A 115,343-nucleotide genomic window follows, 5' to 3' on the forward strand; every position below is an offset into this window, starting at 1 on the left:
TAATCTATATTTAACTAAATTTTTATTATCTCGCCTTAGTCCACAATAAAGGCAGTTATTCTTGCATATATTGGTAAATTCAATAAGACCACGAAGATGGACATCGTCACTCACATATTTTTTTCGGACTTCGTCTGCCGCATTAAACAATTCTTGGTCCATATCATTACTTTTTAAAAGAGCAATGATTTCTAGTTTACTTAAGTTATGTTCAATTTTAGCTTTATTTATTACTTCCAATAAATTAATCATTAGTTGCTACCTCCTAATATTTATGCTTAAGCCCTTTAAAGTACAAAATAATTATAAAGTATTTTGTCACTAACGTATAGTGTTAAGACTATCATAATATTATATAAAATATATGTAAATATAAAATAAATAAATATTTTAATAAATTAGTAATCTAGAGGAATACTAGTTAAATAATTCATTAAAATTTAAAGTAATAATATTGACTTAACTTGCGAAAAATGATAATATGAAATTAGATTTAATTGTATACAATTAAATTGGAAATAATAAAACTTAAGGGGAGATTATACATGAACAAAGTTGAAATTTATACAAGCAATAGTTGCGGATTTTGTCATTTAGCTAAGGAATTTTTCAAAGAAAATAACATTGAATATACAGAGCATAATATTTCTGAAAATTTGGAAGCAAAAAAAGCACTTATAAAAAAAGGATATAGATCAGTACCAGTAATAGATATTAATGGGCAAGAAATGGTTGGATTTGATAAGGAAAAAGTGGTTGCTATATTAGGAATTTAAAAACAATAAAATATAGAAAATAAAAAGAGGCTAAAACTAGCTTCTTTTTATTTTCTATATTTTCTTAGTATATAAAAATAAAAAAGTATTGACATGAATAAAGTTAGCTGATATACTTTAAAAAGTAGTCACATGGTGACGAATATATATAGTTTTTATCGGTCTTTGAAAATTAAACAGAAAAATAGGTAAAGAAATGAAATAATATTTTATTTTAACCAGTCAATTACTTTAGTAAAAGTAATATTTTAGTCGTAAGACTAAAAAGTATGTAATGAGCTTGCGAAGCAACTTAACAGTTGTCGCAGATTAATTATTTCAACTAAAAAAGTGTAAACTTTTAAATTGAGAGTTTGATCCTGGCTCAGGACGAACGCTGGCGGCGTGCCTAACACATGCAAGTCGAGCGATGATTCGCCTCCTCGGAGGCGTTAATTAGCGGCGGACGGGTGAGTAACACGTGGGTAACCTGCCTCAAAGAGGGGAATAGCCTCCCGAAAGGGAGATTAATACCGCATAATATGTTTTGATCGCATGATCTTAACATCAAAGGAATTCTTCGGAATTTCACTTTGAGATGGACCCGCGGCGCATTAGCTAGTTGGTGAGGTAAAGGCCCACCAAGGCAACGATGCGTAGCCGACCTGAGAGGGTGATCGGCCACATTGGAACTGAGACACGGTCCAGACTCCTACGGGAGGCAGCAGTGGGGAATATTGCGCAATGGGGGAAACCCTGACGCAGCAACGCCGCGTGAATGATGAAGGCCTTCGGGTTGTAAAGTTCTGTCTTCTGGGACGATAATGACGGTACCAGAGGAGGAAGCCACGGCTAACTACGTGCCAGCAGCCGCGGTAATACGTAGGTGGCAAGCGTTGTCCGGATTTACTGGGCGTAAAGGATGCGTAGGCGGATATTTAAGTCAGATGTGAAATACCCGAGCTTAACTTGGGTGCTGCATTTGAAACTGGGTGTCTAGAGTGCAGGAGAGGTAAGTGGAATTCCTAGTGTAGCGGTGAAATGCGTAGAGATTAGGAAGAACACCAGTGGCGAAGGCGACTTACTGGACTGTAACTGACGCTGAGGCATGAAAGCGTGGGGAGCAAACAGGATTAGATACCCTGGTAGTCCACGCCGTAAACGATGAATACTAGGTGTCGGGGGTCGAACCTCGGTGCCGCCGTTAACACATTAAGTATTCCGCCTGGGGAGTACGATCGCAAGATTAAAACTCAAAGGAATTGACGGGGGCCCGCACAAGCAGCGGAGCATGTGGTTTAATTCGAAGCAACGCGAAGAACCTTACCTAGACTTGACATCCCTTGCATAACTCAGAGATGAGTGAAGTCCTTCGGGACAAGGTGACAGGTGGTGCATGGTTGTCGTCAGCTCGTGTCGTGAGATGTTGGGTTAAGTCCCGCAACGAGCGCAACCCTTATCATTAGTTGCTACCATTAAGTTGAGCACTCTAGTGAGACTGCCCGGGTTAACCGGGAGGAAGGTGGGGATGACGTCAAATCATCATGCCCCTTATGTCTAGGGCTACACACGTGCTACAATGGTGAGTACAAAGAGATGCAAGACCGCAAGGTGGAGCCAAACTCAAAAACTCATCCCAGTTCGGATTGTAGGCTGCAACTCGCCTACATGAAGCCGGAGTTGCTAGTAATCGCGAATCAGCATGTCGCGGTGAATACGTTCCCGGGCCTTGTACACACCGCCCGTCACACCATGAGAGTTGGTAACACCCGAAGTCCGTGAGGTAACCGTAAGGAGCCAGCGGCCGAAGGTGGGATCGATGATTGGGGTGAAGTCGTAACAAGGTAGCCGTAGGAGAACCTGCGGCTGGATCACCTCCTTTCTAGGGAGTAGATGTATTGACTTCGGTCGATGCAATAGAAGAATTTAATTATTCTTCAAAATATCTATTGTAATTACTCGTTCCTATTTTTCTGTTTAATTTTGAGAGACTAATAATAAAAATGTAATGAGCGATTATAAACACTTTTAGTGATTATAATTGCTCATTTTTTTTTAAGTAAAATTACAATTATTTTTTTAAAAATGATTTGAGGCTATATATTTTTTTAATTTTTGCAAATACTATAGGCAAGAGATACAATAAATATTTTGTATTCAAAATAGGTAGGAGGAGATGTTATTTTGGAGAATGATAGTAATAAAAAAGTAAGTAAAGAAAAACAATATGTAGAGAAGAAAAATGGAGATATGAAAACTTTTGTAAGTGAAGTTCAGGAGTTTAACAAGCCAGAAAATTATGATGATGCATTTAAGGAGTATTATCCTGAGCAAGACTAGAATGGTTAATTAAAGAATCAAGCTCTATTATGGAGCTTGATTCTTTAACATTTTATAGCATATTTTTTTAGAGTTAAAAATTTATAAATTTACTTTTTAATGCTGGGTTTGTTGCAATAAGTTTATGAATAGAAAATCCGACAAAACAATTAAATACAGATGTAGGAAGTACTATTGATACAAAGAGTGCTAAAAAGGGTGCAGGCAAACCAAATAGAAAGAGAGCTGAGCTTAAAAAAATACTACCACTTACTATAGTTCCAAGAAAATAAATACTTGACAATTTAAGTGAAGAATTAGATTTTAGGCTTTTATAGATAAAATATACACTTATTGAAGTTAATGTTTTATCTATAACGCTAGGTAGTTGACCGCCTGGAAAAGTGGTGGTTAAAGCACATAAAACACCGGCAACTATTCCTGTTATTAACGCTATTTTAAAGTCTTTTGTAATTGTTATGGATAAAATCATAAATACCAATAATAAATCTGGTTTCATACCTAAAAATATACCGGGTGTAATTTGATGCAATATAAGACCTATTGCCAGTAATAGAGAGGTTATTATTATTTTATTTGTTTTCATAAAAAGCATCCCCTTTTCAAAATAATTAAGATTTATTTGTTTTAATATTATTTCAGAAGCTAGTATCTTTCAGCACATCAAATTGATCACCACCTTTATATTAATTATTAAAATAAAAAAAACCTCCGCCCTATATTAGGGCGAAGGATATTCGCTGTACCACCTAAATTATGCTGAAAAATAAGCATATTTTATATTTCGAGTACTAAAATACTCTAGCCCTTTTAACAGTGGGCATCCGGTAACTACTACACTCAAGATTTGAGTTCGGGTTACTTCTAGCAGGTCCATTCACTAAAGTTATCAATACTGAGATTACACTATCCTCAGCTCTCTGAAATTGCATTACTTTAATTACTCTTCCTGTTCAGTGAATTTATAATATAATTAATAACTTTACTTTGACAAGTCATTAAATTCTATAAGATTATAGAAATTATAACACCTATATTAGTAATTGTAAATATATTTTTTTGAGTTTATAAAATACAGGAATCAATTTAATCAATCGGTACTAACATGCCTCCAACAATATTTATTCCTCTTTTATATTTAAATGCATTATAAGTGATTTTACATAAGAAAAAAGAGGTTAACAATGGAAATATTGCTAACCTCTTTTTTTTTGTAGAAGTATTTTATTGAAATTCTATGGTAGTTTTATCAAGCCAAGTCCATTCTGGTTTAAATACTTTTACATCTTCTAGAAGTTGGAAGAAAGCCACATCGGCTAGTTTTGCTTCTATTAGTACATCAAAATCTATTCCTAAAGGAATGCACTTCTCAATAAATTCAATGAATGATGCCGCATCAAGGTTATCAGCGTGTTTTTTATCCTTTTCACCGGTTTTTGGACTAGAAAAATGTACCTTAGGTGGTAAAGGCTGACCTTCCCAAGTAGCGAATATATCTTTTAACATAGGTTCTAGGTCGTCACCGCCATTGTTGCAATTATGATGGTGTACATCTAGTACCATAGGTGCCTTTATTTCTTGGCAGATATTTAATACTTCTTTTGTAGTAAAGCTTTTATCATCATTTTCAAATATTAGCATATCTGTTATTTCTTTTGGTAAGTTATTAAAATTCTTAAAGAATCTTTCTGTAGCAGCAAGTTTTCCGCCTTCCTTACCCCCGATATGTAATACCATTTTTCCTAAAGGATAATTAATATCTTTAAAAAGATTTGCATGAAACTGTAAACTTTTTATAGTGCTTTTTATTACTTCTTCCTTAGAACTGTTTATAACATTAGATTCATCTGGATGAGTATCTACCCTTAAATTATTATTGTTAATATAATTTCCGAGCCATTCAAAATCCATTTTTAAAATTCTTCTAAACTCCCAATTAGTAACTTCTGGATGTATTGCTAAAGGTATTAAAGCGGAAGTTATTCTATAAAAGTGGACATCATTTTTTACAGTGTATTCCAATATTTTATGCAAATCATTAACGTTTGAAACTGCTACCTTTTGTAGCTTTTCAAGCTTATCCCTATCAGTTGATTGTTTTGTATATGTAGAAAAAGTTACAGTGCTTGCTGAAGTTATTTTAGCTGATTTTAATGCTGTAGCCACATATCCTAATCTTATTTGCATAATATCACTCCTCATATAATATAGTTATACCATTGAATAAAAATTAAAACTTTTTTAATAATTAATATTCATTAATACATTTAAATTGTAGTACTATCATATCAAAATCTATTCTATAAATTAAAATATACTTTAATTTGTATGATCTTATGGCTATCATATTATCTATAATAAAGTTAATTTACAAATATTGTATGTTAAATATTGAGTAAAGGTCAGAAAACTTACTGGCGAGATAGTTTCCTATTAATCTCCATAATGTAAAAACAAATACAATATTTTAAATGATTCTTAAGAATACTTTATTAAATAAATATAATGTCTAAATAGATTTAAGAACGAACCCAAATTTAATCATATCACATAACTATAGGGTATGTAAAACAATATACACATAATTGAATAAATATTTGCATAGTGGGGGAGGTTTATTGAGAAAAAATTTAAAAAAACCTTAAAACATGAATATTATTCCTTTTTCATTGGAACCCCGATAGTTATTTTTGTGCCCATTTCAAGTTTGCTTTCTACTAGAATTGATCCATTATGTTTGCCTATAATCCATTTTGAGATAGACAGACCAAGGCCTGTTCCACCACTTTCTTTCGCTCTTGATTTATCACACCTATAAAATCTAGTGAAAATATGTGGAAGATCGTTTTTCGCGATACCAATGCCTGTATCTATAATTTCAATTGTTAAATTACTCTTTTTGATATAACTATTTAATTTTATAGTTCCGCCAATTGGTGTATACTTAATACTATTATCAATGAAAATTCGTAATGCTTGTTTTAATAAATTTTTATCTGCATAAATAGATAATTCTTCATTAATATCACTTGAAATTTCATGGTTTACATCAATTAGTTTAGTCTCCTTTATGATTTCATTTATTAATTCATTTATACAAAAATCTTCCTTATAAATTTTTTGTGTTTTCTTATCACTTCTTGCAAGGAAAAGAAGCTTCTCTACTAGTTGCTGCATATTGTAAGACTCACTTTTAATAGCTGTAATTGATTCGTCGAGTACTGCTTTATCATCTTTTCCCCAACGGTATAACATATTAGCATAACCTTGTATAACTGCAATAGGTGTTCTAAGTTCGTGAGATGCATCTGATACAAATTGATTTTGCATTTCATAGGAACTTTGAATCCGATCTAGCATCTCATTAAAAGTTTCTGCTAGTTGTTTTAATTCATCGTGAGAAGTGCTAACATTTAGCCTTTTTTCCAAAGCATTAATTGAAATAGCTCTTGTTGCTTTCGTCATGTTTTTTATAGGTAAAAGCATTTTTTTACTAGCTCTAGAACCAAAACCTAATGTAATAATTAAAGAAAATAAATTTACAATAAAAATAATTGCTGCGAAAATAGCCAAATATTCATTTTCTTTATTTAAAGTTTTAGAAGTTTGAAGGAAAAAGATTTTATTATTAAGTTTATATTTAGTGTTAACAAAAATAAATTGTTGGTTTAGGTCAGTGATTACTGGGCTAGCTTTGGTATCCTTATGGAAAGATATATCCTTTTTATCGTTTTTACTGGAATAAACAAGATTTTCATTCTCATCAAATACACTTAAGGTAACATATTCTATATTAGCAAAAGCACTATAATTAAAACTCTGAAGACCTTTGTCTGATTTTGCATAACTAATAGCTACTGTGCTATATTTAGTAAGGTCGCTTTGTGCTTCATTAATTAAAAAGGCCCTAAATCCAATAATTAAACTAACACTTAATATAAGCAGTGTACTAGAAAAAATGAAAGTATACACTGCAGTCATCTTAAAACTAATTGAAAACCTTAGTCTCTTATGAATTGTGTCTGCTAATTTTCTTAATAATTTGGGTGTAAAATTTAATATTATTATGAGCATTCTTAAGAGTAATCTGAAACATTTTATTATGATTTTAAAGATAAATCGTAAATTATTCATCTTTTAAAAGATATCCCACCCCTCGCACTGTATAAATAAATTTCTTGCTAAATCTATCATCTATTTTACTTCTTAAATATCTTATGTATACATCTACTACATTAGTATCACCCATATACTCATATCCCCATACTATATCTATAATTTTGTTTCTAGTAAGTACAATATTTTTATTATCTACTAGTAGTTTCAGCAAATCAAATTCTGTCTTAGTTAGATCTATAGAGTTGTTATTAAAACTAACCATATGCTGATCTAAGTCTATTATTAATTCTCCAACAGATAGTATATTTGAACTTTTATTTACTTGCATGTTCTTTTTTAATGCTGTTCTTATTCTTGCAAGTAATTCTTCAATTGCAAAAGGTTTAGTCATATAATCATTTGCACCTATGTCAAGGCCAGTAACTTTGTCCATTATCTCATCTTTCGCTGTAAGCATTATGATTGGGATATCTGATACTTGCCTTAGTCTTCTTAACACTTCTAGACCGTTTAAGGAAGGTAACATAATATCAAGAAGTATAAGATCAAATGCTTCATTCATAGCCTTATCTAAACCCTCACGTCCATCATGGCTTTGTGAAACTATATAACCTTCATACTTTAGCTCGAGTTCAAGAAATCGTGCTATTTTTACCTCATCTTCAATTATTAAAATCTTTTGTTCATTCATATATAACTATACCTCCAAAACATATTATATTAATCTACATTATAATTTTCTTATCAAATTATTAATTTTTTAATAATAGTATTATTATATATTATTTTGAATATAATTGCATATAATCAGACTTATGTAATAAATTTTTTTTAAAAAATAACCTACATTAGAAAAATGTAGGTTATTTTAAATTTATTCAGTTTTCAGTTCCTCGTTAATTTTTGTAGTTACCTTATTAACAACAACAGACACTTTATCAAAGATTTTGTTCACCTGGGAATCCTCATTGTTTTTCTTTACAATTCTTATTTTGTGATTAGTTATTACTGCGAGTATTAATCCTACAATTACTATTGGGGCAGCTGAGATAGCTATAATAACAGCTAGTGTTACGCAGATATTTAAAACCACATTATCATTTTTTTTGATTATTAATTTTGTTTCATTGCCTTTTTTTATAAGTGATTTTACATTTTTGAAAAATGTATTGTCATTACAAGGTTTATCATCTGGCTTAATTTTGTTTTGTTTTTCAAGATATATTAAGGATTTGATTAGATTACCCTCGTTTTGCTCCAAGGCATTTTTGGCATCCTCATAACTTACATTTGCTCTTTTTCTTAATTCATCAATTTGTTCTAAATCTATTGACATATTTATTCCTCCCTTTTTAATTTGGTAGATACAACTTTTATGTCACTGTAGCTGTTTATTTGTTTTCTATGTCTTTATTATAAGACACCAGAATTAAAGTATTATTAGTAAAAGATTAGAATTTCATTAGAATATATCAATGTTAAATAAACAAATTTATAGTATTTTAAAAATTATAATATGAATTATGGTCTTAATCATGGTATAATATAGACTTATGAGCTAAAAATTCAGTTAAGGTATACTTAAAATTATATATGAAACAAGAGAGGAAGTTAAAATGAGTAACATGAAATTTGAGGAATTTAAAATCAGTGAAGAAATATTAAAAGCAATTAAAAATTTAGAATATAAAAAACCTTCAGATGTACAAGAAGCTGTAATCCCTATAGCTCTTGAAGGCAGAGATATTATAGTGAAATCACAAACTGGTAGTGGAAAAACAGCTGCATTCGCTATACCCCTTTGCGAAAGTGCTGATGTTGGAGAAACGCAGCCACAAGCTTTAGTATTAACACCTACTAGAGAACTAGCACTTCAGGTAAGTCAAGATATAACAAACATAGGCAGATATAAAAAGATTAGAGCAATAGCTGTTTTCGGTAAGCAACCAATAGAAACGCAAAAGAAACAACTTAAGCAAAGAGTACATGTAGTAGTAGGTACACCAGGAAGAACTCTTGACCATATTGAAAGAGGTACTATTAATTTGGAAAAGATAAAATACCTAATATTAGATGAAGCAGATGAAATGCTTAGCATGGGCTTTATAGAACAAGTTGAAGAAGTTATTAAGGCTGTCCCTAAAAATAGAGTTACTATGTTATTTTCAGCAACAATCCCGGAGTCTATTGAAGCAATTTGTAAGCAATATATGGTTAACCCTGTTAAAGTAGAAATAAATCCTGAAAAGTTAACAGTTGAGAAAATAGATCAAATATGTTATGAGGTAGATGAGGATAAAAAGTTCAGTCTACTTAAGAGATTGCTTTATATTGAAAATCCAGATTCTTGTATTGTATTTTGCAGAACAAAAGAAAATGTTGACGAAATTACTGTTCAAATGAAGAACCGTCATTATTCATGTATTAAGATACATGGAGGTATGATACAAAATGATAGATTAGATGCTATGGAGAGATTTAGAAAAGGCGAATTTAGATTCTTGGTGGCTACAGATGTTGCCGCAAGAGGAATAGATGTTGAAAATATAACCCATATTATAAATTATGATTTACCACTTGAAAGAGGTAATTACGTACATAGAATAGGTAGAACAGGGCGTGCTGGAAAAAAAGGAAAAGCTATAACTTTTGTTACTCATAATGAAAATAGATTCTTAAAGGCTATAGAACAATATATTGGTATGGAGATACCAAAAGGGTCAATTCCAACAAAGGAAGATTCAGAGCCCTTTAGAGTAGCATTTTATGAAAAACATGATGCTAAACCTATTATTAAAAAGACTAAATTATCGAATTTCAATAGTGATATAATGAAAATGTATATCAGTGCAGGAAAAAAGAAAAAAATAAGGACTCTAGATATTGTAGGTACTATTTGCAATATAGAAGGAGTTAGTTCTGATGACATAGGTATTATAGATATTCAAGATAGTTTTTCACATGTAGATATTATGAATGGAAAAGGTGACTTAGTGTTAAAATCCCTTAAAAATGGTACAATAAAAGGAAAAACTATTAGGGCTCAGAAGGCTAATAAATAGTATTTAATATGTAATCCAAAATAGAAATGAGATAGATAAATTAATTATCTATCTCATTTTTATTTTGGAAAATTTAAATAAATAATAAGCATTTGAATATCATAGTGTATTAATATATGCTAGAATATTTATATATAATACTACATTTATGAATATTTTTTAATAATTTGTAAAGTATATATTTGATTAGAATTATTTTACAAAAACATATTTATATAAGGAAATATGTTTTCTTATTTTTTATATTTTAAGTGATAACATACGTTCTAATTTGAAAGAATATCCATAAAGTTATAATATTATTTATAAATATAATTCAAATTTTCTTTGATATGTGTTAAAATGTTAAAGTTGTGGAAAAGATTTGTTAAAGGGTGATTTTTTTAAATAAACAACTAGGATTTATAGAATATATTAATTGTAATATATATGATAAATAATATTACCTGTTAAAAAGGAGAGCTAAAATGAAAACATTTCAAGATTTAGTAAATGAGACTTTAGATGTCCAAGATTTAGAAGAATTAGAATCGGCAGCAGATTTATTTCAGTTTGGTATTGAAAAAGGATATTATAATAAACGTCAAGCGGATCAATTTAACGTTACCTATTGGAAAATGAAAAATAAGTGCTTGGCTTATGAAGTTGCCAAAGAAATAAAAGGTAATAAATTAGATATAATTACTATGGTTACTAGTGCTCCAACGGAAATAAAAGATAATATACGAGAACTTACTAATTATGTGAATGGTCGAGTTAAAGCTTTGAAGGGCAAAATGAATGGTATTAGATAGTAGTGATATTTTATAAATAAGAATGTTAAGAACAGAGGTATATATTGTTATAATTAAGTAATTATAATAGTATATACCTCTGTCTATATAATCCTGAACTTTAAAACAAGAATTGATTTTATAAAAGTTCTTTAAATGTTCAAAAAAACTATTGCATATGACGTAACGTAATGTGTTAATATACTTATAAAGCCATCAATTAAATATGGTTATTGATCAAATGTCCATAATTAGGAGTGATCATATTGGAAAAGAATGAACCCGATTTTTTTACAATTGGTGTATTCGCAGAAAAAGCCGGTGTTACCTTAAGAACACTTAGGTATTACGATAAAATCGCCTTAATGAAACCAAGTTCATATAGCGAAGCGGGGCACAGATTATATAGCAATCAGGATTTTGCAAGGCTTCAGCAAATTTTGACTTTGAAGTTTATTGGATTTTCTCTAGATGATATCAAGCAAATAGCGCAAAGTGATGTGACCGATAAAAACTTTGTGAAATCTTTGGAAATACAAAAAAAGATTATGAAGCAAAGAGTTCAGCATACTTTAATGGTAATTAAGGCAATTGATGAAGCAATTGAAATGGAGAATAAAGCAGATGTAAGTTGGGATAAGTTTACCAACATTATAAATGTTATAAATTCTGACAAAAAATTACTTGAGCAGTATGAAAATGCCTCGAATTTAAGGGCTAGAATGAATATCCATGAGAGGTTTAGTGTAAATAAATATGGATGGATGAAATGGTATTTCGAAAAACTAAATCTACCTAATAAGTCCACAATTCTTGAACTTGGATGTGGTGATGCTAGTTTATGGAAAAAAAATAAAGATAACCGTCCTAAAGAACTCGATATAACATTGAGCGATTTTTCTAAAGGAATGTTAAATGATGCTAAGGTAAACTTAGGCAAAGAGTCTGAAAATTTCAAGTTTCAAATTATAGATGCAGAGGATATACCCTGTGGTGATTGTAGTTTTGACATTGTAATTGCAAACCATATGCTTTATCATGTGGAGAATATAGGTAAAGCATTGTCTGAAATATACAGAGTATTAAAACCTGGGGGATGTTTTTATTTCTCAACAGTTGGAGAAAATCATATGATTGAAATTAGAGATATAATGATTAAATTTAAATCAGAAACAATGGATATTAGAAGTTCTGATATTACTTCAAGGTTTAAACTCGAAAATGGCATTGAAAAACTAGAAAAATTGTTTGATAATATAGAAATGAAAAGATATAAGGATAATTTAATTGTAACAGAAGCTACACCTATTATTGATTATATTTTTTCAATGCCTGGTAATGTAAAGCAAAGTTTTAACAAGGAAAGACTTTATGAACTTACTAAATATTTAGAAGAGAGAATTGCTACAGAAGGTGGAATATATATAACTAAGGATACTGGCTTTTTTAAGGGTCAGAGAGGTTTGTAATTTTAGAATTCATGAAAACTACGCTTTTTTCTTTTGCTTCTTAATTGTAAGATTAAAGCTAGAAATAAATAAGATAATAATTATTGTTTACAATAAAATTAAATATGAAAGGTCGGATATATATGAAAATAAAGAATATTCCTTTCTCACCACCAGACATAACAGATGTAGAGAAAAAACTTGTAATGGAGGTTTTAGATTCAGGTTGGGTTACAACAGGACCTAAGACTAAAGAGTTTGAAGATAAGATCGCTAACTATTGTGATGCAAATAATGCTGTAGCTCTTGCAAGTGCAAGTGCATGTTTAGAACTTATATTAAAGGTTTATAACATTTGCGAGGGTGATGAGGTTATTACAACACCTTACACATATACAGCGACATCAAATGTAATACTTCATAGAGGCGTTAAACCAACATTTGTAGATGTTAAAAAAGATAGTTTTCTAATAGATGAGCAAAAATTAGCTATGGCAATTACACCAAAAACGAAAGCAATAATAACTGTAGATATCGCAGGAGTTCCTGTTGATTATGATGCTATAAGGTCAATTCTTAAAGCTAAAAATAGAGAAGATATTATATTTATATCGGATTCAGCTCACTCTTTCGGTGGAATATATAAGGGTAAAAAAGTTGGAGCACAAGCTGATTTTAATGTCTTTTCATTCCATGCAGTAAAAAATTTAATAACTGCAGAAGGCGGGGCAATTGCTTTTAATGATAATAAATTTAAAGGTAAGGAAGATTTAGTAAAAGAATTTAAAATAACTTCACTTCAAGGTCAGTCAAAAGATGCTTTGGCTAAGATGAAGGCAGGGGCTTGGAAATATGACATCATCACAGATGGTATGAAATGCAATATGACAGATATAAATGCAGCTATAGGTCTTGGACAACTTGGAAGATATGAAGCAATGATTACAAGGCGTAAAGAAATCTTTGCGATATATACTAAAGCTCTTAGCACTAAAGATTGGGCAATTATCCCTTTTACAAAGGATGAAATTAGAGAGACTTCATATCATTTATATACATTAAGGTTAAAAGGATTCAAGGAAGCACAAAGAGATGAGTTAATACAAAAGCTTGCAGATATAGGTATAGCTACTAATGTTCATTTTACGCCTTTACCAATGTTTACACTTTATAAAAATCTTGGTTATTCTATAAATGATTATCCAAATGCATATAATCAGTATGCCAATGAAATAACACTTCCAGTATACTCAACACTTAAACTAGAGGATGCAGAGTACGTTGTAAACAATGTAATAAAATGCGCAGAAGCAATAATAGCTAAATAATAAAGATTAAAATGGAGGCCATATTATGAAAGTTAAATTTTTTACACCAACAAGAGAATATCAAGAGAAAAAATCAGAATTCGACAATGCTGTTCTAGGATTTATGGAAAGAGGAGTATCAATGCTTGGTAAAGAAGTAACTGACTTTGAAGAATCAGTTAAAGAATTTACTGGAGCTAAATATGCAATTGGTGTTGCATCAGGTACAGATGCCTTAGTAATGGCATCTGACATACTTGGGTTTAAAGAGGGAAAGGAAGTAATAACTTCACCATTTACTTTCTTAGCTTCTGCCTCTTGCATAGCAAAAAATGGCGCAAAACCTGTATTTGTTGATATTGAAGAAGAAACTTTTGGTATAGATGCCAGCAAAATCGAAGAAAAAATAACAAAGGATACTGTAGGAATTCTTCCAATCCATTTATTTTCACAAATGAGTGATATGGATAAAATTATGGATATAGCGAGTAGACACAAGTTAAGAGTTCTTGAAGACTCAGCGGAATCTTTTGGTATGAGATGGAAAGGTAATGGAGCTGACTATAAACATGCAGGTACAATAGGCGATTTTGGCGTATTCTCATTTTTCCCAACAAAGACTTTAGGAGCATATGGCGATGCAGGCATGATAGTAACCAATGATGAAAACTTAGCGAACCTTGCTAAGATGTATAGAGTTCATGGAGCGTCTAAAAAATATCATTATGATTTTATTGGATATAACTCAAGACTAGATGCAATTCAAGCATCTATATTACAAGTTAAAATTAAGTATATAAAAGATGCAATTAAAAAAAGAGATCATATTGCAAAATTATATATGAAAAGGTTACAAGAATGCGAGTTTATTAAAATACCTAAAATAATAGGTAATCAGGAATCAGTTTATTATGCATTTAATATATTAGCTGATAGACGTGATGAGCTTTCGGAATATTTGAAAGCAAATGAAATAGGAACTAGTATTTATTATCCAATCCCACTTCATCTTCAAAAATGTTTTGCGTACCTCGGATACAAAAAAGGAGATTTCCCAATAGCTGAAAAAACATGTGAGAGCATAATTGCACTTCCTATATATCCAGAAATAACTGAGGAAGAAGTAGAATTTGTTTGTCAAACTATTAAGGAATTCTATAAAAAATAGATTATAGTGATGTTAATGTTATTATAGTAGAACATTTGTTAACATAATCTAAGATGAAGAGTCATAAGGAGAACATTATGGATAATGAAATAAAAGAAATGCTAATAGAAATGCAAAAAGATATTAAAGATATTAGCTTAAGGCTAAAAAATGTTGAAAATAATCAAGCAAATGTAGCAAATGCTGAACACAAAAATTGGCATATGTTAGCAGATAAATTAGGACAATATGATTTAATATTACATAAAATTTATGGGAAAAAGGCTTCTGATAAATAGAAATAGTAAATCATAAAACCATAAATAAAATAGTAGGGAGGACACTAAGAGGTGACCTCCCTACTATTTTTCTTACATTAGTAAAGGCTATGCATGGATACGGAATAATGTAGGAGATTTAAAATAACAAATAATTATAAATATAATGAACTTTTTAGTGTATTTCTTCGTTAAAGGGTTGTTAGGGGTGATTATTATTTGGATGAGGTAGAACTTATTAATAAAGCTAAGAATGGAAATAAGAGCGCATTAAATACCCTTTTAAAAGATAATCTTAATATTTTAAAAGGGTATGTTATTAAAATGGTAGGAGACCCCTATTTAGCACAAGATATTATTCAGGATACATTGCTCAAAGCTGTACTTAATATAAACAAGTTTGAGCCTAAGGCTAAATTTTCTACCTGGTTAATAAAAATAGCTACTAATGTTTACAGAGATTATTTAAGAAAAAATAAAAGGTTTAAGTTATCAGACGAGGTTTTAGTTGATAATGCTATGAAATTGGAGGACATTGTAATACAAAATTATGAGTATAAAGAGATAATGAAAATAATCTTAGCGTTACCCTACGAGAAAAGGGTCGTATTTATTTTAAAACACTATTATGGTTATAAGTATGTGGAAATATCAGAAATTATAAATTGTCCCCTTGGGACAGTTCGATCAAGACTTCATAATGCGGTCAAATATATAATAAACGAAATTGAGAGAAAGGAGATAATATAAATGAGGGATTCGGTTAGTAATAAAAATTCTTTATCTGATAAAGTTAAAAACTCTTTAATTAATGAATTGTACATTGAAGATCAGAAGAATGTAGATAAAGATATAGAGTATAGTGATGAAGCTTTAGATTTTAAAAACAAACTAAATTCTGCAGCTATAAAAATGAATGTGCTAAATGATGATATATTTGATTTTAATATAGATACCTTAGGAATAATAGAGAAAGGAGATTCTATAAAAGAAATCAGGACGGCTAGCAAAGAATTTATTTTGTTTATATTATCATCTTTTATAATTGTTTCCTTATATGCAATAGCAATAATTAAAATAGATTATAGGATATTAATTATATCTCAAATTTTTATAGCAATCATTGCTCCTTGTATAATAATACCTATTTCAGTTGCCAAAAGAAAAGAGAGTGAATTTTAGTGGGTATTTCAAAAATGAAATTAATTTTAATACTAACGATAGCTATTCCTATTGTATTAATGGAAGGGGCTTGGGTATTTCGTGATGCAAGAAAACGCGGAGATAAATACTATTGGTTTTGGGGGATTTTTGCATCTTTAAATACAAGTAATCTTTTTATTTATTTATTAATAACACGGGTAATATTAAAACATAATAAGGAAAAGCTATGAAATAAATGCTATAATCAAATGAATATGTATTTATTGGGGGTGGTATTTATGACAACTAGCATGTTAAAATTTATTGCATGTATATTAATGCTAATTGATCATATAGGGGCAGTGATTTTCCCAAAGGTAATAATCCTTAGAATGATAGGTAGATTATCATTTCCTATATTTGCTTATTTGATTGCTGTAGGATATTCTAAAACAAATTCGTTTTATAGGTATTTATATAGGCTTTTGATATTTGCAGCAGCATCTCAAGTACCATTTTCATTAGTTTTTAGTGAGCAAATTAAAATTCATAGTTTCTTTGACTTTTTAACCTTCCTTATGGGTAGTCCAAATCTACATTTAAATATTTTCTTTACTTTAGCGATTGGGCTAATTGCAATCCGTATATGGGACAAAGGGGAGTCAAAGTCTTTTAAAATAATAAGTGTTTTAGCATTGGGCATAATAGCTCAAACTTTTAATACAGACTATGGATTTTATGGAATTACTATTATATTATCTTTTTATATTTTTAGAGATAGCAAAGTTAAAATACTTATATCGCAAGTTATTGTATACTTAGTATTTAACGCATCAGGAATTTTGTTATATGTGTTTGAATTTCAAGGTAAAACCATAAATCCTAGTTCGTTTATTCAAATATTATCACTTTTATCATTAATTTTTATATTTAAATATAATGGTAAGAAGGGTAAAGATTTAAGATATGCTTTTTATGTATTTTATCCAATGCATTTATTAATATTAGGTTTAATAAAAATAATGCTTGATCTTAATAAAATTCTATAATACTGATATATTGTTTAAATACAAATACTACAATTTATATTAATTTTAATAAATTGTAGTATTTAGAATCGTTAAAATACATTATATTACTAAAAAAAATAAATTATATCACCATATGTGATAATTAATTTTTAATAGGCAATTCATCTAAGCTTTTTAATACGTAACCTTGCTTCTCCCACTGCGTTATCACATCATCTAATATTTCAGCATTGGTTTTTGATACTGCGTGTAGCAACATAATTCCGCCATTGTGGGTTCTTTGCATTATACGTTTTTTTGCATCTTCATGTGATGGTTGTTTATCTGTAAGCCAATCCATATAAGCAAAACTCCAAAATATAGTTTTATATCCATAGTTTTTAGTGTATAGGAGGGATAATTCACTATATTTACCCATAGGAGGTCTAAAATACTTGGACATTTTTTTGTGAGTAATACTTTCAAAAACATCTTCTACATCAGATAATTCTTTATCAAATTTTACCTCATCTTTTATAGAGGCCATTGAGAGATGATGATTACTATGATTACATACTAAGTGACCTTCAGTTACCATTCGTTTGATTAGGTCTGGACTAGAAGTAATATATGGCTTTACTACAAAAAATGCTGCTTTTACATTATGCTTTTTCAAAACATCTAGTATTGGAGCAGTATATCCAGCTTCATAACCTTCATCAAATGTTAAATATAATACTTTTTTTGATGTATCGCCTAAATGAAAACAATCATATTTAGATATAAGTTGACTAGTTTCTTTAGGACCATCAGGTGGAGTATTGTCGTTTTTAGGCTGAAAATACCAACTATATTCTTTAGTACTTACTCCATCAGGCGTTTTATTATTAAATACATTTTTAAATGAATTTAATATACCGTGTGTTTTTGTATCAACAAATTTATTATATCTAATAGATTCAGTTTTTGAATTTTCACTTGGAATTTTTTTTAAGCCTTTACTACAACAAACACCTGTAAAACTATTAGCTACAATAGTTGAAGAAATAATAAGACTCATCATTTTTACATTCATATAAATCACCTCTAATTTGTTATATTTAGATAAGTTAATTATTTAATATATTACTTATTATGCTCAGTAAATGCGTTAAGATATTCATAAATCCAATGTTGTTATATTGGTAATTTTTCAATTTTTTGATTAGTTTATTTGAATTTGTATTTTATATATAAAGAAGTGAAATTGCAAAATTTTATAAGTTAATCAATAAAAGTTTTACTTTAAAGGGGATATTATTGTATAATATTATTATAACGACAGTGGAGGTGATTAAATGGAACTAGGTTTAAAACAACATAGAATGATTCATAGCAAACCCTCAAGATATAGTTTAATTAGAGGTGCTAAAGGAACAGGCAAAACTACTGCAGCCATTTATAGAAGCCTCTATTTAAAAAATAACTATTGTTTATACGATGATGATAAAGTATTAATTCTTACATCTAATGAAGAGGATATAAATTCCATTAAAAATACATACATAGCGGCACAGGAAGAAACTAGATTCGAGTATTTAAGCATATTTTCTAATGAAAAAATAAAACCCCAAGTGCTTACATTAGAAAGTATTATGTATAAATATTTTTTGAAATATGAAGATAGATATAAATTAAAAAAAGAAATAATTATAGAGAATGATAAGAAGAAAATTATGAAAGATTGTATATTGAAAGTTAAGGAGAATTATCCAAGATTAAGAATACTACAGATCGATTATACTCAGTTTTTTATAGATGAGGTAAAGTGGATTAAAAGTTGTAATTACTTGGAAGCCGATTTGTATCTACAAGTGAATAGAACAGGAAGAAAATGTGAAAAAGGCCAAGGTCCCCAAAGGATTAATAAAAATTCTACTGCTAGAAAAGCGATATATGAACTTATGATTATGTATAATGAAAAGCTTAATTTAAAAAACTTCGTTGATGACGAAGATGTTAATATATATGCACTAAAAATGTTAGAGTCTGTTTCAATGGGCAAGTATACTCATATTATAATTGACAAAAGTAATAATTTAACTAAGGTGCAATTGGAGTTTATTAATACTCTTTATAAACAAAAATCTTATTCTACTATGACATTTCTTATTGATATAGATGGAGAATATAATGCTAATTCATGGATGATAAAAGGCAAAAAAGTTAATATTAGGCCTCTAGGAGAAAAAGTAAAATCATATATATTTAGAAATAATTATGAATCTCAAGAAAAACCTATGGAAACCAATGAGAATATAATAGTTAACAATTTGAATGTTGATGATCTAGAGAATTTTCAATATTGTGATATAAGACATGGCAGAGCATATGACTTTATGAGGGATTACAGTAGAATATCTGATATTATAGTAAATGATGAAAAAGGTGACTATGAGTACATAAATGAGGAATTAGTGGAACTTCCTGTATACAGTGATATAGCAGCAGGGGAACCTATACAGATTAATTCTGAAATAGAAGGTAATTTCTACATTCCAAAGTATTGGTTAAAGGGAATTAAGAATCCTTTTATTTTAAAAGTTAAAGGTGATAGTATGATCGGAGCTAACATAGATGATGGGGATTATGTGGTTATACGACAGGAACAAGCAGCAAACAATAAGGATATTGTTGCAGTAGATATAGGTGGAAATGCTACTCTAAAGAGACTTTCTATAGGTCGTGATAGAATATTACTAATGCCTGAAAATGAAAAATATAAACCTATTATTATTGATAGTGAAGATACATATATTATAGGTATAGCTATTGGAATTATAAAACATAAGAATTAATTTTTTTGTTTCAGATATACACGACTCTTTATTTTATTAAAAAAACCTAATAAAAATAATACCCAAGGATATCCTTGGGTATTATTTTTACTAGGTTCGTTAAAAATATTTTATTTTCTAATGAAAAAGCTAAATTTATCTTTATCAGTAGTATCAATAGATAAATTCCTTTTATGAAGTATATTACCAAATTCTTCGATTTGTCCATCACATATGTTAGCATAATCAGTCTTGCCTTCTTTTACCCAACCCATAAATATGTACGCATGAGAAGGTGTACCGACTTTGTCTGGCATATCTGTAGTGAAACATATATCACCCTTTTTCAACTTCGATACGTCGCGGTTCTTTTTCCAATCCATAGATATTAAGGATGCCATCAATTGTTTAACAGTTGTTGTTTCTGCAGGAATAGCGTAGGTATTAGATCTTAAAATTTCAGATAAGAGGTATACGTTAATTCCCTTTTTGCTTCCGTGATTTAATGTAATTGCTTTTTTTAAAAGCGAGGCTCTGTTAGCTTCGACATTTAAATATTCATAAACATTAGTAGGAGCAATAATAGGTTTAGTGGCGTCAGCAGCAACAGGAGTAGTATCAGAACTTTTTGTAACTGGTTTATTTACAACTACATCTGTTTTGGGTTTCATGAATGAAGTGTTCATTAAAATAGAAAATATAATTATAGACGCTATAACTATTCCTAGCCCTATAACTACTACGTTATTTTTAAACTCATTTTTGTCTGCAATATCCTGCATTTCTTTTATGTATTTTTTATTTTCCGGATCATCTTTCAACTTGTTTGATGCACCATACCCAGTTTTAGAGTTATAATTTTCCGATTTGTCGTCATTCGAATATAATTCATTTATACTTTCACTATTATCCTTATTTTCTTCATTTTTTACGTCATCTTTATTCATATTTTTCTGCTCAGAAATATAGGTGCAAATCTTAGTATTAACCTATATTTTTGCAGCACCTCCCTTTGTATTATATTAATTATATTAAAGCCTTAACTATAAATATTATTCATTTTAATTGATCTATTATATCATATTATTTATATCACCCACTTTTAACACTATAAGTATAACATATGGTGAGGTATTTGGGAGCTATTTGTTAAAGTTCAAAATAATTTAATAATTTATGTAATTTATTACATTTTGTTATCCATTTATGTAATATAAGCGTGGTTTAATTTTTTTATATACAATTTGAAACATATATTTGTAGTATAATATACTTAATATTTAATAAGTGAGGGATTCATTGTGCCTATAAAAATAATAACAGATAGTACTACATATATAATTATAACATCTAAACATTCATAAAACAGAGAAGTGTTATGGAAAGATCTTAGTATAATTATACATAAAAAACCCTAAATTATGGTTTTTGTATTTCCCATTCCTATTTTTAAAAAATCGCGTTAAATCCTTATCTATTCTATGGTCAAGGTGTATTGAAGTGATTTGCAAATACTAATCAATATAGCTATCCATTATTGATTTTGAATAAAGTTGCAATTAAATTTTATAATTATACATTGACAAATCGTAAAATTTACATTAGAATAAGAAGAAATTACAAATTAAACAAAGGTACACTTTTAAGTTAGCTCTGTGAGGCTAGGAAGGAGTATAGATAATTATGGCATGTGTTATTTATTCTGTCAATTTTAAATTTAATATTTTTAAATATAATGCAGCTGCTGCTTTGTGCAATAAAGCTGTAAGTATATTTTTTATTTCATTAATAAATGCGTTTACCATATTAATAAAGATAACAGAGTGATTATTTTAATAGTTGCTTTGTTATCTTTATTAATATACTTGGAATAATATGTACTTTTATGCAATTTAAGGAGGATTTAATATGAAAGGTAAGTTGATTTTAGAAAATGGAATAATCTTTGAAGGTAATTTGTTTGGATATTTAGAGGAAAGTGTTGGAGAAGTGGTTTTTAATACAGGTATGACTGGATATGAAGAAATTTTAACGGATCCATCTTATTATGGCCAAATAGTAACTATGACTTATCCACTTATCGGGAATTACGGAATTAATTTAGAAGATGTAGAATCAAAGTCTCCCAAGGTGAAAGGTTTTATTGTCAGAGAAAAATGTGATTATCCTAGTAACTGGAGATGCGAAATGGATCTTGAAGGATATTTTAAACAAAATAAAATAATAGGACTTGAAGGTATTGATACAAGAGCATTAACAAAAATACTTAGAGAAAATGGAACTATGAAAGGAATCATAGCGACTACAGAGCTTACAAAAGATGAAATAGATCAAAAACTTATGAATTTTAGTAATAGTAATGCAGTAATGAAGGTTACAACAAAGAAGTGTTATACAATTGAGGGTAGTGGACAACATGTAGCTATTGTAGATTTTGGAATAAAAGAGAACATACTTAGGTCGTTTAAAAAAAGAAATTGTAAACTAACAGTTTTTCCAGCAGATACTACGGCGGAGCAAATATTAAACGTTAACCCAGATTTGGTGTTTTTATCAAATGGACCTGGTGACCCAAAAGATTTACAAGATGTTATTAAAATGATAAAAGAGATTATAGGTAAAAAGCCTATAGTAGGAATATGTCTAGGACATCAACTTTTAGCATTAGCCCTTGGTGGGGAAACGGCAAAACTTAAATTTGGTCATAGAGGATGTAATCATCCAGTTAAAGATATAGAAGAGAATAAGGTTTATATTACATCACAGAACCATGGTTATTATGTACGCAAACTTCCTGAAAATATGAAGGTTACACATGTTAGTGTAAATGATGGAACCATAGAGGGAATGAGACATAAAAGTCTTCCGATATTTAGCGTTCAGTTTCATCCGGAAGCCTGCCCTGGACCAAGGGATATAGATGTGATTTTTGATAAATTTCTTTCATTTATATAGAATAATTTAAACAACCATTTTTATAAGATAAAATACATAAAAAAGATAATAACAGATTATACAGGGGGAATTCATATGCCATTAGATAAAAACATTAAAAAAGTATTAGTAGTTGGATCAGGTCCAATAATAATAGGTCAAGCTGCGGAGTTCGATTATTCTGGAACACAGGCTTGTCAAGCATTAGAGGAAGAAGGCGTAGAAGTAGTACTTGTAAACAGCAATCCAGCAACAATAATGACAGATAAAGAAATTGCGGGCATTGTTTATATAGAGCCTTTAACTATAGAATTTTTAGAAAAGGTTATTGCAAAGGAAAGACCGGATAGTTTACTTGCTGGTATGGGAGGTCAAACAGGGTTAAATTTAGCTGTAGAATTAGCAGATAAAGGGATTTTGGATAAATATAATGTAAAAGTAATCGGAACCTCTATAGAGGCAATAAAAAAAGGTGAAGATAGAGAACTTTTTAGAAATTTGATGCAAGAAATTAATCAACCGGTTGTAGAAAGTGAAATTGCTACAGATGTAGCCTCTGGAGTAAGGTTTGCAAGTGAAATAGGTTATCCTGTAATTGTAAGACCCGCATATACTATGGGCGGTAGTGGAGGTGGAATTGCTGAAACTGAGGAGGAACTAATTGAAATTCTAGAGTTAGGATTACAATTAAGTTCTATAGGGCAAGTCCTTTTAGAAAAGAGCATTAAAGGCTGGAAAGAAATAGAGTATGAAGTTATGAGGGATAGCTTAGGCAATTGCATTACCATATGTAATATGGAAAATATAGATCCTGTTGGAATACATACTGGAGATAGTATTGTTGTAGCACCAAGTCAAACACTATCTGATAAAGAGTACCAAATGCTTAGAAGTGCATCTATAGATATTATAAATAGTGTAGGTATTGAAGGTGGTTGTAATGTTCAACTTGCACTGGATCCAAAAAGCTTTGAGTATGCGGTCATAGAAATTAATCCAAGGGTAAGTAGATCTTCAGCACTAGCTTCAAAGGCTACTGGATATCCTATTGCAAAGGTAGCAACGAAAATAGCATTAGGATATGCACTAGATGAAATTAAAAATGCAGTAACACAAAAAACTTACGCATGTTTTGAACCAAGCCTCGATTATGTAGTTGTTAAAATTCCTAGGTGGCCTTTTGATAAATTCGATGAGGCAAATAGGGTACTTGGTACAAAAATGATGGCAACTGGCGAAATAATGGCAATTGGGAGTAACTTTGAAGCAGCACTATTAAAAGGGATTAGGTCTCTAGAAATTGGGCAATATTCAATGCAATATGATTCATTGGCAGAGAAAAGCTTAAACGAATTGAAGAAAAGAGTAATGGCTGCTGATGATGAACGAATATTCTATTTAGCTGAGATGCTCCGTCGTGATTATAGAGCCCAAAAGATTTCGGAAATTACAGGAATAGATAATTTCTTTGTAAATAAAATCAAATGGATAGTAGATGAAGAAGAAAAGATAAAAAAATCTACACTAAAGGATATGAATAAAGAATGGTTATACCTACTAAAGAAAAAAGGATTTTCTGATAAAGGAATAGCAGATTTATTAGGCACATACCCAAATGAAATTTATGAACTTAGAAACACATTGGATATTAAACCTGTATATAAGATGGTAGATACATGTGGTGGAGAATTTGAAGCATTATCACCATATTATTTTTCAACTTATGATGAATATGATGAGGTTGAAGTAAGCAATAGGAAAAAGGTTATGGTAATAGGATCAGGTCCCATTAGGATAGGCCAGGGCATTGAGTTCGATTATGCATCTGTTCATAGTGTAATTGCCCTTAAAAAACTAGGAATTGAAACTATTATAGTAAATAATAACCCCGAAACTGTAAGCACAGATTTTAATATTTCAGATAAATTATATTTTGAACCACTAACAGAGGAAGAAGTATTTAATATTGTTGAAAAAGAAAAACCAGATGGAGTTATACTTCAATTTGGAGGTCAAACAGCTATTAAACTTGCTCAGTTCTTAAGTGAAAAAAAGATACCTATATACGGAACTAAACCCGATCAAATAGATGCAGCAGAGGACAGAGAGAAATTTGATGCATTACTAGAAAAATTAAATATAAACAGACCCAAAGGAAAGGCAGTTTGGAATATAAAAGATGGATTATGTGAGGCTGAAAATATAGGATACCCGGTTTTAGTTAGACCATCTTATGTATTAGGTGGACAGGGAATGGAAATCACTTATGAAGAAAAGGAACTAAGACATTATTTAAAGAATGCATTTGAAAAGGATAAGAAAAATCCTGTCTTAATTGATAGGTATTTATTAGGTAGAGAAATAGAAGTTGATGCTATCTGTGATGGTGAAGAAATATTAATTCCAGGAATTATGGAACATCTAGAGAGAGCAGGGGTTCATTCTGGAGATAGTATTACAATATATCCAAGCCAAAATATATCGAATGCAATAAAAGATAAAATATTAGAATATACAAAAAAAATAGCAATAGGCCTTGAAGTTATAGGTATGGTTAATATTCAATTTATAGAATTCAAAGATGAACTTTATATAATAGAGGTTAATCCAAGGGCTAGCCGTACAGTTCCATACATAAGTAAGGTTAGTAAAGTCCCAATAGTAGATCTTGCTACAAGGGTAATGCTTGGAGAAAAATTAAAAGATTTTGGGTATGGATTCGGAATTTACAAGGAGCCTAAATTAGTGTCCGTTAAGGTACCAGTATTTTCGACTCAAAAACTTCCAGAGGTTGAGGTATGTCTTGGACCGGAAATGAGATCAACTGGAGAGGTTTTAGGAATAGGAAGAACTTTTGATGAGGCTTTATATAAAGGTTTTATTGCATCTGGTATGAAGATTAAAAAAGAAAACGGGGTTATACTTGCAACAATAAACCCACTAGATTATGATGAATTCTTATATATAGCTAAGGGATTTAGTGAACTAAATTATAAATTTATAGCGACAAAAGGTACAGCTAAGGTATTAAGAGATAATGGTATTGATGCAACCGAGGTTAAAAAGATTTCGGAAGGAATACCTAATATTATTGATGTAATTAAAGGTAGACAGGTTGATTTAGTGATAAATACCCCTACTAAAGGAAATGATTCAGAAACAGATGGATTTAGAATTAGAAGAACAGCAATTGAAAGTTCTTTAGGCGTACTAACATCACTGGACACTGCAAAAGCATTAGTAGAGATTATGAAGAAAAATATTAGAAGTGAAGATTTAGAAGTATTCAATATGGCTGATTAACTGTTTTATAAAAAATAAAAATGCCATTGGCTTGTTATAAAGCTAATGGCATTTTTATTTTTTTTGTGAAAATCATTAAATAGCCTAGTTTGAAAAAGTTTTCATAATATATCGTGCATAATTATCACATATAATGAATAAACATTAGTAAAACACATTGCATTATTATTAAAAGTAATATATAATAAATAAAAGAAAGCCAGTTAAACCAATAACATTGGTTTAACCGGCAGTAAATAAAGAAAATATAAATAGAATATTCAGTATACAATTAAATGTATAAATATTCATAATGTTATTATATTATAAATGGGGGAATGCTAAATTGAAAAAATTCATGTCGATAATACTAATAGTTACTATGGCGAGTGTATTACTTGTCGGTTGTGGTCAGAAACAAGCAAAGGTTAATTCATTAGAAGCAGTTAAGGCATCAGGTAAACTTACGGTAGGACTAGATGATTCTTATCCTCCAATGGAATTTAGAGATTCTAAAAATAAGTTAGTTGGTTTTGATGTGGATTTAGGAGATGCAGTGGGAAAGAAATTAGGAGTAAAGACAGAATATATTACTAATGATTTTAATGGAATGGTTTTGGCTCTTGGATCATCAAAATTTAATGTTATAATTTCAGCTATGAGTATTACAGATGCTAGAAAAAAGAGTATAAATTTTTCAGACTCTTATGTGATGGGTGGTCAAGTTGCTATTATAAAACAAGGAAATACGAAAATAACAAAAATAGCTGATTTAAAAGGCAAAATAGTATCTTGTCAGTTAGGTTCTACAGGTGATACTGCAGCAACAGCGATGAAAGGACTTAAGGAAGTCAAAAGGTATGACAAAATTACGGATGCATACCAGGACTTATCAATTGGAAGAGTAGATGCAGTAGTTATGGATGCTCAAGTTGGCCAATATTATGTAGCCAAGAAGCCTGGTCAATTTAAAGTTTTAAATGAACAAATTAGTAAAGAACCTATTGGAATTGGATTTAAAAAACAAGATAAGGAATTACAAGAAGCAATACAAAAGGCACTTAATGAACTAAAAGCCGATGGAACCCTTTCTAAGATTTCTCAAAAATGGTTCGGATTTGACGCATATAAGAAATAGTTATGAGAATAACTATTAATAATTGTTATTTGATTTAGGGAAATTGGGAGGTCAAGAATGGATATAAGTATTTTAAAAGAAATGTTTCCTGTGTTATTGCAAGGAAGTTTACTTACAATAGAACTAACTATAATATCAGTAGTAATCGGAACTTTAATAGGGATAGTTACAGCATTAATGAAACTATCTAAAAATAAATTGCTGGCTTGTGTAGCAGGGTTTTACACCTGGATATTTAGGGGAACGCCTATGCTTCTTCAATTATTTGCTTTTTATTATGTATTACCATTTGTAGGTGTTCAGCTTTCACCCTTTCAAACGGCAATAATAGGACTTAGTTTAAATTCAGGAGCATATATGGCAGAAATAATAAGAGGTGGAATACTATCGGTGGATAAGGGGCAATTTGAAGCTTGTAGATCCTTAGGATTTACCTATATAGATACTATGAAAAGAGTGGTATTACCACAAACTTTCAAGATAATTATTCCATCAGTTGGTAATGAGTTTATAACAATGCTTAAAGATACTTCATTGGTGTCAACCATTACTATGTCGGAAGTTATGAGAAAAGCACAGATTTTATCTGCATCAACATTTAGACCAATGGAATCTTTCTTTATAGCAGGATGTTTGTATCTTTTAATGACAACAATTTTTACGACAGTATTTTCACATTACGAAAAAAAACTGTCAGTATATTAGCAGAGGTGATATAGGATGTATATGATTGAGACTAAAAACTTAACTAAAAAATTTGGTAAACTAACAGTGTTTGAAGGTTTAAATATAACTGTTGAAAAAGGAGAAGTGTTAGTTATAATAGGTCCTTCTGGTTCAGGAAAAAGCACATTTTTAAGGTGTTTAAATCATCTTGAAGTACCCAATGATGGTGAGGTTTTTATTGAGGGAGAAAAATTAGATGTTAAAAATAAAAAGCATATGAGAAATACCATTGAAAAAGTAGGTATGGTATTTCAAAACTTTAACTTATTTCATCATATGACTGTAATGCAAAATGTAGTTGAAGCTCCAATTACAGTTAAACATGAAGAAAGAGAAGAAGTGCTAAAAAGAGCAAAAATAATTATTGAAAAGGTTGGCCTTAAAGAAAAGATAGATGAATACCCGTCAAAGTTATCAGGAGGTCAAAAACAAAGAGTAGCTATAGCAAGGTCCCTCGCTATGAGACCTGACATAATGCTATTTGATGAACCAACCTCTTCACTAGACCCGGAACTCGTTGGAGAGGTTCTAGGAGTAATGAAAGATCTTGCAAAAGAAGGCATGACAATGGTTGTTGTAACCCATGAGATGGGATTTGCAAAAGATGTAGCAGATAGAGTAATTTTCATGGACGGAGGAAAAATAGTAGAAGAGGGAACGCCAGAAGAATTGTTTATGGCTCCTAAAGAGCGGCGAACTAGAGAATTTTTGAATAAGGTGCTTTAGGGTAAAGCTTAATATTCATATATATTTAATTACAAATTAGTAAGCATGATTATTCAAAGTAATTAATAGGTTGATATTAGTACAAAACAAAATTGAAAGGGGAAATTAAAATGAAAGAAAAAGTTGTTTTAGCATATTCAGGAGGATTAGATACTTCTATAATAATAGCTTGGCTTAAAGAAAACTATGATATGGATGTTGTAGCAGCATGTATTAACGTTGGACAAGAGGATGATATGAAAGCAATTGAGAAAAAGGCTATGAGTTCAGGAGCTGTGAAAATATATATTGAGAACTTAACAGCGCAGTTCATCAAAGAGTACGTATTTAAAGGTGTTAAAGCAAATGCTACCTATGAAGGAAAGTATTTATTAGGTACAGCTTATGCAAGACCATTAATAGCTAAAAAGCTTGTAGAAATTGCACATAAAGAAGGGGCAAAATATATATGTCACGGATGTACTGGTAAGGGAAATGATCAAGTTAGATTTGAAGTTGCAATAGCAGCTATAGATCCGTCTATTAAGATTATTGCGCCTTGGAGAATTTGGGATATAACTTCAAGAGAAGATGCTATAGATTATGCTAATGCTAGAGGTATAGAAATAAATGTTAGTAAGGAAAAAATATATTCAGTTGATCAAAATTTATGGCATGCAAGTCACGAAGGCGGAGATATTGAAGATTTTAAAAATGATCACAAAAGAGAAATGTACCTTATGGTTACGCCTCCAGAACAAGCTCCAGATGAACCTACTCTTGTAGAAATATATTTTGAAAAGGGAATTGCTACAAAAGTTAATGGAGTTGAGCTTGAACCAATAGATATCGTTAAGATATTAAATAAAATTGGTGGAGAAAATGGAATAGGAATTGTAGATTTAGTAGAGAATAGACTTGTTGGAATGAAATCAAGAGGAATATATGAAACACCAGGTGGTACTGTTCTTTATGCAGCTCATAAGGAACTAGAGGAAATAACTATAGATAAAGATACTCTTCACTATAAATACCAAGTATCACAAAAATACGGAGAACTTGTTTATGATGGGCTTTGGTTTACTACAATGAGAGAAGCTCTTGATGCCTTTGTAGATAAAACTCAAGAAACTGTAACAGGATCTGTTACATTGAAGCTTTATAAAGGAAATATTATGGTAGCAAGTAAAGAATCTCCTAATGCACTATACGATGCAAGTATCTCTTCATTTGGAGCTAGCGTATTATATGATCATAAAGATGCAGAAGGATTTATTAACTTATTCTCATTACCAAGTAAAATAAAAGCATATAAACATTTAAATAATTTTAAATAATTTTAAATAATTGTAAATAAAAATTACAAAATATACAAAAGGTAAAGTGGGTGACAATATGAAACTTTGGGGCGGAAGATTTTTGAGTAAAGAAAGTAAGCTTATGGAGGACTTTAATAGTTCTCTTAGCTTTGATAAAAAATTGTATTATGAAGATATTATTGGAAGTATTGCTCATGTTAAAATGCTTGCAAAATGCAACATTTTAACAAATGAGGAAAGTAAAACTATAGTTAACGGTTTAAATTCTATAATGTCTGACATTAAAGAAGGTAAATTAAAAATCGAAGGCGATTATGAAGATATTCATAGCTTTATGGAAATAAACCTTATTAAAACCGTAGGTGAAGTAGGTAAGAAACTCCATACAGCAAGAAGCAGAAATGACCAAGTTGCAGTAGATATGAGGTTATATTCAAAATATAAGGCTTTGGATGTTATTGATAATTTAGATATAATTTTAGGAACAATTAAAATATTAGGAAATGAAAATGCTGTTATAATGCCAGGGTATACACATATGCAAAGAGCCCAGGTAGTAACATTTAAGCAACATATAATGGCATATTACAGTATGCTTAGTCGAGATAAGAAAAGGCTTACTAGTGCTATTGAAATTATGGATGAAAATCCTCTTGGATGTTGTGCTCTTGCTGGAACAACGTATGATACTGACAGAGAATTTACAACAAAAGAGTTAGAGTTTAAAAAGCCTGTAGATAATTTTATGGATGGAGTAAGTGATAGAGATTATTTATTAGAACTTCTATCTGCATTTTCTATAATAATGATGCATTTTAGTAGACTTAGTGAGGAATTGATTTTATGGAGTACTAAAGAATTTAATTTCATTGAAATTAGTGATGAGTTCTCCACAGGTAGTAGCATAATGCCTCAAAAAAGAAACCCAGATGCAGCAGAATTAATAAGAGGAAAAACTGGAAGAGTGTACGGCGATTTAATGAGTCTCCTTACAACTATGAAGGGAATCCCACTTGCCTATAATAAAGATATGCAAGAAGATAAAGAACCTTTCTTTGATGCTGTTGATACAGTATTAAAATGTATAAAAATTATGAATGAAATGTTAGGAACTTTAAAAATTAAAAAAGATAATATGCATAATGCAGTTAAAAGAGGTTTTTTAAATGCTACGGAAGCTGCAGATTATCTTGTTAATAAGGGGATGGCATTTAGAGATGCTCACTCTGTTATAGGAAATATTGTTATTACATGTGAGAAAAAAAATAAGGCAATTGAAGAATTAAATTTAGATGAACTTAAAAGTTTTAGTGATTTATTTGAAGAAGATGTATATGAATTTATAGATTATGAAAACACAATAAGTCGCGGTATAAAAAAAGAAATGTAAAATTTGATTTATACATTTAACAATAGGGATTTAAAATAAAAAACGTACCAAGTGAATTTTTGCTTGTTACGTTTTTTTATGATATTTTTAAAAGTAAATGGGTTTTGTTACAAATTAAATTCTAAAAATCTTAAGAGAGAAATTTAACAAATGCCATTTGATGTAAAACTATCACAAATACGTTTAAAAGTTCTATTATTAAGAGAATTAACTCTCATAATTCTATGCTTTTTAAAGTCGCTTTCGAAGTTCTGGAGAAAACTCCTAGCACAAGCTTCACCGGAATTATATAAATCAATTATTTTTTTACTTTCTATATTAAAATCTGTAGTTTTAATATCAAGGGTATCGATTTTTACTGTTCGTAAAAAATCCATCTCGCTTATATGAATATCATCTTGTGCTTCTAGCATAGTCTCAATTATTGAGCTAGTGAAGTTTAAAATATTTGTAATTTTATGTTCTCGTATTTCTTTATTCCCTCCAAGTTTAAAACCAATGGTCGGCCAGTCTGGTATACCATTTACATCAAAAATCCAAACTGGATAATTGCTTAAAACTCCACCATCAACAATTAGAGATTTTCTATTAGAATTTTTTTTAAATAACTTTACAGGCTGGAAAAAGTATGGAATAGATATGCTCATTCTAATTGCCAAACCTACCTCAAACTCATCAGGATTTATTCCGTATTCAGCAATATCTTCAGGTAATATTATCATCTTTCCGCGGCTTATGTCCGTTGCTATAATGTGCAGTTTATATTTTCTTTTATACTTTATATTGTTTAAAAGAATACCTTTCTCATCTGGAATTATCAAATCTCCAAAAGTTACTTTTTTTTTACTGTGTAGTTTAAGTTTATTTGAAAGAGCATCATCAATCCAGTTTTTTATATAATCTCCTTTAAAAAGACCCTTTTTAAAAAGCAAATTGTGAGCATTAGAGAAAAAAGGCATGATAGAATCATTTTTATCGGCAATTTTTGTATAATCTAGATCTATCATTAATTTTTTTATCTCATCACTTGAGTAGCCGACTGCAACTAATGCAGCTACAATGGACCCCGCAGAATTCCCGCAAATATTTTTCCAGTGATATCCTTTTTGTTCAAATGGTTTTAATGCCCCGACAAGACCAATACCCTTTACACCACCACCCTCAAATACAATATCAGCGAATTTTATACTGCTATAAATATTCATATAATACCACCCCATCATGATTAATATATGAATAAACATATTACTATGACCTATAATATTAAAATATGTGTAAAAAAATATCTATTAAATTTATAATTAGAGTGTTTTATTACATATCATTTAAGGCGAAATCTCTTAGTAATATATAGGGAAGTTTCTGATTTTTTTCTATAAAATATAAAGGAAACTTGTGAATGTTTGTTGAATTATGTAGAGATAACGTTTTATAACAAGTAATGTGTTTTAAGGAGCCGATAAAAATGATAAGGCAGATAGAAAGAGGTGAGATTAAAGTGTGTGTAGAAGTAATTAGAAAAAGTTTTGAAACTATAGCACAACAATTTAATCTTACAAAAGAGAATTGCCCTGGAAATGCAAGTTTTATGAAGGCCGAAAAATTATATAAGCAGTATGATGGAGGTCGATTAATGTTTGCTTATCTTGATAATTGTGTAATAGTAGGTTATTTTTCGCTTAGCAAGAATAATGGTGGGAGTTTTGAACTGAATAATCTTGCTATATTGGTAGAATATCGTCATAAAGGTTATGGCAAAGAAATGATCATTTTTGCATTGCATAAAGCCAGGGAAATGGGAAGTAATAAAATGACTATTGGATTAATTGAAGAAAACATAAAATTAAGGAATTGGTACAGCAGTTTAGGCTTTATACATACAGGTACAAGAAAGTATAAACATTTACCTTTCACAGTAGGCTTTATGAGAATTGGACTTTAGTCTTGACAATATTACAAGTAATATACCTATGATCTATTATACCTGGTTAGAAGCTTAAATATCATGCATCAGATTGTATAGAATGTTAATAACTTTTGTGGTTGTTTATGGTACGAAATGTTGCCGTATGACATAATATATAACAGGGTTAACATAATTAAATTGGAGGCAATTTTATAATGGCAGATAAGACTTTAGTTTGTAGTAATTGCGGTAAAGAATTCATATTTACAGAGGGTGAACAAGAATTTTATAAAGAAAAAGGATTCGAAAATGAACCTAAAAGATGCCCAGATTGCAGAAAAGCAAGAAAAATACAAAGAAATAAGCAGAAAATAGTATAAGATTTATTACTAGTTCCATGGACTTATTTATATAATACACATTTATAATGCTTATTATATAAATAAGCCCTATTTTTTGTAAAAACAAAAACAAATACATAAAAAAATACATTTTTATTAATTAACAAAAATTCAATATACCCCAAAATTAAATTTAGCTAAGACAGTTCTTGTTCCCGTAACTGCTAGAAACTCAACCTTAGCTTTAATAAGTACAAGTGAGTTCAACAGATATAATGAAAGAAAATGAATCTTACAATAAAGTGAACACCTTTTAGTTCAATATTTTGCTTGATTGAGAAATTAGACTGTTAGTTTAATGGTATAATATAAATATATAGTAAATAAAGTTATTAATTAACAAAATAATGGACTAAAGGTGGCTTAAATGGTATTATTTATAACGATATTTGTCTTAGCAATACTAATAATTAGCATTATATGCTTAGATATTAGTAATAAGGTACACATACTCAATAAAAAGTTCATGAGCATATATTTAATTTTTGCACCTCATGTTTTTTTATTAGGGTATTTTTTTATCGAGCACACTAAATTTGGACAAGATCAAGTTATATGCAAATGGATTATTTTAATCCAAATAATTCTTTTTGTTTTTTATATTTGGTTAAAAGTAAACATAGCTCCAAATACTAAAAAGCAAATTGTTAACATTAGACTAAAGGTAATGATAGGTGGCAAACGTCTTGTTCTCTATGGTCTGTATGTAGCATTTATTCAAGTCTTAATTTACTTAATTGGGTTTAAAATAATGCGAGGCATTGTTATTCCTAAAAACATATTTGTAATAGACACTATTATTATGGTGTTGACTACTATTACTTTACTTACAAATGGAATGTTACGAATCCTATGCACTTCACGAAGATTAAGCATAGTAAAACGTTACATTGTAGCCGTTATGGTCTTTATTCCAATTATAAATATTTTTATAATGTTGTATGCTTGCCATATTGCAAAAATAGAATATGATCATGAGTGTTATAAGGTAATTAATAATGAGGCACGTGTTGATTCAGAGGTATGTAAAACAAAATATCCTCTTGTACTAGTTCACGGTGTTGGATTTAGAGATTTAAAATACATTAATTATTGGGGAAGAATACCTAAGGAATTGATTCGTAATGGATCAACAGTTTATTACGGAAATCAGGAAGCTTGGGGAACAGTGGAGTATAATGCTTTGGATATTAAAGAAAAGATACTTGAAATCATTAAAGTGACAGGAGCCGAAAAGGTAAATATTATTGCACATTCGAAAGGAGGACTCGATGCACGTTACATGATTAGTAAGTTAGATATGGGAAACTATGTTGCTTCTCTAACAATGGTGTCATCCCCTCATAGAGGATGTAAGTTCGTTGATGTTGCCTGTAATATGCCTGATAAGCTTTATAAGGGTATTGCAAAAATATTTGATAAATACTATAGGGTCTTGGGTGATAAAAACCCTGACTTTTATACTGCAAGTAGTCAATTTACAACTCATCATAGTAAAAAGTTTAATGAAGAGGTAAAAGACGTAGATGGTGTGTATTATCAAAGCTATGCGACAGTAGTAAAGAATATGTTTAGTGATTATGTAGTGACTATCCCTTATATTTTAGTAAAGATAACAGAAGGAGAAAATGATGGCTTAGTATCTATTAATTCTGCTAAATGGGGAGAATTTAAAGGTGTGCTTAAAAGTAAGAATAGGCGTGGAATCTCTCATGGAGACATTATTGATTTAAGAAGAGATGATTATAAGGGATTTGATGTAATAGAAAAGTATGTAGAGATTGTATCAAACCTTAAAAATGAAGGATATTAGATAAAAGTACAAGAATCGAATCCATATCATTTGAAGCTTGCCTTTGACCATGCGGGAATCAGATGGTATAAAAACTTAATTATGAGGAGGTTTCATTATGCAACACGAAAAAGGGAGTTGTCACAAGAACAACGTGAAGAACTACTCAAAGCATTAAAAGACCGATTTGAGAAAAACATGAGCCACCATAAAGATATATTATGTGGAAATGGTTATATGAAAGAAGCAATGAAAGAAATCATCGCAATCGCTATGGGCTCTATGAACATAAAAGATGCAAATGTATGTATTTATATTGAGAATCAAAGTTCAATCCATCTTGCAGAGAACCTTGGTTTTATTTTATCTGGTTCAATTTATGAAGTGTTTAGAGAGAGGGAGTACTTGCGTAATAGGTACTCACTTTATATCACAAACTAATGTAATCTATGATTGCGATTAAGTTGCATAATTCATATATTAGAAATTAAATCATAAATGGATTAGTGGGTTTTAAACGCTATATATAAGTGCAAGACCTGGAATTTTCTCGCGCAGTTAGTGATGTTTACCTATATAAGTATAAAAGGTAATTCACATTTGTAGAAAAATGCGAATTAAAAGGAGGATTGGAATGGATACATACATAGGTTGTTCAGTAATAATTCACGATAATGATAATAAGGTTTTAATTGCTCAAAGAGGCAAGTCTAAAAAGAGATTTCCGCTTTTGTGGGAAACTGTCGGAGGGGCATTAGAGAATGATGAAACACCAGAAGAGTGTATTCGTAGGGAAACAATGGAGGAACTTAATTGTAATATAGATAATTTGGAACTATTTAAAGTTTATATTATTAACCAAGATAATAGGTATGTTCTAATTGTATATACTGGTAAGATAAACGAAAAAATACAATATAATTCTGAAATAGAACAAATTCGATGGGTTGATAAATCGGATGTTGAAAATTTTTGTTTTTATGGTAACGAAGCCGAAAAGCTAATGGATTATTATAATAACTATTTTATAAAAGCTAGTAGGTAATTTTCGTAAACTCCGTAATAATAAAGTTTGAGAATTAATAAAAAAATCAGATAAACTGGACAGGTTATATCTATAATTGGCAGTTGATGTAACTAAAAGAAAGACCTTAAATTCTAAGTAAAGTTTAGAATAATGAATGTAAAAACAAAACTTCCTATAAATTTTAGGAAGTTTTGTTTTTAGGAAATTTTGTTTGCTAAGTTATGTCAGAAGATTGTAAGAAGTTATTGGTAAGATATAAAGTATAGCAAATAAAATAAATTTTGGGGTGAAGATATGAATGTATTAAAGACGGAAAATCTAGTAAAAATATACGGTCAAGAACCTACTATAATTAAGGCTTTAAATGATGTTAGCATTGAAGTAAATGAAGGGGAGTTTGTTGCGATAATAGGAACTTCAGGAAGTGGAAAATCAACTCTATTAAATATGTTAGGTGGACTTGACAAGCCAACTAGTGGAGAAACAATTATATCAAATAAAAATATTGGCAATATGAATGATGAAGAACTAACTATTTTTAGAAGAAGAAATATAGGATTTATATTTCAAAACTATAACCTTGTTCCTATATTAAATGTTTATGAAAATATAGTTTTACCAATAGAGCTAGATGGAGTCAAGGTAGATAAAGAGTATGTTGATTCAGTAATTAACACTTTAGGCTTAAAAGAAAAGCTAAATAGTATGCCTAATAATCTTTCAGGAGGTCAACAACAAAGAGTAGCAATAGCAAGGGCATTAGCTACAAAACCTAGTTTGATTTTAGCAGATGAACCAACAGGAAATCTAGATAGTAGAACTAGTATGGATGTAATAGGTTTATTAAAAACAACTAGTAAAAAATTCAATCAAACTATGGTTATGATTACTCATAATGAAGAAATAGCTCAGCTTGCAGATAAGATAATAAGAATCGAAGATGGAAAGGTTACAGTTATAGGTGGTGAAAAATAATGAAGTTTGAAAATAATAATAAGGAAGTTATTAAAAGAATAACTAACCGTTCTTTAAAAACTAATAAAATTAGAAATATATTTGCAATACTTGCAATTATTCTAACAACATTTATGATTTCCTCTGTATTTAGTATAGGTATTAGTTTTATTAAGAATTATAAAACTATGAATTTAAGAATCCAAGGAACCACAGCCAGTGTAGCTTTAGGAAAACCAACTGAGACTCAAATAAATAAAATTAAAGATTTAAATTTAGCTACAGATATTGGCTATGAAATTAGTGCTGGAAGAGTTGACTTAGATAGTTTAACTAAAAACAGAACAAAGATTATTATAAAGAATAGCAGTTTAGATAATTTTGAAAAGCAAAGCAAACCAGCTATAAGCAATATTAAAGGTAAATATCCAACAGAAGAAAGTGAGGTTATGGCATCAAGAAGGGCCTTAGAGTTTTTAGGAAAAAGTGATGCTAAGATAGGGGATAAAATAGAATTTCCAGCCCGAATAGATGGAAAAGTTGTAAATAAAGCATTTATATTAAGTGGAATATATACAACTTATGACATAGTTCAAGATACTGGTTATTTATTGGTTTCAGAAAAGTTTATAAAGGAAAATGGACTATCTTTAGAAAAAGATGGAAACCTGCTTATTACTTTAAAAGAAAGCAGTAAAGATGCAGCACCAAAAATATTAAAAAAAGAAGTTAAATTAATTGGTCAGCAGGAGTTTTCTTTTAATTATGATATAACAGATAGTTTATCGGACACAGCAATTGCAACAGCTGGAGTTGCTATAATGATTGTATTATTTATAGTTCTTAGTGGATATCTTCTTATTTACAACGTTTTATATATAGCTGTTAATAAGGACATAAATTTCTATGGCTTACTAAAAACTATAGGAACATCACCTAAACAAATTAAAAAAATAGTGAAAGGGCAAGCTTTAAGGCTTTCTTTAATGGGAATTCCAATAGGTCTTATTTTAGGAGCAATAGTTTCCTTTGGAATTGTTCCAATGGCAATGAGAATATTATTTTCAGGAGCAGAGGCAGGAGCAATGCCAACCGATGTTTCTTTTAGTCCTTTTATATTTTTAGCAGCAGCTTTATTTTCTTTATTAACAGTTATATTAAGCTGTAGAAAACCAGCTAAAATAGCAGGTAATATATCGGAAGCAGAGGCACTTAGATACACAGGAGCTAATATTAAAAAGAAGAAGGAGAGAAAGACTACTAATGGTGGGAAACTATATAAAATGGCTTGGTATAACATTTTTAGAGAAAAGAAAAGGGCTATAATAGTGTTCTTATCATTATTTATGGGGATTATAACATTTCTAAGTGTAAGTACCTTTTTAGGTAGTGTGAAGGTAGAAAATTATATAAACAAATATGTTAAACAGGATTTTACAATACAAAATATAAAGGCTGAAAAAGGGAAGATAGATGATATTTTTATAGAAAAAATAAAATCTATTAAAGGTGTAAATACAGTCTATGGAACAAAAACATCCTTTTTACAATTAGAAATGAATGATGACGTATTATTACCAGCATTTAATGAAATGTATAAAAGACTTGGTCAATCACAAGCACAATTAAAGGAATTCTTAGAATCTGCTAAAAAGAATAAAAGCTTATTTTCTAGTTCTATTATTGGAATAGATGATAATTTAATAGAAAGAATTCATAAGGAAGCTAAAGAAAAATTTGATATTGAAGCTTTTAAAAAAGGAGAACTAATATTAATCGAATCTTGGTCGTATGGAGATAACTATAAAAATATTAAGGGTGACTTAACTATTAAAAATACTAAGACTGGAAAAGAAGAAACCTATCCAGTTCAAATTTTCAAAGATAACACAGAGTTCTTACCTCCAGGATTACCAGCATCTCTTGGACTTCCAACTATTTATATGAGTACATCAGCTTTAGAAAAGCTTGATGAGGCTACAAATAATTATATTTTATATATTGATGGAGAGGAAAAGTATGAACCTAAAATAAATATGGAATTAAAGAGAATGAGTAGTGAACGTGGCCTCTGGTTTGAATCAAAAAGTGAAAAAACAGAAGAGTTCAATAAATCTCAAATAGTAATGAGTGTTTTAGGTGGAGGTATTTCCATAATACTAATATTAATTGGAATACTCAATTTCATAAATATAATGATAACAGGAGTAAATGTAAGATTAAAAGAGCTTGCAATTATGGAGAGCATTGGAATGACTAAAAAGCAAATCAAGAAGATGCTTACCTTTGAGGGGCTTTATTATGCAGGAATAACTACTATCTTAATATTAACAGTAGGAATGGCTGTTATTTATGGAGTTGGGACTTTAACCATAAAAATTGCAGACTATGCTGTATTTACCGTCCCAGCAATAGAAATAATATCAGTAATAATAGTTATTTTTATAGTATGTTTAATTACTCCAGCTATTTTATTTACTAATTCTACAAAGAAGAGTGTAACGGAAAGAATTAGAGGAATAGAATAACCTTACTTAGTGGCATGTTATTGAAAATATGCCACTTTTGGGTATAATAAATACAGGGGTGGTAAAGTGAGTAGGATATTAATTGTTGAAGATGATAAAAATCTTAATAATGGAGTTGCATTTGCTCTTAAAAAAGAAGGGTATGAGGTTATATCAGCATATTCAAAACTAGAAGGCAAGAGAGAAATGTTAAACAGTAAAATAGATTTTCTTCTTTTGGATATTAATCTTCCTGATGGAAATGGACTAGATTTTTGCAAAGAAATTATGGGCGAAATAGACTTTCCTATAGTTTTCTTTACAGCAAATGATACAGAAGAGGATATGGTAAAGGGTTTTGAAGTTGGAGCAGATGATTATATAGCAAAACCATTTTCTATTGAAGTTTTAAAGTATAAAATAAATGCTATTTTAAAGAGAAGTAAGCCAGCTAATAAAAATACGTTTGAATACAATAATTTAATAATAGACTTTGATAGAATATTAGTAACAATAGAAGGCAAAGAAGTTAACCTAACAGTTACTGAATATAAGTTATTAGAAATACTAGCTAAAAATAAAGGTAAGGTAATTACAAAGGATAGGCTTTTAGATAAGGTGTGGGATAGTAACGGTAATTTTGTAGACGAAAATACTTTAAGTGTTAATATAAGAAGACTTAGAAAAAAGATAGAAAAGGATTCTAAAAAGCCAGAATATATAATTACAGTGTTTGGTATTGGATATACCTTTGGGGAATAGTGATGAAGACAAACTATAACTTGAAAATGTTAATTTATAAAACTTCTATTATATTATTTTGCTTCTTATTTAATACAACAATTTATTTTAAAACATTAAATATACAAATAACAATTATAACAACAATATTTTCCTTAGGAATAATAAGCTTTATTTTTCTTTATGATATATTATTTAAAAACTACATGACATCTATTTTAGAAGAGCTTTCAGATATGCTAGAAATAATTAGTCATATGAAAAGTGAAGAAGTTTTTTCAACAACGGAAGATACAATTTTTTCAAAACTACAAAGCCAAACTACGAAATTAACTAATTTATTAATATCCCAAAATAAAGAAATAGAAGAAGAAAAAAATGAAATAAAATCTTTGATTTCAGATATTGCCCATCAACTAAAAACTCCATTAAGCAATATAAAAATATATAGTGAGTTTTTACAGGATGATAATTTAAAAGAAGATGAAAGAAAAGAGTTTAATAATATAGTTTTATTTTCATTAAATAAGCTAACATTTTTAGTAGAAAGTATGATAAAAATGTCTAGATTAGAAAGTGGAGTTATAGGCTTGAAATTAGAAAGAGATTCATTAAACGAAACAGTTTTATTAGCTTTATGCCAAGTACAAAAAAAAGCTAGAAACAAAAATATACTTCTTGGATTAAATGAAGTAGATAATAGTATTATTAATCATGATAAAAATTGGTTAGCAGAAGCAATATTCAATATCTTAGAAAATGGAGTTAAATATACAAAAGATGGTGGAAGAATTGATATTACGATTAAAGCCTATGAGGTCTTTTGTAGGGTTGATATACAAGATAATGGAATAGGAATAAGTGAAGATGAGTTTCCTAAGATATTTTCAAGATTTTATAGAGGTAGAAATATAGGAGATGCTGAAGGTATAGGAATTGGACTTTATTTAAGTAGAGAAATCATAATGTTGCATGGAGGATATATTAAGGTGAGTTCAAATAAAGAGGGGTCAAAATTTTCTATGTTTTTACCTATTAGCTGAGGAAATGTGAACTAGATGTAGTGGAGAGGGATATAGGCTGGGAGTATGTAAAGTATCTATGACAAGAATGAAAAACTAAGAAATCACATTATATGCTCTAATTTTGTAGACACAACATATGAAAAACACAAACCAAGATATGGGTGTGGAAAATGTCAGACAGGGGTACCTTGTGAAAGTAATATCCCTAAGCCTACAACGCAAAATATGTACTATATTTATTTAAGTATCTGTAACTGAATCTCATAATTGACATGTGATCATTTGGCACCTATAACCAGAAAGCTGGGACATAGTCTGATGATACAATCATATCGTTATATCTTATAGATAGCCTTTCTAAAGGTCTATCTTGCCAATCAGCTTAGCGCAGATCTCTTAAAAATATAAAAAAACATAAATTTGAGACCTACTCATGGATAAAATTCATGAGTAGGTCTCTTTTCGTATACATTAAAAGAATGAAATATTATTTCTAATAAGACATTATTATAGACAAATGAGTAGCTATTATAAATTGAGAACCTTTCTGTCCTTGTCAATGGGTGTAGGAGCAATTGCCGGGAGAAGAAGGTTTTCAATATCTGCCTTTAAAATGGTAACAGCTGTTGCAATCTCTCCTTTTCCCAGATAGTCAATTAAAGCAAGGTGCAAATCCATTGTAGTGGAATACTTTTTCTGTACGAAAAAGATAGTCTGAATATTCAGAGCGTCTTCTAAGAGTTTATAGGCATAATGGTTGCCGTAAATAGAAAACAATTTCAGATGAAATTGGCAGTTGTGGTGCCAGTGGGTCATGAAATCATTTGCTGGACAGTTGACATAGTCCATACAGATTGTTCGCAGTTCTTTAATCCATGATTCATCGATATAGATACAATAACTTTCTAGAAAAGAACATTCCAGAGCAGAACGGAATTTAGTGATTTCCAATAACTGTTGTCTATTCGGCTGAAGAATTTTATACCCTTGTCTTGGAATACTTGACACAATATGGATTCCAGCTAATTGTGTAAGTGCTTCTCGTATTGGTGCACGACTGACATTATATTTTTGCATCAAGAATTTTTCGGTTAAGATAGTATCGGCAGGAGACACTCCATTGATAATATCAGAAAACAAAGCATCATAAACTTGTTTCTTTAATGTATTGAAGTTTTTTTCAACCATAAACCCACCTCCTAATGTTGTTGTCAAATTATTATAGAGTGAAAAAGAAGGAAAGTCAATATGAAAAGAAGAGGAGCCTATAAATATTGTGGAAAATTAGTGCAACTGGTCATATCACAAAGCAGTAGATGTTGTTATATTTAGGAATAAATTATAACGTCCATATTGCATATCCAATATAAAACAAAAGTATTGCAAAAACATTGAATATTCTATTGATTCACACAAGCTTTCGTGATATGATTACAATAAGTACTTGAGTATACAGTATAAGATGCTAATTACTGATATTACAAATATGCTAAGCATGCTAGTGGTCATATCAGGAGTGAACATGCCTCCAATATTTATTGGAGTAGTTGTTATGGCAAAATATATTATGAAATAATTGACGTTGTCCGTTGTGAAGACGTTTACAAATTTACGGATCACGTACATGATAATTTCAATAGTCTAGACTACTGAAATTCGCTATAAACAATCTGATAAATACCATTGCAGGTGATATTGTACAAGCCCTATGCGTGTTCCTATGTCATGAAAAGTTTTATTGTAACATGTTGCTAAACTCAATATTCACATATGATAGGCTCATAGCGAAAGAAATTAAGAAATGATGAACATTAGTCAATAAACGTTAAAATTTAAGAAGAAAAAAAGGAGAAAAAATTATGATTGACAATAAAATTAGTATAATAGGTGACCCAGTAGTAGACATTCAGAGAAGTGCAATCGGACATCGTTCAACCTGGACCGGTTTAACATACACAAAGGCTAGAGATGCAGGAAAGGCAGAAGAAGCAGAAAAAATAATACGTGAAGCAATCGTAGAAACTGGTAAGATCCAGGGCGCTGAAATTAAAGCCAAATGCCAGGATCCAGAAAACGTTACATGTTTTATAGAAACCTTTCTAACTCCAACTAACTTAAAGACTTATGAAGTTGAATACAGGACCAAAACAGAAGATAGAGTGTATTTGGAATTTCATCACTGTCCACTGCTAAAAGCATGGCAGGATTTAGGCTTTGATGATGCAACCTGTGAGAAATTATGCGACATGGCTATGGACGGTGACAGAACAATTGCAGAGACCATGGGATTTGAATTTAAATTGGAAGATACTATCGCTGACGGATGCAAAACCTGTCAGATAACATATTTTAAAAAATAAATAATTAAGCAGTACCAAAAGGAGAATTCGTAAATGGATAAAATTCAATATGATAATTATGTTAAAATATTAAAAATAGAACTGATTCCAGCTATGGGATGCACAGAACCGATTGCAATTGCGTTTACAGCCGCAAAGGCAAGAGAGGTCCTTGGGCAGATGCCGGAACGGATGGTTATCCGTTGCAGCGGTAATATTATTAAAAATGCAAAAGGCGTTGTTGTACCTAATTCTGGCGGCCAAAAAGGCGTGGAAGTTGCAGCCATATTAGGTGTTGTCGCAGGGAATGCAGACCTAGAGCTTCAGGTCATCAGCAAAGTAAAACAGCAAGATATCGATAAGACCAGAGTGTTATACAGTGAGGGATTCTGTAGTTGTGAGCTGGAAGAAAGCGAAGAAAATCTTTTCATTCGCGCGGAATTGACAGCTGGACAGAAAACAGCAGCTGTGGAGGTCAGAATCAAGCATAATCACATTGCCAGAATTGAAAAAAATGGTGAGGTGATATTTGCACAATCTGATATTACAACTCAAGAGTCTGGAGATAAGTCAAAGCTTAATATAAGGGACATACTTGAATTTGCCAATGAGGTAAACTTGGATGATGTAAGAAAAATTATCAGCAGACAGATTAAGTACAATTCTGCCATATCAGAAGAAGGATTGAATCATAAATGGAGTGCTCAGGTGGGACGAACTCTTCTAAAATCTGGCAATAACGATGTCCGAATCATGGCGAGAGCAGCAGCGGCAGCAGGTTCCGATGCTAGAATGAATGGCTGTGCTCTCCCGGTAGTTATCAATTCAGGAAGTGGCAACCAGGGGATCACCTGTACCATGCCGGTTGTCGTTTATGCACAAGATATGAAAGCAGATGAGGATACCCTCTACAGAGCTCTTATCTTGAGCAACCTTCTGTCTATGCATCAGAAGTATTATATTGGAAACCTATCTGCTTACTGTGGAGCCGTATCAGCTGGAGCATCTGCAGCTTGTGGCATTGCCTATCTAAATGGTGCTGATTATGATGTCATTGGAAAGACAATCATCAATACTCTAGGTAATGTGGGTGGCATTGTGTGTGATGGCGCTAAGGCTTCCTGTGCAGCAAAAATTTCCAGTGCAGTAGACGCAGGCATCATGGGTTATGAAATGGCAAAATACGATCGGGTATTTCCATTTGGAGAAGGTCTCGTAGAAAAAGATTACGAAAAGACAATCCAGAACATCGGTCGTATGGGCCGTGAGGGCATGAAATCCACCGATGTGGAAATCCTTAATATTATGATAGGAAAGTAATTTACATATCAAACTACTGGCTTAGCCGGTAGTTTGATCATTAACATTTCTTATATTAGTACATGGTAATTTAAAACTTGAGATTTATAAAAATAAACAAACTTATTTATAAAGTGGGTTAATATTTAAAAACTTAGTTCTTACACCCTTTCTAAAATTATTAATGAAAAAATAATGTAAGAAGCCTTGCTATAACTAATTTAAATACAAGGAGTGAATAAAAGTGGATAAAAAACCAATTAGTATAAAAAGAGTGATAATTCTTGCGGGGGCATTGTGTGCATATTGGATTGGATCTGGGTTTGCAACAGGACAGGAGGTCTTGCAATTTTTCGCAGCGCATGGAACAAAAGGTATTATAGCAGCTTTTGTTTTTCTGTTTTTAATGATTCCATTAACGTACATTTTATATGGAGTAGGCCAAAAGCAGAAATTCCCTAATCCATATGATGTTTTTGAATATTATTGTGGCACAGTTATAGGTAAAGTTTATGTATGGTATAGTGTTGTATTAGTGTATGCGATATTTGTAGTTATGCTCGCAGGCGGAGGCGCAACAATTAATCAATATTATGGATTACCAACATATATAGGTACTGGGGCTATAGCTATTCTTGCATTAGGAACAACATTGTTAGGAGCAGAAAAGCTTGTCGACATAATAGGTGTTATCGGGCCTATTAAAATTGTATTTGTAGCAATAATAGGTATTTGTGGAATTATTACTCTCTTTGGACAGCCGACTTTATTGTCAGATGTCACCAAGCTTTTGCCAACGTTAGGGTTTAAATCCGCTTCTTCTAATTGGGCATGGTCAGGAGCGCTATATGCCTTTCTTGCTCTTATGGTTAGCATACCATTTCAGGTTAATTGTGGAGCGTCTGCAGGTAGTTTAAAAGAAGCACGAACTGCCGCTTTTGTTGGAACAGTTGCTATGACCGCTGCTATTATTGCACTTGTAATAGGTGAACTTGTTTATTATAAATTGATTGTAGGACAACAAGTTCCAACATTAGCAATTGCTAAGCACATATCTCCTATCTTAGGATTGATCTTTTCAGTATTAATAGTACTAAGTATCTATTCAGCAGTGGCCTCATTCCTTTTAATGGTAGTTAGAAAGTTTGCTACTGACAAAACTAAAAAGTTTAATATCATTGCGACAGTGCTAACTGTTATTGGTATGTTCTTTGGAGGTGTACTTCCTTTTGATAAATTGGTAAATATTCTATATCCTTTGGCAGGGTATTCAGCTATCGTTTTCGCTGGCTTTATGATTTATAAAGAATTAAGTTTGAGAAATGGAAAAGCTAATGTTGAAAAAGAAAATAATTAAGCTTAAACTGTAATTTGGTGTTTGCTTAATTTATAATTCCTACCTATAAAAACTATAAGAGTTTATAATAAATTCTTATAGTTTTTTAAGTGTTCTAAAAAACACCTAAATTATATTATTAAAACAAAATATGAATTAATTGTATACTTTTTAGCCCTATAATCGTTTTAGTAATAGAGGGGCTTCTGAAATGGTTATTTCAACATATATTTTGCTTTAGGTTAGGGGGATAAAATGAAAAACGATTTAATAAGCAAAATATTTATGGATAAGATGAATATTATACATTGTTATTTAATAAAGCTAGGTTGCAATCAGGAGGATGCAGAGGATATAACACAAGATACCTTTTATAAAGCATTAAAATATATTGATGGAATAGATGTTTCCCAAATATCATCATGGCTTTTTAGAGTTGCAATTAATAGATATTATGATCTATGTAGAACAAAAAAAAGACATGTACAGGTAATTATAAATGAAGAAATATTTAAATCTGATAACAATTTATGTGAAGATTATATTATAGATCTAGAGAGAAAAGGGGATGTACTAAAAATACTTAATTCATTAAATAATATTCAAAAAAATTTATTAATTCTAAAATATAATATGGACTTATCCTATAAAGAAATATCTAATATCTTAGATATAAATGAAAGTACAGTGAAAACATATTTATTTAGAGCAAGAGCGCAATTTAAAAATAAGTGGGGTGTTATGTATAATGAATGATGAAGAAAAATTAAAAGAATTGTTTGAAGATAAAGGTCCGTCTAATTTTGATAAGGTTATAAAAAAGGCAAAACTTTTCTCTATCATAAGAGGGGTTATAACTAGTATATTAGTATTTACAGTAGTGGGTTTCGTCGGTTTAATCTTTAATGCTACAACTTTAAACGAATTAGGAAATGAGAAAAAGATTGAGCTAGAAAATTATTACAGAATAGCCCATCCTAATTCATATATTGGAAGTGATCAAATGGATGATGGCTTATTGACTGGTGAGCTTGATTATGTTACTTATAGATTTTTAGGGAACAAACCTATTGTTGATGGTAACAACAAAGAATCTTATACTTATCTACCGTTAATAAATGGTCTTTATGGTGATATTAGCGGACTGTTATATGAGGCTAGTGGTGACTCAGAACAATCTAAAAGATATAGCAAGGTTGGCAAAAATGTAATGCAATTTTACCATCCTAGTGTAAAATATACTAAATATAGAGATGATTTATCAATGATTAATAAAATTGAAGAAGATAAAGTTATGGAAATGTCGTTATCATTTGATAAATCTTATAGTATTTCTCAGGTGAAAAGTATGATACCACAAAACATAACATTGAATTGGTATTGGGTGGATACGTATACGAAAAGTAAAGTTACTGAATTAGGTTCTCATATTGAAAAAATAGGAAATGAAGAGGAGATCCCCGTAAATAAAAGGGAAAAACACATAAGTCCTAATATTATACTATATGAGGATGAGGTATATGGTATTAAATCAATAGATGAGGCAGGAAAAAATAAAGAAACACCTGAAAAAGACTTTATTGATACAATTTCTTCTGGAAAAACAAATAAAGGAAAAAATCAACAACTCTATGAAACGTTATTTAGTAAGTTAAGTAAAGATAAAGTGAAAATTACGAAAGATAACATAAAAATTTTAGGAGTTGTAGTTACAGGTGATAAAGATTCTTTAAAACTCCTTAAAAATAAATCTTTTATTAAGGCTTCTAGCCTTGGAGCAGTGGGTGATAAATACTAATTATAAATGTCAACTGCTTGTATAATTTATAATTGAGAGGAGTAAAAAAATGAAAATGTTTTTTAAATTTGATTTTAAGAGAGCTTTTTTTTCTAAGAAAACTTTAATTTCAAGTCTAATAATTTTAGCATTACTATTAATACCGTATTATAGTGAAATTAATTTTCCACATCCTGGATTAGACGGCATTAATTATTTTATAAGAATAGGTGGGTTTACTTATCTTCCCTTTATTGCACCATTACTTGCTAGTATTCCATTTTCTAATTCTTATATTATAGATAAGGAAAAGGATGTTTTTAGCAAACTTTTTACAATAATAGACCCAAAAGTGTATTTCACTAGTCATTTGATAGTAAATGCCTTAGTTAGTGGGTTTGTATTTTTAATAACTAAAACTATATTACTTATATTCTTAATCGGTGCTAATGGCATTAATAATACTCATACAGATGTTGTGGGGGCATTTAGTCCTATTTATTATAAGTCTAAAATTGCTTATATTATTATTTCACTCCTTATAACCTTTGTTAGTTCAGCTGCGTTTTCAACATTTATTTTAGGAATATCAACGTTAACAAAAAGTAAATTTTTGCTTATATTATTACCTTTGTTTTTTGTTGTAGTTACAGCTGTTATATTACCAAACACTGGTTTAGTTGAGCAGTTAAATGTTATGGCATTATTTCAAATTGATATATACACTAAAATTACAGGCATAGGAATTATATTGTATGATTTAATATTATTTTCAATAGGTAGCTTCTTATTTTATTGCTTTGGTTATAAAAAAATGAATAAGGTTATATAAGAAACATTTATTATTTATATCCTTGGTTAACTTAACAAAAAATATCTTGTCAAAATACTTGACAAGATATTTTTTGTTAAGTATAATTGTAAATATAAGGATACACAGGAGGCGTTAATTATGAAAATTACAACTGGGCAAGCTGCACGAGGGGACAATTTTTTTAAAAGGCCTATTTTAATAAATAAATTATGGAGAAAAATTGATTCAGATAGTAGCATTATAATTTCAGCTCCAAGAAGAGTAGGGAAGACTTCTTTAATGAGGTATATAGAAGATAACCCAAGGGAGAAGTACTATGTAGTTTATGTAATTACAGAGTCTGTATATAACGAGAATAAGTATTATAAGGAAATTGTAAAGGCCATTTTAAATTGTGATTCAATAAGAAAAAGAGATAAAGTAATAAATTCAATAAAGGACATAGCTAAAAATGTTTTTAAAAGTATAGATGAGGTTGGTATAGATTCCGTTAAGTTTAGCAAAAATATTGAATATAATTATTATGATAAATTTATAGAAATCATGAAAACTATTGATTTAGAAGGGCACAAATTAATTATAATGATAGATGAATTTGCTCAAACAATAGAAAATATTCAACAAAAAGAAGGCACTGCATCTGCAGTTCATCTTCTTCAAAGTAATAGAGTTTTAAGGCAAAATAGTGATATAAATAATAAATTTCAATTTATATATACAGGTTCCATAAGCCTTGAGGGCATTGCAAGACGAATGGATTCTTCAAAGTTTATAAATGACCTAGATATAGTAAAAGTTACTCCACTAAGTGAATCAGAAGGTAAAAATCTTATAAATGAGCTACTTAAAGGACTGGATTTTACTATGGACGAGAGTACTATAAATCATATGCTTAATGAGATTAAGTGGTTAATTCCTTTTTATATTCAACTTGCTATGGATAAAATTCAGGATATTTATGACGAAGATAATTTATGCGTTATACATAATAAATCAGTAGATGTTGCAATAAAACGTATGATAGAAGAAAACAATAAGTTTAGTAGTTGGCATGAGAGACTTGTGGTGTACAAAAATAATGATTATAAGTTCATTATAGAAGCATTAGATCTAATATCTATATCAGAAGCTAAAAAGATAACTTATAATGAAATACACAATTTAGCCGTGAAATATAATCTTTGCGAAACATATAAAGATCTCTTGAATACTCTTATAGATGATGGATATATAAATAATGATGATGAAGGAAAATTTTATACATTTACTTCTCCAATATTAAGAATGTGGTGGTGTAAAAAGAATGCAAACTAGTAGTGTAAGTTTTTATAACCCCAACAATTTAACAGAGAAAGAACTAATTGATAGTTTTGTAATAAGAAAAAAAGAATTTCAAAAAATTATAAATGATATAAAAAGTTCAGATATGAAATATCCAGAGCAGCATTATATGATAGAGGCTCAAAGAGGATATGGTAAAACAACTTTACTTAAAAGATTATACTTTGAAATTAAAAGAGATACAGAATTAAAAGAAAGACTTATTCCTGTTATATTACCAGAGGAACAATATAATATACGTAGATTATTTAAGCTTTGGGAAGTCGTAGCACAAAATCTTGAACTAGAAAGTACTGAATTTATAGGACTTTATAATCAAATGGATAAAGATGCAAATGAAGAAAACTACGAAGATATATGTTTTAAAATAGTCGAACAAAGACTTAAAGAGCAAAATAAAAAGTTAATACTTCTAATAGATAATACTGAAGATATTTTGAAGAAGTTTAAACTTATTGAGCAGCAAAAACTTAGAGAAATTTTATTAACCTCTTCTGAAATTCGTTTTATAGGAGCATCTTCAGAGGTTTTAGAATTCACTTTTAATTATGAAAAACCCTTCTATGACTTCTTTAAGTTAATAAAATTAAAAGGATTAACTACAGAAGAAACTAATGAATATTTTGAAAAATTAGGAGAAATTTCTAATAAGAAAGGTATGAATGAACTAATCAAAATCAATAAAGGTAAAATAGAAGCCATAAGGCGGTTAACTGGTGGGGTACCTAGAATAATGTCATTACATTTCAGTAGTGTATGTTCTGATAGAGGACTAGCCTTTAAAGACATAGATACATTATCGGATAAAGTAACACCTCTTTATAAGCACGTAATGGATAATTTATCTCCAGTGCAGCAAGAAATTGTAGATGTTATATCTTTAAGCTGGGAGGCCATAACTACAAAAGAAATTGCAGACAAAATAAGAATGCAAAGCAAAGAAGTGTCAGCTCAGCTAAATCAATTAGAAAAGAATGGTGTAATAAATAAAATACCTCTGAACAAGAAAAATTATATGTATCAAATTAAGGATCGATTCTTTAACATATGGTATCTAATAAGATTTGGAGGAGAAAAAGAAAAACAGCAGGTGTTATGGCTTGTAAATTTTTTAGAAAGCTGGTGTAGTAGGGAAACTTTAATTAATAAAAGTAAAAACAAAGAACAAGATTTAAATTATGATAAAAATCGTAACAATTTTAGCAGTATCTATGAATTATCAAAAACCTTACTTTTGAATGATAAAATAGAAGAATCCGTTAAAAAGTCTCCCTTGTTTTTACAAGTAGCTAATAATACAGATAAATATAATAGATTTATTAATGAGTATTTTATATTACTAATGGCTAAAAAACAATATAACTCATTATTAAATCTATTTAATGAAAAGAAATTTATGCTAAAGGATAAGTTTAAGCCTACTTATTATGCTTTAATGTACTTTATAAAAAATCAAAATGAAAAATTTGAAATTGAATATAAAAAAGTGGGGGAGGAATTAAAGGAAACTGTTGAAGAAATTATTGAAGAAGTTAAGAAGAATGAAGAATAAAAACTAAATAAGGAGAATAAGTATGGAAAAGAAAACCGCTTTGGTAGTTGGAGCTACAGGACTTGTTGGGGGCAATTTAGTTAATATGTTATTAGAAGCCCCTGAGTATGAAATGGTAATAGTTTGGGTTAGAAAATCTACGGGAATAAATAATAAAAAGCTTGAAGAAAAAATAATCAATTTTGAATTGCTTGACACCTATAAGCTTGAAGACACGGTTAATCATATATTTTGTTGCCTTGGAACAACTATAAAAAAGGCTAAGAGTAAGGAAGTTTTTAAAAAAGTTGATTTGGAATATATAGTTTCTTTAGCAATGAAAGCGAAGGAAAATGATGTATCACAATTTCTTGTAATTTCAGCAATGGGATCTGATGTAAAGTCCGCCGTTTTCTATAACAAAGTTAAAGGTCAAATGGAAAATGAACTTAGCAACTTAGGGTTAAGAGGCCTTAAAATTTTTAGACCGTCTTTACTTTTAGGAGATAGAACTGAATTTAGATTTGGTGAAAAAGCAGCGGAAGTTGTTTCAAAATGCATACCATTTATATTTAACGGTGCTTTAAAAAAATATAAACCTGTATACGGAAATACTGTGGCAAAAGCTATGTATAAAGTTGCAATAGAAGAAAAATCAGGAATAGAAGCTTTTAATTCTGAGGTAATTCAAATAAAGGGCACAATATGAATAAAATAGTGTAGATGTATGTTATTATTAATGATGTAAATTAAAATACATAATACAAAGGGGACATGGATCATGTTAGATATAACAAAAGAATACCTACAAAAAAAGTATAAAATAAATTCAAAAACGATAGGACTCTATGATATAGCAATAAAAGATGTGCAAAGTGAGTTTGAAAAGCTTGATGAAGTAAGGGAGTATAACCAACTTAAGGTTTTGACTGCACTTCAAGATGAGAGAATTAGCGAATCTCATTTTACAAACTCTTCTGGATACGGTTATGGTGATATAGGACGAGATTCATTAGATAAAGTATATGCAAGAATTTTCAATTGCGAGAGCGCACTAGTTAGGCCACATTTTGTTAATGGAACACACGCAATTGGGGCAGCATTGTTTGGCAATTTAAGACCTAATGATACAATGCTATCTGTATGTGGAACGCCTTATGATACACTACATAATATAATTGGTATAACTAATAAGAAAGATATAGGATCATTAAAAGATTTTGGCGTAAAATATAAACAACTAGAATTAAATAATTCTAAGGTTGATATAGATCTAATGAAAAAAACAATGATATCAGATAAATCAATAAAGCTCGTTCATATTCAAAGATCTACTGGATATGGATGGAGAAAAGCTTTGTTGATTTCTGAGATAGAAGAAATTATAAAAGCAGCAAAATCTATAAATCCGAATGTAATTTGTTTTGTGGATAATTGTTATGGAGAATTTATTGAAACTACAGAGCCAACAGATGTTGGTGCAGACTTAGTTGCAGGTTCTTTAATAAAAAATATTGGTGGCGGAATTGCACCAACAGGTGGATACATTGCAGGTAAAGAAGAATATGTAGTGCAAGCTTCATATAGACTAACAATTCCAGGCATAGGTGGAGAATGTGGTTCTACATTTGGAGTAATGCGTTCTTTATTTCAAGGATTGTTTCTAGCTCCACACGTAACTATGGAAGCGTTGAAGGGTGCTATTTTCTGTGCAAGGATTATGGAACTTGCAGGGTTTGATGTTCTTCCTAAATATACTGATAAAAGAAGTGATATAATTCAAGCTATTAAATTTGGAAATAAGGAAATGCTAATTAATTTCATTAAAGGGATACAAGCAGGTTCTCCAATTGATTCATTTGCTCAGTGTGAACCATGGGATATGCCAGGATATGAAGATAAGGTAATAATGGCAGCAGGGGCCTTTATTCAAGGAGCATCTATAGAATTATCTGCAGATGCTCCAATAAGGGAACCTTATATAGCATATTTACAGGGCGGATTAACATTTGATCATGCTAAAATTGGAATATTAATAGCTCTTTCAAAAGTTATATAAATTTCGAGTAAATACTTCAATATAGGATAGAAAAAGAGACTACAATTAAAATTATTGTAGTCTCTTTTGTTTCCTTTAAAGAAATAATTAATACTTTCTATAAATGCCGACGAGTATACCTAAAATTGAACAGTCATCTAATATGATAGGGGACATTGATGAATTCTCAGGCTGAAGCCTTATATGTCCTTTTTCTCTAAAAAATCTTTTAATAGTTGCTTCATTCTCAATAAGTGCTACAACTATATCACCATTTTTAGCTGAATTAACTTTCTCGATTATAGCAAGATCACCATCTAATATTCCGGCTTCTATCATGCTACTACCAGAAACTTTAAGCATAAATAACTCATTATTAGTTTTAGTAAAATTTAAAGGTATAGTAAATGTATCTTCAACATTCTCAACCGCAAGGATTGGTACCCCAGCTGTAATTTTCCCTATAATAGGTATATCTATAAGTTCTTTTCTTATAACAGCATCCTTTAATAATTCTATTGCACGAGGTTTAGCAGGGTCCCTACGTATATATCCTTTTTTTTCTAATCTTTCTAAATGACCATGAACAGTTGAGGTGGATTTCAATCCTACAGCTACACATATTTCTCTCACTGAGGGTGGATATCCTTTTAATTGAACTTGATCTTTTATAAAGTTATATATTTCACTCTGTTTATCTTTTTTTTGAGTTAACATGTAAACACCTCTCATTCATGGTATAATTATACCATATAAGTTCAAAAACATCAAACAAATGTTCTATTTCAGGGTATAAGAATAAAAATTAATAAGTATTTGATTAATGATACCTTATTTGTTATAATAGTTCATTATAATAGTATTAGAAATAAATGTAGTGGGGTGTTGTATGTCTAAAAACTGTATATTTAATAATAAGAAAATTTGTAATGACTGTGGTGATTGTGAAGTCTGCGAATTAAATTCAAATAAGAAATGTGATAATTGCGGAAAATGTTTAGAACTTGAAGGTTTTGATGTTAAAGCTATAAAAATTGATGAAGTCTTTGAAGATGCTGGAACTGGAAAGTTAGATGATGATATTTATAACGTGGATGAAATTGATGAATCTGCTTTAGAAGAGACCATAGAAAATAAAGATGAAGAAACATCTAAAGATGATGAAGCATCAAAAATTGAAGCATACGAAGCGTTTTTAGCTGAGGAAAAGCAAGAGAAGCTAAATAAAGATAAATACATACCTGAAAATAATGAAGTTTGGGAATTTATAGATGATATAGATGGAGCAAAAGAGTTACTTGAAGACGAAGAAGATAACTCAGAATTTCTTCAAGAGGAATTTCCAGGACTTATAAGACTAAAGAAGGTATAAAAAGTATAGAGTAAGAGGGCACAGGAGTATATATTATCACGGATGTGATAGTATATACTCCTTTTTATTATTCATCAGATAGGGGATTCGACTTAACAGCATTTCTTAGTTTTTCATCGTCAGCATGAGTATATATCTGAGTGGTAGAAATATTTTCATGTCCTAATATGTCTTGTAAACTTCTAATATCTACGTTTCCATACTTATACATAAGGGTAGCTGAAGTATGTCTTAATTTATGAGGAGTATATTTATTTTTGTTGAGCCCAGCATCTCCTATATGCTTTTTAACAATTCTTTCTACCGTTCTTTTATTAATTCTTCCAAACTTGCCACTGATAAAGAGGGCATCCTTATCCTCAGCATGAATTTTATCTATGTTCATATTTCTAATAGGTAAATATTTATAGATTGCTCTAAGTGATGCTTTATTTAAATAAATTGTTCGCTCTTTATTTCCTTTCCCAATTACAGATAATGTATCTTCTTTCATATCGGACAAATTTATACTACAAAGTTCTGACAATCTGAGACCACAATTTAGGAATAATGTAATAATACTATGATCTCGAATAGAATGTTTATCTCGAGAGATTGTAGCTTCGAGTAGGTCCTTACTTTCATTTAATGTTAAAAAAACTGGGCTTCTTTTTCCAATCTTAGGGGACTCTAAATCTATAGTTGGGTCTACAGTTAGTACTTTAGCCTTAGTAGTTAAATATTTAAATAGGGACTTTATGGATGCAATTTTTCTAGCCTTAGCATAATTGCCATTAGCCCTATATTTACCAAGATAAGAGATAAAGGCGTATAAATCCTGTAATTTAAGAGTTTTTAATGTATCTAAGGTAAAGTCGCTAATTACAATGTCTTCAAGCTTTATGTTCTTATCTGAAGGAATTAAATCTTTATACATTTTTAGAAACTTTAAAAGTAATGACAAATCGGCAGTATAAGCAATTATAGTATTAATAGAACAGCCTTTAATAGTAGATAAATAATTAAAATAATCATTTAGAAACGGTGGTAGTTCATTTTTATAAATACCATTTAGATCAGATTTCATAGTAACCTCCAAAATACATAATAATGTCGTGAAACTTACATTTCACGACATTATTATACTACAAAAGAGGGGGTAAAATCATGTTTATTTTAAAATATAATTATATTTATTTTTTATCTATGTTTTTTACTAGTGTATTAATAGTGATTTACTTTTAATTTTATAAAATAAAAAGCTATCAGTTTTATATTTATAATGTACCCTATAGGGCAGACGGATTTAAAAAAGTCTACCCGGTAGGGTATTTTTATGTATAATAAAGAAAAGTATAATAATTTAAATTAGATATATACAAGGATGGTGGAAATTTAAATGAGCAACAAAACATTTACAGAAAAAGATGTAGCAATACTAGCTAAAAACAAAAATGTTAAAGCAGTAAGTATGAAGGGAATTACATATACAGATGAATTTAAACGCATTTTTATAATAGAGAACGAAAAAGGAAAATTTCCAAGGGAGATATTTGAAGAAAATGGGTTTGATATAGATATAGTTGGGATTAAACGTGCTAAATCATCAGGATCTCGCTGGAGAGCTGCATATAGAAATGAAGGTATATGTGGACTAAATGATGCAAGAAATGCGAATACTGGAAGACCAAGAGTGAGAGAACTTTCCGCAGACGAAAGATGCGAGCGCCTTAAAGCCCAAATTAACTTGCTGAAAGCTGAGAATGAATTGTTAAAAAAAATCGACATCCTAGAAAGAAGGCTGATAAGCAAGAAATAATCTTAGTAGCACAGGAAAAATTTATTCTTATAAATTCACAAATCGAAAAATATAAGCTCAAAAATATGCTTACCCATTTATGCAAAATTACGGGTGTATCTCGTTCTGGATATTACAATTATTTCTCTACTAAAGCTCTCAGCCGTAGGCGCCAACGCGATAGGTTGGATGAAGCAGTAGGTGAAATTGTACTAAATGCATATAACTTTAAAAATCGTAAAAAAGGAGCTAGACAAATAAAAATGACATTAGAAGGCGAATTTGGAATCGTATACAATTTAAAACGTATTAGAAGAATAATGAAAAAGTATGGTATCATTTGCCCCATTAGAAAAGCGAATCCATATAAACGTATGATGAAAGCTACAAAGGAGCATACTGTTTTAAAAAATCTATTAAATAGAAATTTCAAACAGAATATACCTGGAAAAGTATTGCTTACAGATATAACTTATCTATTTTACGGAAAAAGTAAGAAGGCATATTTATCTACGATTAAGGATGGATCTACAAATGAGATTTTGGCATACAATGTGACTGATAATTTGAGATTAGATATCGTAACAGACACTATACATAATCTGAAAAAGAATAGAAAAATTAAATTGCCTAAAGATGCATTTATACACTCAGATCAAGGATTTCATTATACGAATCCGACATTTCAAAAGCTAGTAAAAAAATCTGGTTTAGGACAATCAATGTCAAGACGTGGAAACTGCTGGGATAATGCTCCACAAGAATCATTCTTTGGCCATTTCAAAGATGAGGCATACATAAAATCATGTGAAACATTAGAACAACTAAAGCAAGAGATTAAGCAATATATGATCTACTATAATAAATTTAGATATCAATGGGGTCTAAGAAAGATGACTCCTGTTCAATACAGAAATCATCTTCTCAAATCAGCATAGACTTTTTTTAAAATTGTCCTTGACAAGGGGTACACATTAATTCCTGATAGCTTTTTACAATCAAATTATACGTTTATTGAAGTTTCAACGCCAATTGCATCTTTATTAGCTGCGAGTATTGGATTTACATATTCACCTATAAAGTCTACTACTTGACTTGGAGCTCTTCCAACAAATTTAATTGGATCAATTACAGCTATAATCTCTTCTTTTGACATCTTAAAGATTGGATCATTTATAATTCTCTCTATAAGATCATTATTTAGACCTTCTTCTTTAACACGTTTAGCTGCATCCATAGAATGAACTCTAATGTGTTCATGAAGATCTTGTCTGTCTCCGCCCTTTTTAACTGCTTCCATAAGGATATTTTCTGTAGCCATAAATGGTAGCTCGTGGTTTACATGAGAAGTAATTACCTTTTCATATACAACCATGTTCCCTGCTATATTCATATATAAATTTAAAACTCCATCAAGTGCAAGAAAAGCTTCAGCCACAGATATTCTCTTATTAGCTGAGTCATCTAGTGTTCTCTCAAACCACTGCGTGGCAGCTGTTATAGCAGGATTTAATGAATCTACTATAATATATCTAGCTAAAGAACTAATTCGCTCAGAACGCATAGGATTTCTTTTGTATGCCATTGCCGAAGATCCGATTTGTTTTTTCTCAAATGGCTCCTCTACTTCTTTCATACTTTGAAGTATTCTTAAATCATTACTAAATTTATAAGCACTTTGAGCTATTTCTGAAAGTGTATTTAGTATTATAGAATCTACTTTTCTAGAATAAGTTTGACCAGTAACTGGATATGTATCAACAAATCCCATTTTATTTGCTACATATTTATCTAAGTCTTTAACCTTCTTCTCATCATTTTCAAATAAGTTCATAAAGCTAGCTTGAGTTCCGGTAGTTCCCTTTACTCCAAGTAACTTAATATTATCAATTACGAAGTCCAAATTTTCTAGATCCATTACTAAATCTTGAATCCATAGTGTTGCTCTTTTACCTACTGTAGTTAATTGTGCTGGTTGCAGATGCGTGTAACCTAAAGTAGGAATATCTTTATATTTTAATGCAAATGTTGAAGATTTACTAATTACATTAACTAATTTCTTCTTAATTAATAATAAAGCCTTTTTCATGATGATAAGGTCTGTGTTATCACCTACATAACAGCTAGTAGCTCCTAAATGGATTATCCCCTTTGCAGTTGGACATTGTACGCCGTATGCATATACATGGCTCATTACATCATGTCTTATTTCTTTTTCTTTTTCCTCAGCCACTTCATAATTTACATTATCAACATTGGCTTTAAGCTCATCAATTTGATCCTGCGTTATATTAAGTCCTAATAATTTTTCACCTTCAGCTAATGCTACCCAAAGCTTTCTCCAAGTTTTAAATTTCATATCATCTGAGAATAAAAAACTCATTTCTTTTGATGCGTATCTACTATTTAATGGTGTATTATAAGTATTTCTCATATTTTGCCTCCACACGTACGTATTAAGATATAAACCGATTATCATTCATATTATAACATACAATATTGTAAAAAGTAATGTAAATGTTCGTATATACTAACTATAAAATCTAAATAACCTTTGAAATTATAAATTCATCTCCCCTCATATTAATAATACTCTAAAGAAGTCATTAAATAGTTCTAAAATATTATATTTCTAATATAATTTAAACAACTAGAAATAATTATAATAGTGTGGGGGTAATTATGTATAAGCTTAATAATATAGACAAACTATCATTTATATTAGTATTGGTGGGCGCATTAAACTGGGGACTTTTGGGGTTATTAAATTTTAATCTAGTTAACGCCATCTTTGGAGCTATTCCATTTCTTGCTAGATTTATATACATCTTAGTAGGACTATCTGCTGTTAATATTATCGTGTTTATATTCAGAAATAAAAAAGAATACTAATATTATTGGTAGTAAAAATACTCCATATCTATTATGGAGTATTTTTTGTTGTTTTAGTCAAATATTTATACTGTTCTCCCCTTCTATTAAGCTTTCAACCTCAACTGAAATTTGAGTTAAATAATTTTCATATCCTTTTACTGTTATTTCATCTAAAAGAAATTCTTCATAAGAATATTTTTTTATATCAAAATTAGAGGCTTTTAAAAATTGAAGTATTTTATTATATGTTTTGTCGATATTGTTATAGTCCCCTTTGTGATACGCTACACAATAGATGCCCTTTGGTTTAGTAAAAGTAAAAGGAACATCATCTTTAGAATTTAACTTTGTATATAAATATGAATAATTTTTAGCTACTCCCTTTAATATATTATCCTTACTTATCATGATGCAACTAGAATATCCAGAGTTAATATGGTTTAAAGTGCAATAGTTCATATGCTCGGACAATGTTTTAAAATATTCATTATCGCTCACATTTTCTATTGAATTGCTTAGAAGAAGATATTCCTCATCAAAAAATTCTAAATGGATTTTAGAATAATCTATTATACACGCATATTCTGTTATGGAAATTTTTGTTTCCATGAGTTTACGTATTCTTTTTAAGTTTTCTATCTCAATATCAATATCTAGTATTTTATTTTTAAATAACTTAATTAATGCATTTGGGCTCCTATTATCGAGATAAGATTTAATCTCCTTTAAAGGCATATTTATCTCTTTTAAATTAGTAATAACATCAAAAAGATCAAATTGTTGTTGAGAATAATATCTATATCCATTATCATCTCTTATTTCTGGTGAAAAAATGCCTATATCATCGTAATGGAAAAGAGTTTGTTTCTTTACATTACATAACTTTGCAAAATCTCCAGTAGTAAAATATTTATTAAACTTTTCATTCATAGATTGTTTCTCCTCTTGACTATACGGTAACTATATACTTTATTATAATATTATTGCAATAATATTTCAAGGGTACTTAAAAAGGAGTGAACATAAGGAATGAAACTAATATTAAAATATATAAAGAAATATAAACTGCTTCTAGTGCTTAATATAATATCAATTTTTGGATTTGCATTAGTGGAACTCGGAATTCCAACAATAATGGCTAAAGTTATTGACATAGGGATAGCTAATAAAGATATAGCATATATAAGGCATATGGGGATTGTAATTGTTGTAATATCTGTAGTTGGGTCTATGGGTTCAATATTATTAGGGTATTGTTCTTCAAAAATTTCTACTAGTATGATTAGAGATATAAGAAATGCTATTTTTAGAAAATCTCAGGAATTTTCACATAGTGAATATGATAAGTTTGGAATATCATCAATGATAACTCGAACAACCAATGATGTTTTTCAATTGCAACAATTTACAAATACTCTGTTAAGAACAGCATTACTTACACCTGTTATGTTTATTGTAAGTTTAGTGATGATTCTTAGAACCAGCTTACAGTTATCCGCAGTATTAGCGATAACTGTACCATTCATAGTTGGTGGAGTAGTTATTATAGCTAAAAAATCTTATCCACTTTCAGAAAAACAACAGAAAAAATTAGATGGATTAAATAGAATTTCAAGAGAAAATTTAACTGGAACTAGAGTAATCAGGGCGTTCGGGAACGATGATCATGAAAACCAAAGATTTGAAAAGATAAATAATGATTATGCCAGTGTATCTAAAAAGTTATATAAGCTTATGGCAATCCCTCAACCAGCTTTCTTTATCTTGTTAAATTTCGCTGTGTTAGTTATTTTTTGGGTCTCTAGTAAAATGATAAATTTAGGAACATTGCAAGTTGGACAATTGGTAGCGTTTATAGAGTATTTGTTCCATGCAATGTTCTCTATTATTCTTTTTTCAATGGTGTTTATCATGTATCCCAAAGCACAAATTTCAGCCAATAGAATTCAAGAAATATTAGATGAAGAACCTATTATTAAAAATCCTATAGATGGTATTAAAGATACCGATATTAAGGGTATTGTAGAATTTAATAATGTTACCTTTACGTATCCAGATGGAGAAATTCCAGTATTAAGAGATATTTCCTTTACAGCAGTAAAAGGAGAAACAGTAGCATTTATAGGAAGTACAGGCAGTGGTAAAAGTACGTTAATTAATTTAATTCCAAGATTTTATGATGTTACAAAAGGTAACATAAAGATAGATGGAGTAGATGTGAGAGATTATGATTTAAAGGCATTACGTGAAAAAATGGGATTTATACCTCAAAAGACATTGCTATTTGCTGGCAGTATTGACACTAACATTAAATTTGGCAAAAATGATGCAGATAAAGAAGAAGTTGAACATTCTGCAAAGGTAGCTCAGGCTTATGATTTTATTAATAGTAAACCTAAAAAATTTGAGGAACTAATAAGTGAAAGTGGATCTAATGTGTCGGGAGGTCAAAAGCAAAGATTGTCTATTGCAAGAGCATTAGTTAGAAAACCTGAAATTTATATTTTTGATGATAGTTTTTCTGCCCTAGATTTTAAAACAGATGCACTGCTTAGAAAAAGATTAAAGGACGAAACTAGAGATTCCATAGTTTTAATAGTTGCACAGAGGATGGGATCTATACTTGATGCTAATAAAATAATAGTATTAAATGAAGGAGAAATAGTAGGCATCGGGACTCATAAAGAATTATTAAAAACCTGCGGAATCTACCATGAAATTGCATCATCTCAACTTACAAAGGAGGAACTTGCACAATGAAAAAGTTAAAGTATTCGATAAGAAAAATTTCGCCCTTCTTAAAACCATATAGGAAACCATTTATTGCTGCAATTTTATTTATAGTAATAGCTGCCATTTTCACTACTATTGCTCCAAGAATAGAAGGATTAATTACAACTAGTCTTGCCAAAGATGTTATGAATATAGTGAAAGGTACAAATGGAACTTTCGTTAATTTTAATTATATTTTAAGGGTCTTAATAAGATTAGCTTTTATCTATGTATTTGGAGCATTATCCACTTATTTAGCAAGTCTATTATTAGCTAATGCTATTCAAAATACTATGAAAGATTTAAGAAATGCCGTTCAAGGTAAAATCAGAAAATTACCTATAAGTTATTTTGATAAAAATAGCTATGGTAATGTACTTAGCCGTATAACAAATGATATAGATACTATTTCTAATGCACTACAGCAGAGTTTTAGTCAAGTTATAAATACAATATTGGCACTAACTTTAGCCAGTGTTATGATGTTTACAATTAATGTAAAACTTGCATTGTTAGTTATACTTATAGTGCCAATAAGCTATTTAATATCAAAATTTATAGTTAGTAAATCTCAAAACCTATTTAATAAACAGCAAAATGTTTTAGGGAAATTGAACGGTAAGGTGCAAGAAATATATACTGGATTTAATGAAATAAAATTATATGGGAAACAAGAAGATGCTATAAAAGATTTTGAAAATATTAATGATGAACTTTTTAATACTGGATTCAAGGCACAATTCATATCAAGTATAATGTCTCCCTTAGTTTCATTAGTAACTTATTTGGCAATTGCAGTCATTGGAATTATTGGTTCGATATATGTTATAAGTGGAATAATGACAGTTGGTAATCTTCAAGCTCTTATGCGGTATATTTGGCAAATAAATCAACCAATTTCTGAGGTGACGCAATTATCTTCTGCAATACAATCAGCCTTTGCAGCAATTGAACGTGTATTTGAAATACTAGATGAAAAGGAAGAAATTCCAGATAAAGTAGATTTTATAAAACTTGAGAATCCACGTGGCAATGTAACTTTTGAGCATGTGAAATTTGGATATAATAAAGATGAGGTTCTAATTGAGGACTTAAATGCAGAGATAAAAAGTGGTCAGATGGTTGCTATAGTTGGTCCAACAGGAGCAGGTAAAACCACATTAGTGAATTTATTAATGAGATTTTACGATATTCAAGGTGGATCTATAAAAATAGATGAAGTTGATACTAGAGATATGAAACGTGAAGATTTACGTTCTATATTCGGTATGGTTCTTCAGGATACTTGGTTATATAATGGAACAATTCATGATAATATTGAGTATGGTAGATTTGGAGCTAGCAATGAAGAAATTATTGAAGCAGCTAAAATAGCTAACGTACATCACTTTATTAAAACCCTTCCAGATGGGTACGACATGTTCCTAAATGAAGAGGCTTCTAACATATCCCAGGGAGAAAAACAACTTTTGACTATAGCAAGAGCTATAATATCAAATCCAGCAATATTAATATTAGATGAAGCAACTAGTTCAGTTGACACTAGATTAGAAATATTACTTCAAAAAGCTATGAGGAATATAATGAAAGGAAGAACTAGCTTTGTTATTGCACATAGACTTTCAACTATTCGTAACGCAGATTTAATATTGGTTATAGATCAAGGAAATATTATAGAGCAAGGAACCCATAATGAATTAATGAAAAGGAGTGGTTTCTATGAAAAACTCTATAATAGTCAATTTGGGAGTCAAGCAGCAAACTAAAATCATTACTTCTAAAGCAGCCAGGTATATATCTTAATTATGCAATAAAACAATCACCTTTTTAATATTCTGCAATCTTGCCAATTTTTCTAAATTTATAATATCTCTTGGTAAGAAGGGATTCTATTGATTCACATTTTAATCTACCAATTGCTTCCTCTAAATTGCGTTTAATACTAATTGACATCTCATCTATATTAGTATGTGCTCCGCCTAGAGGTTCTTTTATAATTCTATCTATTATTTCGTAATTTATCAAATCCTGAGCTGTTATTTTCATGGCACTCGCTGCTTCACCCGCAAGACTTGCATCTTTATATAATATACTAGCAAAACCTTCTGGTGATAAAATAGAGTAAATTGCATGTTCGAGCATCCAAACTTCATCCGCTACAGCCATTGCTAAAGCTCCACCACTTCCACCTTCACCAATGACTATTGAAATTATTGGTGTTTTTAAAGTTGACATATACATAAGATTTCTAGCTATTGCTTCACCTTGACCTCTTTCTTCTGCACCTAATCCACAATATGCCCCCGGAGTATCAACAAAACAAATAACAGGTCTTTTAAATTTTTCTGCCTGTTTCATAAGTCTTAAAGCTTTTCTATATCCTTCTGGATTTGGCATACCAAAATTTCTCTTTATATTTTCCTTTGTGTTATTTCCCTTTTGCTGCGCTATAACAGTTACAGGTATACCATTAAACTCTGCGATTCCACCCACAATTGAAGCATCGTCTCCATAATACCTATCGCCATGTAACTCAATAAATGAATCAAAAATTTTATTTATATAATCAAGAGCAGTCGGACGTTCCACTAGCCTTGCAATACTTACTTTATCCCAAGCAGTTAAATTTTTATAGGCTTCCTTTTGCATATTATAGAGCTTTATTTGCATCTGTCTTATCTCTTTATCTAAATCCATATTTTGATCTTTTGCTAAATTTTTTAGCTCATCTATTTTACTTTTAAGTTCATACATGTTCTTTTCAAAAGGTAAAGTTACCATAAAATTTCACTCCTTATGTATTACTTTTGTCTTTCTGTCGGTGCTATAAATGAAGTTTCAATATCTGCGCTAAAGTTTCCTTCATAACTTTTCTATCCACTATTTTGTCTATAAAACCCTTCTCAAGCAAAAATTCGGCCCTTTGAAACCCCTCAGGCAATTGCTGCTTTAATGTCTGCTCTATAACTCTTTTTCCTGCGAAACCTATTAGTGCATTAGGCTCTGCGAGGATTATATCTCCAAGAGTTGCGAAACTTGCTGTAACTCCGCCTGTGGTTGGATCTGTAAGAACAGTTATATAAAGATTACCACTTTCATTATGTCTTGCAATAGCAGCACTTGTTTTAGCCATTTGCATTAGAGAAAATATGCCCTCCTGCATCCTAGCTCCCCCTGATGCTGTAAATATAATAATTGGTTTTTTACTCTCTGTTGCTTTTTCAATAACCCTCGTAATTTTCTCTCCAACTACAGATCCCATACTTCCCATCATAAAATTACTATCCATTACTGCAATTAGCGTATCTTGCCCGTTTATCTTTCCTTCTCCGGTTATTACTGCTTCGTTTAATAAAGTTTTATCACGTATAGTTTGAAGTTTCTCCGTATATCCCTTAAAATCTATAGGGTTACCTGATATCATAAATTCATCATATTCTTTAAAAGTACCTTTATCTATGGTATAATCTATTCTTTCGCGACACCCTATTCTGAAATGGGTTCTACAATTATCACAGGTCATTATGCTACTCTCCAAATCCTTTTTATAAAGAATTTTACCACAGGTTTCGCATTTAACCCACATTCCTGAAGGGATATTAGGTTTTTTATCGCCATCTTCATTTTCTAAATTTTTAACCTCAATATATTTACTCTTTTTAAATATACGTTTAAACTCAAACATATAACTACCCCTTTCTAAAAATATACCCACTTCAATTTATAGCATATAGAATAAATACTGTTAATTGCATAAAATTTTTAAATATTTTTAAATTCTTTACCAATAAAACCAGTATCAAATTTACCTTTTATAAAATCTTTATTATTTACTATCTTAAATTGGAAGTCTATATTAGTATCGACTCCTTCTATTATAAATTCACCAAGAGTTCTTCGCATTTTACATATTGCTTCATCTCTGTCTTCTCCGTGAACAATGAGCTTTCCTATCATAGAGTCATAAGTCGGTGGAATTTTATATCCCTGATACGCTGCGCTGTCTACCCTTACTCCATATCCACCAGGAATATGAAGTGATTTAATGACCCCCGGACAGGGTCTGAAATTTTTAGCAGGATTTTCTGCATTTATTCTACATTCAATAGCATGACCCATAATTTTTATATCTTCTTGCTTATATGGAAGCACTTGACCTGCTGCAATTATTATTTGTGATTTAACCAAATCTATCCCAGTAATCATTTCTGTTATTGGATGCTCCACTTGTATACGAGTATTCATCTCCATGAAATAGTATTTACCATATTTATCAAGCAAAAATTCTATAGTTCCCGCATTTTTATAATTAATAGATTTAGCTGCTTTAATTGCAACCTCGCCCATCTGTTTCCTAAGTTCCTGCGTCATTCCAGCTCCAGGGGCCTCTTCTATTACCTTTTGGTTACGTCTTTGAATAGAACAATCTCGCTCATTAAGATGAATCACATTCCCATGCTCATCTGCGAGTATTTGAAACTCTATATGCCTTGGTTCTTCTATGAATTTTTCCATATACATTGTTCCATCACCAAAATTAGTCTCCGCCTCGGTTTTTGCAGTATTAAATGCAGTTGCGAGATCTTCTACTTTGCTAACAACTCTTATACCTCTTCCCCCGCCTCCAGCTGAAGCCTTGATCATGACAGGGTATCCTATTTTCTCAGCTGATGCTAAAGCATCTGTTTCAGATGCAATTTCTCCATCGGATCCAGGAACAACAGGCACTCCTGCTTTTATCATAATTTCTCTTGCCTTTAATTTGTTGCCCATGTTATCAATATTTTGTGAATTAGGGCCTATATATTTTATATTACATTCCTCACACATTTGTGCAAATTTACTATTTTCAGATAAAAATCCATAACCAGGATGGATCGCTTCCGCACCTGTAAGAACTGTAGCACTTAATATATTTTGCATATTTAGATAACTATCCTTAGATTTAGCAGGTCCAATACATATAGCCTCATCTGCCATTTGGGTATGAAGAGCTTCCTTATCAACCTCGGAATATACTGCAACAGTTTGGATACCCATTTCATTACATGCCCGAATTATTCTTACCGCTATCTCGCCTCTATTAGCAATTAATATCTTCTTAAACATATTATTTATCATCCCCACACTTGAAATTATTAACTAAAGTGTTTTTAGTTAATGAATATTTCTATCCACTATTTCTTAATTATTTTAAATAATGGTTGACCGTACTCTACCATATCTTCATTAGAAACTAATACTTCTAAAACTTCCCCATTTACTTCGCTTTCAATTTCATTCATAAGTTTCATAGCCTCTAGTATACAAAGTGTATCTCCTACTTTAACAATAGATCCAACTTTTACAAAATTCTTTGATTCGGCACTTGGAGAGGTATACATAGTTCCAACAATAGGTGATTTAACTATAAATATGTTTTCATCAGGTATTGTCTTCACTGCATTTTCAGAGACAGCATTTTCTTTATTTTTTGTATACACTTGCTGCATTTCTATGGTTTCTTTAATTAATGGTTCATGAGTAACTGTCTCTATATGTCTAACATTTTCAGGAACTCTTTCTACTACCACCTGTGCTTCTTTTTTCTCCATCCTTATTCTAATATCATCTGTCTCAATTTCAAAACAGGTAATTTGGGTATCACTAACGATTTTTATCAATTCTTGAATGTTTTTATAATCCATATTTATCTACCATCCCATTTTTTTAATAATATAGTAGTATCCTGACTCTTGTTTCAAATTTATTATTGTTAAGCAATCCATATTAAGTAATGATATTTTTTATTTGAATTTAACAATCGTATTTTCTGCCTCTTTAAACATTTCTTCTATAATTTCCTTGCAACATTGTTCTTTCTTTATTAGACCTGCGATTTGTCCCGCCATAACAGATCCCATATCTATATCACCCTCTTTTGCAGCTTTTGGTAAACATCCTCTTCCGAGTTCCTTTAAAGCCTTTACAGATGCATTTTCTTTTTCAAGCTTTTGAAATTGTCTTGATAACTTATTTTTTAAAACTCTAATAGGGTGCCCTGTAGATCTTCCTGTAACCACTGAATCTATATCCTTTGCGGCTAATATCTTTTTTTTGTAGTTTTCGTGTATTGTACATTCATTTGCTACTAAAAATCGTGTTCCTACCTGAACTCCCTGTACTCCTAGCATAAAAGCTGCTGCGACACCACGACCGTCACCTATGCCACCTGCTGCAATTACTGGTATACTAACCCCATCAACAACTTGAGGGACGAGCGACATGGTTGTAAGCTCACCAATATGTCCTCCAGATTCGCAACCTTCTGCAATAACCGCATCTGCTCCTGCTCTTTCCATACGCTTAGCCATGGCTACAGAAGCCACCACTGGTATTACTTTAATTCCGTGTGACTTCCAAAGAGTCATGTATTTACCTGGGTTTCCAGCGCCTGTAGTAACGACTTTAACACCTTCTTCACATACAAGATGTGCGATTTCTTCTGCATTATCACTTAAAAGCATTATATTCACACCAAAAGGTTTGTCTGTTAATTGCTTTGTTTTTTTAATTTCAGCCCTTATATAATCAGTTGGTGCATTGGCTGCGGCTATAATACCTAGGCCACCTGCATTAGACACCGCAGATGCTAAACTACTATCCGAAACCCAAGCCATTCCACCTTGTATTATTGGACATTTAACACCTAAGTCTTTAAAAAATACAGAATTAAACATTTTACCCCTCCTTGTTTCTTAAGTGATTTAGTTTCTATTATTTTAATTTTCCTTCTATATATCTAACGATTCCCTTAATATCTTTAATATTTTCTATATCCTCATTTGGTATTTCAATTTCAAAGGCTTCTTCAAGTGACATTACGATTTCAAATATTTCAAGAGAATCTACACCTAAATCATCTGTGAGTTTTGCCTCCATTTTAACATCAGCCTCATCTATTCCCAATTGTTCAACTATTACACTTTTAACTTTTTCAAATACCATTACTAATTCCTCCTAAAATTTTATTTATTAATTGTCCATTCTATTTGTGAATATATACTTTATTGTGAGTTTTATTTTCTAAAGTATCATTTATAATATCAGTTATATTTTCAACATTGCTATTTAAATAAAAATGATTTCCATCAAAGTTATATATATATAATCCACTACAAACATGATTTTTCCAAGCTAATATTTCTTTTAAACTAATAGAATCTTGCTTGCCATTCAGGATTGAAACATCGCATTTAATCTTGTTTTCTCTTTTTACATATTTATATGATTCTAACATCTCAAAATCACTCCGAATTATAGGCAAAAATATCTGAAGTAATACTTGATTATTTAGTAGTTCTACTGGTGTTCCACCAAGCTCCCTTAGTTTTTGGATGAAATCATTGTCCGATAATGCATATATATTCTCTGATTTTTTTATAATACTTGGTGGTTTATATCCAGAAAGAAATATATGCATTGGTTTTCTAAGCTTAAACCTGCTTATTTTATAATATAGCTCATATGCCAAAAGACTTCCCATGCTATGTCCATAAATAGCATAATCCTCATCGGCTATTCTATCTTTAATATTCTCAAATATATCATCAACTGCTTCATCTATATTTTTATAAAAATTCTCACTATATCTTTTCCCCCTCCCTTTTAGCGCCAATCGAACTAATTCAATAGATGGATCTAAAAAAAACTTCCATTTATAATATATTGTTTCTGATCCGCCTGCATATGGTAAACAAAATAATATCATTAATATAACTCCTTCTATTTTTGATTAAACTTTGAATAATTATTAATTAAACTATTCTGATTTATCATTATTACATTATTTGAAATCTGTTTACTTACCGAACACACAGCTACTTTGTAACCGGGCATTGTGTCAAATGTTTTAAATTCATATTCATTATATTCGTCAGGAATTACTTTAATATTATGACACTTGTCTATATCAATAGAAAATGATTTTAATGATCTTGTTAGCCCTTGACCACAGCATTTTATATAGCTTTCTTTAAGTGTCCATATTTCATAAAATTTGCTTAGTTTTCTATCTGGATTCTGTCTAATAATATAGTCTAATTCACTTTTAGTGAAAAAATTTTTAGCTATGCTCTCATATTCAATATGTTTTATTTCTTCAATGTCAATACCAATAGGTTTATCATCAATTGCACATATTACAAAATTTCCAGAATGTGATATGTTGAATTTGATTGTTGGATATCCTTTAAAACATGGCTTTCCATATTTATTTTTATGGAATGTTATATATTCATTTGCAATATTTAGTTCTTTAACAACTATAGATCTTATCAATATTTCACCAACTAGGCTTCTAATTTTATCTTCCTTATTAACGAATTTTTTAATTTTACATCGTTTCTCTTCACTAATTAATAAACATAGATTATCTAAATTTTCTTGGGTAATACTTAAAACTTCAACAGCATAAATTTCCATAAAATACCTCACTGTGATTTTCAATAATTATTTTTATGATTTACCGGAGTTTAATGCATTTTCAATGGATTTTAGAATTACCTTACTGCTGTTTGTTGCTCCTGTAACAGTGTCTACTTGCAAGCTTTGAGCCTTTATTACCTTTCCTGTAATAATTTCTGCTGGTTTTCCTTTTTCATTCTTATGTTTTAGTATAGTTATCTTAACAATTTTGTTATCCTTGACTGTAACTGAAACAGTAGCTGCCACAGCTAAAGCATCACAAGATCCTGTATATGTTCCGTTAGAAACTTTTGATAAATCTACAGAACTAATTTTGATTTCCTTAATTATTTCCTTATACTTCTGAATAGAAATTAAATACTTTACACCAAAAATTGCACCGGTAAACACAACAACACAAATTGCACCTAAAATAATTTTTTTTAAATTCAGCATAATTAATTCTCCTTTATTTTTTTAAGTCATTAGCTAAGTCTTTGCAATTTGATTCTTTTTCAATATCTGAAAGGGTATAATTCGTATCAATCTTTAGTAAACCCTTTTTTTCTATATTATCTAAAACTAATCCTTTGCTTACTACCTCTTTTGCAGTGCACTCACTTGCAATATACTCTTCTTGAAGAGTTACTTTATAGGTTTCATTTTCGAAAGGGTAAGTAGGTAATGGAACTTTTTTCTCCATAACAGAAAATAACTTACTAGGGTTATACCTGCTCCCAAGTGTATAAAGTTTAGCAAATACTGTAATAATAGATTCTACTGGGTTATCATTTATATTCATATCAACCCAATTGAACAGTTTAGCATCATAAAATTCACTGTTTTTGATTTCATTAATATTACCAGGATAAATAACTACCTGGTTTTTGATTACAAATTCGTTTAAGTCTTTAATATTTTTTTCTACATTTATAGAAATATCAAGCACATCTTCAACAACACCCGTTGGTGTTAATATAGGACAATTTAGATAGACTGCATTATTGTCTCCTTTGTCAATAGTATTTTCTAAAATGCTATTGCCCGTAAGCTCCTTAATAGCTTGATCTAATGTTATTAATCCAGTTAAAACTGCTGCGGCAGCAATACCTGTACCTTGTGCAATCATACCATAAATTTTCAAATCAAAACTACTTAAAAGAACACCAAGAGCATACTCAGTTGCAAATGCTTCAATACGCTTATCCTCAAAATTACTGTGATTTTTGTATATTTCATATCTATCTGTGCATTGTTTGTATGCGGTGTTAAAGGCAACAAAACGCATACATAATTCATGTTTGTTATCCTTAGTAATTTCTAAGTTGCCATCCAGTATAAGATAAGCTTGTGTTTCGCGATTTGGATTAGATCGTCCGTCAAATGTTCCTTCAATGCTCTCACCATTTTCAAATGAAGTAAGAACTTCTAACAAATGCTCTCTGGATCTAACTATTGATGCACTTTTAGTACTTAATTCTTTTTGTGCATTATTCATTGTAAAGCAAATCGAAGCTACACTTAAATCTTGATTTTCTTTTATATGATTTTTTAAATTAGTTGCTATACGTTTCATAACATTTTTATTTCTACCTGTTAACTGTAATAAATATGGAGGTTTTTCCTCTTCATACTCCATTTGAACTGGAGCTTCCTCCAACACCACATGAACATTGGTTCCACCGAATCCAAAGGCATTTACACCTGCCCTTAAAGGATTTAAGTTATTACATTTCCACTCTATAGGCTTTTCACTTGCAACATAGAATGGTGAATTATCAAAGTCTATATTAGGATTAGTGTTTAACTTATTATAGTTAATAGTGTACGGTATCGTCTTATTTTCAAGTGCAAGGACTACTTTTATTAAACTCGTTATTCCAGATGCCGATAACATATGCCCAACAGAAGATTTAACTGACCCAACAGCACAGAACCCTTTTTTCGATGTAAAAGATTGGAAAGCATGAGTCAGACCTTCAATTTCAATAGGATCACCGAGTGGTGTTCCAGTACCATGAGTTTCAACATATGATACTGTTTCTGGATTAACATTTGAAGATTGATAAGCCTTTCTTATTGCTTCTGCTTGGCCCTCAGGTCTAGGCGCCGTTATACCCTGTGAATGTCCATCATTATCAATTGCAGAGCCCTTAATTACAGCCATTATGTTATCTTTATCTAAAATAGCATCAACGAGTGGCTTTAATAATATTGCACTTGACCCTTCCGAAAGTACCATGCCGTCAGCTCTACCATCAAATGGATAACAGATTCCAGTTTTAGACAAGGCTGATATTCTACTTAGGCCTACATATGGAGTTGGACTAAGATTCAAATTTACACCCCCAGCGATAGCCATTTGGCTATCGCCTGTTCTAATACTTTCACATGCCAAATGTAGTGCTGAGAGTGATGACGAACAAGCTGAATTAATTGTTAAACTTGGTCCTGTGAGATCAAGGCAGTGACTTACTCTTGCAGCAACCTCATTTAAACTATTTCCTGCAACCGCATCTGGCACCATCTTTGCAGGTTGTAGAACATTTAAAATACTTGCCATTATGCCCTTTCTTTCCATGTCATTTATATTATTAAATATTTTATTATTTAATAAGTCATTTTTTAGTTCCATATAAGTTCTATAATTAGCAAAATGCTCTTCATAGGTACTTTGTTCACAGCCTACAAAAACTCCAATACTTTTTGATTTATATCTTCCACCATAGCCTGCTTGCTCTAATGCTTCCCATGCAACCTCTAGAAAAATCCTCTGCTGTGGATCAGTAACTGTGGCCTCACTCGGAGACATACCAAAGAATAAAGGATCAAAGTCATATGGCTTATCTATAAATCCACCATGCTTAGTATACGATGTATGTGAAGAATTTACATCAGTACTAAAATAATCCTTTGATGTCCATCGTCCTTTTGGAACTTCTCTTATTTCACATTTTCCAGTCTCTAGAATATTCCAATATTCATCTAAGGTGTTTGCTCCTGGTATCCGAACACTTGCACCAATTATTGCTATATCCTTTATATTTTCATTTTGATTATTGTTTTTATAAGAGACATCCATTTTTGCTGATGCTACCTCATCTGAACCTGTGGAATAAAGTTTTTCTATATATTGTGCTAATGAATCTGGCGTCTGATATTCAAATATTAATGTAGGATATAATTCAATTCCAAGATTTTGTCTTAGACTTTCCATAACTTTTACTGCTCCAAGTGAATCCAGTCCTAAGTCAACAAAATTCTGTCCTTTATCAAGGTTCTCCATGTCTACTTTCAACTGCTCAGCAATTACTCCGTAAACCGTCTCTCTAGTATTTTTTGACTTTTTAAAATCCGAACTACTAACTTTAATTTGAGAAGAGCTCTTTTCTTGTGCCAATTGAATTTTGTCTATAATGTGTATTACTCTTTGATTTCCGTCTGACAAAACCCTCATAAGAGCTTCAACTGCTTTGCCTTTTGGGAGAGGATTTAACCCTTGAGCCTTTATTGCATTTAAAGCAATATCACCCAAATCAGAACCCATTCCAGTTTTAGACCATAAAGAATAATTTAATGAAATAGTTTTTCCAGGTGCATTAACAGAGTCTCTGTAGTAACTGTATGCTGGTAAAAATGAATTTGCTGCAGCATAATCACCAATACCTGCTGACCAAGCTTTTTGTGAACAAGATACAGATGATATCATAACAAAGAACTTAAGTGGCTCTTTTCTTGTAACAAAATCAGTTATTACCGCCCCTTGAACTTTAGGTTGTATAACTTTATTTATTGTATCAATTTCTTTATCTATTAACTTAAATGTAGAGGAATCCCAGCTACCAGCTGCATGAATAATTCCATGAATAGGACCATATACATCATTTACTTTTTTTATAAGATTTTTCATTTCACCAATCTTTGTAACATCTACAGTCTCATAAGTTACATTTGCACCAAGTTCTTCAAGGTTTAGAATTAATTTAATTTTATTTGCGTGTTTATCACTTATCTCTTTGTTCCATTCCACTCTTAGTGGCAATTTTGAGCGTCCTGTTAATACTAGATTGATTTTAGCTTTTTTTGCGAATGCTTTAGCAATTTCGCCACCTACAGGACTCAGTCCACCTGTAATTAAATAAGTTTCACCCTCATTAAATACAATTTTAGAGGATTCATTTAATTCATGTGTGTTTACTAAATCCCTTACATACCTCGCTCCATCTCTAATCGCAACTATTCCTTCAGTGTTTAATTCTCTTCTCATTTCATTGAATAAGGTTTGAGCAAGTTCCTTATTAGATTTATATTCTTTTTTATCTATATCAATACAATATGAATTTATAAAATCATTTTCCTGATCTAGAGCCAATGCTAAAGTTACAGCAATACCTTGGTGTGGATTTAAAATTTTATAACTATCATCAACAGCTATGGCACCATTTGTAGCTATTAATAATTTAACATTTTGTGAATCAATTTTTTCTATCGCCTTTCCAATTAACAATATGCTATAAATGTCATCGTAAAGCACTTTATCATCGAATACAAATTCTGACTTAAAATGCTCCCCTTTAAAATTCCAAAGATGTATTACTGCCGTTATAGGCCCTTGTATCTCTTTAAAGAGTTTAATATAGTCAGTTTCTATTAATGGATTAATAATAAATTTTTTATTAGAATCATAACTATATTCAGTTCCAGAACTAACAACATAAACTCTATTTTTATTTGAATCAAACATTGATTCAAATTCTTCACTAAGACCATTTCCATCGTCAAATATTATTATATTTCCTGCTTCAAAAGAGGTAAAAAGCTTCGGTGGTTCAGGAATCCAGCTCCAATTATAAAACCAATTGCTAGGAACCTTAATATTCTCCATCCCGAAATCAGGTTTATAAGTATTCCTTTGAAATGGATATAATGGTAATTGAACTTTATCATAATAAATACCTTCTTCAAACTTTTCAAAGTCTATGTTAAGTCCTAAAGAAAATAATGAACCCAAGGCTTCTAAACATGTCTCAAAGGAATTTTTTTTGCGATTTGCACAAAACAATACAGTTTCTGTATTACAAATCTGAATACCATTTGCAATTCCTGCGAGTACTCTATCCGGACCACACTCAATTAAAACATCTACTAAGTTGTCTGATAAATATTTTAAACTCTGCTCAAACTTTACAGGTGATAAAATATGTTGAATCCAATACTCGGTATCAAAAGACTTAGTCATTAATTCTCCTGTTACATTTGACACTATCGGTATTTTAGGAGAATTAAAAGTCACTCCCTCAAGTACTCCCCTAAATTCATCTAGAATTGGATTCATAAGTGGTGTATGGAAAGCTTGCGAAACATCTAATATCTTAAATCCTATTTCTTTGCTAAATAGTAATTCAGTAAATTTTTCTATTGCAGTTAATTCCCCTGATATCACCTGATGAGTCCCATTGTATGCAGCTATCCAAACACTACCATCAAAAGCCTTTAGTAATTGTTCTAATTTATCTCCCGAAGTAAATACTGCACACATACCACCTGATGATTGTAATTCATGCATCAGCTTACCTCTAGAGGCTACTATCTTCGCTGCATCTTGCAAACTTACTACACCTGAAAGACAAGCTGCCGACCATTCACCAATACTATGGCCAATCATATAATCCGGCTTAACACCCAAATCTATAAGAAGCTTTCCAAATGCATAGTCAATAGCAAAGACTACTGGCTGCGTAATATTAGTTTGTGCAAGAATCATTTTATCTGCTTTATCACTATAAATTAAGTCAGTTAACTTTTCGTTAAGATATGGATAAAAAGCCTGGGAACATTCCTCAATATAACCTCTAAAAATAGGCAAGTGCTCATATAGTTCTCTTGCTATTCCAACATACTGCGAACCTTGCCCCGTGAACATTAATGCTATTTTGTGAGATTTATCAACATCTTCATTATCTAATTTAATTTCTTTAAGTTTATTTAATAAATCAGAGCAAGATTCTGAAACCACACTACATCTATATTTGAATAATGTTCTTGATACATTTTCTGTGTAACATACATCTCCTAAGCAATTTCCATTACTAGTTTTAAGATATCCTACTAGATCATCAATTTTTTGTTCTAATGATCCTTTTGTGTTCGCAGAAAGACATATAAGGTTATTCGACCTCTCATATTTTTTTTCAGATATTGTTTTAGCTAATTTGGGAGCCTCTTCAACAACCATATGACAATTAGTACCACCAAACCCAAAAGAGTTAATAGATGCTCGCCTTGATATTCCTTGATCCACAGTCCATTCCTTTGCCTTAGAAATAGTATAAAAAGGAGTTTTATTGAACTTAATAGAAGGATTAAGCTGCGTTAAATTAACGTTGGGTGGCATTATCTTATTGTTTAATGCCAAAACTACCTTAATAAAACTAGCTATACCAGCACTATTTAAAAGATGTCCAATATTTGCTTTAACCGATCCTATAGCTATAGAATTCGGTTTAGGACTCCACCTTTTAAAAGCACTATCCAGGGCTCTAACTTCACTCGGATCTCCAATTTTTGTACCCGTTCCATGAGCTTCTACATATTGTATATCTTTAGGATTAAAATCATTTTTGGCATATAAAGATTCAATTACAGAACGTTGCCCATCAGGATTAGGTGCCATAACTCCTATAGAATGTCCATCATTATTTATTGCACTCGCTTTAATAATAGCAAGAACCTTATCTTTGTCTGCTATTGCTTTCTTCAAAGGTTTTAGCAGAACTAGACCTGCACCTTCCCCAGGAACAAGGCCATCAGCCTTAGCGTCAAAAACACTCGACACTCCACTTGTTGATAAAGCACCTGCATTACTAAGGTAAATATACGGCGTAGGAGTAAGCAAAAGATTAATCCCTCCTGCTATAGCAATGTCACATTCCCCTCGTTTAAGAGACTCACAAGCCATGTGAATAGTTACTATTGAAGATGAGCAGGCAGTATCTACTACTATACTAGGCCCTTTTAAATTGAATTCCTGAGAGGCCCTAGCTGCAATCATATTCAAGATATTATCCACAAGTAAATTAGGGTGGAAATCAGTTACACCAAACTTGTTTTTCCATTCTTTAAGAATTGACTCTTGTTGCTCCGATGTAAGTGATGTAACACTATCAAAACTCTTGAGATTAAGCATTTTTAAAGTATTTAGATGATATTCATAATAGGCATTTGTACTTGCACCAATAAATAGTGCTAAGCTTCTTCCACTTATCTTTTTCTTAGAATATCCCGCTCTCTCCAATATTTCAAAAACTAATTCCAAGATAATCCTCTGCTGAGGATCCATAACAGAGGCCTCTTCGTCTGATATATTAAATAACTTGGCATCAAAATCAAATACATTATCTATAAAGGCACCTGTGCGACAATTTGTTTTTGCTTTATCATCACTTGGACTATAGTATTGATTTATATCCCATCTATCTTCAGGTATTTCATTAATACTACATTTCCCAGTTGCAAGGTTATCCCAAAACTCTTCTGGACTTGATGCATCAGGAAAACGACAAGACATCTCAATTACTGCTATATCATCATCCTCATTCATTGAAGATGGTGTTGTTTTTGCTGCATTAATCTCCGATGTATTTACTTTAGGTAAAACTCTAATATATTCCGCCATATCATTTATAGTTTTGCAATTAATAAGAATATCATGGCTTAAAGTCAATTTGAAATCATCTTCTAGCATTCCTAACACTTGGACTGCCTTTATTGAAGTTCCACCTAATGATAAAAATGTTTGATTATATCCTAAGCTTTCTATAGGTTTATCTAATACTTGTCCCCAAATTTCACGTATTTTATCTGCATTTTTTCCTATCGTTAAAATATTATCTGGTTCAACTTTCTCAGATTTAGCCACCATATTAAACAATAATTCATCTGAAGTAAATATTTTTCCATCATATTCATTATTTAAAAATGACTTTATTAAAACAAACCTTTGCACTTTACCACTAGTAGTTTTAGGAATAATTTTAGTTAAGACAACATACTCAATGGCGATACCAAAAGACTCATTTATTTGTCGTAGAATATTTGCATAGAATTCGCGTACTTTATCCTTATGTACACGAAGTGCAGAGAATATTGCTACTTTTTCTCTTCCCTCAACCTCATCATGCCAACCACATACCACAATTTTTCCAGGCTCTACTCCCTCAAATTCTTCTAATTTAAACTCGATGTCATGAGCAAAGAAATTTTGTCCATTAACAAAAATTATATCTTTAATACGACCTGTTACACATAACTTACCCTCAATCATAAAACCAGTATCTCCTGTTTTTAACCAATCATCTTGAAAAAATTTGCTTGTTGCTTCAGGGTTATAAATGTAACCTGAGGTAACATTGTCCCCTTTTATTTGAATTTCTCCTAATTGCTTTTCTACAACTATTTCCCCATTCTCATCTACTATACGCACTTCCATACCAGGAACTGGGTATCCCTCACTTGCCACATAAAATGAATCAACATCATTTTCACTAACTTCTTTTGCTACCTTATTGGTTATAAGGCTATTTCTGCTAATACAATGGCTTTCAGGTCTTGTGTTTGTAGTTGGAAAAGTAACTGCGAGGCATGCTTCGGCCATTCCATAGACCAAGAACATGCTCGTTGCTGGTAATTTACAAATAGCTAATTTATCCATAAATTCTCTTATAAGTGGTATTGAAATAGGTTCTGCTCCATTAAATATCAATCTTAAACGACTCAAATCCCAAGTTGCAAGGTGCTTATCTGTTATTTTTTTAAGTAATAATCTATATCCAAAATTAGGACTAGAAGTTAAACTAATCTTATGCTGAACAATCAAATCAAACCACCTTGTTGGCCTCTTTACAAAATCCACTGGATGCATGTTTATCTGAAACATACCTAAAGCAATTAATGTAAGATGACAACCAATTAAACCCATATCATGATAATAAGGCATCCATGAAAGAAATCTATCCTCTGATGTAAAACCAGCAGCATCAATAATGCCTTCTATATTAGTTAACAAGTTTTTATGTGTCAGAATCACTCCCTTGGGGGTGTTTGTACTTCCTGAACTAAATTGTATTAAAGCAGGCTTATCTGATGTAGACATGTCAATTGAACCTTTAACTGTACTTTGCCTTAAAACTGATATATTTAACATTAGCATATCTTTGCAATCTGAATATGAATCATTATTTTCTATACCGCAAATCATGGTATCATCACTTATTATTACAGGTTTTTTAAGTGTATTCCACACATTTATAAGCTTTTCTAAAGAAGCATTTTTTTCTTTAAATGATGATGGAGGAGTAATTGGTGCAGGTATAATTCCACCAAGGATACAAGCCCAGAAGCTAACAGCAAAATCAATGTTATTTTCGAAAGAAAGTATTGCAAAATCATCTCGTTTTAAACCACTTTTTTGAAGTTTACCTAAACTGTAAATGGCTTTTTCAAGTAATTGTTCATATGTTAAGAAAATTTCATCATTATTTTGAATGAACAATATTCCCTTATCCTTTTGGTTTTCTGAAGCCTCTATTAATAAGTTACCAATATTCATTTTGCCTGAGTATTTACCAGTTATAGGTTTTCCAGATGAAATTGACATTTTTATATCTATAGCAGCCTTAGTTACTTTTTTATTGTTCATATGTGCATCTCCTTAATCATAGTTTTTCAAGTCATAACTTTATTTAAACAACTGTCTTTGAATCATCATTACTTCTTTTAACAAAGGTTGTAAAAAGAAATATAACAAAAATTAATAAACATACGCTAAAAATATAACCATCTCCAAACAAACTCATAGCTGTGGATGAAACAATTGGACCTATAGTTGACCCAATCCCATAAGATGAAGTAAACAATGAAGTTCCAGAAGATATTTCTTTACTACCAAGATTCTGAACTGTAACTGCCAAAGATAATGGGTATATAGGTCCAATCACAAACCCAGATAAGAAAGAAAAAATTAATCGTAACTCAAAACTATTGGAAACTATAATGCCTAAAACCGTAAATATAGAGATAAAGATAATTATTATCAAAGTTTTGTTATGACCAAACTTATCTGAAATATAAGTCATAGGCATAGTTCCTACAATGCTTCCAACTACAAATATCGCCAAAGCATATCCAAGGTTTGTTAAACTATAATGCTTATGAAGAAGAAAAATAGGATAAAGGGTAATTAAAGTTGTTTCTGTAAAACCATATAGAAACGCACCTTGAAGCCCAATAGTTATTTTTTTAAATACATTTTCTTTTAGTTTTGCAGGAAATATAAGTTTTTCTTTAAAATTAAGTTTTAAAATTATTGGACACAATAAAAGTGAAGCTATAGGAATCATAAAAGGAACCCACGATTTATACATATAAAGCTTTGGACCTATAATAGAACTTAGTACAAAACCTATAGCAAAATAGAATGAATACAAACCACTTACCATCCCTCTTGTATCATCTTCTGTTAAATTCTGAAGCATTGTCTGAACTCCAACTATATTAAAACTTATCCCAAAACCCATAATCACCATTAGCAAAAATAAAACATATAAACTTGAAACAAATGGAAAGATACCACAAGCTGTTGCAGAAACTAATGATCCTACTAATATAATTCCTTTAATATTTTTGTTTCTCATATTTTTATCTAAATAAGCTGAACCTATTGACATAAAAAGAAAAAAAGAAGAAGAAACTATTCCAATCCAAAAGCTTCCCACATTGATTTGCTCAAGGTGAGTGGACGCAAGGGGATTAATAATCCCCATTGCAATTCCAATAAATAAGCCTATTATATAGAGAATCCATTTATTTTTTCCAAACAACAAATATATTTTTCCTTTTAAGCCCATAATACTCTGTATTACCCCCTTATTTTTTATTTAGTGCAGCCTTTACAGCTGGTGTTTGCTGTGATCCAAACCAATACATATCTTGCTTCCCAAATATTTTTATTGCTTCTCCAGTAATATAATCCGACTTGTTTGATGCTAAGAATATAGCTAAATCAGAGATTTTTTCGGGTGGCATAGCATTCTTTCTAAATGCACCTGGAGCCATATCTGTATCCACAAAAGCCGGGCAAATTGAGTTTACCTGAATATTACTCATCTTAAATTCTTCAGCCAAGGATCTGGTAAGCCCTAGGATTGCATGTTTTGATGCTGTGTAAGCACTCATTAGAGGATAGCCAATAAATGATGAATCAGAACCCAAATTGATAATTTTACCTGACTTTTGTTTTACAAAATGAGGAATAACTAAATGGCACAAATTAAAGCTGCCAAACAAATTAACTTCCACTATTCGCTTCCACTCATCCTCTTTAGTATCAGTAAACGAATCCATTTTTGTTATTCCTGCATTATTTACAAGGATATCTATCTTTCCAAAGACAGATATAACTTTATTTACAGCATCACTTACTGCATTATAATCACTGATGTCCGCTCTTATAGATATAACTTTACCGCCAATTGTCTGAATCTCTAGTGTTGTTTCTTCTAGTTCACTGCTTGTCCTTGAGATAATAGCTATTTGAGCATCTTCTTTAGCCATTTCAATAGCAATAGTTCTTCCAATCCCTCTACCACCACCGGTTATAATTGCAACTTTTCCAAATAGACTACCATGTTTTTTATTCTCTTTTATTAACGAAAGAGGTTTTAAAGTCTTATGTTCTTGTAAACTTTCTCTATTATTAGTATAGGAAAACATTTCATTGGTAGCTTTAATATATTGATTCCCAAGTTGCATTATAGTTGATGCACTATACATGTTCTTAGAATATTCTATTTCTAGATTTAATTCACCGCCCACTATAGAAAAGAAAAACTCAATTGATGAAATTCTTTTTTGCTTAGGATGTGAATATCTTCTATCGACCCCATCCGTCGAAAACTCAAAAACATTATACTCTGGAATATCTCTATTTCCCAAATAATTTGCCCTTAGAGATGTTAATTTTAAGTCCGGGTACAAATGCGCTGGTAAACTATCCGAAACTAAATCATAGCTTATACCTTTAAGCGGAACACTCTCCATTCCATTTTTTATTTTTTGGACTGTTTCATACCAATCTTCATTGTCTCCTATACTAATTCCCAGTGGGTAGTTTATTGCAAAATTTCCTGCCGTCTCAAAGAAAGTATTATTATTTCCTAAATCCCTCCCATTCATCCTATGACTAACTACTATCCATGATTTGTTATATAACTTTTGAAGCATTCTATAAAGAGAAGCAAGTATAATTGGATATACATTCGCTTCAAAACATTGTTTTGCTGTTGTCAAAAGTATCTTAGTTTCCGCCTTATCTAACTTGAATTTTTTTGTTATAGTAGATTCCTCAGTATTGTTACCTAAATTAAAATCTGTAGGAATTTTAAAAGAATATGCTTCTGATGGAAATTGTTTTTTATAATAATCCACAAATTCCATGCATTTATTTCTTTTTTCTTCATTAACCTGAAGAACAAAATCCTTGTATGATTTTGAATTTTCAAGTTTAACCTTTTTATTTCCTAAAATAAGTTGCTCATAGATTTTCCATATATCCTTAAACAAAAGCTGATTCGTTGTAACATCAGAAATAAGGTGATGCCCTATCACAGAAATATCATAAAGAGAATCATTTACCTTTATAACAACCACTTTCCACAGAGGCCATTTGTCTACTTTTAGCCCTAATATAATTATGTCAATTAAATTCTTGACCTCATTATTTCTTTCCTCATTATTCATATGAGATCCGTCATAAAAATCTGCTTCTACCATTTGATCTTGTGGCAAAAATTTCTGCAACCACTTTCCATCTTTATCAACTAATACACTTCTTAAAGCATCGCGACTATTAGTTACTATAGAAAGAGCTCTATTAAAAAGTGTATAATCTAGAGGCTGTTTATATAAGAATCTTGTATAACCAGTCCACTGGTATGGATAATCAAAATAGCTCATTAACCAGTTTTGTGCCGGTGATAGGGATATTTCATTAACTGCTAATTCATTAGTATCCTTCCCTTTTAGCTTTCTTTGAGATAATTCAATTAAAGCTTTTCTATCTAGCTTCCCATTAGGTGTCTTTGGTAAAACATTTATCCACTCAAAATGGTGAGGAATCATATAATATGGAAGCTTTTTTGATATACATTCTTTTAACTCGCTATCAGTAACTTCATTTCCGCATAACCAAGCAATCAACTGTTTCTGACCATCGATATAGTCCATCGCGATTACAGCGGCTTCATCTACGCAGGAGTGACCTCCAAGTACTGATTCAATTTCTCCTAATTCAACTCTAAATCCTCTTATTTTTACTTGATTGTCTATTCTACCAAGATAGTCATAGCTTCCATCTGCACCCCTTGAGGTTAAATCTCCCGTTCGATATAAATATTCTCCTGGAACGTCCTTAAAAGGATTAGGTTTAAAAGCTTCCTCTGTTTTATGTTTATTATTCTTATAGCCTTTTGCAATTTGAATACCACCAATCCAAAGTTCCCCTATTTCTCCATCAGGGAGTTCCTTCATATTTTTATCTAAATTTTTTATAAATACATTCGTAATTGGTTTACCTATTGGAATACTATTTTCTCCGTTACTCCCAGGTCTTTTGTCTATTATATGACATGTAACATCAATAGATGCCTCAGTAGGTCCGTAAAGGTTTGCAAGGCCTATAGACATGCCTCGCTTGTCTATCCATTTTTGTAATATTGGCATTGGGAGAGCTTCGCCACTAAAAATAAGCCATCTTAAATCATTGAAATTATAATCATCATCATGTATTGCGTTTACGAATTCACCAAATAATGATGGTACAAAATGCATTATATTTATCTTTGTATCTATTAACCACTTCGCAAGACCCCATGGATTTTTTACAGTTTCTGATCTAATAGGACATACTGTTCCTCCATACATTAAAGGCCAGAAAAGCTCCCAAACAGATATATCAAAACAACAAGATGTTTTTTGAGCAACACGTTCTCCTATTTTAAGTTTAAAAGTATCTTGATGCCACTTTAACCTATTCATGTAACCCCTATGAGCAAGCATAACTCCCTTAGGATTTCCAGTTGAGCCCGAAGTATATAAAACTGTCATTAAATCATCTGGCATACTTTCAAATTTAGGAGCGTTGCCTGAACCATTTATCCATTGTTCTTTTAAAACCTGATTGTACTTATAAGTTGTGCTTATGGTATCTGCATAGTCCAAGTACACAAGAGTTTTTATTGAAGAATCATCCTTTATTAATTTACTTAGCTGATCTTTTAAGGAATTTTCAGTAAGTAAAACCTCTATACCTGCACTATTAAGTATAAATTGAACACGATCGGTTGGATACGCAGGATCCACTGGCACATAAGCTGCACCGGCTTTCATAATACCAATCATTCCAATTAGCATTATGGGCCCTGGAAATGCCATTATTCCAACAAAAGAACCACTTTTTATCTTTTGGGTTTGCAAATAGTTAGCAACCTTGTTTGATATAGTATCTAGCTCCCTATAGGTCATTGTTTCATTATTATACATAATTGCTGCAGCATCTGGCGTAAGCTTACACTGTTTCACAATTTGAATATAAGGAATCTGTTCTTTATCCTCTGAATAGTTTTCTTTTAAATCTTCCTTTGTCTCATTAACTCTCACATCTCTTTCAATTATTAAAGCCATTTCACTTAAATTTCTGCATCCAAAAAGAGAGTTTTTATCAACACCTACATGTTTCTTACTAATTTTTGTTATTATCCGAATAAGCTGCAATGAATCAACCCCAAAATCTGCCTCTAGATCTTTATGTATATCATCACTGCAAATATTTGTACAACAAACTTCTTGTGCTATTGTCTCAAGTTCTTCAAGTAAAATTTTATCTTGCGAAATTTTTGAACTTAATATTTTATCTTTAACTACTATTTTACATTCTGCAAGAGAATTGAGATTATCTATGAATTTGTTGATTAGTATATTAATGTTATCTTCACTAAAATGTAAGCTATCATAATTGGATGTAATTAAAATTTGATTTTGGAATAACTCGATAAGATTGTCTATAGTTTCTACATTAGTTGATGTATATGCTTCATAATCAATTATTTTTAAATCTCCATATCTTTCTTTAATCTTAGTATTGCCAACAAAAGAAAGATATAAGTTGGATTTTAAAGTTGAGCGCACAATAGCCGCCGTTGTTTTAGGCATCTTTCCATGTTCAAGCATATCCTGCTCTTTTGCCATTTGTGCTGTTATAAATGTTTGAGCTCTATCTATTCCTGAAGATATATTATCTTTTATTTCTTCATCTACCTTCATCACTAATGTTTCCCAATTATCATCACTATCTTTTAAATCGAAGCTTAGTGACATATTCTGTGCAAAACACCCTATAAGTCCTGTTGCATCAATATTCGGATATACTTTCCCACCCGTAGGTAAATTTAATATTGTTTGATTACTTCCTTCATTCAACTGAGCTATGGATTTTAAATAAGAAGTTACTATAAGTGAAAACAAAGAAACTCTCCATGCTTTTGATTTATCTAAAAGAAGGTTGGTGACAGTTTCGCTTATCCAGTATTTTTGTATTTTTATTTGCGCAAACTCATTTTCAATATTATTCTTGCTAAATGGATTAAATCTATACTTTGTCTTCCCATAAGTTTGAATATAATTTTCTAGGTTTTTATTTTCTTTAGAATCATTGAAGTTGTTAATTTCGGAAACCACTTTATTATAGTCTGATACATTTAATATTCCTGGTAAATTTGAATTGACACCCTGCAACCTTGCTGAATAGATCTCCAGTATCTCTCTAAGTATTTGCTGATTTCCCAATCCATCCGAGACCAAGTGATTGTTTGCGAGTATTAACTCATATTGGGTATTATTTATTTGAATAATCATAAATTTGTGAAGTGGATATTTAAAAATATCGAAAGGCTTGTTTATAAGTTCTTCTATAGTTTTCTTTATTGTCTCATTTCTAACTTCCTCAGTTAAATCTCTCATGTCTCGTACTTCAATTTTAGGTAATATAGGATTTATATATACTTTGAGTTTGTAGTCTTTAAAGTTTTTTGCTTCATCGCATGCTTTAAACTCTGAGCATAAACTAGGATGTCTTTTTACTAATTCAAGCCAACTTTCTTTCAAAATTTCTAAATGTAGTGGTCCCTCAATTTTCACCCCTGAACAAATAGTTAAGGTTCCTACTGACCAATAGGATACTAAAAATGGATATTGAGAATTCAAAATTATTAACTCATCTGTTTCATCTTGACTTAATGATTCCACATTGTAAAAACCCTCAAACATAAGAACAATTTCACCTATTGTTTGGAGAGACATTAAATATGTTATAGGATACTTAGATGTAAAATTCTCTAGTTCCTCAGCAGGAACACTCTTCATTAATCCATTCATAAGTGTTACCATTTTAATTGAATCAATGCCTAAGTCACTTTCAAGAAACATCTCACAATCAAGATCTAAAGTTTTATGTCCAGTTATATTTGATATAAGCTCATATACTTGTGTCTTAATATCTGCTCCATTCTTCTCATTAATATACATTTTGTATTCTCCTTCCATATATTTAGTTTTCGCAAACTCATGTCCCCTTGTACTATAAAGTTTCTGTAAAATAAACTGTTATTTTAATTGTATTTTATACCATAAAAAGCAACATTCCAAGGCAAAAAGCATAAAATAGCATTTTTTAAACATAAATGGAACTTGATTTTATGCATAAGTCATTAAGTAAAATAATGTATAATATTCATAAATCATAAATAATTATTTATTATTTATGATTAGATTGAAAATTTTATATTAATATGTTATATTAGCAATAAAAAGGAAAATAGAAAGTGATATTTATTAGGGATAAAATTTACTATTAAAATTCCTGTGTCTAATCAGGTTTATAATACTTAAAGGGAGTATGTATAAATGAATATACTAATAGTTGAAGATGATAACATACAAAAGCAAAATTTCATAAAAATGATGCAAGGAATAAAAGAGAACTTAACAATATATGAGGCAGAAGATAAAGCTGATGCTTTAAAACTTTCAAATGAAAATTCAATAGATATTTTTTACATAGATATTTTCCTGAAAAATTCTTCGGGACTGGATTTAGCGATAGATCTTAGGAAAATAGATAAATATGAATTTAGCTGGATTATATTTTTAACAACTCATGCAGAATATATAACTCAAGCATTTAAAGAAGTTCATTGCTACGATTACATTTTAAAGCCGTATGATAAAGATAAATTATTAGCTATAAGTAATCGTATAATATTACATTCATGTAGCAAAACAATAATTGAAAGAAAATATGCTATCTTTGATTTAAAAGAAGGTATTTTTATAAAAATATATGTAGATGAAATAATTTTTATTGAAGTTAATAGTAGGACATGCACTATACATACTAAAAATGGTATCTATGAAATAAAAGGGATTTCATTAAAGCGCGCCTTAGAATTAATTAATAATACGGCTATACTTCAATCTCATAAATCCTTTGCTGTTAATATCAATTTCATAACTAAAATTGTAAAATTAAATATAAAATCTTATGAGCTGTTTTTTGAAGATTATGAAAAAAAGGCTCTCTTAAGCTATAAATGTAAAAGTTTAATTATAGAAAAATTTAAAACAAAAAATCCTACATATCGTATTTAATACATAAGGTGGTGAAAACAATAACTATAACTCAGAACTTTATATGTACTATGCTTGAGGACATTTGTATTTTCGTTTTATGGTCTAAGTTTAGTTTAAGGGGTAAAAACATTTTGATTAAAAATTTATTTATAATAATAATTGGATCGCTAGTAACATCATTTACTGCATTTGATGTATATTTCAATATGATTATTAGTTATTCGACTGTTATATTTTTAGTCCATTTATTTCATAAAAAAGGATTTATTAGAACCACTGTAGAATATTTTGCATTATTAGCTTTTTTGATGATAATGGAACTCATCTCTATATTTATATATAATAAATGTGTGAACAAATATCAAGGCGATTTTTCAACTATTGTAATTTTATTATTATCAATGCTAATTTTTATATTTGTAATATGTTATTTTACTCCTATTATAAAAAAGCATTTAAATTATGATGAAAATATGAAACTTTTATTTTGTTTTGTAATAAATTTATTAGGTTATGTAGCAATTTTAAAGGTTATGTGGAATTACGATATGAGGGTAGTCATTGATAATATACTAGAGTTAACATTAACGATAATTTCTGTATTAGCGGTTAATATATTTTTGTATTTTTATCTAATAAAAGTTGAACTAGAAAAAAAGGAATCCAAAGTACAAAATGAGTACAGTGAAATTCTAAATAATATAACTGAAGATATTCGTGCAAGGCAACATGATTTTAAAAATCATTTAAATGTTATGTATGGGTTAATTGAAAGCACAAAAGGAATTGAATTAGAATATAATTTAAAAGAGTATATAGCTTCATTAAACAAGTCTATGATGATAATGGAAAACATTGTATATATAAAAAATCCAATACTTAGAGCTATAGTTTATAGTAAACTTAACGAAGCTAATAAAAAAAATATAAAGTTTTTATACAATATTAACAATTTACTTATTAGAAATTTAAAGGATTATGAACTATCAGAAATATTAAATAATATTATAGATAATGCATTTGATGCTTTAGATGGCCAAATAGGTGAAAAATCAGTGTCTATTAAGGCATATTTACAAGGTGAATCAAATATTATTGAAATAATGAATAGTGGAATAACTTTAAAACCAGAGAATATTAAAAGAATATTTGAGAGAGGATTCTCAACAAAAGATGGTAATAACAGAGGGTATGGTCTTTATAACGCAAAAAAGATAGCTGAACGCACCGGTGGCAAAATTCAACTATCTTTAGAAAATGGGTTTACTATTTTTAAATTATTTATTCAATAAGCTTTTGGGTGGTTCTACTTCTCCAAAGAAAGCTGAACTAGCAGAATTAGTAATAATACCAGCCAAAGCTATTAAACATACACCTATTATGGTTAATAGGTTGGTTTTCTTTAATTTTTTCATATTCACACCTCCTTTTTCGTATAAATCAATTGTGATGAGTGTAGTAAAATAGTTGATATACCACAGTTTAAATATGATGAATTATTGATATGGAATAGTATAATATATGTCCAAAAGATTGAAAAAGAGATGGCTAGTATTTTTAAATACTGCTTTCTTTTTTTCTTTTTTATTGGACGAATTGGATTTGGATAAGGGGCTTGTACAATTATTACTACAAGACTTAATAAGCCTAAACCGTAATAAATAGATTGATTTAATCTAGGTAATAATGGCGCTATTATTGATGTTAAAATAAAAAACAATATTGTCCATAACAGGCAACTCAATAAAGTTCTGGCATGTGGTCCACCTGAAAAAAGTCTTATTGATAATAAAATTATCATTGAAAATAATAGATAGTTTAACTTACCAATTATGCTAAATAAAATAATTAAAATCATAATCTTAAAAAATTCATTTAAAATAGTTGTTATTGCGTATTGTATTTGCTCTAATTCTTCAAGCTTATTAAGCTTGCTATTGCTTTCTATATAACCTGTAAGTTTAACTGCAAATTTATTTATCATTTAATACTTACCTTTCATTTAATATTTACCTTTTATAGATTATTTATACTTATAAAATAGCATGAATTTATAATTAAGTAAAGAGTATGTGCATAAAAGATACATTTATACACATAAAAAGAATAAATATGGTCATTAAAGTTCCCTTGGGTTACTAAAGGTATAATTATTCTATACAATGACCTTACTATTTTCTTATATTAATTATTTTGTCTTTTTATATTCATCAACCAATTTATAAAAAGTATTTCTTTTAAGTTTCAATAACTCCATTGCGCTAGTCCCTGTTAATTCTCTATCCTTATACTTATTATAAATCTCTTCCCAATTCAATGGATAAGTTATTTTTTTACGTCCTTTATATTTTCCATTAGCCTTTGCAACATCAATGCCTTTCTTTTGACGTTCTAATAAAGTAACCTTTTGAAACTTGACAATTGATTCAATCATAGTAAACATAAGTTTACCTGCTGCAGTACTTGTATCTAAATTTTCATTAACACATCTTAAATTAATTCCTTTACTTTCTAACTGTTTACCTATGTCAATTAGTTCATTAGTTGACCTTGCGAGCCTACTAAAATCCCATACATAAATTGTATCTCCGGGCCTTATAAAGTCAATCATTGCAGTTAACTGCGGGCGTATTTCGACTGTAGTTAATTTTTCATTGAACCATTTTTCTATGTTGTAAGTTTTAAGCTCTGAAAATTGTCTGTCGTCACTTTGCTGATCTGAACTTACCCTGGTATAAGCAATATTCATATAAACAACCCCTTTTATTATATTAACTCTATATTCGCCTTATATTTTACTATATATTAACATATTTTCCGTTTAAAGTATACCGTAAAGGACAATTGTTTGGTTATTTACATATAATTACAAACAAACAGTTTTAACTAATTTATCCTCTGTTGATTTGTAATATACCTCAAACAAACATATAAACAAAGAAAAAGGTAATCATGTCGAATACATTTCAACATGATTACCTTAAATAGAGCTATATTTATTTATTTATTTATTTATAATAAATATTTGTTATATAATCGGCTACATCATCAAGCATTCCTATATCTTCAAGAAGTTGAAGAATGCCATATCTATTACGCATATCTTTTGCAGCAATAAAACTTTTCCTGAATATTTCTTTATCAAAGCCCAAATCTTCAGGATTCCACACTGCACCTGCTTTTTTCAAAGTTTTAATTATTTGCCCAGGTTCTGGTACAAATACATCACAAATTTTTTTTATAGAATTCCATTTAGACACTATCTTTTGCATAGTAACTTCTCTTTCACTCTCATTAAAATTAATATTATCTTGCTTAAATTCAATAATGTTTCCCCCACTTATAGTAAATACATCTGTTATATTTTGCATCCACTTGTTTTTATCGAGATGTAAATAGTCACCCTTTCTAAGTATTTCATTAATATCTATATCCTTTGTATATTTATATGCATAAGCTACAATTCCAACACCAACCCCTACAGTATTACCGTGAAGCCAGTTTGTATTATTCCCACTATTCATAAACATCATCTCAAAACAATGTGACATATAGTGTTCTCCACCCGAGGCTGGTCTTGAAGCTCCAACCATACCGATAGCAATCCCTGACAAAATTAATGCTTCTGTTATATTTTCTACAGTTTTAGGATCTCTACTTGTAACTCCACCTGAAGCCTGCTCGCACTTTTTCAAAGTACTAAGGACTAGTTTTTCAACCTCAGGGCAGAAATATTCACCATTTAAAATGTTTGCGACATGCCAATCAGCTAAGGCTGTATATTTACCTAAGATATCTCCAAGGCCTGCCTGAAGCATCTGCATAGGAGCCCTCTTCATAATATCAATATCACAAACAATTGCGAGTGGATAGGCTGCATCATAAGTGACTTTTACACCATCACGAATAAGTGGGGAAACCACTGAGGCATAACCATCCATTGATGGTGCTGTCCCTACAATTACATATGGAATACCAATCTTATAACTAAGGAACCTTGAAATGTCATTAATAGTGCCAGATCCTACTGCAATTATAATTGACGTATCTTTTGGAATTTCTAATATCAATTTACCAAAAGATAATTCATCAGGATGTAAATGTTCTTCTTTAAATATATATTTACTTATTTTAAACTTGTTTTTTAATAATTCTTCTACTTTTTCACCTGCAACATCATAAGTATGGGAATCTTCTATAATAAACACTTTCTTGCCTTCATAACGTTTGATTACAATTGGCAACTGACTTATAACACCACTTCCAACCTTTATAGTTTCTATCCCTACACTATGATTTTTGCCACATGAGCACATATAATTAAGACCAGTCATTTCTTCTATACTTAGAGTTTCTAAATCTATCATAAATTTTTTCTCCTTAAATTTTATTTATTCTTCGATTACCTTTTTTTAAATCACTATTTTTAGTATTTATTATATTTATAAGTTTTTTTTATTTATAGAAATAATCTTTTCTCTCACTAGTATACTACCAAAGTCTTTTCCATAAAAACCATTTTGCTTTTTTATAGGATAAGATTATATTGAGATGATGGATTATTTGGCTAATACCTTTTGTTTCAGACGCAGTTTTGGGTGTGCCTAAGTAAAATTAGATTTTATAAAATTAAGAAGAGCTATAGTTAGCTCTTCTTAATTTTTATTCCCATTCATTTGTTTCCTTGACTATTATATTTCCATATTATTAAATGCTATTTTTGCCGCTTTCATATTATCCGATATATTTGATGATATCTTATTAAATGCATTTTTAACAAACGGTGATGTTTTCTGAAATAATTTTCCTGCACCATGGAACTCCTGCTGTTGCTGCTCCAATTCCTGCATCCAGTAATAAAGTTTTAAAGTTTATACCTTTGCCTTCTAATGTTTGTCTTACTAAACTTTCAATGCCATTTGTTAATCCACCTATTATCATTTTAGCACCTAATGCTTCTCCCATACCAAATGGACCCAATATAGCTCCTGAGAGTGCTCCTACAAGTGCTTCTCTACCCTCAGCCTTCAGATAAGCAGTTATATCACTTACTTCTCCACTTTGAACATCTGATATTGCTTGACTTGCAACTACTGCTACCACCGCTGTTGCTGCTCCCAAAGTTACCGCTATTGCAACGGCGGCAATTGCCACAACTGCCACCACTACCAAACCAGCAAGAAGATTACCAGCTAATTTACCCCAGTTGAATCCTTTTTTCTTCTCTTCTTTTTTAATTTCTTTCTTTTTTGCTTTAACTACAACTGCCTTTTTTACTTGCTTAGGTTCTGGCTTTTTACCTACAGTAGGTTCATCAAATACAGCAAAAGCTTCTCTATAACTTCCATTTTTTGTTACATTATTGGATAAGAAATACAGATCAATTTCCATTGGAAATCAACTTATGCCATCAGATATTGTTGTACTCGTCATTCCACTCACAACACTTAATCATGATCGCCTTTAGTAAGAGATTAACAAAATTAAATTTGTCTATTGTTTAATAAATTCCTTTATAAATAAGCCTCTTTATCAAAAATTAATTCAAACTATTTCTATATGTAATTTAATTGTTGTTCCTTCATAATATCAAAAAAACACTTCTGCATTTAAACCAAGAGTGTTTTTATAGAATTTCACCTACCTAATATTATCATAAGCATCCCCCAATAGAATTAAAACTATCCTCAAGAAAATACCAATACTCGCCTTTATTTTCTATTAATCTATGAAATGTCCTTTTTATTCATAATGAATGCCTTTTGTTATTAATATCACTCCTAACATTAATTAAATTCCTGAGATATAATATATAATAATTTTTTCAATTTCAAGCATAAAATAAACTGCCTAAAATCATAAAGCAGTCCATTTTATATAAATTAATATTCTTCATTTATAGTTTATATAGAAACTCCAAAAACTCTAAAAACGTGTTAGCACATGTTTTTACTTCATCCAACTCCATACCTATGAATGGGACCTCAACAATTGCTTTTGAATCATCTCTGTTATCAAATGCATATGCTGCACCACCATCAGAACCAATTAAAACTAATCCCGGGGCAAACTCATTCACTCCACACGCCTCATTTAATTCTATAATATCGATTAAAGACCAAAACACCACATATGAGTTTGGTCCAATTTCTCCTTCTGCACCATTAAATTCCTCTATGAATAACCTATAATCCAATGGAAATTCTATATTTAACCCTTGTTCTGTACGTTGTAATACCTCCCTAGTTGTTGATGAATTTAAGTTTATTTTAGTTAAATACTTTTTTGTACTTTCATCCATATAAATCTCTCCATATTATTTATTTTTTAACTCTTTAAGTAATCTATTCCACCAAGTAGTATATTGAGCATGTTCTTTAGGAGTTAACGGTATCTTATTAGAAACTTCTGTTGGACTTCCCCCAAATTTCACGGGATGAACCCCATGAATTTGCATACCTTTTAGTAAAGGATCTTCTTTGTGTATCATAGCATTTGCATTATTAGCTGCTTTTCTTGCTGTATTATACTCTTCACCTTCTTAAACTCCTTTGTAAACCTGCCTAAGGCCTCATCAACATTCCCCAAATTACTACCAAGCACTACTGATTTCGGTCCCTTCTCCATGTTACTTAATGCTATTTTTGCCGCTTTCATATTCTCTGATATATTAGATGATACCTTATTAAATGTCTTTTTAACAAATGGTGATGCTTTCTGAAATAATTTCCCTGCACCATGGAATGCTCCTGCTGTTAAAGCCCCAATTCCTGCATCCAACATTAGAGTTTTGAAGTTTATACCTTTTCCTTCTAATGTTTGTCGTATTACACTTTCAACGCCATTTGTTAATCCACCGAACGCCATCATGCCTTTGTAACTTTTAAATGCACCATACGGACCAAAGATAGCTCCTGAGAGTGCTCCTACAAATGATTCTCGAGCTCCAACCGACATGTACGAAGACATATTACTAACTGCTCCACTAGCATAATCCGATATTGCTTTACCTGCGACACCTATACCACCCATTATCATTCCGCCGCAAAAGCCATTCCGGCTGCTGCTCCTGCCGTTGTGCCCACTGCTGCTAATGCTCCCGCTACGGCTGGTATTGCTGTTCCTCCAGTAAACACTACTACTGCTACAACTGCTGCAACTACTGCCACCACTGCTACTGCTGCAAGAACATTTCCAGCTAATTTACCCCAATTAAATCCTTTTTTCTTCTCTTCTTTCTTTACTTCTTTCTTTTTTGCTTTAACTGGATCTGGCTTTTTACTTATCGTGGGTTCATCATCAAATGCAGCAAAAACTTCTCTATCACTTCCATTTTTTATTACATTATTGCTAAGAAAGTGCATGTCTATTTCCATAGAAAACCCACCATCTTGTGGTGTTTTCATTATTATTTCACCGTCTGCATTTAAGCTTAGCTTTTATAAAGTAAAAATTTCCAATTTCTACTACGACCTCCAAGGTCATAACAAAAACTGGAAGTTTACATTTGCTATTATTTATCATTAATTTAAGCTTGCTATTCTATTTGCCCCATAAATTGCGTTATTAAATAAATATGTTCTATAAATTTAACCATTTCTAAATTTTTAACTTTTTCTGGTCCTCCCAATCCTAAAAGGGGTACATATCCAAAACATTCATCAAAAGCAGGCTTTCCATATTTAATAACAGCTTCTGAATAAGGCTTCCAATTCAGCTCTTCATCTAAAAAACTAACATCCCCTAAATCATCCAAGAAAAAATCAAATCCTGCTGAAATAACACTTACCACTTTTTTTCTAAAGTTCAGTAAATTTAAATATCTCTCTTTTTCCCAAACGATTATGTCTCCCATTGCTGTAGTAAATAACGGAATAGCTTGCTGATTTCGTGTATATACCTCTTCTAAAATTTCTTGTATTTCTTCTGGGTTAATTATTTTTAAATAACCATTCAAAATAGTACCAAAACCATATTTATTCCACACATATAATAATTCTTTCGGCACCTTACCAGTATATTTAGCAATAATATCCTCTGAAGCTTTTTTTTCTAATATAAAATCATCAAAAATATCTTTTGACATATTTGTCACTCCTAACTTAATGTGTTAATTTAATATTTAAATAGGTTGATTTTCTTTCTTCTTCCCCCATCTGTTCTGCGATTGTTCTTATTTGTTTATCCATAGATTTTACCCTGCTTTTCCATTGTGACCCAAGTGATGAATTAATTCTTTTGTCTCCCATACCATTTATTTTCGATGGATTTCCACCTGCAATTTGATCTGGATCATGCAATGCTGCCTTGCTTTTAATCCATTCTTCTGCTTTCTTAACTGCTTCTTTTCTATCAATCCCTTGCTTACGTAATTCTAAGGCTTTTTCTTTCAATGATTCTTTTCTAGCAAGTTTTTGTGCTGCATTTCCTTCTAAAGACCTTCCCTCTATCAAATATCTATTCCTATTCTTTATGAATTCATCTACACTTAATGAATTTAATCCTTTTTCTTGATCCTTTAATTGTCTCTCAAATTCCACTGCATCATGCTTAAGATTTCTATTGAAGTTTACCTCAACTTCAGAGGTTTTAGGAATACCACTCTTAGCCTTTTTAAATTGTTTAACGAATTCTTTCGCTACCTTAGAATCTCCGCCACCTAAACCACATGCTAATTTCACATCTTTTGGCATATCCATATTATTAAATGCTATTTTTGCCGCTTTCATATTATCTGATATATTAGATGCTATCTTATTAAATGCCTTTTTAACAAATGGGGATGCTTTCTGAAATAATTTTCCTGCACCATGGAACATTCCAGCTGTTGCCGCTCCAAATCCTGCATCAAGTAATAAAGTTTTAAAGTTTATACCTTTGCCTTCCAATGTTTGTCTTATTAGACTTTCAACGCCGTTTGTTAATCCACCTAACGCCATCATGCCTTTGTAACTTTTAAATGCACCATACGGACCAAAGATAGCTCCTGAGAGTGCTCCTACAAATGATTCTCGAGCTCCAATCGACGTGTACGAAGACAAATCACTAACTACTCCACTAGCATAATCCGATATTGCTTTACCTGCGACACCTATACCACCCATTATCATTCCGCCAGCAAAAGCCATTCCGGCTGCTGCTGTTGCGGTTGTGCCCACTGCTGCTAATGCTCCCGCTACGGCTGGTATTGCTGTTCCTCCAGTAAACACTACGACTACTACGACTGCTACGACCGCTGCAACTACTGCAACCACCGCTACTGCTGCAAGAACATTTCCAGCTAATTTACCCCAGTTAAATCCTTTTTTCTTCTCTTCTTTCTTTACATCTTTTTTCGTTTCTTTCTTTTTTGCTTTAACTACAACTGCCCTTTTAATCGGCTTAGGTTCTGGTTTTTTACCTACCGTAGGTTCATCATCAAATGCAGCAAAAGCTTCTCTATCACTCCCATTTTTTATTACATTATTGGATAAGAAGTGCAAATCAGTTTCCATTGAAAATCCACTTTTAGTTCCTGATTTTGCTACAAGTATTTGACTTTGAGCCTTAAGTTTAACGCTTTGTGGTGTTTTCATTGTTATTCCACCAGCTGCATTTAAACTTAGTTTTTTATGGCTTTTAATTGTTACTCCAACTGCATCCTCAAAACTTATACTAAGTGGCTCTTTGCTTCCACCTTTTATGTTCAAAGCACCAGGTACCATTTCTATTTCACTGCCGTGTTCTGTGCCAAAATACCTTTTTGTTGTATCTGCTGTTTTAGCACAACTGCTTCCATTTGTTCTTACACATCCAGTGACAATTGGCTCTTCGCTAGTTTCACTGGGGAAATATAAACTTGCGCTTGTTCCAACTATAGGCATTGAATACATTACGTTTCCAGTTGGTGGTGCATACGGGAACCAGGAAGCTTTGTCTTTATTTTGGCTTTTGTCTATATTTAAATGAAGTTTTATCTTTTCACCCTTAACTTCAAGAACTTTCCCTTCAATAGATGCTCCACCGATAAGTGAATTTATAACTTTAGTTTGCCATACTCCATTTTTCCTACATAAACGGTATTTGTAAATGACCTCATCACTTAAAGCACGAGCCTTATATTGATTTACATAAAAGTCCTTGTTTTTGAAGCTAATGTTAGCCCCTACTTCATACTTTTCTCTTGTTTCTATTTCATAATAAAAATAGTCAGTATCATGCCCAGCTTCGGTTCCACCTGATTCATGATATTGTTTTAAATCCTTACAAGCTTTATAATCACTAGTATCTTCTAATTTATAGCTTGTTTTACTTGGCCTCCCAAAATAAAACATATTAAGTGTTTCTATTATATCACAAGATAGTTCTGATTTTAACTCACTTGATATTCTCTTTAAAAAACTCCAGTCTGTTTCTTTATATTGGAATAAAGGGTTTCCTATCTTCTGCCCTTCGCCTATACATTGTTCATAGCTGTAGCCTGGATAATCTTTTAAAATTATCCCAATAAGTTCATCATACGTCATATTCATATCTTGAAATGATCTGCTTTTTTCTTTTACGTCCAATTCAAAACTTGATGTAAGTGCTTGTATTTCTAAGTAGTAATTTCCGTTTATATTGCTTGTCCTAATATTTTGTACTATTCCATTAAATATTATCTTACTTTTGCTTTTATCTACTACATTAATATTTAAAAGACTAACACAAGAATTTTTTCTCATATTAGCCTTTATTTCTATTTTTAAATATAGCACCGTATTATACATCTTTTCCACTGGTTTAAAACACCTAACTTGTAAGGTGTTTTATTATAAAATTCTAACGAACCATGTTAACATAATGCATCACTGTTGTCAGACAATTTATTAAATAATTTTTCCAAAATGTGCCTTTTAACTATATTTTTCAATATTTTTTTATCAATGATTCCACTTATAAAAAGTTTTTTATGCTCACTCTAAATTCCAAATTACTATTTACTATTTGCTATTTACTATTTTTTACCAAGTAATGATCATCTTAGCGGGGCACACATCGCCCCACTTGCTCAGCTACCTACAAAGTCGAAATCTGAAACATATCAATTTTAGAGTAACCAGCATTCGAATTACTACTACTCAATGTGACAAGACAAATACAATCTAATTTACTAACAAACTTTGCCTTCAAAAATATATAATTTTCATCTGGATGCAATATTTCTTTATCACGAATTGTAATTATTTCTATTATATTTTCATCAACTAAAACAAATATTCCATCTTTAAATTCGATATCAATAAAATTAATTGAAGCATTATTAAGTACATGTTTAGTTTGCTCCTTATAGTTGAATGCATTTATATTACGCTTTTCCTCCTCTATAATCGCTATATATTCATCTGGAAACAATTTTATAACTTTTTGTTTTGTTGACTCTTTATAAAATTTATATAGCTTAGGATATAATCTTTCAACTTCCTTATAATCAATTTTTTCTATTATTTTTTCATCTATACAAATGCTATAGAATTCACCATTATATGTTGATAAAACTAAGCCATTGACACTCCATTCATATAAATTCGAAAAAATTAAATTCTCTAATCCATTCTTAAGATAAATCACTTTATATTCATACGTTTCAACATTAATATATACCATACACTCGTTATCTGGACAGAATAGCAAAATTTCTTCATCAACATTATTAATAAAATGGGAATATACTGTTATATCATCGAAAATTTCTAATTTTTTTATTAATTCAAGATTGTTATCAAGTATTAGTATACCATTATAATTATCATTAATTATTATTTTATCTGCTAAATTTCCGATAAAATATATATCGTTATCGTTCTGCTTAAATTCTTTTGTCTTTATAAACATATGAACTCACCTCCGAAGTAAATATTTAATAGAATAGTTTGTAAATATCACTATCTTCTACTGAAGATATTATTTCACATTGATTTTTTTTATCGGGTCTGCTGTTCCTGATATTAACCCGCCCGTTTGTGGATTAGCTTCACCTACATGTTTTCCCCTCTTATCAAATACCTCTAAATGTGATGCCTCCCCTGTATGGAAAGTATCACGATAATAATAATATTCTCCTTTTTTATAAACTTGAGCACCTTTAACTTTGATACTGGTCTTATTATAGTCCTTACCACCTAATACTGTCTCTTTATCTAATGGTACACGATTATCTTTTACGTAATCTGGATCTTTACCCGCCCCCTTATCACTATTTTTATTCTCTTCAACAGCTTTATTATAATCCTTCTGCTGTTTATTTAGTTCAACTTTCTTTCCGCCCCCACCTGATTTTATTGGATCATTTTTAATATAAACAATTTGCCCATCTGGTGTAACCGCTTTTGCTGGTACTAAATCATCTATATATTTTCCAAACTTATTAACATTTTTTTCAATGTTATCCATGACTGTACTTGCACCTTTTTTAATCCACGGTACTGCAGTCTCTAGAGCTTTAGCTCCTCCCGTAAATAGTCCAGTAAATAAAACTCCATTTTTAAATTGATTTAACTGTTCTCCTAAATTAGGCATACGAAAATTAGCAAGTTCATTAAGTGCATAATATGTAGAGTTTTCTGCTCCACCTATGAACAATGTTTTAACAAAATTTAGAGCTAACTGGCCTGTAGTTTCTGCTGCAAATAAAGATGTTCCTGCCATAGCCGGTCCAAACATTGCACCACATAGTGCACCTACAAGAGCTCCTTTTGCCGCACTTATTAAATAATCAAGTGGGCTACTCATTTTATTGTTTTTAATATCCGAGGCTATTGTTCCGCCAACATTACATGCTGCTCCAAGAGCGGCTCCTATTAGCGCAGCTCCAATTACAGCTCCTGCACCGAATGTAGCCACCGATACAACTTACTAGAGCGACTACCGCTACCACTGCCACTACCGCAACTGCTGCTGCTGCTTTAAATAGCTTACCCCACCTAAAGCCCTTCTTTTCTTTCTCAGGTGGTTTTGCTACAACTGCTTTTTTAACCGGCTTAGGTTCTGGTTTTTTACCTACCGTAGGTTCATCATCAAATGCAGCAAAAGCTTCTCTATCACTCCCATTTTTTATTACATTATTGGATAAGAAGTGCAGATCAGTTTCCATTGAAAAACCACTTTTAGTTCCTGTCTTTGCTACAAGTATTTGACTTTGAGCCTTAAGTTTAACGCTTTGTGGTGTTTTCATTATTATACCACCAGCTGAATTTAAACTTAGTTTTTTATGGCTTTTAATTGTTACTCCAACCGCATCGTCAAAACTTATACTAAGTGGTTCCTTGCTTCCACCTTTTATATTCAAAGCACCTGGCACCATTTCTATTTCACTACCGTGTTCTGTGCCAAAATACCTTTTAGTTGTATCTGCTGTTTTAGCACAACTGCTTCCATTTTTTCTTACGCATCCAGTAACAATTGGCTCTTCGCTAGTTTCACTGGGGAAATATAAACTTGCGCTTGTTCCAACTATAGGCATTGAATACATTACATTTCCTGTTGGTGGTGCATATGGAAACCAGGAGGCTTTGTCTTTATTTTGGCTTTTGTCTATATTTAAATGAAGTTTTATCTTTTCACCTTTAACTTCAAGAACTTTCCCCTCAATAGATGCTCCACCAATAAGTGAATTTATAACTTTTGTTTGCCATACTCCATTTTTTCTACATAAACGGTATTTGTAAATAACTTCATCACTTAAAGCACGAGCTTTATATTGATTTACATAAAAGTCCTTATTTTTAAAGCTAATATTAGTCCCTATTTCATACTTTTCTCTTGTTTCTATTTCATAATAGAAATAGTCAGTATCATGCCCAGCTTCGCTTCCACCTGATTCATGATATTGTTTTAAATCCTTGCAAGCTTTATAATCACTAGTGTCTTCTAATTTATAACTTGTTTTACTTGGCCTCCCAAAATAAAACATATTAAGTGTTTCTATTATATCACAAGATAGTTCTGATTTTAACTCACTTGATATTCTCTTTAAAAAACTCCACTCTGTTTCTTTTTATTGAAATAGAGGTTTTCCTATCTCCTGTCCTTATTAGAATTTTCATCTTCTTTTTCTTCATAAACACATATTTTATCATCGGTGGAAGCATTTATAGTAGACTGAAAATTTATTGTGTCATCTATCAAACATTTTAAATTTAAATACCATTAAATTCAACCGCTTTTCTACTTAGAAAATCTATAAAAGTCTTAATGTCACCAACATAACTTTCAATTGTTTTAGGACTTTTACCATCTTCAATTATACTTAACTCTAAATTTTCAATTATTTCACTCATTACCTTTACCCCTTTCAATTTCTTTACATCAGAAAAAGAGCTAATGTTTCTTGCTTGAAACATTAGCTCCTACCATTGTTATAATATATATTTATTTCCCTTTATAAATATAATTTCTATTAAGCCCATCAGTCCCCTATTTTTGTATTAGTATATATCCAATTACTTCACTTATTTATCTGACTACATTATTTATATTATACTTTATATTTTTATATCCCTTTTAATTATTTATATTAAGGATTATAAATATATCAATCTGTAGTTAAATTTGAATATAATAAATATTAAAATCTATATTATCGATTTCCTTCTTAAATTAAAAATATCTATATCAGATTCCTAAAGTTTCATTTCCAATGCACTAGCACCATTAGCTACAGCATAATCTTTTTCTTCATTTGAGATTGGAATAATTAGTAACCAAGCTACTTTTCTATCTTCAAATTCAATAGATTTAAATCCATCCCATAAAAAAGGATTCATTAGATAAACATGCTTCATTTCACAATCATAAATATACTGTTTATCACATCTGAAATAATATGTCCATATCCGTAATTATCTCTTTTCATTATTTCAAATGCAGTGGTAGATACAATGTTAGGAAATAACTCCTCATTTACATCGCATGCACCTAATAATTCAACTCTTAATTTTTTATTGTGTCACTCAACATTCCTATATCATACTCTGATAGACCGATAGTTGCAAAAGATATTACTCCAATAGATGGTCTATCTATACACGACATAATATCTACACTTTTTTTCTTTTTTTCATCCCAATAACGAAAAACCTTTGGTTTTCCTCCTATAACTTCTAATTCTTTTTTTGCTATTATCTTGTTAATATCCATATTTCACTCCTTCTCAATCACCGAAATAATTATCTGTTAAATCTTCACCTTTGTGACCTCTATTAGAACTTGGTAATTCAGGTCTGTAATGCTCTGGCTTATTATATTCATCCAAAAATTGTTTTCTTGATATACTTCGTTCCTTAGCACTTTTTTTATGTTTTCTAAATTAAAGTCCAGGGTTATGTCCCATATCCCATGCTTGCGATTTAACTATACCTTTTTATATTATAGAATCTATTACATCACCGTTATTATTTTTGGCATTTTCCCACACTTTATCTCTTACACCTTTTCTAAGGTGGAATGATCTATCATATGAAACAGCTTTACCTGCCCCCTTAATATTGTCCTTAGCTTTTTAAAATTGTTTAACGAATTCTTTCGCTACCTTAGAATCTCCGCCACCTAAACCACACTCTAATCTTACACCTTTTGGCATATCCATATTGTTAAATGCTATTTTAGCTATCCTAGTATTCTCTGATATATTAGATGCTATCTTATTAAATGCATTTTTAACAAATGATGATGCTTTCTCAAATATTTTTCATGCATCATGGAAACTTCCCGCCGTTGCTGCTCCAATTCCTACATCCAATGATCGAGTTTTAAAATTTATCCCTCTACCTTCTAATGTTTTCTTTCTAAACTTTCAACGCCATTTGTTACTCCAACTATAACCATCTTAGCGACATCTTTTGTAACGTACTCTGCTACTTTCCCAATATAATCTTTTATAATCTAAGAAACCACATTTGAAATGTATTCTATTCTTAGACTTTTTTTGAAATATATATCATAAAATAATGGAATATATTTAAGATATACTCCGTTTTTAAATTTCTCTGCCATACTTCATCACATATTAATTGTATATTATTTATATCTTATGTCCATAAAAGTACTTGCAGCCTTTTTCCCAATTCATTTTTGAAAGTTGTTTAACATAATCAAAAACTTTTCTCATGATTTCATCGTCTACTATTGTATAATATTGTACAGGGCATTCAATACCACTCCAAATTGAAAGCATTGTTGGAATTGTAATTTCTTTTAATTCTTTTCCGTATTTTCTTGAAATAATACTTGCATCTAATAATATTTTTGTTAATACTCCTGGAAATGCTAACTCTCCTTTATAGTAATACTTTTCTATATCTAGTTCATCTCTTTTATTGATGTAAAATTCTCCAATTTCATCAACTGATGCACTTTCTGAAGTTGATTCTTGATAATCTAAAATATAATATAGTGCATCTCTTATAGTAGTCTCAACATTAGTATCTTCCCATTCTTCTAATAGTACAAGTAAGTAAGGAACAACTTCATATGATAATGCTTGCTTCGAATATGTTGCAAATACATTAACTGCATCATCATCAGATTCAGATAGCATTTTCAAATTATCATTTTTTAAAATATCATTATGCTCTGCAATTGAACAAAATACTCTTATGCAAAGATTTATTACACCGTCATCATTACTTGTATTCATTATTTCAATTAATAACTGTTTTGCCGAAAAATCTCCAAGCTTTAATAAATCTATTATTATTAAAAGCTTCTTTCTCTCATCCTTTTCATTATTAATTTTATACCATAGTTCTTCTTTACTAATATCATTTGGTGTATCCCCATACCATATTCCTCGACACATTATATTATCTTTATCATCCATATACTTGTCCTCCTATGACCTAGCAGCTTGTTCATTTGTAATTACTTTATGATAAGAATCATTCCTTATTAAATTATCCATATTTTTTTCGCTCTGTACTATTAACTACTATACGGAGTTTTGACGTTTCATCTAGTGTTCTCTTAATATAGTTTGTTTTCTTTGTCTTAACTCCTTCAAGTACAACTTTTTTTCTTTTAGTATTACATTAATATTTAAAAGACTAACACAAGAATTCTTCTAATGTTAGCCTCTAGTTATATTTTCCTATTTTTCCACTGTACTCTACTTTTTTTCAATTTAATCTTTTTTAACATAGATCACTACAATATGTCTGACAACATATTGAGATTTTTTCTAGCCTATCATAAATTAAGTTGCCTATTTTGTTAATATGCCTAAAAATGCTTTTAAACTATCAACCAATTGATAATAGACCCTTTCTACCACACAATAACAATATGAAATTACCAGTTATATTCATTTTGTTAGAAATAGATTTAAATGACTAAGTTTGCTTCATCAGTATAAGTTGCTATTTAACTTAAATTAAATTTCCTACTATATTCTGAGTTAATATTTAAAAGTTCTTCAACAAGTACTAACTTTTTTTCTGCCATTTGCTCCATCTTAAAGTGCTATAAAATTCGTCTGTATTTCCCAGTACAATCCAAGTAATAAATTCATAGTATTTCATCTCCAGTGCTTCCCATTGCAATGTATTAGGAGCAAAGTTCGACACATCTCCTATTTTATCTGCAAATTTTCCAACATTTAATGCAAAAATGCCGCCAATAACGTCATCTCCAACAATTAACATTTTATCAATACTATTGGATAATCCATGTTCATTTATTTTATTGTATGAAATTATTCCTATATTTTCTTTATTTTCATAACCAACGATTCTAATCCAATTATCAACAGTTAATCCTGACGTATTAAATATAAGTGAACCTAGTGCTGATTTTGAAGTTATTTTTAGCATATACAGTGTATACTGTCCAATACTTGTTTTATACATATTTAATTTTATATTCTTATTTGAATCACTAAACATCATATTTAACTATTTAACTCTCCCCATAAACTATTAACTACTATTTTATTCACTTAAAGACTTAAAATGGTTCAAAGGTAATACAATGTCAATATAAAGGTTAGGAAATGCTATTAATAATTGAGTTTACATTTATTGGCCTTGTTAGGTTGATGGCTATGTGTGGTCAGTCCGCCCAAATTACAAAAATTGTTAATGTAGTAAACATTTTCTGTTTGCTAACATTAATTAGATTCTACTTTTGATACCTGTTTGCAATTTTTAGGGTATGCTTTTCATGTTGTAGTTATCAACCTTACTACAGAATTTGAATTATGCAGTAAACTATAACATATATTTTATTCCATTTACTTGCTTTATATCTATATACTATTTTATGAAACTAGCTACTTGATAATTTTGTATTCACTTATTAAAAATCTTCTTCTTCATCTTCTATTAATTGAGCAAAATAATCACTATAATTATCCCATTCATCCGGTTTTGATATAAAAGATTTATCATTTAGTTTTGTAACCTCTATAGCATCACACCACATTATTGAAGGTATATTTTCAGTATCCATAACAATAATACTTTCTGGTGGTTCTGATAATACTATATATCTTAATGGTAGATTTACAGTATTTCTTAACCTAATAGTTTCATTAATTATATTAGTTTCATCATCATTACTTGAAAAAGAATAATTACTAATTCCCCCTAAATATCCTCCACTATAAAATGATGCAATTTCATAAAAATCTTCTGGCAATTTTACATTAAGTGTTTTCTGTATATTAGCTAATACTTCATTATCAACTCCATCACTTGGTTGTAAGTTTAAATAACGTTCCTTTAATTCTTTTATTTTTCCCATATTAAATTCCTCCAACATTTTTATTTATTATTTACACGCCACTTCCAATATTCACGTGTATCAACGCCAAATTTCTTCCTATCAATCGGAAAATTAGGATTAGGAGTACTTCTTCCATACTGACTGTGTAGTATGTCCTGACCATACTTTCCAACCCCATGATACCTAGTACTCGCTTCTGCTATTGCGCCTCTTGAATCTTGTCCTGTATGATGTAACGTTGAAAAATTTCCATCAGATAGTTGTGGTGGGAGACCTTTACCTGCTGCTTCTGCATTTGTCTTTCCAATAAAATTTTTATCACCACTAGTTCTAATCATATCCCACTCTATATCATTTCTCTGATATATTTCATACGTCTGTTGGGTTCCTTTTGGTCTAGTTGCTGTCCATTCTATCTTTTCAGATGTAAAAATTTTATTATTACTAGCTTCACTTACCCCCTTATCATTCTTACTCTCTTCAACAGCTTTATTATAATCCTTCTGCTGTTTATTTAGTTCAACTTTCTTTCCGCCCCCACCTGATTTTATTGGATCATTTTTAATATAAACAATTTGCCCATCTGGTGTAACCGCTTTTGCTGGTACTAAATCATCTATATATTTCCCAAACTTATTAACATTTTTTTCAATGTTATCCATGACTTTACTTGCACCTTTTTTAATCCACGGTGCTGCAGTCTCTAGAACTTTAGCTCCTCCCATAAATAGTCCAGTAAATAAAACTCCATTTTTAAATTGATTTAACTGTTCTCCTAAATTAGGCATACGAAAATTAGCAAGTTCATTAAGTGCATAATATGTAGAGTTTTCTGCTCCACCTATGAACAATGTTTTAACAAAATTTAGAGCTAACTGGCCTGTAGTTTCTGCTGCAAATAAAGATGTGCCTGCCATAGCCGGTCCAAACATTGCACCACATAGTGCACCTACAAGAGCTCCTTTTGCCGCACTTATTAAATAATCAAGTGGGCTACTCATTTTATTGTTTTTAATATCCGAGGCTATTGTTCCGCCAACATTACATGCTGCTCCAAGAGCGGCTCCTATTAGCGCAGCTCCAATTACAGCTCCTGCACCGAATGTAGCCACCGATACAACTACTAGAGCGACTACCGCTACCACTGCCACTACCGCAACTGCTGCTTTAAATAGCTTACCCCAACTAAAACCCTTCTTTTCTTTCTCAGGTGGTTTTGCTACAACTGCCTTTTTAATCGGCTTAGGTTCTGGTTTTTTACCTACCGTAGGTTCATCATCAAATGCAGCAAAAGCTTCCCTATCACTTCCATTTTTTATTACATTATTGGATAAGAAGTGCAAATCAGTTTCCATTGAAAATCCACTTTTAGTTCCTGTCTTTGCTACAAGTATTTGACTTTGTGCCTTAAATTTAACGCTTTGTGGTGTTTTCATTGTTATTCCACCAGCTGCATTTAAGCTTAGTTTTTTATGACTTTTAATTGTTACTCCAACCGCATCATCAAAACTTATACTAAGTGGCTCTTTGCTTCCACCTTTTATATTCAAAGCACCTGGCACCATTTCTATTTCACTACCATGTTCTGTGCCAAAATATCTTTTTGTTGTATCTGCTGTTTTAGCACAACCACTTCCATTTGTTCTTACGCATCCAGTAACAATTGGCTCTTCGCTAGTTTCACTAGGGAAATACAAACTTGCACTTGTTCCAACTATAGGCATTGAATACATTACGTTTCCAGTTGGTGGTGCATATGGAAACCAGGAGGCTTTGTCTTTATTTTGGCTTTTGTCTATATTTAAATGAAGTTTTATCTTTTCACCCTTAACTTCAAGAACTTTCCCTTCAATAGATGCCCCACCAATAAGTGAATTTATAACTTTTGTTTTCCATACTCCGTTTTTCCTACATAAACGGTATTTGTATATAACCTCATCACTTAAAGCACGTGCTTTATATTGATTTACATAAAAGTCCTTATTTTTAAAGCTAATGTCAGCCCCTACTTCATACTTTTCTCTTGTTTCTATTTCATAATAGAAATAGTCAGTATCATGCCCTGCTTCACTTCCACCTGATTCGTGATATTGTTTTAAATCCTTGCAAGCTTTATAATCAATAGTATCTTCTAATTTATAACTTGTTTTACTTGGCCTCCCAAAATAAAACATATTAAGTGTTTCTATTATATCACAAGATAGTTCTGATTTTAACTCACTTGATATTCTCTTTAAAAAACTCCAGTCTGTTTCTTTATATTGGAATAAAGGTTTTCCTATCTTCTTCCCTTCTCCTATACATTGAGCATAGCTATAGCCTGGATAATCTTTTATAATTATCCCGATAAGTTCATCATACGTCATATTCGCATCTTGAAATGATCTGCTTTTTTCTTTTACATCCAATTCAAAACTTGATGTAAGTGCTTGTATTTCTAAATAATAATTTCCGTTTATATTGCTTGTCCTAATATTTTGCACTATTCCATTAAATATTATCTTGCTTTCATTATTAGAATTTTCATCTTCTAATTCTTCATAAACACATATTTTATCATCATTGGAAGCATTTATAGTAGACTGAAAATTTATCGAGTCATCTATCAAACATTTTAAATATAAATATCCATGTTCATTAGGTTTGTTTTCAATTTTTATATTCTCTATATTTAGCAATTGATAAGGTGATTTAACCCTTAGTGTATGAACTGCCCCCATTTACTTTCCCCTTTCATTACTACTTCTTTACTATTTTCTCTGCTTTTTTCTATTTTAACTACTCTTGCTCTTGGCCGGTTGTCACGAATTTTATTTTTCCTTGATGTAAAGAACATATAAGCACAGATTCTGCTGTAAGTGCTGGTTTTCCATCAACCAATGTATCCTCTTTTACCTTCATCCAATCTCCTGATATTTTCACGAGACACTTTTTACCCGGAGGTAATTGAACTCCATCTTCCCCTATTAAATAAATGTCTTTGCCTTCCTTGCATTCTCTGCAAATTCCAAAGTAACTAATGTTTTTATTTACCACATTATCACTTTTATTCATCATAGGTTTTTCTGTTGCATATGCTCCATGACTTTCAGGTAGGTTTATTTTTCTTGCATGGGTACCTTTGTCACATCTCATTTTTGCGCCTCTTACTATATAATAATTATCGCTCATATACATACACCCCCTCTTTTAACTCTCTTCCACTTGTAATCTCTCAAGTTTTATTCCTTTAAAATCGCGTCTTAAAAGACTCTCTGCCACATCAAGTCTTACTACTATTAATGGTTTTGTACTTTCTTTTATTCTAAATATCTTTTTGCCTTGAATCTTCTCTTTACTTAGAATTATGTTTTTAATTACTCTTTTGTCTAAACCTAGTTCTGTTTTGTCACTTAAGGCTTCTATTTCTTCAAATATAGATAAAGAATAATTTTCTTGTCTATCATGTAATCCATCAATAAGTGGTAAACTAATAAACAAAATATCCCTATCATATTTTTCAATAATTTTTTTAAGCTCATCTGATATTAAAAATAATTGACTATCTAAAACATCTAAAAATTCACAATTATCATCTGCATTTACATTAAATATTATAATGTCTTCAATTTTATGGGCATTTAAAAGATTAAGATTTTTCATGTTAATTTTCTTAAATACATCTATAAGCCTTGGCGTATTTGTATATCTTTCATCTTGTTTTAATAAAAAATAATCCATGCTTTCTCCTTTTAAATTATTTTTCTTCAGGATATATCATCTCTGCCTCATCCATATATTCTCCAACAAATATCCTGATATCTTCTGCTTTTTTCATCTTTTCATAAGAAGGTGTTCCTATAAATTTTTCTATAAGTCCTTTTAAAAATTCCACTGCTAAAACATGATATTTATCAGTTTCCTCCAGCATCATATTTTCTATATCCATATCAGTTATACTTCTTCCACACTCTTTTTTCTTTTCCTTGAGTTCTTCCATATACTTAAAAATTGAGGCGAAAATAAAATTTAAATCTATATTAATAAAACATTCCTGCTTATCTAAAAACCAATTTTCATCATATAGATCAATTCTATATTCTCCTTTATTTTCAAGAAGACTAGTTCTAAGAAGAGAAAAATATATATACCTTATTTCCCCTTTTAATTGTTTCTGTTGAAGACATATAGCCTGCTTACATACTTCATTAAATGCTGAAACTAAGTTCCCATCTATAACATCATTATCACTTTTATATATTTCATCAATTTTAAGGAAATCATTAATCCATCTATTAGCTACATACTTTTCATAAAATTCTGCTAAGAGTTCCTCTTTATTTTCTTGTATTATCACGCTTGCTTGTACACCTCCTCATTTGACATGTACCTATTCAATCTTAACCTTTCCACCACTCATAGTTACATTATCTTGTATGTTAATTTTTGCTCCACCTTGAGTTAAATCTACCCCATTACCACCTTGAATCGATATCTTGCCACCACCGGTTATTTCTATATCTTCTTTAGCATCCAAAACTATTTTTTTATCACTATTAATTTCTATTCCACCATCATCTGTTAATCTCATCAGTAAATTTCCATTTCCTATAATTTCTACAGCACCTGGTTTCATTACCACTTGTTTTCCGTACTTTGTTCCTATACTTTTCACTGCTGGATCACTACGCTTCTCACTATTACTTGATTTAAGATTTGCTGAGCTTATTGCATATGCATTTTTCTCTTCATTGTCTGGAAAATATAGTCTTATTACATCCCCAACCTCTGGCATACAGTACCAACCTGTACCATCTGGCGATGAATAGACCGTTGAATATGAAAACCATCTTGCTTTACCTATATCTTGATTTCCATCTATTTCTAAATTAATTTTAACCGTGTCATTTTTTGTATCTAAAACATTTCCTTTAAGCGAAACGCCTACTACCTTATCATTGTAATCTCTACGTATTTTAATGCCCTTATTATCCCTTAATATATATTTGTTAGAAATCATACCATCTAGAAGTTCCATTTCTGAACTGTATATATATAAACTTTTACCTTTAAAGTTTACTAAATTGTATAAATACATTACTTTATACGTTATTACCTCATAACTTATTAAATTAATGTCATTTAAGCCATCAATTCCGTTTTCTGACTTAAGCCTATATTCTTGTAATGCTTTTTTTATTGAATAATTGTATTTATCAACTTCATATGTTGTGCAACATCCTGAATTTCCTATTGAATACTTTATATCTTTTAATTGACATTCTGATACTACTGGCACATTAAAATGTGAAGATAACCTTTTTATAAATTCCCAATCTGTTTCTTTATATTGAACTATTAACTTATCTATTTTAGTCCCATTCGTAATACTGTCTAATATGTTAATGTTAGTATATTCACCGTTCACAATATTAAAGATTTCTCCATAACTAGAGTTTTTATCTTGAAATGTTCTACTTTTTTTCTTGATATCCATCAAAAAAGTTCTGCTTAACGCCTCTATTTCTAAGGTTCTTACATCTTTATTTGCATTAACTTGAATATTCGTAACTACCCCTTGGAACACATCAATAACAGAATCTTTATCATCCTTAAGTGATATTGTAATACTAGACTTTTCATCTGATGTTTCAACATATTTATCAATATTTTCTTCATCAATAATTCCACTTATATAAAGTTTTGCATGCTCATTTAGATCTCTAGTTACCTTTAGTTTTAATATTTTTTGGAATTCATAGGGTGCAATTAAGATATCTCCCTGTGTATACATGTATTCCTCAATCATTAATTCTCATCTCCCTTCTCCCCTTCTACTACCTTTAAATTATTTATTACTTGAAAAGCGACATCTCTCCAATCATTATATTTTTTATAGGGACAACTGAAAGTTCCCATTAAAGTCTTTTCCTTAAATTCCAAAAAGAACATTAAATTATATAAGAAATCATCTATTACTGAGCTCTTAAATTCAAAGAATCCTATGTTCTTAGACTCAACTTCTAAAACTCCCTCTTCATAAAATACATTAGATGGATTACTTTTCTTAATAATCATCTTCATTCCATCTTTAAGTTCTTCAACACGTTCTTCATCTAATGGACTATCAATAATGTTGAGTGTTATAGCTATACTTCCTTCTTCATTGCTCTTAATTATTTCTGGACGGCTTTCCGATGGATATTTAAATTTTCTTACATCAAGTGGCATATCTTCAAAATCCTTTGGAATATATATTTTTAATTTTTCATCAAAAAATTCTTTTTCTTCAAATTCGTAATATCTATTTCCAATTTTTATAGGTCCACTACAAATATCTTTTTTTGCTTGTTTTTTTTCTGATTCATTTATAAAATCTAAAATTTTCTCGTCAATTCTTTTATCCATATTTTCTACCTCCTATTCTTATATAAAAATTAAGCTTTGCCTATTTCATAAATGTTTTTAGGTACATGTAAAATTTATAAGCACTCATATCTTCTAATTTATAACTAGTTCCCCAAAATAAAACATATTATGCCTTCCATTATATCATAATATATACCTTAATTTTACTCATTTGTAATCCTTTTTAAAAAGTTCCATTTCTCCCATCCTTTCATAGCAAATTTCTTTTTAATGTATCTCTCGTTGTTCTAAATAAACTATGAATACATTTTAAAGTCAATTTTTCATTGCTCATAGGGATATATCATATATGCTTACGGAGCAACAGTTTAAACTTCATGACATTGACTTCGATGTAATTCAAGTAATTGGGCCTACTAATAATGATCCTGTTTCAATTAAATATCGATGGATTAAACAAAAATGTGCCTTTATTGTCATCCTTAACTTTTAAAGCTGCAATTACATCTTGACAAAGACAGTGTCTTAAGTGTATAGTGTGTATTGAATAGATACACACTAATTTTTGGGAAGGTGATAAGCTGACATGAAGATCCTAATTTCTAATATATCTAATATACCCCTATACCAACAAATAAAAGATCAACTAAAAGATATTATTTTTAAAGGTGAGATGTCTGAGGGTGATGCGCTTCCATCTATCAGAAATTTTGCCACTGATTTGAAAGTAAGCGTTCTTACTATTCGTCGTGTATACA

Annotated in this window: 99 protein-coding genes, 1 rRNA gene and 1 other annotated feature (2 of these 101 only partly in view); of the genes, 47 read left to right on the top strand and 53 right to left on the bottom strand. The window is 30.6% G+C overall.

The window, feature by feature from the left end; all coding sequences use genetic code 11:
- On the bottom strand, positions 1–252 hold the 5' end (the start) of the coding sequence (gene hydE, locus A7L45_RS10865; RefSeq protein ID WP_071612789.1) for a [FeFe] hydrogenase H-cluster radical SAM maturase HydE. The gene continues 792 nt to the left of window position 1, outside the view; the window shows 252 of its 1,044 coding nt (coding positions 1–252); the start codon lies at positions 250–252; its stop codon lies off the left edge, out of view.
- A 293-nt stretch (positions 253–545) separates the two neighbouring features.
- Here hydE and A7L45_RS10870 point away from each other — a divergent pair, with 293 nt between their 5' ends.
- From A7L45_RS10870 to A7L45_RS23210, 3 genes are all read left to right on the top strand, one after another.
- Entirely contained in the window at positions 546–776 is a 231-nt protein-coding gene (locus A7L45_RS10870) for a glutaredoxin family protein (protein WP_071612790.1), read from the top strand.
- A gap of 341 nt (positions 777–1,117) precedes the next feature.
- A 16S ribosomal RNA gene (locus A7L45_RS10875) occupies positions 1,118–2,637 on the top strand.
- Positions 2,638–2,939: 302 nt separating this feature from the next.
- On the top strand, positions 2,940–3,095 hold the full coding sequence (locus A7L45_RS23210; RefSeq protein ID WP_153882462.1) for a hypothetical protein: 156 nt from the start codon (positions 2,940–2,942) through the stop codon (positions 3,093–3,095).
- Between the two features lie 73 nt (positions 3,096–3,168).
- Here the strand turns inward: A7L45_RS23210 and A7L45_RS10880 are convergent, their stop codons facing one another.
- The 5 genes from A7L45_RS10880 to A7L45_RS10900 form a co-directional block, all read right to left on the bottom strand.
- Positions 3,169–3,681, bottom strand: coding sequence for a tryptophan transporter (locus tag A7L45_RS10880; RefSeq protein WP_071612791.1), 513 nt, complete (start codon positions 3,679–3,681; stop codon positions 3,169–3,171).
- Positions 3,682–3,814: 133 nt separating this feature from the next.
- Positions 3,815–4,061 (bottom strand) — a binding site (T-box leader).
- A 258-nt stretch (positions 4,062–4,319) separates the two neighbouring features.
- A complete protein-coding gene (uvsE, locus tag A7L45_RS10885; protein WP_071612792.1) occupies positions 4,320–5,282 on the bottom strand; it encodes a UV DNA damage repair endonuclease UvsE in 963 nt (320 codons plus the stop codon).
- Between the two features lie 468 nt (positions 5,283–5,750).
- Entirely contained in the window at positions 5,751–7,076 is a 1,326-nt protein-coding gene (locus A7L45_RS10890; RefSeq protein WP_224616959.1) for a sensor histidine kinase, read from the bottom strand.
- Between the two features lie 145 nt (positions 7,077–7,221).
- On the bottom strand, positions 7,222–7,905 hold the full coding sequence (locus A7L45_RS10895) for a response regulator transcription factor (RefSeq protein ID WP_071612794.1): 684 nt from the start codon (positions 7,903–7,905) through the stop codon (positions 7,222–7,224).
- 183 nt (positions 7,906–8,088) lie between these two features.
- Positions 8,089–8,550 carry a DUF4342 domain-containing protein gene (locus tag A7L45_RS10900; protein ID WP_071612795.1) on the bottom strand — a complete coding sequence of 154 codons (462 nt, stop codon included), beginning with the start codon at positions 8,548–8,550 and terminating at the stop codon, positions 8,089–8,091.
- A 280-nt stretch (positions 8,551–8,830) separates the two neighbouring features.
- Here A7L45_RS10900 and A7L45_RS10905 point away from each other — a divergent pair, with 280 nt between their 5' ends.
- The 9 genes from A7L45_RS10905 (at position 8,831) to A7L45_RS10950 (ending at position 17,421) form a co-directional block, all read left to right on the top strand.
- Positions 8,831–10,276: a DEAD/DEAH box helicase gene (locus A7L45_RS10905; RefSeq protein ID WP_071612796.1), complete on the top strand. Its 1,446-nt coding sequence runs from the start codon at positions 8,831–8,833 to the stop codon at positions 10,274–10,276.
- A gap of 467 nt (positions 10,277–10,743) precedes the next feature.
- Positions 10,744–11,070, top strand: a complete 327-nt coding sequence (locus tag A7L45_RS10910) for a hypothetical protein (RefSeq protein ID WP_071612797.1) — start codon at positions 10,744–10,746, stop codon at positions 11,068–11,070.
- 245 nt (positions 11,071–11,315) lie between these two features.
- A complete protein-coding gene (locus A7L45_RS10915) occupies positions 11,316–12,518 on the top strand; it encodes a MerR family transcriptional regulator (RefSeq protein WP_071612798.1) in 1,203 nt (400 codons plus the stop codon).
- A gap of 128 nt (positions 12,519–12,646) precedes the next feature.
- On the top strand, positions 12,647–13,825 hold the full coding sequence (locus A7L45_RS10920) for a DegT/DnrJ/EryC1/StrS family aminotransferase (protein ID WP_187350238.1): 1,179 nt from the start codon (positions 12,647–12,649) through the stop codon (positions 13,823–13,825).
- A gap of 25 nt (positions 13,826–13,850) precedes the next feature.
- Positions 13,851–14,972 carry a DegT/DnrJ/EryC1/StrS family aminotransferase gene (locus A7L45_RS10925; protein WP_071612800.1) on the top strand — a complete coding sequence of 374 codons (1,122 nt, stop codon included), beginning with the start codon at positions 13,851–13,853 and terminating at the stop codon, positions 14,970–14,972.
- A gap of 77 nt (positions 14,973–15,049) precedes the next feature.
- The gene (locus tag A7L45_RS10930; protein WP_071612801.1) at positions 15,050–15,250 is read left to right on the top strand and encodes a hypothetical protein; all 201 of its coding nucleotides are present in this window, start codon (positions 15,050–15,052) and stop codon (positions 15,248–15,250) included.
- Positions 15,251–15,448: 198 nt separating this feature from the next.
- Positions 15,449–15,979 (top strand): RNA polymerase sigma factor SigY, encoded by a 531-nt coding sequence (gene sigY, locus A7L45_RS10935; protein ID WP_071612802.1) that lies wholly within the window; start codon positions 15,449–15,451, stop codon positions 15,977–15,979.
- Positions 15,980–16,411 (top strand): hypothetical protein, encoded by a 432-nt coding sequence (locus tag A7L45_RS10940; protein ID WP_071612803.1) that lies wholly within the window; start codon positions 15,980–15,982, stop codon positions 16,409–16,411.
- 260 nt (positions 16,412–16,671) lie between these two features.
- Complete coding sequence (locus A7L45_RS10950) at positions 16,672–17,421, top strand: TraX family protein (RefSeq protein ID WP_071612805.1); 750 nt, start codon at positions 16,672–16,674, stop codon at positions 17,419–17,421.
- 124 nt (positions 17,422–17,545) lie between these two features.
- Here the strand turns inward: A7L45_RS10950 and pdaA are convergent, their stop codons facing one another.
- On the bottom strand, positions 17,546–18,457 hold the full coding sequence (gene pdaA / locus A7L45_RS10955; protein WP_071612806.1) for a delta-lactam-biosynthetic de-N-acetylase: 912 nt from the start codon (positions 18,455–18,457) through the stop codon (positions 17,546–17,548).
- 262 nt (positions 18,458–18,719) lie between these two features.
- Here pdaA and A7L45_RS10960 point away from each other — a divergent pair, with 262 nt between their 5' ends.
- Complete coding sequence (locus A7L45_RS10960; RefSeq protein ID WP_071612807.1) at positions 18,720–20,219, top strand: S24 family peptidase; 1,500 nt, start codon at positions 18,720–18,722, stop codon at positions 20,217–20,219.
- 110 nt (positions 20,220–20,329) lie between these two features.
- On the opposite strand, the gene A7L45_RS10965 is transcribed toward A7L45_RS10960, so the two are convergent.
- On the bottom strand, positions 20,330–21,145 hold the full coding sequence (locus A7L45_RS10965) for a hypothetical protein (protein WP_084647437.1): 816 nt from the start codon (positions 21,143–21,145) through the stop codon (positions 20,330–20,332).
- A gap of 961 nt (positions 21,146–22,106) precedes the next feature.
- Here A7L45_RS10965 and A7L45_RS10970 point away from each other — a divergent pair.
- The 7 genes from A7L45_RS10970 (at position 22,107) to argH (ending at position 31,692) form a co-directional block, all read left to right on the top strand.
- On the top strand, positions 22,107–23,153 hold the full coding sequence (locus A7L45_RS10970; protein ID WP_071612808.1) for a carbamoyl phosphate synthase small subunit: 1,047 nt from the start codon (positions 22,107–22,109) through the stop codon (positions 23,151–23,153).
- Between the two features lie 75 nt (positions 23,154–23,228).
- Entirely contained in the window at positions 23,229–26,435 is a 3,207-nt protein-coding gene (gene carB, locus A7L45_RS10975) for a carbamoyl-phosphate synthase large subunit (protein WP_071612809.1), read from the top strand.
- 325 nt (positions 26,436–26,760) lie between these two features.
- Positions 26,761–27,552, top strand: a complete 792-nt coding sequence (locus A7L45_RS10980; protein WP_151554099.1) for an ABC transporter substrate-binding protein — start codon at positions 26,761–26,763, stop codon at positions 27,550–27,552.
- A gap of 57 nt (positions 27,553–27,609) precedes the next feature.
- Entirely contained in the window at positions 27,610–28,257 is a 648-nt protein-coding gene (locus tag A7L45_RS10985) for an amino acid ABC transporter permease (protein ID WP_071612811.1), read from the top strand.
- Positions 28,258–28,272: 15 nt separating this feature from the next.
- Positions 28,273–29,004, top strand: coding sequence for an amino acid ABC transporter ATP-binding protein (locus A7L45_RS10990; RefSeq protein WP_071612812.1), 732 nt, complete (start codon positions 28,273–28,275; stop codon positions 29,002–29,004).
- A gap of 110 nt (positions 29,005–29,114) precedes the next feature.
- Entirely contained in the window at positions 29,115–30,320 is a 1,206-nt protein-coding gene (locus A7L45_RS10995; protein WP_071612813.1) for an argininosuccinate synthase, read from the top strand.
- Positions 30,321–30,378: 58 nt separating this feature from the next.
- Positions 30,379–31,692 carry an argininosuccinate lyase gene (gene argH / locus A7L45_RS11000; RefSeq protein ID WP_071612814.1) on the top strand — a complete coding sequence of 438 codons (1,314 nt, stop codon included), beginning with the start codon at positions 30,379–30,381 and terminating at the stop codon, positions 31,690–31,692.
- A 143-nt stretch (positions 31,693–31,835) separates the two neighbouring features.
- Here argH and A7L45_RS11005 read toward each other — a convergent pair whose 3' ends face one another.
- Complete coding sequence (locus A7L45_RS11005; RefSeq protein WP_071612815.1) at positions 31,836–32,897, bottom strand: patatin-like phospholipase family protein; 1,062 nt, start codon at positions 32,895–32,897, stop codon at positions 31,836–31,838.
- A gap of 260 nt (positions 32,898–33,157) precedes the next feature.
- Between A7L45_RS11005 and A7L45_RS11010 the strand changes: the two genes are divergently transcribed.
- From A7L45_RS11010 to A7L45_RS11050, 9 genes are all read left to right on the top strand, one after another.
- On the top strand, positions 33,158–33,634 hold the full coding sequence (locus tag A7L45_RS11010) for a GNAT family N-acetyltransferase (RefSeq protein WP_071612816.1): 477 nt from the start codon (positions 33,158–33,160) through the stop codon (positions 33,632–33,634).
- Positions 33,635–33,813: 179 nt separating this feature from the next.
- Positions 33,814–33,978, top strand: coding sequence for a zinc-ribbon domain-containing protein (locus tag A7L45_RS11015; protein ID WP_071612817.1), 165 nt, complete (start codon positions 33,814–33,816; stop codon positions 33,976–33,978).
- Between the two features lie 388 nt (positions 33,979–34,366).
- Positions 34,367–35,812 carry a lipase family alpha/beta hydrolase gene (locus A7L45_RS11020; RefSeq protein ID WP_071612818.1) on the top strand — a complete coding sequence of 482 codons (1,446 nt, stop codon included), beginning with the start codon at positions 34,367–34,369 and terminating at the stop codon, positions 35,810–35,812.
- A 30-nt stretch (positions 35,813–35,842) separates the two neighbouring features.
- Positions 35,843–36,232 carry a GNAT family N-acetyltransferase gene (locus tag A7L45_RS11025; protein ID WP_207647729.1) on the top strand — a complete coding sequence of 130 codons (390 nt, stop codon included), beginning with the start codon at positions 35,843–35,845 and terminating at the stop codon, positions 36,230–36,232.
- A 193-nt stretch (positions 36,233–36,425) separates the two neighbouring features.
- Positions 36,426–36,836, top strand: a complete 411-nt coding sequence (locus A7L45_RS11030) for an NUDIX hydrolase (protein WP_071612820.1) — start codon at positions 36,426–36,428, stop codon at positions 36,834–36,836.
- A 276-nt stretch (positions 36,837–37,112) separates the two neighbouring features.
- Positions 37,113–37,793, top strand: a complete 681-nt coding sequence (locus tag A7L45_RS11035; protein WP_071612821.1) for an ABC transporter ATP-binding protein — start codon at positions 37,113–37,115, stop codon at positions 37,791–37,793.
- Positions 37,793–40,300: an ABC transporter permease gene (locus A7L45_RS11040; RefSeq protein WP_071612822.1), complete on the top strand. Its 2,508-nt coding sequence runs from the start codon at positions 37,793–37,795 to the stop codon at positions 40,298–40,300. Before A7L45_RS11035 ends, A7L45_RS11040 begins: the two co-directional genes overlap by 1 nt.
- 66 nt (positions 40,301–40,366) lie before the next feature.
- The gene (locus A7L45_RS11045) at positions 40,367–41,041 is read left to right on the top strand and encodes a response regulator transcription factor (RefSeq protein ID WP_071612823.1); all 675 of its coding nucleotides are present in this window, start codon (positions 40,367–40,369) and stop codon (positions 41,039–41,041) included.
- A 2-nt stretch (positions 41,042–41,043) separates the two neighbouring features.
- Positions 41,044–42,063 carry a sensor histidine kinase gene (locus tag A7L45_RS11050; protein ID WP_071612824.1) on the top strand — a complete coding sequence of 340 codons (1,020 nt, stop codon included), beginning with the start codon at positions 41,044–41,046 and terminating at the stop codon, positions 42,061–42,063.
- Between the two features lie 510 nt (positions 42,064–42,573).
- Here A7L45_RS11050 and A7L45_RS11055 read toward each other — a convergent pair.
- Entirely contained in the window at positions 42,574–43,233 is a 660-nt protein-coding gene (locus A7L45_RS11055) for a GntR family transcriptional regulator (RefSeq protein ID WP_071612825.1), read from the bottom strand.
- Between the two features lie 671 nt (positions 43,234–43,904).
- Between A7L45_RS11055 and A7L45_RS11060 the strand changes: the two genes are divergently transcribed.
- The 10 genes from A7L45_RS11060 to A7L45_RS11105 all read left to right on the top strand — a co-directional run bounded on the left by A7L45_RS11060 (position 43,905) and on the right by A7L45_RS11105 (position 54,541).
- Complete coding sequence (locus A7L45_RS11060; protein ID WP_071612826.1) at positions 43,905–44,405, top strand: L-2-amino-thiazoline-4-carboxylic acid hydrolase; 501 nt, start codon at positions 43,905–43,907, stop codon at positions 44,403–44,405.
- Between the two features lie 33 nt (positions 44,406–44,438).
- Positions 44,439–45,704 (top strand): L-cysteine desulfidase family protein, encoded by a 1,266-nt coding sequence (locus A7L45_RS11065; protein ID WP_071612827.1) that lies wholly within the window; start codon positions 44,439–44,441, stop codon positions 45,702–45,704.
- Between the two features lie 223 nt (positions 45,705–45,927).
- Positions 45,928–47,040 carry a YkvI family membrane protein gene (locus tag A7L45_RS11070; RefSeq protein ID WP_071612828.1) on the top strand — a complete coding sequence of 371 codons (1,113 nt, stop codon included), beginning with the start codon at positions 45,928–45,930 and terminating at the stop codon, positions 47,038–47,040.
- Positions 47,041–47,274: 234 nt separating this feature from the next.
- Entirely contained in the window at positions 47,275–47,775 is a 501-nt protein-coding gene (locus tag A7L45_RS11075; RefSeq protein ID WP_071612829.1) for an RNA polymerase sigma factor, read from the top strand.
- Positions 47,768–48,817: an anti sigma factor C-terminal domain-containing protein gene (locus A7L45_RS11080; RefSeq protein ID WP_071612830.1), complete on the top strand. Its 1,050-nt coding sequence runs from the start codon at positions 47,768–47,770 to the stop codon at positions 48,815–48,817. Before A7L45_RS11075 ends, A7L45_RS11080 begins: the two co-directional genes overlap by 8 nt.
- 49 nt (positions 48,818–48,866) lie before the next feature.
- The gene (locus A7L45_RS11085) at positions 48,867–49,628 is read left to right on the top strand and encodes a hypothetical protein (RefSeq protein ID WP_071612831.1); all 762 of its coding nucleotides are present in this window, start codon (positions 48,867–48,869) and stop codon (positions 49,626–49,628) included.
- Positions 49,629–49,748: 120 nt separating this feature from the next.
- Positions 49,749–50,924 (top strand): ATP-binding protein, encoded by a 1,176-nt coding sequence (locus A7L45_RS11090; RefSeq protein ID WP_071612832.1) that lies wholly within the window; start codon positions 49,749–49,751, stop codon positions 50,922–50,924.
- Positions 50,914–52,503: an ATP-binding protein gene (locus A7L45_RS11095; RefSeq protein WP_071612833.1), complete on the top strand. Its 1,590-nt coding sequence runs from the start codon at positions 50,914–50,916 to the stop codon at positions 52,501–52,503. The genes A7L45_RS11090 and A7L45_RS11095 overlap by 11 nt, the downstream gene beginning before the upstream one ends.
- Positions 52,504–52,525: 22 nt before the next feature.
- On the top strand, positions 52,526–53,191 hold the full coding sequence (locus A7L45_RS11100) for an NAD-dependent epimerase/dehydratase family protein (RefSeq protein ID WP_071612834.1): 666 nt from the start codon (positions 52,526–52,528) through the stop codon (positions 53,189–53,191).
- 72 nt (positions 53,192–53,263) lie between these two features.
- Positions 53,264–54,541, top strand: a complete 1,278-nt coding sequence (locus tag A7L45_RS11105) for a methionine gamma-lyase family protein (protein WP_071612835.1) — start codon at positions 53,264–53,266, stop codon at positions 54,539–54,541.
- Positions 54,542–54,628: 87 nt separating this feature from the next.
- Here A7L45_RS11105 and lexA read toward each other — a convergent pair whose 3' ends face one another.
- On the bottom strand, positions 54,629–55,237 hold the full coding sequence (gene lexA / locus A7L45_RS11110) for a transcriptional repressor LexA (RefSeq protein ID WP_071612836.1): 609 nt from the start codon (positions 55,235–55,237) through the stop codon (positions 54,629–54,631).
- Between the two features lie 172 nt (positions 55,238–55,409).
- Here lexA and A7L45_RS11115 point away from each other — a divergent pair, with 172 nt between their 5' ends.
- Complete coding sequence (locus A7L45_RS11115) at positions 55,410–55,892, top strand: hypothetical protein (protein ID WP_071612837.1); 483 nt, start codon at positions 55,410–55,412, stop codon at positions 55,890–55,892.
- A gap of 67 nt (positions 55,893–55,959) precedes the next feature.
- Here the strand turns inward: A7L45_RS11115 and A7L45_RS11120 are convergent, their stop codons facing one another.
- Positions 55,960–56,958, bottom strand: a complete 999-nt coding sequence (locus A7L45_RS11120) for a tyrosine recombinase XerC (protein WP_071612838.1) — start codon at positions 56,956–56,958, stop codon at positions 55,960–55,962.
- 312 nt (positions 56,959–57,270) lie between these two features.
- On the opposite strand from A7L45_RS11120, the gene A7L45_RS22585 reads away from it, so the two are divergent.
- Positions 57,271–58,607 (top strand): IS3 family transposase gene (locus A7L45_RS22585; RefSeq protein WP_152025081.1). Its coding sequence is split into 2 segments (ribosomal slippage): positions 57,271–57,655 and positions 57,655–58,607, totalling 1,338 coding nucleotides; the frame shifts between segments, so codons are not numbered across the junction.
- Positions 58,608–58,672: 65 nt separating this feature from the next.
- On the opposite strand, the gene purB is transcribed toward A7L45_RS22585, so the two are convergent.
- A complete protein-coding gene (gene purB, locus A7L45_RS11135; RefSeq protein ID WP_071612840.1) occupies positions 58,673–60,103 on the bottom strand; it encodes an adenylosuccinate lyase in 1,431 nt (476 codons plus the stop codon).
- A gap of 248 nt (positions 60,104–60,351) precedes the next feature.
- Here purB and A7L45_RS11140 point away from each other — a divergent pair, with 248 nt between their 5' ends.
- Positions 60,352–60,561, top strand: a complete 210-nt coding sequence (locus tag A7L45_RS11140; RefSeq protein ID WP_071612841.1) for a DUF378 domain-containing protein — start codon at positions 60,352–60,354, stop codon at positions 60,559–60,561.
- 57 nt (positions 60,562–60,618) lie between these two features.
- On the opposite strand, the gene A7L45_RS11145 is transcribed toward A7L45_RS11140, so the two are convergent.
- Positions 60,619–61,473: a MerR family transcriptional regulator gene (locus A7L45_RS11145; RefSeq protein ID WP_071612842.1), complete on the bottom strand. Its 855-nt coding sequence runs from the start codon at positions 61,471–61,473 to the stop codon at positions 60,619–60,621.
- Between the two features lie 99 nt (positions 61,474–61,572).
- Here A7L45_RS11145 and A7L45_RS11150 point away from each other — a divergent pair, with 99 nt between their 5' ends.
- Positions 61,573–63,303: an ABC transporter ATP-binding protein gene (locus A7L45_RS11150; RefSeq protein WP_071612843.1), complete on the top strand. Its 1,731-nt coding sequence runs from the start codon at positions 61,573–61,575 to the stop codon at positions 63,301–63,303.
- Positions 63,300–65,081 (top strand): ABC transporter ATP-binding protein, encoded by a 1,782-nt coding sequence (locus tag A7L45_RS11155; protein ID WP_071612844.1) that lies wholly within the window; start codon positions 63,300–63,302, stop codon positions 65,079–65,081. The genes A7L45_RS11150 and A7L45_RS11155 overlap by 4 nt, the downstream gene beginning before the upstream one ends.
- A 61-nt stretch (positions 65,082–65,142) precedes the next feature.
- Here the strand turns inward: A7L45_RS11155 and A7L45_RS11160 are convergent, their stop codons facing one another.
- The 12 genes from A7L45_RS11160 to A7L45_RS11215 form a co-directional block, all read right to left on the bottom strand.
- Positions 65,143–66,096, bottom strand: a complete 954-nt coding sequence (locus A7L45_RS11160) for an acetyl-CoA carboxylase carboxyltransferase subunit alpha (protein WP_071612845.1) — start codon at positions 66,094–66,096, stop codon at positions 65,143–65,145.
- Positions 66,097–66,139: 43 nt separating this feature from the next.
- Positions 66,140–67,000, bottom strand: a complete 861-nt coding sequence (gene accD / locus A7L45_RS11165; RefSeq protein WP_071612846.1) for an acetyl-CoA carboxylase, carboxyltransferase subunit beta — start codon at positions 66,998–67,000, stop codon at positions 66,140–66,142.
- Between the two features lie 77 nt (positions 67,001–67,077).
- Positions 67,078–68,424, bottom strand: a complete 1,347-nt coding sequence (locus A7L45_RS11170; RefSeq protein ID WP_071612847.1) for an acetyl-CoA carboxylase biotin carboxylase subunit — start codon at positions 68,422–68,424, stop codon at positions 67,078–67,080.
- A 68-nt stretch (positions 68,425–68,492) separates the two neighbouring features.
- Positions 68,493–69,002 carry an acetyl-CoA carboxylase biotin carboxyl carrier protein gene (gene accB / locus A7L45_RS11175; protein WP_071612848.1) on the bottom strand — a complete coding sequence of 170 codons (510 nt, stop codon included), beginning with the start codon at positions 69,000–69,002 and terminating at the stop codon, positions 68,493–68,495.
- Between the two features lie 99 nt (positions 69,003–69,101).
- Entirely contained in the window at positions 69,102–70,034 is a 933-nt protein-coding gene (gene fabK, locus A7L45_RS11180; RefSeq protein ID WP_071612849.1) for an enoyl-[acyl-carrier-protein] reductase FabK, read from the bottom strand.
- Between the two features lie 37 nt (positions 70,035–70,071).
- The gene (gene acpP / locus A7L45_RS11185) at positions 70,072–70,302 is read right to left on the bottom strand and encodes an acyl carrier protein (protein WP_071612850.1); all 231 of its coding nucleotides are present in this window, start codon (positions 70,300–70,302) and stop codon (positions 70,072–70,074) included.
- Between the two features lie 40 nt (positions 70,303–70,342).
- Positions 70,343–71,065, bottom strand: a complete 723-nt coding sequence (locus A7L45_RS11190; protein ID WP_071612851.1) for a thioesterase II family protein — start codon at positions 71,063–71,065, stop codon at positions 70,343–70,345.
- A 14-nt stretch (positions 71,066–71,079) separates the two neighbouring features.
- Positions 71,080–71,778, bottom strand: a complete 699-nt coding sequence (locus tag A7L45_RS11195) for a 4'-phosphopantetheinyl transferase family protein (RefSeq protein WP_071612852.1) — start codon at positions 71,776–71,778, stop codon at positions 71,080–71,082.
- A gap of 33 nt (positions 71,779–71,811) precedes the next feature.
- Positions 71,812–72,216, bottom strand: coding sequence for an FMN-binding protein (locus A7L45_RS11200; protein ID WP_071612853.1), 405 nt, complete (start codon positions 72,214–72,216; stop codon positions 71,812–71,814).
- Positions 72,217–72,229: 13 nt separating this feature from the next.
- A complete protein-coding gene (locus A7L45_RS11205; RefSeq protein WP_071612854.1) occupies positions 72,230–81,457 on the bottom strand; it encodes a type I polyketide synthase in 9,228 nt (3,075 codons plus the stop codon).
- Between the two features lie 43 nt (positions 81,458–81,500).
- The gene (locus tag A7L45_RS11210; protein WP_151554135.1) at positions 81,501–82,664 is read right to left on the bottom strand and encodes an MFS transporter; all 1,164 of its coding nucleotides are present in this window, start codon (positions 82,662–82,664) and stop codon (positions 81,501–81,503) included.
- Positions 82,665–82,683: 19 nt separating this feature from the next.
- Complete coding sequence (locus A7L45_RS11215; protein ID WP_071612855.1) at positions 82,684–88,395, bottom strand: non-ribosomal peptide synthetase; 5,712 nt, start codon at positions 88,393–88,395, stop codon at positions 82,684–82,686.
- Between the two features lie 378 nt (positions 88,396–88,773).
- On the opposite strand from A7L45_RS11215, the gene A7L45_RS11220 reads away from it, so the two are divergent.
- Together A7L45_RS11220 and A7L45_RS11225 are read left to right on the top strand one after the other, a co-directional pair.
- On the top strand, positions 88,774–89,517 hold the full coding sequence (locus A7L45_RS11220) for a LytR/AlgR family response regulator transcription factor (RefSeq protein ID WP_071612856.1): 744 nt from the start codon (positions 88,774–88,776) through the stop codon (positions 89,515–89,517).
- A 113-nt stretch (positions 89,518–89,630) separates the two neighbouring features.
- Entirely contained in the window at positions 89,631–90,791 is a 1,161-nt protein-coding gene (locus A7L45_RS11225; RefSeq protein ID WP_169829590.1) for a sensor histidine kinase, read from the top strand.
- On the opposite strand, the gene A7L45_RS22855 is transcribed toward A7L45_RS11225, so the two are convergent.
- The 27 genes from A7L45_RS22855 to A7L45_RS11345 form a co-directional block, all read right to left on the bottom strand.
- Positions 90,777–90,914 (bottom strand): AgrD family cyclic lactone autoinducer peptide, encoded by a 138-nt coding sequence (locus tag A7L45_RS22855; protein WP_151554137.1) that lies wholly within the window; start codon positions 90,912–90,914, stop codon positions 90,777–90,779. The genes A7L45_RS11225 and A7L45_RS22855 overlap by 15 nt on opposite strands.
- A 2-nt stretch (positions 90,915–90,916) precedes the next feature.
- Positions 90,917–91,483, bottom strand: a complete 567-nt coding sequence (locus A7L45_RS11230; protein ID WP_071612857.1) for an accessory gene regulator B family protein — start codon at positions 91,481–91,483, stop codon at positions 90,917–90,919.
- Positions 91,484–91,687: 204 nt separating this feature from the next.
- Entirely contained in the window at positions 91,688–92,248 is a 561-nt protein-coding gene (locus A7L45_RS11235; protein ID WP_071612858.1) for a recombinase family protein, read from the bottom strand.
- A gap of 259 nt (positions 92,249–92,507) precedes the next feature.
- Entirely contained in the window at positions 92,508–93,866 is a 1,359-nt protein-coding gene (locus A7L45_RS11240) for a sn-glycerol-1-phosphate dehydrogenase (RefSeq protein WP_071612859.1), read from the bottom strand.
- 406 nt (positions 93,867–94,272) lie between these two features.
- A complete protein-coding gene (locus A7L45_RS11245) occupies positions 94,273–94,890 on the bottom strand; it encodes a hypothetical protein (protein WP_071612860.1) in 618 nt (205 codons plus the stop codon).
- Between the two features lie 505 nt (positions 94,891–95,395).
- Positions 95,396–95,800, bottom strand: coding sequence for an SMI1/KNR4 family protein (locus A7L45_RS11250; protein ID WP_071612861.1), 405 nt, complete (start codon positions 95,798–95,800; stop codon positions 95,396–95,398).
- Between the two features lie 15 nt (positions 95,801–95,815).
- Positions 95,816–95,989, bottom strand: coding sequence for a hypothetical protein (locus A7L45_RS23215; RefSeq protein ID WP_169829591.1), 174 nt, complete (start codon positions 95,987–95,989; stop codon positions 95,816–95,818).
- The gene (locus A7L45_RS11255) at positions 95,986–96,537 is read right to left on the bottom strand and encodes a hypothetical protein (RefSeq protein WP_170288108.1); all 552 of its coding nucleotides are present in this window, start codon (positions 96,535–96,537) and stop codon (positions 95,986–95,988) included. The genes A7L45_RS23215 and A7L45_RS11255 overlap by 4 nt, the downstream gene beginning before the upstream one ends.
- Entirely contained in the window at positions 96,534–96,905 is a 372-nt protein-coding gene (locus A7L45_RS11260) for a hypothetical protein (protein WP_071612863.1), read from the bottom strand. The genes A7L45_RS11255 and A7L45_RS11260 overlap by 4 nt, the downstream gene beginning before the upstream one ends.
- Before the next feature lie 131 nt (positions 96,906–97,036).
- Positions 97,037–97,585, bottom strand: coding sequence for a T6SS immunity protein Tdi1 domain-containing protein (locus A7L45_RS11265; protein WP_071612864.1), 549 nt, complete (start codon positions 97,583–97,585; stop codon positions 97,037–97,039).
- Positions 97,586–97,601: 16 nt separating this feature from the next.
- Positions 97,602–100,247: a polymorphic toxin type 15 domain-containing protein gene (locus tag A7L45_RS23525; protein WP_224617059.1), complete on the bottom strand. Its 2,646-nt coding sequence runs from the start codon at positions 100,245–100,247 to the stop codon at positions 97,602–97,604.
- A 289-nt stretch (positions 100,248–100,536) separates the two neighbouring features.
- Positions 100,537–101,352 carry a hypothetical protein gene (locus A7L45_RS11275; RefSeq protein ID WP_071612866.1) on the bottom strand — a complete coding sequence of 272 codons (816 nt, stop codon included), beginning with the start codon at positions 101,350–101,352 and terminating at the stop codon, positions 100,537–100,539.
- Between the two features lie 69 nt (positions 101,353–101,421).
- Entirely contained in the window at positions 101,422–102,360 is a 939-nt protein-coding gene (locus tag A7L45_RS23850) for a hypothetical protein (protein ID WP_224616955.1), read from the bottom strand.
- Complete coding sequence (locus tag A7L45_RS11285) at positions 102,290–103,429, bottom strand: hypothetical protein (RefSeq protein ID WP_071612867.1); 1,140 nt, start codon at positions 103,427–103,429, stop codon at positions 102,290–102,292. The genes A7L45_RS23850 and A7L45_RS11285 overlap by 71 nt, the downstream gene beginning before the upstream one ends.
- A gap of 226 nt (positions 103,430–103,655) precedes the next feature.
- The gene (locus tag A7L45_RS23530; RefSeq protein ID WP_187350243.1) at positions 103,656–103,796 is read right to left on the bottom strand and encodes a hypothetical protein; all 141 of its coding nucleotides are present in this window, start codon (positions 103,794–103,796) and stop codon (positions 103,656–103,658) included.
- Positions 103,797–104,138: 342 nt separating this feature from the next.
- Positions 104,139–104,300, bottom strand: a complete 162-nt coding sequence (locus A7L45_RS23855; protein ID WP_236900445.1) for a suppressor of fused domain protein — start codon at positions 104,298–104,300, stop codon at positions 104,139–104,141.
- A 148-nt stretch (positions 104,301–104,448) separates the two neighbouring features.
- A complete protein-coding gene (locus tag A7L45_RS23860; RefSeq protein WP_224616952.1) occupies positions 104,449–104,655 on the bottom strand; it encodes a hypothetical protein in 207 nt (68 codons plus the stop codon).
- Between the two features lie 13 nt (positions 104,656–104,668).
- Positions 104,669–104,770 (bottom strand): GH-E family nuclease, encoded by a 102-nt coding sequence (locus A7L45_RS24175; RefSeq protein ID WP_269466332.1) that lies wholly within the window; start codon positions 104,768–104,770, stop codon positions 104,669–104,671.
- A 768-nt stretch (positions 104,771–105,538) separates the two neighbouring features.
- Complete coding sequence (imm47, locus tag A7L45_RS11305) at positions 105,539–106,336, bottom strand: Imm47 family immunity protein (protein WP_071612869.1); 798 nt, start codon at positions 106,334–106,336, stop codon at positions 105,539–105,541.
- 601 nt (positions 106,337–106,937) lie between these two features.
- Positions 106,938–107,399: a DUF2625 family protein gene (locus A7L45_RS11310; RefSeq protein ID WP_071612870.1), complete on the bottom strand. Its 462-nt coding sequence runs from the start codon at positions 107,397–107,399 to the stop codon at positions 106,938–106,940.
- Positions 107,400–107,808: 409 nt separating this feature from the next.
- Positions 107,809–108,255: an SMI1/KNR4 family protein gene (locus tag A7L45_RS11315; protein ID WP_071612871.1), complete on the bottom strand. Its 447-nt coding sequence runs from the start codon at positions 108,253–108,255 to the stop codon at positions 107,809–107,811.
- 20 nt (positions 108,256–108,275) lie between these two features.
- The gene (locus A7L45_RS24220; protein WP_071612872.1) at positions 108,276–110,957 is read right to left on the bottom strand and encodes an HNH/ENDO VII family nuclease; all 2,682 of its coding nucleotides are present in this window, start codon (positions 110,955–110,957) and stop codon (positions 108,276–108,278) included.
- 58 nt (positions 110,958–111,015) lie between these two features.
- Positions 111,016–111,408, bottom strand: a complete 393-nt coding sequence (locus A7L45_RS11325; RefSeq protein WP_071612873.1) for a DUF4280 domain-containing protein — start codon at positions 111,406–111,408, stop codon at positions 111,016–111,018.
- 18 nt (positions 111,409–111,426) lie between these two features.
- The gene (locus A7L45_RS11330) at positions 111,427–111,957 is read right to left on the bottom strand and encodes a hypothetical protein (protein WP_071612874.1); all 531 of its coding nucleotides are present in this window, start codon (positions 111,955–111,957) and stop codon (positions 111,427–111,429) included.
- 16 nt (positions 111,958–111,973) lie between these two features.
- A complete protein-coding gene (locus tag A7L45_RS11335; RefSeq protein ID WP_071612875.1) occupies positions 111,974–112,573 on the bottom strand; it encodes a hypothetical protein in 600 nt (199 codons plus the stop codon).
- 33 nt (positions 112,574–112,606) lie between these two features.
- Entirely contained in the window at positions 112,607–114,025 is a 1,419-nt protein-coding gene (locus A7L45_RS11340) for a contractile injection system protein, VgrG/Pvc8 family (RefSeq protein ID WP_071612876.1), read from the bottom strand.
- Positions 114,025–114,624 (bottom strand): hypothetical protein, encoded by a 600-nt coding sequence (locus A7L45_RS11345; RefSeq protein WP_071612877.1) that lies wholly within the window; start codon positions 114,622–114,624, stop codon positions 114,025–114,027. Before A7L45_RS11345 ends, A7L45_RS11340 begins: the two co-directional genes overlap by 1 nt.
- Positions 114,625–115,171: 547 nt before the next feature.
- Here A7L45_RS11345 and A7L45_RS11350 point away from each other — a divergent pair.
- Positions 115,172–115,343: the beginning of a GntR family transcriptional regulator gene (locus A7L45_RS11350; protein WP_071612878.1), read on the top strand. It continues 203 nt past the right edge of the window; the window shows 172 of its 375 coding nt (coding positions 1–172); its start codon is at positions 115,172–115,174; the stop codon falls past the right edge of the window.

The sequence above is a fragment of the Clostridium estertheticum subsp. estertheticum genome (assembly GCF_001877035.1).
Taxonomy (GTDB): Bacteria; Bacillota; Clostridia; order Clostridiales; family Clostridiaceae; genus Clostridium_AD; species Clostridium_AD estertheticum.

Excerpts from the sequence above, each read along its gene's own strand:
- A7L45_RS10870 (WP_071612790.1), top strand. The coding sequence starts at position 546 with ATGAACAAAGTTGAAATTTATACAAGCAATAGTTGCGGATTTTGTCAT.
- A7L45_RS10880 (WP_071612791.1), bottom strand. The coding sequence starts at position 3,681 with ATGAAAACAAATAAAATAATAATAACCTCTCTATTACTGGCAATAGGT.
- uvsE (WP_071612792.1), bottom strand. The coding sequence starts at position 5,282 with ATGCAAATAAGATTAGGATATGTGGCTACAGCATTAAAATCAGCTAAA.
- A7L45_RS10890 (WP_224616959.1), bottom strand. The coding sequence starts at position 7,076 with ATGACTGCAGTGTATACTTTCATTTTTTCTAGTACACTGCTTATATTA.
- A7L45_RS10895 (WP_071612794.1), bottom strand. The coding sequence starts at position 7,905 with ATGAATGAACAAAAGATTTTAATAATTGAAGATGAGGTAAAAATAGCA.
- A7L45_RS10900 (WP_071612795.1), bottom strand. The coding sequence starts at position 8,550 with ATGTCAATAGATTTAGAACAAATTGATGAATTAAGAAAAAGAGCAAAT.
- A7L45_RS10905 (WP_071612796.1), top strand. The coding sequence starts at position 8,831 with ATGAGTAACATGAAATTTGAGGAATTTAAAATCAGTGAAGAAATATTA.
- A7L45_RS10910 (WP_071612797.1), top strand. The coding sequence starts at position 10,744 with ATGAAAACATTTCAAGATTTAGTAAATGAGACTTTAGATGTCCAAGAT.
- A7L45_RS10925 (WP_071612800.1), top strand. The coding sequence starts at position 13,851 with ATGAAAGTTAAATTTTTTACACCAACAAGAGAATATCAAGAGAAAAAA.
- A7L45_RS10930 (WP_071612801.1), top strand. The coding sequence starts at position 15,050 with ATGGATAATGAAATAAAAGAAATGCTAATAGAAATGCAAAAAGATATT.
- A7L45_RS10940 (WP_071612803.1), top strand. The coding sequence starts at position 15,980 with ATGAGGGATTCGGTTAGTAATAAAAATTCTTTATCTGATAAAGTTAAA.
- A7L45_RS10950 (WP_071612805.1), top strand. The coding sequence starts at position 16,672 with ATGACAACTAGCATGTTAAAATTTATTGCATGTATATTAATGCTAATT.
- pdaA (WP_071612806.1), bottom strand. The coding sequence starts at position 18,457 with ATGAATGTAAAAATGATGAGTCTTATTATTTCTTCAACTATTGTAGCT.
- A7L45_RS10960 (WP_071612807.1), top strand. The coding sequence starts at position 18,720 with ATGGAACTAGGTTTAAAACAACATAGAATGATTCATAGCAAACCCTCA.
- A7L45_RS10965 (WP_084647437.1), bottom strand. The coding sequence starts at position 21,145 with ATGAATAAAGATGACGTAAAAAATGAAGAAAATAAGGATAATAGTGAA.
- A7L45_RS10970 (WP_071612808.1), top strand. The coding sequence starts at position 22,107 with ATGAAAGGTAAGTTGATTTTAGAAAATGGAATAATCTTTGAAGGTAAT.
- carB (WP_071612809.1), top strand. The coding sequence starts at position 23,229 with ATGCCATTAGATAAAAACATTAAAAAAGTATTAGTAGTTGGATCAGGT.
- A7L45_RS10985 (WP_071612811.1), top strand. The coding sequence starts at position 27,610 with ATGGATATAAGTATTTTAAAAGAAATGTTTCCTGTGTTATTGCAAGGA.
- A7L45_RS10990 (WP_071612812.1), top strand. The coding sequence starts at position 28,273 with ATGTATATGATTGAGACTAAAAACTTAACTAAAAAATTTGGTAAACTA.
- A7L45_RS10995 (WP_071612813.1), top strand. The coding sequence starts at position 29,115 with ATGAAAGAAAAAGTTGTTTTAGCATATTCAGGAGGATTAGATACTTCT.
- argH (WP_071612814.1), top strand. The coding sequence starts at position 30,379 with ATGAAACTTTGGGGCGGAAGATTTTTGAGTAAAGAAAGTAAGCTTATG.
- A7L45_RS11005 (WP_071612815.1), bottom strand. The coding sequence starts at position 32,897 with ATGAATATTTATAGCAGTATAAAATTCGCTGATATTGTATTTGAGGGT.
- A7L45_RS11010 (WP_071612816.1), top strand. The coding sequence starts at position 33,158 with ATGATAAGGCAGATAGAAAGAGGTGAGATTAAAGTGTGTGTAGAAGTA.
- A7L45_RS11015 (WP_071612817.1), top strand. The coding sequence starts at position 33,814 with ATGGCAGATAAGACTTTAGTTTGTAGTAATTGCGGTAAAGAATTCATA.
- A7L45_RS11020 (WP_071612818.1), top strand. The coding sequence starts at position 34,367 with ATGGTATTATTTATAACGATATTTGTCTTAGCAATACTAATAATTAGC.
- A7L45_RS11030 (WP_071612820.1), top strand. The coding sequence starts at position 36,426 with ATGGATACATACATAGGTTGTTCAGTAATAATTCACGATAATGATAAT.
- A7L45_RS11035 (WP_071612821.1), top strand. The coding sequence starts at position 37,113 with ATGAATGTATTAAAGACGGAAAATCTAGTAAAAATATACGGTCAAGAA.
- A7L45_RS11040 (WP_071612822.1), top strand. The coding sequence starts at position 37,793 with ATGAAGTTTGAAAATAATAATAAGGAAGTTATTAAAAGAATAACTAAC.
- A7L45_RS11050 (WP_071612824.1), top strand. The coding sequence starts at position 41,044 with ATGAAGACAAACTATAACTTGAAAATGTTAATTTATAAAACTTCTATT.
- A7L45_RS11055 (WP_071612825.1), bottom strand. The coding sequence starts at position 43,233 with ATGGTTGAAAAAAACTTCAATACATTAAAGAAACAAGTTTATGATGCT.
- A7L45_RS11060 (WP_071612826.1), top strand. The coding sequence starts at position 43,905 with ATGATTGACAATAAAATTAGTATAATAGGTGACCCAGTAGTAGACATT.
- A7L45_RS11065 (WP_071612827.1), top strand. The coding sequence starts at position 44,439 with ATGGATAAAATTCAATATGATAATTATGTTAAAATATTAAAAATAGAA.
- A7L45_RS11075 (WP_071612829.1), top strand. The coding sequence starts at position 47,275 with ATGAAAAACGATTTAATAAGCAAAATATTTATGGATAAGATGAATATT.
- A7L45_RS11080 (WP_071612830.1), top strand. The coding sequence starts at position 47,768 with ATGAATGATGAAGAAAAATTAAAAGAATTGTTTGAAGATAAAGGTCCG.
- A7L45_RS11085 (WP_071612831.1), top strand. The coding sequence starts at position 48,867 with ATGAAAATGTTTTTTAAATTTGATTTTAAGAGAGCTTTTTTTTCTAAG.
- A7L45_RS11090 (WP_071612832.1), top strand. The coding sequence starts at position 49,749 with ATGAAAATTACAACTGGGCAAGCTGCACGAGGGGACAATTTTTTTAAA.
- A7L45_RS11095 (WP_071612833.1), top strand. The coding sequence starts at position 50,914 with ATGCAAACTAGTAGTGTAAGTTTTTATAACCCCAACAATTTAACAGAG.
- A7L45_RS11100 (WP_071612834.1), top strand. The coding sequence starts at position 52,526 with ATGGAAAAGAAAACCGCTTTGGTAGTTGGAGCTACAGGACTTGTTGGG.
- A7L45_RS11105 (WP_071612835.1), top strand. The coding sequence starts at position 53,264 with ATGTTAGATATAACAAAAGAATACCTACAAAAAAAGTATAAAATAAAT.
- lexA (WP_071612836.1), bottom strand. The coding sequence starts at position 55,237 with ATGTTAACTCAAAAAAAAGATAAACAGAGTGAAATATATAACTTTATA.
- A7L45_RS11115 (WP_071612837.1), top strand. The coding sequence starts at position 55,410 with ATGTCTAAAAACTGTATATTTAATAATAAGAAAATTTGTAATGACTGT.
- A7L45_RS11120 (WP_071612838.1), bottom strand. The coding sequence starts at position 56,958 with ATGAAATCTGATCTAAATGGTATTTATAAAAATGAACTACCACCGTTT.
- purB (WP_071612840.1), bottom strand. The coding sequence starts at position 60,103 with ATGAGAAATACTTATAATACACCATTAAATAGTAGATACGCATCAAAA.
- A7L45_RS11140 (WP_071612841.1), top strand. The coding sequence starts at position 60,352 with ATGTATAAGCTTAATAATATAGACAAACTATCATTTATATTAGTATTG.
- A7L45_RS11145 (WP_071612842.1), bottom strand. The coding sequence starts at position 61,473 with ATGAATGAAAAGTTTAATAAATATTTTACTACTGGAGATTTTGCAAAG.
- A7L45_RS11150 (WP_071612843.1), top strand. The coding sequence starts at position 61,573 with ATGAAACTAATATTAAAATATATAAAGAAATATAAACTGCTTCTAGTG.
- A7L45_RS11155 (WP_071612844.1), top strand. The coding sequence starts at position 63,300 with ATGAAAAAGTTAAAGTATTCGATAAGAAAAATTTCGCCCTTCTTAAAA.
- A7L45_RS11160 (WP_071612845.1), bottom strand. The coding sequence starts at position 66,096 with ATGGTAACTTTACCTTTTGAAAAGAACATGTATGAACTTAAAAGTAAA.
- accD (WP_071612846.1), bottom strand. The coding sequence starts at position 67,000 with ATGTTTGAGTTTAAACGTATATTTAAAAAGAGTAAATATATTGAGGTT.
- A7L45_RS11170 (WP_071612847.1), bottom strand. The coding sequence starts at position 68,424 with ATGTTTAAGAAGATATTAATTGCTAATAGAGGCGAGATAGCGGTAAGA.
- accB (WP_071612848.1), bottom strand. The coding sequence starts at position 69,002 with ATGGATTATAAAAACATTCAAGAATTGATAAAAATCGTTAGTGATACC.
- fabK (WP_071612849.1), bottom strand. The coding sequence starts at position 70,034 with ATGTTTAATTCTGTATTTTTTAAAGACTTAGGTGTTAAATGTCCAATA.
- acpP (WP_071612850.1), bottom strand. The coding sequence starts at position 70,302 with ATGGTATTTGAAAAAGTTAAAAGTGTAATAGTTGAACAATTGGGAATA.
- A7L45_RS11190 (WP_071612851.1), bottom strand. The coding sequence starts at position 71,065 with ATGATATTATTTTGTTTACCATATGCAGGCGGATCAGAAACAATATAT.
- A7L45_RS11195 (WP_071612852.1), bottom strand. The coding sequence starts at position 71,778 with ATGGAAATTTATGCTGTTGAAGTTTTAAGTATTACCCAAGAAAATTTA.
- A7L45_RS11200 (WP_071612853.1), bottom strand. The coding sequence starts at position 72,216 with ATGCTGAATTTAAAAAAAATTATTTTAGGTGCAATTTGTGTTGTTGTG.
- A7L45_RS11205 (WP_071612854.1), bottom strand. The coding sequence starts at position 81,457 with ATGAACAATAAAAAAGTAACTAAGGCTGCTATAGATATAAAAATGTCA.
- A7L45_RS11210 (WP_151554135.1), bottom strand. The coding sequence starts at position 82,664 with ATGGGCTTAAAAGGAAAAATATATTTGTTGTTTGGAAAAAATAAATGG.
- A7L45_RS11215 (WP_071612855.1), bottom strand. The coding sequence starts at position 88,395 with ATGTATATTAATGAGAAGAATGGAGCAGATATTAAGACACAAGTATAT.
- A7L45_RS11220 (WP_071612856.1), top strand. The coding sequence starts at position 88,774 with ATGAATATACTAATAGTTGAAGATGATAACATACAAAAGCAAAATTTC.
- A7L45_RS22855 (WP_151554137.1), bottom strand. The coding sequence starts at position 90,914 with ATGAAAAAATTAAAGAAAACCAACCTATTAACCATAATAGGTGTATGT.
- A7L45_RS11230 (WP_071612857.1), bottom strand. The coding sequence starts at position 91,483 with ATGATAAATAAATTTGCAGTTAAACTTACAGGTTATATAGAAAGCAAT.
- A7L45_RS11235 (WP_071612858.1), bottom strand. The coding sequence starts at position 92,248 with ATGAATATTGCTTATACCAGGGTAAGTTCAGATCAGCAAAGTGACGAC.
- A7L45_RS11240 (WP_071612859.1), bottom strand. The coding sequence starts at position 93,866 with ATGATAGATTTAGAAACTCTAAGTATAGAAGAAATGACTGGTCTTAAT.
- A7L45_RS11245 (WP_071612860.1), bottom strand. The coding sequence starts at position 94,890 with ATGGAAATTGATCTGTATTTCTTATCCAATAATGTAACAAAAAATGGA.
- A7L45_RS11250 (WP_071612861.1), bottom strand. The coding sequence starts at position 95,800 with ATGGATGAAAGTACAAAAAAGTATTTAACTAAAATAAACTTAAATTCA.
- A7L45_RS23215 (WP_169829591.1), bottom strand. The coding sequence starts at position 95,989 with ATGATACACAAAGAAGATCCTTTACTAAAAGGTATGCAAATTCATGGG.
- A7L45_RS11255 (WP_170288108.1), bottom strand. The coding sequence starts at position 96,537 with ATGATAATGGGTGGTATAGGTGTCGCAGGTAAAGCAATATCGGATTAT.
- A7L45_RS11260 (WP_071612863.1), bottom strand. The coding sequence starts at position 96,905 with ATGAAAACACCACAAGATGGTGGGTTTTCTATGGAAATAGACATGCAC.
- A7L45_RS11265 (WP_071612864.1), bottom strand. The coding sequence starts at position 97,585 with ATGTCAAAAGATATTTTTGATGATTTTATATTAGAAAAAAAAGCTTCA.
- A7L45_RS23525 (WP_224617059.1), bottom strand. The coding sequence starts at position 100,247 with ATGTATAATACGGTGCTATATTTAAAAATAGAAATAAAGGCTAATATG.
- A7L45_RS11275 (WP_071612866.1), bottom strand. The coding sequence starts at position 101,352 with ATGTTTATAAAGACAAAAGAATTTAAGCAGAACGATAACGATATATAT.
- A7L45_RS11285 (WP_071612867.1), bottom strand. The coding sequence starts at position 103,429 with ATGTTTTATTTTGGGAGGCCAAGTAAAACAAGTTATAAATTAGAAGAC.
- A7L45_RS23530 (WP_187350243.1), bottom strand. The coding sequence starts at position 103,796 with ATGAGTGAAATAATTGAAAATTTAGAGTTAAGTATAATTGAAGATGGT.
- A7L45_RS23855 (WP_236900445.1), bottom strand. The coding sequence starts at position 104,300 with ATGAAGCATGTTTATCTAATGAATCCTTTTTTATGGGATGGATTTAAA.
- A7L45_RS23860 (WP_224616952.1), bottom strand. The coding sequence starts at position 104,655 with ATGGATATTAACAAGATAATAGCAAAAAAAGAATTAGAAGTTATAGGA.
- imm47 (WP_071612869.1), bottom strand. The coding sequence starts at position 106,336 with ATGGATGATAAAGATAATATAATGTGTCGAGGAATATGGTATGGGGAT.
- A7L45_RS11310 (WP_071612870.1), bottom strand. The coding sequence starts at position 107,399 with ATGATGTTTAGTGATTCAAATAAGAATATAAAATTAAATATGTATAAA.
- A7L45_RS11315 (WP_071612871.1), bottom strand. The coding sequence starts at position 108,255 with ATGGGAAAAATAAAAGAATTAAAGGAACGTTATTTAAACTTACAACCA.
- A7L45_RS24220 (WP_071612872.1), bottom strand. The coding sequence starts at position 110,957 with ATGGGGGCAGTTCATACACTAAGGGTTAAATCACCTTATCAATTGCTA.
- A7L45_RS11325 (WP_071612873.1), bottom strand. The coding sequence starts at position 111,408 with ATGAGCGATAATTATTATATAGTAAGAGGCGCAAAAATGAGATGTGAC.
- A7L45_RS11330 (WP_071612874.1), bottom strand. The coding sequence starts at position 111,957 with ATGGATTATTTTTTATTAAAACAAGATGAAAGATATACAAATACGCCA.
- A7L45_RS11340 (WP_071612876.1), bottom strand. The coding sequence starts at position 114,025 with ATGATTGAGGAATACATGTATACACAGGGAGATATCTTAATTGCACCC.
- A7L45_RS11345 (WP_071612877.1), bottom strand. The coding sequence starts at position 114,624 with ATGGATAAAAGAATTGACGAGAAAATTTTAGATTTTATAAATGAATCA.